Annotated in this window: 102 protein-coding genes and 2 pseudogenes; 54 read left to right on the top strand and 50 right to left on the bottom strand. The window is 68.7% G+C overall.

Annotated elements, in window-relative coordinates; all coding sequences use genetic code 11:
* Window positions 1-6 precede the first annotated feature (6 nt).
* The 7 genes and pseudogenes from ASD47_RS10725 to ASD47_RS10700 form a co-directional block, all read right to left on the bottom strand.
* Window positions 7-192: a hypothetical protein gene (locus tag ASD47_RS10725; protein WP_200945249.1), complete on the bottom strand. Its 186-nt coding sequence runs from the start codon at window positions 190-192 to the stop codon at window positions 7-9.
* A gap of 36 nt (window positions 193-228) precedes the next feature.
* A complete protein-coding gene (gene scpB, locus ASD47_RS10720; protein ID WP_056755577.1) occupies window positions 229-882 on the bottom strand; it encodes an SMC-Scp complex subunit ScpB in 654 nt (217 codons plus the stop codon).
* A 12-nt stretch (window positions 883-894) separates the two neighbouring features.
* Window positions 895-1,007 (bottom strand): annotated as a pseudogene (locus tag ASD47_RS27570) (hypothetical protein); the annotation flags it as partial.
* Entirely contained in the window at window positions 1,004-1,828 is an 825-nt protein-coding gene (locus ASD47_RS10715; protein WP_056755574.1) for a ScpA family protein, read from the bottom strand. The pseudogene ASD47_RS27570 and the gene ASD47_RS10715, both read right to left, overlap by 4 nt.
* Window positions 1,825-2,850, bottom strand: coding sequence for a beta-N-acetylhexosaminidase (gene nagZ / locus ASD47_RS10710; protein WP_056755570.1), 1,026 nt, complete (start codon window positions 2,848-2,850; stop codon window positions 1,825-1,827). Before nagZ ends, ASD47_RS10715 begins: the two co-directional genes overlap by 4 nt.
* 13 nt (window positions 2,851-2,863) lie before the next feature.
* Window positions 2,864-3,676: an SPOR domain-containing protein gene (locus ASD47_RS10705; protein WP_056755567.1), complete on the bottom strand. Its 813-nt coding sequence runs from the start codon at window positions 3,674-3,676 to the stop codon at window positions 2,864-2,866.
* Between the two features lie 132 nt (window positions 3,677-3,808).
* On the bottom strand, window positions 3,809-4,993 hold the full coding sequence (locus tag ASD47_RS10700; RefSeq protein ID WP_056755565.1) for a deoxyguanosinetriphosphate triphosphohydrolase: 1,185 nt from the start codon (window positions 4,991-4,993) through the stop codon (window positions 3,809-3,811).
* A 77-nt stretch (window positions 4,994-5,070) separates the two neighbouring features.
* Here ASD47_RS10700 and erpA point away from each other — a divergent pair, with 77 nt between their 5' ends.
* The 7 genes and pseudogenes from erpA (at window position 5,071) to ASD47_RS10670 (ending at window position 8,608) form a co-directional block, all read left to right on the top strand.
* Window positions 5,071-5,403 (top strand): iron-sulfur cluster insertion protein ErpA, encoded by a 333-nt coding sequence (erpA, locus tag ASD47_RS10695; RefSeq protein WP_018113406.1) that lies wholly within the window; start codon window positions 5,071-5,073, stop codon window positions 5,401-5,403.
* Window positions 5,400-5,521, top strand: a pseudogene (locus tag ASD47_RS27565) (hypothetical protein); the annotation flags it as partial. The gene erpA and the pseudogene ASD47_RS27565, both read left to right, overlap by 4 nt.
* A gap of 80 nt (window positions 5,522-5,601) precedes the next feature.
* Entirely contained in the window at window positions 5,602-6,390 is a 789-nt protein-coding gene (gene xth, locus ASD47_RS10690) for an exodeoxyribonuclease III (protein ID WP_056755562.1), read from the top strand.
* Between the two features lie 44 nt (window positions 6,391-6,434).
* A complete protein-coding gene (locus ASD47_RS10685) occupies window positions 6,435-7,289 on the top strand; it encodes a hypothetical protein (protein WP_056755559.1) in 855 nt (284 codons plus the stop codon).
* 77 nt (window positions 7,290-7,366) lie between these two features.
* Window positions 7,367-7,693 (top strand): hypothetical protein, encoded by a 327-nt coding sequence (locus ASD47_RS10680; RefSeq protein WP_056755556.1) that lies wholly within the window; start codon window positions 7,367-7,369, stop codon window positions 7,691-7,693.
* Between the two features lie 45 nt (window positions 7,694-7,738).
* Window positions 7,739-8,083, top strand: a complete 345-nt coding sequence (locus tag ASD47_RS10675; RefSeq protein WP_056755554.1) for a hypothetical protein — start codon at window positions 7,739-7,741, stop codon at window positions 8,081-8,083.
* 54 nt (window positions 8,084-8,137) lie between these two features.
* The gene (locus ASD47_RS10670; RefSeq protein ID WP_056755551.1) at window positions 8,138-8,608 is read left to right on the top strand and encodes a DUF1579 family protein; all 471 of its coding nucleotides are present in this window, start codon (window positions 8,138-8,140) and stop codon (window positions 8,606-8,608) included.
* A gap of 4 nt (window positions 8,609-8,612) precedes the next feature.
* Here the strand turns inward: ASD47_RS10670 and ilvD are convergent, their stop codons facing one another.
* Entirely contained in the window at window positions 8,613-10,343 is a 1,731-nt protein-coding gene (gene ilvD / locus ASD47_RS10665; RefSeq protein WP_056755548.1) for a dihydroxy-acid dehydratase, read from the bottom strand.
* Between the two features lie 264 nt (window positions 10,344-10,607).
* Here ilvD and ASD47_RS10660 point away from each other — a divergent pair, with 264 nt between their 5' ends.
* Window positions 10,608-12,191: a beta-xylosidase gene (locus ASD47_RS10660; protein WP_156402198.1), complete on the top strand. Its 1,584-nt coding sequence runs from the start codon at window positions 10,608-10,610 to the stop codon at window positions 12,189-12,191.
* A 51-nt stretch (window positions 12,192-12,242) separates the two neighbouring features.
* Here ASD47_RS10660 and ASD47_RS10655 read toward each other — a convergent pair whose 3' ends face one another.
* The gene (locus tag ASD47_RS10655) at window positions 12,243-12,458 is read right to left on the bottom strand and encodes a hypothetical protein (protein ID WP_056755546.1); all 216 of its coding nucleotides are present in this window, start codon (window positions 12,456-12,458) and stop codon (window positions 12,243-12,245) included.
* Window positions 12,459-12,651: 193 nt separating this feature from the next.
* On the opposite strand from ASD47_RS10655, the gene ASD47_RS10650 reads away from it, so the two are divergent.
* Entirely contained in the window at window positions 12,652-13,728 is a 1,077-nt protein-coding gene (locus ASD47_RS10650; RefSeq protein ID WP_056755543.1) for an alkene reductase, read from the top strand.
* A 94-nt stretch (window positions 13,729-13,822) separates the two neighbouring features.
* On the top strand, window positions 13,823-14,257 hold the full coding sequence (locus ASD47_RS10645; RefSeq protein WP_056755540.1) for a hypothetical protein: 435 nt from the start codon (window positions 13,823-13,825) through the stop codon (window positions 14,255-14,257).
* Window positions 14,258-14,381: 124 nt separating this feature from the next.
* Here the strand turns inward: ASD47_RS10645 and ASD47_RS10640 are convergent, their stop codons facing one another.
* The 4 genes from ASD47_RS10640 to ASD47_RS10625 form a co-directional block, all read right to left on the bottom strand.
* Window positions 14,382-14,819 (bottom strand): VOC family protein, encoded by a 438-nt coding sequence (locus ASD47_RS10640; RefSeq protein WP_056755732.1) that lies wholly within the window; start codon window positions 14,817-14,819, stop codon window positions 14,382-14,384.
* 92 nt (window positions 14,820-14,911) lie between these two features.
* Complete coding sequence (locus tag ASD47_RS10635) at window positions 14,912-15,094, bottom strand: hypothetical protein (protein WP_056755538.1); 183 nt, start codon at window positions 15,092-15,094, stop codon at window positions 14,912-14,914.
* A 55-nt stretch (window positions 15,095-15,149) separates the two neighbouring features.
* Window positions 15,150-17,018, bottom strand: coding sequence for an ABC transporter ATP-binding protein/permease (locus tag ASD47_RS10630; RefSeq protein WP_056755535.1), 1,869 nt, complete (start codon window positions 17,016-17,018; stop codon window positions 15,150-15,152).
* Entirely contained in the window at window positions 17,015-17,833 is an 819-nt protein-coding gene (locus ASD47_RS10625) for a hypothetical protein (RefSeq protein ID WP_056755532.1), read from the bottom strand. The genes ASD47_RS10630 and ASD47_RS10625 overlap by 4 nt, the downstream gene beginning before the upstream one ends.
* A gap of 115 nt (window positions 17,834-17,948) precedes the next feature.
* On the opposite strand from ASD47_RS10625, the gene ASD47_RS10620 reads away from it, so the two are divergent.
* From ASD47_RS10620 to ASD47_RS27000, 3 genes are all read left to right on the top strand, one after another.
* Entirely contained in the window at window positions 17,949-18,587 is a 639-nt protein-coding gene (locus tag ASD47_RS10620) for a TIGR00730 family Rossman fold protein (RefSeq protein ID WP_056755729.1), read from the top strand.
* A gap of 72 nt (window positions 18,588-18,659) precedes the next feature.
* Window positions 18,660-18,974 (top strand): hypothetical protein, encoded by a 315-nt coding sequence (locus tag ASD47_RS10615; RefSeq protein ID WP_056755529.1) that lies wholly within the window; start codon window positions 18,660-18,662, stop codon window positions 18,972-18,974.
* Between the two features lie 92 nt (window positions 18,975-19,066).
* Window positions 19,067-19,426, top strand: coding sequence for a hypothetical protein (locus tag ASD47_RS27000; RefSeq protein ID WP_162251633.1), 360 nt, complete (start codon window positions 19,067-19,069; stop codon window positions 19,424-19,426).
* Window positions 19,427-19,432: 6 nt separating this feature from the next.
* Here ASD47_RS27000 and ASD47_RS10610 read toward each other — a convergent pair whose 3' ends face one another.
* The 5 genes from ASD47_RS10610 to ASD47_RS10590 all read right to left on the bottom strand — a co-directional run bounded on the left by ASD47_RS10610 (window position 19,433) and on the right by ASD47_RS10590 (window position 23,872).
* On the bottom strand, window positions 19,433-20,590 hold the full coding sequence (locus ASD47_RS10610) for an acyl-CoA dehydrogenase family protein (RefSeq protein ID WP_056755526.1): 1,158 nt from the start codon (window positions 20,588-20,590) through the stop codon (window positions 19,433-19,435).
* A gap of 13 nt (window positions 20,591-20,603) precedes the next feature.
* Window positions 20,604-21,023, bottom strand: a complete 420-nt coding sequence (locus tag ASD47_RS10605; protein WP_255355508.1) for an endonuclease domain-containing protein — start codon at window positions 21,021-21,023, stop codon at window positions 20,604-20,606.
* A gap of 59 nt (window positions 21,024-21,082) precedes the next feature.
* Window positions 21,083-22,297, bottom strand: a complete 1,215-nt coding sequence (locus ASD47_RS10600; RefSeq protein WP_056755521.1) for an acyl-CoA dehydrogenase family protein — start codon at window positions 22,295-22,297, stop codon at window positions 21,083-21,085.
* Window positions 22,298-22,550: 253 nt separating this feature from the next.
* Complete coding sequence (locus ASD47_RS10595) at window positions 22,551-23,444, bottom strand: nicotinate-nucleotide--dimethylbenzimidazole phosphoribosyltransferase (protein WP_056755518.1); 894 nt, start codon at window positions 23,442-23,444, stop codon at window positions 22,551-22,553.
* 62 nt (window positions 23,445-23,506) lie between these two features.
* The gene (locus ASD47_RS10590; protein ID WP_056755515.1) at window positions 23,507-23,872 is read right to left on the bottom strand and encodes a hypothetical protein; all 366 of its coding nucleotides are present in this window, start codon (window positions 23,870-23,872) and stop codon (window positions 23,507-23,509) included.
* A gap of 147 nt (window positions 23,873-24,019) precedes the next feature.
* Here ASD47_RS10590 and ASD47_RS10585 point away from each other — a divergent pair, with 147 nt between their 5' ends.
* Complete coding sequence (locus tag ASD47_RS10585) at window positions 24,020-24,235, top strand: DUF1289 domain-containing protein (RefSeq protein ID WP_056755727.1); 216 nt, start codon at window positions 24,020-24,022, stop codon at window positions 24,233-24,235.
* Between the two features lie 7 nt (window positions 24,236-24,242).
* Here the strand turns inward: ASD47_RS10585 and ASD47_RS10580 are convergent, their stop codons facing one another.
* Window positions 24,243-24,599: a hypothetical protein gene (locus ASD47_RS10580; RefSeq protein ID WP_056755512.1), complete on the bottom strand. Its 357-nt coding sequence runs from the start codon at window positions 24,597-24,599 to the stop codon at window positions 24,243-24,245.
* A 275-nt stretch (window positions 24,600-24,874) separates the two neighbouring features.
* On the opposite strand from ASD47_RS10580, the gene ASD47_RS10575 reads away from it, so the two are divergent.
* The gene (locus ASD47_RS10575; protein WP_056755509.1) at window positions 24,875-25,375 is read left to right on the top strand and encodes a TIGR02281 family clan AA aspartic protease; all 501 of its coding nucleotides are present in this window, start codon (window positions 24,875-24,877) and stop codon (window positions 25,373-25,375) included.
* A gap of 7 nt (window positions 25,376-25,382) precedes the next feature.
* Here ASD47_RS10575 and ASD47_RS10570 read toward each other — a convergent pair whose 3' ends face one another.
* Both ASD47_RS10570 and dusA read right to left on the bottom strand, forming a co-directional pair.
* Window positions 25,383-26,051 carry a hypothetical protein gene (locus tag ASD47_RS10570; RefSeq protein WP_056755506.1) on the bottom strand — a complete coding sequence of 223 codons (669 nt, stop codon included), beginning with the start codon at window positions 26,049-26,051 and terminating at the stop codon, window positions 25,383-25,385.
* A gap of 77 nt (window positions 26,052-26,128) precedes the next feature.
* A complete protein-coding gene (gene dusA, locus ASD47_RS10565) occupies window positions 26,129-27,139 on the bottom strand; it encodes a tRNA dihydrouridine(20/20a) synthase DusA (protein WP_056755503.1) in 1,011 nt (336 codons plus the stop codon).
* Window positions 27,140-27,548: 409 nt separating this feature from the next.
* On the opposite strand from dusA, the gene ASD47_RS10560 reads away from it, so the two are divergent.
* Both ASD47_RS10560 and ASD47_RS10555 read left to right on the top strand, forming a co-directional pair.
* Window positions 27,549-30,584 carry a sensor histidine kinase gene (locus tag ASD47_RS10560; RefSeq protein WP_082564567.1) on the top strand — a complete coding sequence of 1,012 codons (3,036 nt, stop codon included), beginning with the start codon at window positions 27,549-27,551 and terminating at the stop codon, window positions 30,582-30,584.
* Window positions 30,577-31,212, top strand: coding sequence for a response regulator transcription factor (locus ASD47_RS10555; protein WP_056755500.1), 636 nt, complete (start codon window positions 30,577-30,579; stop codon window positions 31,210-31,212). Before ASD47_RS10560 ends, ASD47_RS10555 begins: the two co-directional genes overlap by 8 nt.
* Window positions 31,213-31,251: 39 nt before the next feature.
* Here the strand turns inward: ASD47_RS10555 and ASD47_RS10550 are convergent, their stop codons facing one another.
* The gene (locus tag ASD47_RS10550; RefSeq protein WP_056755497.1) at window positions 31,252-32,124 is read right to left on the bottom strand and encodes a hypothetical protein; all 873 of its coding nucleotides are present in this window, start codon (window positions 32,122-32,124) and stop codon (window positions 31,252-31,254) included.
* Between the two features lie 182 nt (window positions 32,125-32,306).
* Window positions 32,307-33,086: an alpha/beta fold hydrolase gene (locus tag ASD47_RS10545; RefSeq protein WP_056755494.1), complete on the bottom strand. Its 780-nt coding sequence runs from the start codon at window positions 33,084-33,086 to the stop codon at window positions 32,307-32,309.
* Between the two features lie 372 nt (window positions 33,087-33,458).
* Here ASD47_RS10545 and ASD47_RS10540 point away from each other — a divergent pair, with 372 nt between their 5' ends.
* Window positions 33,459-34,031, top strand: a complete 573-nt coding sequence (locus ASD47_RS10540) for a helix-turn-helix domain-containing protein (RefSeq protein ID WP_056755492.1) — start codon at window positions 33,459-33,461, stop codon at window positions 34,029-34,031.
* Here ASD47_RS10540 and ASD47_RS10535 read toward each other — a convergent pair.
* Complete coding sequence (locus ASD47_RS10535; protein ID WP_082564566.1) at window positions 33,994-35,991, bottom strand: ATP-binding protein; 1,998 nt, start codon at window positions 35,989-35,991, stop codon at window positions 33,994-33,996. The two genes, ASD47_RS10540 and ASD47_RS10535, sit on opposite strands and share 38 nt — an antisense overlap.
* A 498-nt stretch (window positions 35,992-36,489) precedes the next feature.
* Here ASD47_RS10535 and ASD47_RS10530 point away from each other — a divergent pair, with 498 nt between their 5' ends.
* The 5 genes from ASD47_RS10530 to ASD47_RS10510 all read left to right on the top strand — a co-directional run bounded on the left by ASD47_RS10530 (window position 36,490) and on the right by ASD47_RS10510 (window position 40,159).
* Window positions 36,490-36,897: a DUF427 domain-containing protein gene (locus tag ASD47_RS10530; RefSeq protein ID WP_056755486.1), complete on the top strand. Its 408-nt coding sequence runs from the start codon at window positions 36,490-36,492 to the stop codon at window positions 36,895-36,897.
* 161 nt (window positions 36,898-37,058) lie between these two features.
* Window positions 37,059-37,757: a response regulator transcription factor gene (locus ASD47_RS10525; RefSeq protein WP_056755483.1), complete on the top strand. Its 699-nt coding sequence runs from the start codon at window positions 37,059-37,061 to the stop codon at window positions 37,755-37,757.
* Window positions 37,758-37,880: 123 nt separating this feature from the next.
* Entirely contained in the window at window positions 37,881-38,471 is a 591-nt protein-coding gene (locus tag ASD47_RS10520) for a glutathione S-transferase N-terminal domain-containing protein (RefSeq protein WP_056755481.1), read from the top strand.
* 138 nt (window positions 38,472-38,609) lie between these two features.
* Window positions 38,610-39,404: an SDR family oxidoreductase gene (locus tag ASD47_RS10515; protein WP_056755478.1), complete on the top strand. Its 795-nt coding sequence runs from the start codon at window positions 38,610-38,612 to the stop codon at window positions 39,402-39,404.
* On the top strand, window positions 39,401-40,159 hold the full coding sequence (locus ASD47_RS10510) for an SDR family oxidoreductase (RefSeq protein WP_056755476.1): 759 nt from the start codon (window positions 39,401-39,403) through the stop codon (window positions 40,157-40,159). Before ASD47_RS10515 ends, ASD47_RS10510 begins: the two co-directional genes overlap by 4 nt.
* Window positions 40,160-40,234: 75 nt before the next feature.
* On the opposite strand, the gene ASD47_RS10505 is transcribed toward ASD47_RS10510, so the two are convergent.
* Entirely contained in the window at window positions 40,235-40,993 is a 759-nt protein-coding gene (locus ASD47_RS10505; RefSeq protein WP_056755474.1) for an SDR family oxidoreductase, read from the bottom strand.
* 301 nt (window positions 40,994-41,294) lie between these two features.
* Here ASD47_RS10505 and ASD47_RS10500 point away from each other — a divergent pair, with 301 nt between their 5' ends.
* From ASD47_RS10500 to ASD47_RS10490, 3 genes are all read left to right on the top strand, one after another.
* Window positions 41,295-41,762, top strand: a complete 468-nt coding sequence (locus ASD47_RS10500; protein ID WP_056755472.1) for a carboxymuconolactone decarboxylase family protein — start codon at window positions 41,295-41,297, stop codon at window positions 41,760-41,762.
* 192 nt (window positions 41,763-41,954) lie between these two features.
* Window positions 41,955-42,362: a hypothetical protein gene (locus ASD47_RS10495; protein WP_056755469.1), complete on the top strand. Its 408-nt coding sequence runs from the start codon at window positions 41,955-41,957 to the stop codon at window positions 42,360-42,362.
* Between the two features lie 111 nt (window positions 42,363-42,473).
* Complete coding sequence (locus ASD47_RS10490; protein WP_056755466.1) at window positions 42,474-42,866, top strand: response regulator transcription factor; 393 nt, start codon at window positions 42,474-42,476, stop codon at window positions 42,864-42,866.
* Between the two features lie 174 nt (window positions 42,867-43,040).
* On the opposite strand, the gene ASD47_RS10485 is transcribed toward ASD47_RS10490, so the two are convergent.
* Window positions 43,041-43,940 carry a LysR family transcriptional regulator gene (locus ASD47_RS10485; RefSeq protein ID WP_056755463.1) on the bottom strand — a complete coding sequence of 300 codons (900 nt, stop codon included), beginning with the start codon at window positions 43,938-43,940 and terminating at the stop codon, window positions 43,041-43,043.
* A 113-nt stretch (window positions 43,941-44,053) separates the two neighbouring features.
* Here ASD47_RS10485 and ASD47_RS10480 point away from each other — a divergent pair, with 113 nt between their 5' ends.
* Window positions 44,054-44,446 carry a RidA family protein gene (locus ASD47_RS10480; protein WP_056755461.1) on the top strand — a complete coding sequence of 131 codons (393 nt, stop codon included), beginning with the start codon at window positions 44,054-44,056 and terminating at the stop codon, window positions 44,444-44,446.
* Window positions 44,447-44,618: 172 nt separating this feature from the next.
* Here the strand turns inward: ASD47_RS10480 and ASD47_RS10475 are convergent, their stop codons facing one another.
* Window positions 44,619-45,350 carry a FadR/GntR family transcriptional regulator gene (locus ASD47_RS10475; RefSeq protein ID WP_056755458.1) on the bottom strand — a complete coding sequence of 244 codons (732 nt, stop codon included), beginning with the start codon at window positions 45,348-45,350 and terminating at the stop codon, window positions 44,619-44,621.
* Window positions 45,351-45,544: 194 nt separating this feature from the next.
* On the opposite strand from ASD47_RS10475, the gene ASD47_RS10470 reads away from it, so the two are divergent.
* The 9 genes from ASD47_RS10470 (at window position 45,545) to ASD47_RS10430 (ending at window position 59,720) form a co-directional block, all read left to right on the top strand.
* Window positions 45,545-46,702 (top strand): mandelate racemase/muconate lactonizing enzyme family protein, encoded by a 1,158-nt coding sequence (locus tag ASD47_RS10470; protein WP_056755455.1) that lies wholly within the window; start codon window positions 45,545-45,547, stop codon window positions 46,700-46,702.
* A gap of 33 nt (window positions 46,703-46,735) precedes the next feature.
* Entirely contained in the window at window positions 46,736-47,686 is a 951-nt protein-coding gene (locus ASD47_RS10465) for an aldo/keto reductase (protein ID WP_056755453.1), read from the top strand.
* Window positions 47,683-48,564: an amidohydrolase gene (locus ASD47_RS10460; RefSeq protein WP_056755451.1), complete on the top strand. Its 882-nt coding sequence runs from the start codon at window positions 47,683-47,685 to the stop codon at window positions 48,562-48,564. Before ASD47_RS10465 ends, ASD47_RS10460 begins: the two co-directional genes overlap by 4 nt.
* Window positions 48,561-49,820: an MFS transporter gene (locus tag ASD47_RS10455; RefSeq protein ID WP_056755446.1), complete on the top strand. Its 1,260-nt coding sequence runs from the start codon at window positions 48,561-48,563 to the stop codon at window positions 49,818-49,820. Before ASD47_RS10460 ends, ASD47_RS10455 begins: the two co-directional genes overlap by 4 nt.
* A gap of 111 nt (window positions 49,821-49,931) precedes the next feature.
* A complete protein-coding gene (locus tag ASD47_RS10450; RefSeq protein ID WP_235525848.1) occupies window positions 49,932-52,655 on the top strand; it encodes a TonB-dependent receptor in 2,724 nt (907 codons plus the stop codon).
* Between the two features lie 145 nt (window positions 52,656-52,800).
* Complete coding sequence (locus ASD47_RS10445) at window positions 52,801-53,526, top strand: SDR family oxidoreductase (protein ID WP_056755443.1); 726 nt, start codon at window positions 52,801-52,803, stop codon at window positions 53,524-53,526.
* Window positions 53,527-53,547: 21 nt separating this feature from the next.
* Window positions 53,548-54,390, top strand: coding sequence for a fumarylacetoacetate hydrolase family protein (locus tag ASD47_RS10440; protein ID WP_056755440.1), 843 nt, complete (start codon window positions 53,548-53,550; stop codon window positions 54,388-54,390).
* A gap of 72 nt (window positions 54,391-54,462) precedes the next feature.
* Window positions 54,463-56,499 carry a right-handed parallel beta-helix repeat-containing protein gene (locus ASD47_RS10435; protein WP_056755438.1) on the top strand — a complete coding sequence of 679 codons (2,037 nt, stop codon included), beginning with the start codon at window positions 54,463-54,465 and terminating at the stop codon, window positions 56,497-56,499.
* A complete protein-coding gene (locus tag ASD47_RS10430) occupies window positions 56,496-59,720 on the top strand; it encodes an alpha-L-rhamnosidase (RefSeq protein ID WP_056755435.1) in 3,225 nt (1,074 codons plus the stop codon). Before ASD47_RS10435 ends, ASD47_RS10430 begins: the two co-directional genes overlap by 4 nt.
* Window positions 59,721-59,922: 202 nt before the next feature.
* Here the strand turns inward: ASD47_RS10430 and ASD47_RS10425 are convergent, their stop codons facing one another.
* From ASD47_RS10425 to ASD47_RS10390, 8 genes are all read right to left on the bottom strand, one after another.
* On the bottom strand, window positions 59,923-62,010 hold the full coding sequence (locus tag ASD47_RS10425; protein WP_056755433.1) for a glycoside hydrolase family 2: 2,088 nt from the start codon (window positions 62,008-62,010) through the stop codon (window positions 59,923-59,925).
* A gap of 33 nt (window positions 62,011-62,043) precedes the next feature.
* A complete protein-coding gene (locus tag ASD47_RS10420; protein WP_200945248.1) occupies window positions 62,044-63,675 on the bottom strand; it encodes a glycoside hydrolase family 28 protein in 1,632 nt (543 codons plus the stop codon).
* An 82-nt stretch (window positions 63,676-63,757) separates the two neighbouring features.
* Window positions 63,758-64,714: a D-glycerate dehydrogenase gene (locus tag ASD47_RS10415; RefSeq protein WP_056755430.1), complete on the bottom strand. Its 957-nt coding sequence runs from the start codon at window positions 64,712-64,714 to the stop codon at window positions 63,758-63,760.
* Between the two features lie 66 nt (window positions 64,715-64,780).
* A complete protein-coding gene (locus ASD47_RS10410) occupies window positions 64,781-65,557 on the bottom strand; it encodes an enoyl-CoA hydratase/isomerase family protein (RefSeq protein WP_056755427.1) in 777 nt (258 codons plus the stop codon).
* A 10-nt stretch (window positions 65,558-65,567) separates the two neighbouring features.
* Complete coding sequence (locus ASD47_RS10405) at window positions 65,568-66,704, bottom strand: extracellular solute-binding protein (protein WP_056755422.1); 1,137 nt, start codon at window positions 66,702-66,704, stop codon at window positions 65,568-65,570.
* The gene (locus ASD47_RS10400; RefSeq protein ID WP_056755419.1) at window positions 66,701-67,888 is read right to left on the bottom strand and encodes a CaiB/BaiF CoA-transferase family protein; all 1,188 of its coding nucleotides are present in this window, start codon (window positions 67,886-67,888) and stop codon (window positions 66,701-66,703) included. Before ASD47_RS10400 ends, ASD47_RS10405 begins: the two co-directional genes overlap by 4 nt.
* A gap of 23 nt (window positions 67,889-67,911) precedes the next feature.
* The gene (locus ASD47_RS10395) at window positions 67,912-68,676 is read right to left on the bottom strand and encodes an SDR family NAD(P)-dependent oxidoreductase (RefSeq protein ID WP_056755416.1); all 765 of its coding nucleotides are present in this window, start codon (window positions 68,674-68,676) and stop codon (window positions 67,912-67,914) included.
* 1 nt (window position 68,677) lies between these two features.
* Window positions 68,678-69,856: an aldose 1-epimerase family protein gene (locus ASD47_RS10390; RefSeq protein ID WP_056755414.1), complete on the bottom strand. Its 1,179-nt coding sequence runs from the start codon at window positions 69,854-69,856 to the stop codon at window positions 68,678-68,680.
* Window positions 69,857-69,947: 91 nt separating this feature from the next.
* On the opposite strand from ASD47_RS10390, the gene ASD47_RS10385 reads away from it, so the two are divergent.
* Window positions 69,948-70,349, top strand: coding sequence for an L-rhamnose mutarotase (locus ASD47_RS10385; protein ID WP_056755411.1), 402 nt, complete (start codon window positions 69,948-69,950; stop codon window positions 70,347-70,349).
* 104 nt (window positions 70,350-70,453) lie between these two features.
* Here the strand turns inward: ASD47_RS10385 and ASD47_RS10380 are convergent, their stop codons facing one another.
* On the bottom strand, window positions 70,454-71,020 hold the full coding sequence (locus ASD47_RS10380) for a gluconate 2-dehydrogenase subunit 3 family protein (protein WP_056755716.1): 567 nt from the start codon (window positions 71,018-71,020) through the stop codon (window positions 70,454-70,456).
* Between the two features lie 2 nt (window positions 71,021-71,022).
* Window positions 71,023-72,780 (bottom strand): GMC oxidoreductase, encoded by a 1,758-nt coding sequence (locus tag ASD47_RS10375; RefSeq protein ID WP_056755408.1) that lies wholly within the window; start codon window positions 72,778-72,780, stop codon window positions 71,023-71,025.
* Window positions 72,781-72,886: 106 nt separating this feature from the next.
* Here ASD47_RS10375 and ASD47_RS10370 point away from each other — a divergent pair, with 106 nt between their 5' ends.
* On the top strand, window positions 72,887-73,810 hold the full coding sequence (locus ASD47_RS10370) for a DUF1080 domain-containing protein (RefSeq protein ID WP_369800281.1): 924 nt from the start codon (window positions 72,887-72,889) through the stop codon (window positions 73,808-73,810).
* A 180-nt stretch (window positions 73,811-73,990) separates the two neighbouring features.
* On the opposite strand, the gene ASD47_RS10365 is transcribed toward ASD47_RS10370, so the two are convergent.
* From ASD47_RS10365 to ASD47_RS10345, 5 genes are read right to left on the bottom strand one after another with little or no spacing between them, the layout of a single operon-like run.
* A complete protein-coding gene (locus tag ASD47_RS10365) occupies window positions 73,991-74,353 on the bottom strand; it encodes a cytochrome c family protein (RefSeq protein ID WP_056755406.1) in 363 nt (120 codons plus the stop codon).
* 33 nt (window positions 74,354-74,386) lie between these two features.
* Window positions 74,387-75,442: a sugar phosphate isomerase/epimerase gene (locus ASD47_RS10360; RefSeq protein WP_056755403.1), complete on the bottom strand. Its 1,056-nt coding sequence runs from the start codon at window positions 75,440-75,442 to the stop codon at window positions 74,387-74,389.
* Window positions 75,439-76,620 (bottom strand): Gfo/Idh/MocA family protein, encoded by a 1,182-nt coding sequence (locus tag ASD47_RS10355; protein ID WP_056755401.1) that lies wholly within the window; start codon window positions 76,618-76,620, stop codon window positions 75,439-75,441. The genes ASD47_RS10360 and ASD47_RS10355 overlap by 4 nt, the downstream gene beginning before the upstream one ends.
* The gene (locus ASD47_RS10350; protein WP_056755398.1) at window positions 76,620-77,609 is read right to left on the bottom strand and encodes a sugar phosphate isomerase/epimerase; all 990 of its coding nucleotides are present in this window, start codon (window positions 77,607-77,609) and stop codon (window positions 76,620-76,622) included. The genes ASD47_RS10355 and ASD47_RS10350 overlap by 1 nt, the downstream gene beginning before the upstream one ends.
* 3 nt (window positions 77,610-77,612) lie before the next feature.
* Window positions 77,613-78,875, bottom strand: coding sequence for an MFS transporter (locus ASD47_RS10345; RefSeq protein ID WP_056755395.1), 1,263 nt, complete (start codon window positions 78,873-78,875; stop codon window positions 77,613-77,615).
* Between the two features lie 182 nt (window positions 78,876-79,057).
* Between ASD47_RS10345 and ASD47_RS10340 the strand changes: the two genes are divergently transcribed.
* Window positions 79,058-80,071, top strand: a complete 1,014-nt coding sequence (locus tag ASD47_RS10340) for a LacI family DNA-binding transcriptional regulator (protein ID WP_056755391.1) — start codon at window positions 79,058-79,060, stop codon at window positions 80,069-80,071.
* On the opposite strand, the gene ASD47_RS10335 is transcribed toward ASD47_RS10340, so the two are convergent.
* Window positions 80,068-80,826 (bottom strand): DUF1080 domain-containing protein, encoded by a 759-nt coding sequence (locus ASD47_RS10335; protein WP_156402203.1) that lies wholly within the window; start codon window positions 80,824-80,826, stop codon window positions 80,068-80,070. The two genes, ASD47_RS10340 and ASD47_RS10335, sit on opposite strands and share 4 nt — an antisense overlap.
* Window positions 80,827-81,233: 407 nt before the next feature.
* Between ASD47_RS10335 and ASD47_RS10330 the strand changes: the two genes are divergently transcribed.
* The 4 genes from ASD47_RS10330 to ASD47_RS10315 all read left to right on the top strand — a co-directional run bounded on the left by ASD47_RS10330 (window position 81,234) and on the right by ASD47_RS10315 (window position 88,486).
* Complete coding sequence (locus ASD47_RS10330) at window positions 81,234-83,084, top strand: phosphoenolpyruvate carboxykinase (GTP) (protein WP_056755386.1); 1,851 nt, start codon at window positions 81,234-81,236, stop codon at window positions 83,082-83,084.
* 51 nt (window positions 83,085-83,135) lie between these two features.
* Complete coding sequence (tpiA, locus tag ASD47_RS10325) at window positions 83,136-83,891, top strand: triose-phosphate isomerase (protein WP_230983795.1); 756 nt, start codon at window positions 83,136-83,138, stop codon at window positions 83,889-83,891.
* 540 nt (window positions 83,892-84,431) lie between these two features.
* Complete coding sequence (locus tag ASD47_RS10320; protein ID WP_056755384.1) at window positions 84,432-87,515, top strand: TonB-dependent receptor; 3,084 nt, start codon at window positions 84,432-84,434, stop codon at window positions 87,513-87,515.
* A gap of 338 nt (window positions 87,516-87,853) precedes the next feature.
* Complete coding sequence (locus ASD47_RS10315) at window positions 87,854-88,486, top strand: DJ-1/PfpI family protein (protein WP_056755381.1); 633 nt, start codon at window positions 87,854-87,856, stop codon at window positions 88,484-88,486.
* Between the two features lie 7 nt (window positions 88,487-88,493).
* Here ASD47_RS10315 and ASD47_RS10310 read toward each other — a convergent pair whose 3' ends face one another.
* Window positions 88,494-90,605 carry an alpha-glucuronidase family glycosyl hydrolase gene (locus tag ASD47_RS10310; protein ID WP_056755378.1) on the bottom strand — a complete coding sequence of 704 codons (2,112 nt, stop codon included), beginning with the start codon at window positions 90,603-90,605 and terminating at the stop codon, window positions 88,494-88,496.
* Window positions 90,606-90,817: 212 nt separating this feature from the next.
* On the opposite strand from ASD47_RS10310, the gene manD reads away from it, so the two are divergent.
* The 3 genes from manD (at window position 90,818) to ASD47_RS10295 (ending at window position 94,094) form a co-directional block, all read left to right on the top strand.
* Window positions 90,818-92,029 (top strand): D-mannonate dehydratase ManD, encoded by a 1,212-nt coding sequence (gene manD, locus ASD47_RS10305; protein ID WP_056755376.1) that lies wholly within the window; start codon window positions 90,818-90,820, stop codon window positions 92,027-92,029.
* 140 nt (window positions 92,030-92,169) lie between these two features.
* Window positions 92,170-92,922 carry a FadR/GntR family transcriptional regulator gene (locus tag ASD47_RS10300; protein ID WP_056755373.1) on the top strand — a complete coding sequence of 251 codons (753 nt, stop codon included), beginning with the start codon at window positions 92,170-92,172 and terminating at the stop codon, window positions 92,920-92,922.
* Window positions 92,923-93,119: 197 nt separating this feature from the next.
* Window positions 93,120-94,094: a DUF6624 domain-containing protein gene (locus ASD47_RS10295; protein ID WP_056755370.1), complete on the top strand. Its 975-nt coding sequence runs from the start codon at window positions 93,120-93,122 to the stop codon at window positions 94,092-94,094.
* Between the two features lie 25 nt (window positions 94,095-94,119).
* Here ASD47_RS10295 and ASD47_RS10290 read toward each other — a convergent pair whose 3' ends face one another.
* Window positions 94,120-94,491, bottom strand: a complete 372-nt coding sequence (locus tag ASD47_RS10290; protein ID WP_235525845.1) for a YciI family protein — start codon at window positions 94,489-94,491, stop codon at window positions 94,120-94,122.
* A gap of 144 nt (window positions 94,492-94,635) precedes the next feature.
* Between ASD47_RS10290 and ASD47_RS10285 the strand changes: the two genes are divergently transcribed.
* Window positions 94,636-95,997, top strand: a complete 1,362-nt coding sequence (locus ASD47_RS10285) for a serine hydrolase (RefSeq protein ID WP_082564562.1) — start codon at window positions 94,636-94,638, stop codon at window positions 95,995-95,997.
* 106 nt (window positions 95,998-96,103) lie between these two features.
* Here ASD47_RS10285 and ASD47_RS10280 read toward each other — a convergent pair whose 3' ends face one another.
* Complete coding sequence (locus ASD47_RS10280) at window positions 96,104-98,515, bottom strand: glycoside hydrolase family 3 N-terminal domain-containing protein (protein WP_056755364.1); 2,412 nt, start codon at window positions 98,513-98,515, stop codon at window positions 96,104-96,106.
* A 195-nt stretch (window positions 98,516-98,710) separates the two neighbouring features.
* Between ASD47_RS10280 and ASD47_RS10275 the strand changes: the two genes are divergently transcribed.
* From ASD47_RS10275 to ASD47_RS10250, 6 genes are all read left to right on the top strand, one after another.
* A complete protein-coding gene (locus ASD47_RS10275; RefSeq protein ID WP_369800285.1) occupies window positions 98,711-99,970 on the top strand; it encodes an SGNH/GDSL hydrolase family protein in 1,260 nt (419 codons plus the stop codon).
* Between the two features lie 132 nt (window positions 99,971-100,102).
* The gene (locus tag ASD47_RS10270) at window positions 100,103-103,882 is read left to right on the top strand and encodes a LamG-like jellyroll fold domain-containing protein (RefSeq protein ID WP_082564560.1); all 3,780 of its coding nucleotides are present in this window, start codon (window positions 100,103-100,105) and stop codon (window positions 103,880-103,882) included.
* Between the two features lie 51 nt (window positions 103,883-103,933).
* On the top strand, window positions 103,934-104,137 hold the full coding sequence (locus ASD47_RS10265) for a hypothetical protein (RefSeq protein WP_018060960.1): 204 nt from the start codon (window positions 103,934-103,936) through the stop codon (window positions 104,135-104,137).
* A 274-nt stretch (window positions 104,138-104,411) separates the two neighbouring features.
* The gene (locus ASD47_RS10260) at window positions 104,412-104,690 is read left to right on the top strand and encodes an HU family DNA-binding protein (protein WP_028037777.1); all 279 of its coding nucleotides are present in this window, start codon (window positions 104,412-104,414) and stop codon (window positions 104,688-104,690) included.
* Window positions 104,691-104,858: 168 nt separating this feature from the next.
* Window positions 104,859-105,452, top strand: coding sequence for a hypothetical protein (locus ASD47_RS10255; protein ID WP_056755358.1), 594 nt, complete (start codon window positions 104,859-104,861; stop codon window positions 105,450-105,452).
* 187 nt (window positions 105,453-105,639) lie between these two features.
* Window positions 105,640-107,280 (top strand): hypothetical protein, encoded by a 1,641-nt coding sequence (locus ASD47_RS10250; RefSeq protein WP_056755356.1) that lies wholly within the window; start codon window positions 105,640-105,642, stop codon window positions 107,278-107,280.
* On the opposite strand, the gene ASD47_RS10245 is transcribed toward ASD47_RS10250, so the two are convergent.
* The 4 genes from ASD47_RS10245 to ASD47_RS10230 are packed head-to-tail and all read right to left on the bottom strand — an operon-like array spanning window position 107,277 to window position 111,339.
* Entirely contained in the window at window positions 107,277-108,227 is a 951-nt protein-coding gene (locus ASD47_RS10245) for a helix-turn-helix domain-containing protein (protein ID WP_056755353.1), read from the bottom strand. The genes ASD47_RS10250 and ASD47_RS10245 overlap by 4 nt on opposite strands.
* Before the next feature lie 7 nt (window positions 108,228-108,234).
* Window positions 108,235-109,311 (bottom strand): acetamidase/formamidase family protein, encoded by a 1,077-nt coding sequence (locus ASD47_RS10240; RefSeq protein ID WP_056755350.1) that lies wholly within the window; start codon window positions 109,309-109,311, stop codon window positions 108,235-108,237.
* A gap of 13 nt (window positions 109,312-109,324) precedes the next feature.
* Window positions 109,325-110,113 (bottom strand): 4,5-DOPA dioxygenase extradiol, encoded by a 789-nt coding sequence (ygiD, locus tag ASD47_RS10235; protein WP_056755348.1) that lies wholly within the window; start codon window positions 110,111-110,113, stop codon window positions 109,325-109,327.
* On the bottom strand, window positions 110,110-111,339 hold the full coding sequence (locus ASD47_RS10230; RefSeq protein ID WP_200945247.1) for an aromatic ring-hydroxylating dioxygenase subunit alpha: 1,230 nt from the start codon (window positions 111,337-111,339) through the stop codon (window positions 110,110-110,112). Before ASD47_RS10230 ends, ygiD begins: the two co-directional genes overlap by 4 nt.
* Window positions 111,340-111,614: 275 nt before the next feature.
* On the opposite strand from ASD47_RS10230, the gene ASD47_RS10225 reads away from it, so the two are divergent.
* Window positions 111,615-112,469: a TauD/TfdA family dioxygenase gene (locus tag ASD47_RS10225; protein WP_056755701.1), complete on the top strand. Its 855-nt coding sequence runs from the start codon at window positions 111,615-111,617 to the stop codon at window positions 112,467-112,469.
* The last annotated feature ends 98 nt before the right edge of the window (window positions 112,470-112,567 follow it).

The following is a 112,567-nucleotide window of genomic DNA, read 5'->3' as shown; positions in this document are numbered from 1 at the left end:
CGAGCCCTATTCCTTTCGCTGGCTCGGCCATTCGATGGACGCCAGCACCCAGAGACCGATCAAATTCGCCAAGGGCGCCAGGGCCAGAAGCCCCCACCATCCCGAAAAACCCATTCTCTTCAAGATCTTGACGACTGGCAGCCCGATAAGCGCGACCGGAGCCAGCACGATCAACCAATGAACGATCGACATTGAACCCATAGTTTTCCCCCTTCGAGATCTCCAGGCCTAGGACGCGTCCCCCAGGAAATCCTGTGCGAATTCCGGGGCCTCGTCGCCGTCCTCCAGCGGATCCTCGTCCTCGCCGGTTCGCAGGCCCATCGGGTCGGGCACGGTGAAGCCCGGCGGCAGGTCCAGGGCCAGCAGGCCGGCCGCGCGCATCTCGGCGATTCCCGGCAGGTCGCCCAGGGTCGCCAGGCCGTAGTGCTCAAGGAAGGCGTCGGTGGTGCCGAACGTCACCGGGCGGCCGGGCGTGCGGCGACGGCCGCGCATCTTGACCAGGCCCAGCTCCAACAGCACGTCCAGCGTGCCCCGGCTGGCCTGGACCCCGCGCACCGCCTCGATCTCGGCCCGGGTGACCGGCTGGTGGTAGGCGATGATCGCCAGGGTCTCCTGGGCGGCCTTGGACAGCCGCCGCGGCTCCTCGCGCTCCTCGGTCATCAGGAAGGCCAGGTCCGTCGCGGTCTGGAACCGCCAGCGGCCGGCCACCTGGACCAGCTCGATGCCGCGGCCGGCGTAGCGCGCGTACAGGTCGGCCAGGCCCGCGCCGACGTCCGCCCCCTCGGGCAGGCGCTTGGCCAGGTCCTCGACGCTCAGCGGCTCGGCCGCGGCGAACAGCAGGGCCTCGATGCAGCGGGTGGTGAACAGCGGGTCTTGGGTCATGTTTTCGTGGGCCCGCCCTGGTCCTTCGACAAGCTCAGGATGAGGGCTATCGATGGATCGGCGCGCAAAAAATCCTCATCCTGAGCTTGTCGAAGGACGAGGATTTCCGTCCGGATCCGGCTCATACGATCGGCTCCAGCGGCTCGGCCCGCGTGCGCAGGTAGATGTCCGAGAAATGCTCCATCTGCCGCGCTTCGAGGATCCCTTCCTTCACCAGCTCCAGGCTGGCCGACAGGGTCGAGGCCAGGTAGCTGGCGGGGCTGGGACCGTCGGGATCGTGCTCCCAGCGTTCGACCGGCGCGACGCCCGACAGGGTGGTCCAGTCCTTCATCTCCGGCAGCAGCTCGCGCAGGCGGTCGCGGGCGTCCTCCAGCGGGTAAGCCTGGGGCGGGCGTGGGGCGTAGTGGCGGCCATGCTCGCGCTTGCGCTGGGTGATGTAGGCGGTCATCAGGGCGTAGAGGTCGCCCTCGAAGCGGGTGGAGGAGACGATCTTCACCGCCTCCGGGTCGCCGCGCATGAACACGTCGCGCTTGAGGATCGGACGCTCCTTTAGGGCTTCGACGGCCTTGCGCATCACGTCCAGTTTGGCCAGGCGGAAGGCCAGCTGGGCGGCCATCTCCTCGGCCGGCGGCTCCTCGGCCTTAGGGCGCTCGGGCTTGGGCAGCAGCAGGCGCGACTTCAGATAGGCCAGCCAGGCGGCCATCACCAGATAGTCGGCGGCCAGCGAGAAGCGCACGCGGCGGGCCTGCTGCACGAAGGCCAGGTACTGCTCGGCCAGCTTGGTGATCGACAGCTGCAGCAGGTCGACCTTCTGGCTGCGCGCCAGGGCCAGCAGCACGTGCAGCGGGCCTTCGTAGCCGTCGATGTCGATGACCAGCGCCGCGCCATCTTCGGCCGCCTCGTTGGCGGCCTCGAAGTCCAGGGTGGGCTGGAAGCCCGTGCTCACGCAAAGCGTCCGTCGAAAGCGGCGTCGAAGCGGGCGCGGGCCTGGGCCACGTCCAGCGGCTCGGGAACCTTGACCAGCCGGCCCATGACCGCCTGGACCCGGCGGCGGGCCTCGCGCGACAGCTTGCCGACGCCCGACATCACCGCCTTCATCTCGGCCATGTCGCCGTTGCAGTGCAGGACCACGTCGCAGCCGGCGGCCAGGCTGTCCTTGGCGCGCTGCTTGAAGTCGCCCGACAGCGCCTTCATCGACAGGTCGTCGCTCATCAGAAGTCCGTCGAAGCCGATGGATTCCCGAATGATCTTCCTGATCGCCTTCTTCGACGTCGTGGCCGGACGGGACCGGTCGATGGCCGTATAGACGACGTGGGCGGTCATCGCCATCGGCATGTCCGACAGCACGCGGAACGGCGCGAAGTCGCGGGCGTCCAGCTCGGCCAGCTTGGCCTTGACCACCGGCAGTTCCAGGTGGCTGTCGCTCATGGCGCGGCCGTGACCGGGGATGTGCTTGATGATCGGCAGAACGCCGCCGGCCAGCAGGCCCTCGGCCGCCGCGCGGCCCAGGGTCGCCACCTGCTGCGGCGTGTCGCCATAGGCGCGGTCGCCGATGATCTCGTGACCCTGCGGATCGGGCACGTCCAGCACCGGCACGCAGTCGACGTTGATGCCGAGATCCAGCAGGTCGTGGGCGATCAGCCGCGCGCCTAGGCGGGTGATCTCGCGGGCGACCAGCGGGTCGTTGGCCACCAGTTCGCCATAGGCGCGGCCGGGCGGGTAGGTCTTCCAGTGGGGCGCGCCCAGGCGGGCGACGCGGCCGCCCTCCTGGTCGATCAGGATCGGCGCGTCGGCGCGTCCGACCGTCGCCCGCAACGCCGCCGTCAGGGCCCGGACCTGATTGGGATCGGCGATGTTGCGCTTGAACAGGATGAAGCCCCACGGCTTCACGTCGCGGAAGAACGCGACCTCTTCCGCCGTCAGGGTGGTCCCGGCGCAGCCGAGGATGGCGGCGGAGATGCTGGCCATGCGCCCTGCCCCTCTATTTCACGAAGCAGGACTTGCCGGCGGCGCTCAGGGCGTCGCAGAAGGCCTTGGCCTCGGCGCGGCTGGCGAAGCCGGTGACGGCCGTGCGGTAGAGGGTCGTGCCGTTCTTGTCGATCGCCTCGACCCGCTTGCCCTTGCCCGCCGCTAGACCCGGCGCGATGCGGGCGGCGTCAGACCAGGCCTTGTCGGCCAGGGCGGTGGAGGACAGGGCGCCGATCTGCACGCTGGCCGGGCCGCCGGCCGAGGCGGCGGGGACCGGCGCGGCGGCCGGTTTGGTCGCGGCCGGCGCGGTGGCGCGCGGCGAGACCGCGGCGGTGGCCAGGCCTTCGATGGTCTGGGCCGGCTTGGCGGCGGGCTTGGTGGCCGGGGCGGCCGAGACCGGTGCGGCGGGACCGGCCGGCGCCGGCTTGGCGGGCTGCAGGGTGGCGGTCTGGACCGGCGCGCTGGGCGGCGGCGTGGGACGGGCCATCGGCGCTTCCGGCTGGGCGGCGAAGGTCGGCGAGGCCTCGGGGGTCTCGCTCTTGTAGATCTGCAGGCCGGAGGCCGGGTCAGCCGGTTGGGCGGCGTCGGCCGGCGGCGGGGCCTTCACTTGAGCGACAGGCTCGCCCACCGTGCGCGGCGGCTCGTTGGGGCCGCGCACGCCGCCGCGATAGATCAACAGCACCGCGACCACCAGGGTGGCCAGGACCACCGCGCTGATGATCAGGGTCATGGGCAAGGGCCGCGAGCCGCGAACCGGCTGACGCGCGTCGAACGAGAGCGGCGCATCGGTGGGCGGCGTATAGGCGCCGCGGTGGGGATCGGACATTCGCGTCGAGGCTCCAGACTTCCATGCGCGCGGGATCGCTCACAGCGAATCGGACGCGCGCCGACCTAGTTTATCGGAGCCCGGGCCCGCCCAGAACTACCCGTGAACATCGCCGCTCCGCTTTCGCGCGGGCTAGTTCCAGACATCCAGCTGGAACAGCTTGCGATGTTCCTCGATGGCGAACCGATCGGTCATGCCCGCGATGTAGTCGCAGACCACGCGCGCACGGCCGGCCTCGTCGCGGTTCTGCGACCGGGCGAACCATTCCGACGGCAGGACGTCGGGCTCGGCCAAGAAGAGGTTGAACATCTCGGCGAGAATGCGGCGCGCCTGGCTGCGCGTCCGGTTGACGCGCCAGTGGCGGTACATGCGGGTGTGCAGGAACTGACGCAGCCGGGCCAGGTCCTCGGCCATGTCCGGCGAGAAGGCGACCAGGGCGTGATCCAGGGCGCGGACGTCCTGCGCCGACTGCACGCCAGTGGCGGCGGCGCGCTGCAGGGTCTCGCCCATCACGTCGTCGACCATGGCGCCGATCATCCGCCGCACGGCTTCCAGCCGGGTCAGGCGCGGGTCCAGGTCCGGGCGCTCGCTGCGGACGGCGACCAGGATCGGGCCGATCAGCGGCACGTCCATCAGCTCGTCCAGGGTGAACAGCCCCGCCTCGACCCCGTCGTCGATGTCGTGGTTGTTGTAGGCGATGTCGTCGGCCAGGGCCGCGACCTGGGCCTCGGCCGACGCCCAGGTGTTCAGGCCCAGCTTGTACTCGCTGTCGTACTTGGAGATCGCCTTCCACGACGGCTTGCCCAGCTTTTCGGTCACCGGGCCGTTGTGCTTGATGATCCCCTCCAGCGTCTCCCAGGTCAGGTTCAGGCCGCTGAAGTCCGGATAGCGGCGCTCCAGCTCGGTGACGACGCGGAAGGTCTGGACGTTATGGTCGAAGCCGCCGTACGCCTTCATGCACGACTGCAGCTCGTCTTCGCCAGCGTGGCCGAACGGCGGGTGGCCGATGTCGTGCCCCAGGGCGATGGTCTCGGCCAGGTCGCTGTCCAACCCAAGCGCGGTCGCCAGCGAACGCGCCACCTGGGCCACCTCCAGCGAATGGGTCAGGCGGGTGCGGAAGTTGTCGCCCTCGTGGGCGACGAACACCTGGGTCTTTTCCTTCAGCCGCCGAAAGGCCGAGGTGTGGATGATGCGGTCGCGGTCGCGGGCGAACGGCGTGCGCGTGCGGCTCTCGTCTTCGGGGAAGCGGCGGCCCAGGGACCTGGCCGGGTCCTCGGCATAGGGGGCGCGCTGGACGAAGAAGGGAGACGACGACATGGAAGGCCTTTGCTGATCGCCCCTTTCCCTGGGGCGCGCACGCCCTCATATAGGCGAAGTATGGATTTTCCACAGCCATGACCGACACAGCCGTAACGCTTTCTCCCAACGCCGCCCGCCGGCTGCATACGATCTCGGAGGCCGAGGGCCATCCGGTGATGCTGCGCGTCGCCGTCGATGGCGGCGGCTGCTCGGGCTTCCAGTATCGCTTCGATCTGGTCGACAGCGCCCAGCCCGACGACCTGAAGGTCGAGCGCGACGGGGCCGCGGCCCTGGTCGACGTGATCTCCCTGGCCCTGCTCAAGGGCTCGGAGATCGACTTCGTCGACGAACTGGCGGGCGCCGAGTTCCGCGTGCGCAACCCCAACGCCAAGTCCAGCTGCGGCTGCGGCGTCAGCTTCTCGATCTGAGGCGCCCTGCGTCCTTCGAGGCTCGGCTGCGCCTCGCACGTCAGGATGAGGGATTCAGAGCACCAAAGCTCCTCATCCTGAGGCGCCCGCGCAGCGGGCCTCGAAGGACGCAGGGCGCCCGACCTCACCAAATCCAAAGCCGCGACTTGAGCCCGTTCCCCATGCGCCCTAGCCTCCCGCCGCCGACTGGAGCCCTCGATGCGCATCGCCACCTGGAACGTCAATTCCGTCAACGCCCGCCTGGAACGAGTCCTGGAGTGGTTCGAATCGGCCGCGCCCGACGTGGCCGTGCTGCAGGAGATCAAATGCCTGGACGAGAAGTTCCCGACCGAGGCCTTCGAGCGCCTGGGCTACAACGTCGCCGTCCATGGCCAGAAGACCTACAACGGCGTGGCGATGCTCTCGAAGTTCCCGCTCGAGGACGTCCGGCGCGGCCTGCCCTTCCTGCATGACGACGAGGTCGACGAACAGGCGCGCTATATCGAGGCGGTGATCGCCGCCCCCACCCCGCTGCGGATGGTGGGCATCTACCTGCCCAACGGCAATCCGATCGGAACCGAGAAGTTCGCCTACAAGCTGGCCTGGATGAAGCGGCTTCACGCCCACGCCCAGGGCCTGTTGGCCCTGGAAGAGCCGCTGATCATCGCCGGCGACTACAATGTCATCCCCGAAGCCGAGGATGTGGCCAATCCCGAGGCCTGGCTGGGCGACGCCCTGTTCCAGCCCGAGAGCCGGGCCGCGTTCCGGGCGCTGAGGAACCTGGGCTTCACCGACGCCTACATGCAGGCCGACGGCGCGCCGGGCGGCTACACCTTCTGGGATTACCAGGCCGGGGCCTGGCCGCGAAACCTGGGCATCCGCATCGACCACCTGCTGCTGTCGCCCCAGGCCGCCGACCATCTGGCCGGGGTGGTCATCCATCGCGACGAGCGGGACAAGGAAAAGCCCTCCGATCACGTTCCCGTGGTGGCCGAACTGTCGCTCTGAAACGGCGACTGTTCGTAAACCGGGACTCCCGCTAGCCTGATCCCATGAGCGAACTCTGGCGTCTTTTGCTGCTCGTGACCCTGTCGGCGTCCGCGGTGACCTTCGTGGGCAGCGCCGCCATCTGGTTCATGGACGAGGAGCGCCGGATCCGCCGCGCCCTGCGCCATGTGCTCAAGGGCGCGCCGGAGACCGTGATCGTCGCCAAGGGACGCGGCCGGGGCGCGGGCTTCAACTTCACCACCAACCAGGCCGCCGTCGCCTGGGACAGCGGCGCCTGGTGCCTGATCTACCGCATCGACGAACTGATGGGGGCGGAGCTGTCGGTCGACGGCCAGGTGATCGGCCGGGTTTTCCGCGGCGAGCCGCGCCGGGCCATCGACCAGATCGTCCAGCAGGCCGCCCAGGTCACCCTGAAGCTGATCTTCGACGATCCGCGCCATCCCGACTTCGAGCTGGACCTGTGGCTGGAGAGCGACCAGCAGCACCGCGAGAGCCGCTCGCCCGCCAACGCCATCCAGGAAGCCAACCGCTGGCTGCTGCGCGCCGACGCCATCGTTCGCCGCCCGCTGGCTCCGAAGGCCAAGGCCGCGCCATCGTCCGAGCCGGCCATCCAGGCCCGTCCGCCGGTGGTCGAGCCGCAGGTCGCCCGCGCGCCGCAGCCCTACACCCCGGCCCTGGAGGCCGTCAGCGCCGCGCCGCAGGCTCGTCCAGCCGCCACCGCCCCGCTGTTCGACGAGATCGACACCACCGCCGATCCGGTGGAGGCGCCCTGGGAGGCGGACGAGGACCTCGACGACGCCCCGCCGCTGACCCTCGAAAAGACCTACAAGCCGGTCTCCAAGGCGGCGCGTCCGCCCAGGGACGACCAGGACGAGCTGCCGTTCGACCTGGACGATTGATCCCGTTGACTCCTCGCGCGTTTGATCGCCCAAATGCCTTGCCTGCTCGTCTCGCGGGTGTTGCGGAGTCCCGATCGATGCGCCTGGTTCTCGCCGCCGCCCTCGCCGTCTGTTGCGCCACGCCGGCCCTGGCTGCGCCCCGGCCGTTGGCGTTGACGCCGGCCGACACCGATCGCGACGGCGTGGTCAGCACCGAGGAGGCCGCGGCCTGGCTGGACCGTGACCGCGGCGCCATTGTCCCCGTCAGGCTCGGCGCCCCGGCCCGCGCAGCGGCGGCGGTGGAGCAGCGCCGCACGATGTTCGACCAGGGCCTGCTGCGGCCCAACGACTTCCGCGCTCCGGCCCCTGAGGACCGGCCGCCGGAAGACCTGTTCTACAAGGATTTCAAGAAGATCAAGAAGTAGGCCGGGGCGGCGCTGGGCGCCGCTTTCATGCCCTGGGAGATTCGGATGTCCGTTTCGCGTCCCCTTGCAGTCCTGGCGCTCGGCGCAGCCCTGCTGGCGCCAGCCCTGGCCTTCGCCCAGCAGGTCCCGCGCCTCAGGCTTGACCTCGCCGACACCGATCATGACGGGCAGGTCAGTGACGCCGAGCGCGCGGCCAGCCTCGCCGAAGTCGACGCCGAGCTCACGCCCGTCGCCGCGCCGGCCGCTCCCCGGCCCCATCGCGTAGCCTACGATCGTCCCCCAGGCCCCCTGGACATGGCTCGGCGGATCGTCCCGCCCAGCGAGTTCGAGGCCTTCCTGGAATATCGCTTCAACCGCGAGGTCGAGCGGCGCGGCAAGAGCAAGGATTGAAACGCCGGCGCGGGCGGTTCAAAGCGACCCGGCATGAGTCCGCCGGAGAGTCAGATGATGGAATCGCTTGTCGAAGCGCGGAGCCAACTTCGCCGCCTGGTCGGGATCTGGGACGGCGCTGGCAAGGTCCATCCCAATCCGTTCGGGCCAGACGGCCCGACCTCAGGCCGCTGGACATTCAGGATGGATCCCGACGACATAAGCCTGATCGGCGACTACGCCGAGGAACGCCCCGGCGGGCATCGCTTTCATGGCCATGGCGTCCTTACGATCGACCCTGAGCGCCTGGATGCGATCTGGTTCTGGTTCGACACCTATGGATTCCCGCCCATCGCGCCGGCCCGCGGCAGGTGGGAGGGTGATCAGCTGATCCTGGAGAAGACCACCCCACGCGGCGTCGGCCGGACCCTGTTCAGGGTGGACGGTGACCGGCTCCAGCACGAGGCGTCTGCCCGACTGGCCGGCGAGGAGACCTTCCGCCAGATCTCCTCGATGACCCTCGCGCGGATCAGCGCGGCGGGATAGGCCTTCAGATATCCGCGTAGACGTGGGTTTCCTTCGCCGCGCCCGGATGGGTGGTCGCGCCCAGATAGGCCGGCCCCACCAACTGGGCGAACTTCCAGATCGCGCCGCTGTTGTAGTCGTGCCCGCGCGGCTGCCAGTGCCGGCGGCGGTTCTCCAGCTCGATCGGGTCGACCTCCAGGTCGATCGTGCCCTGGGTGGCGTCGATGCTGATGATGTCGCCGTCCTTGACCAGGGCGATCGGCCCGCCCACGGCGGCTTCCGGACCCACGTGGCCGATGCACAGGCCGCGCGTGGCGCCCGAGAAGCGGCCGTCGGTGATCAGGGCGATGTTCTCCACGCCCTGGCCGTAGATGGCGGCGGTGGTCGACAGCATCTCGCGCATGCCCGGCCCGCCCTTGGGGCCTTCGTAGCGGATGACCAGGACGTCGCCTTCCTTGTAGTCGCGGTTCGACACCGCCTCGAAGCAGGCCGCCTCGCCGTCGAACACCCGGGCCGGGCCGCGGTGCACCTGGTGCTTGAGGCCGGCCACCTTGACGATGCCGCCGTCGGGGGCCAGCGAGCCCCACAGGCCGACCACGCCGCCGGTCGGCGACAGCGGGTTGGAGACCGGGCGGATAACGTCCTGGTCGTCGCGCCAGACCACGTCGGCCAGGTTCTCGGCCAGGGTTTTGCCGGTCACGGTCATGCAGTCGCCGTGCAGCAGGCCGGCGTCCAGCAGGGTGCGCAGCAGCATCGGCACGCCGCCGGCCTCGCCCATGTCCTTGGCCACGTAGCGGCCGCCGGGCTTGAGGTCAGCGATATAGGGCGTGCGGGCGGCGATCTCGGCCACGTCCTTGAGGGTGAACTCGATGCCGCACTCGTGGGCCATGGCCGGCAGGTGCAGGGCGCCGTTGGTCGAGCCGCCGGTCGCGGCGACGACCACGGCGGCGTTCTCGAACGCCTTGCGGGTGCAGATGTCGCGCGGACGGATGTTCTGCTCGATCAGCCGCATCACCGCCTCGCCCGAGGCCACGGCGTACTGGTCGCGGTCCAGGTACGGGGCCGGCAGGGCCGACGACAGCGGCAAGGCCAGGCCGATGGCCTCGGACACGCAGGCCATGGTGTTGGCGGTGAACTGGCCGCCGCAGGCCCCGTCCGACGGACAGGCGTGCTGCTCCAGCTCGCACAGGGTCTTGGCGTCCATGGTCCCGGCCGCGTGGGCGCCGACGCCCTCGAACACGTCCATCACGGTGATGTCGCGGCCCTGGAAGCGGCCGGGCAGAATCGAGCCGCCGTACAGGAACACCGAGGGCACGTTCAGACGCAGCATGGCCATCATCATGCCCGGCAGGCTCTTGTCGCAGCCGGCGACGCCGACCAGGGCGTCATAGCCGTGGCCGCGCATGGTCAACTCGACCGAGTCGGCGATCACGTCGCGGCTGACCAGCGAGCTGCGCATGCCCTCGTGGCCCATGGCGATGCCGTCGGTCACGGTGATGGTGCAGAACTCGCGCGGCGTGCCGCCGGCCGCCTTGACGCCCTTGGCCACGGCGTTGGCCTGGCGCATCAGGGCGGTGTTGCAGGGGGCCGCTTCGTTCCAGCACGAGGCCACGCCCACGAACGGTTGGGCGATCTCGCGGGTGCCAAGGCCCATGGCGTAGTAATACGAGCGGTGCGGCGCGCGGGCCGGCCCTTCGGTTACATGCCGGCTGGGGAGTTGCGACTTGTCCCACGTGCCGTCGGGTTTCTTGGTCATGATCTTAGCCTTCCAGATAGAGCGCCGTGGTTAGCTCAGCTGGCCGCGCGACGAAAGGGTCGGACGCCGAGTTTTTGCCGGCGATCGGCCGGCCGACGCGCGTTTCATTGCGAACGGTTCGCGGAAGCACGGCCGTCGCGCATGATCACACCCTTCCCGGCCGATTTTCGAACGGGCTATACGGCGCCCTCCGAATAATGGTACCGGTCCCACTGACATCGCCCCATCCACGAGGGCGGGCCACTGCAGGAAGGACCAGCCGCCATGACCCCCACCCTCACCAGGACCTTGCTCCGCAGCGCGATCCTGGCCTCGGCCATGGCCAGCCTTTTGGCGGGATCCGCCCTGGCCCAGGGCAAGCCGGCCGTCCGCCACATCGCCGTCGACGCCAAGGCCCCGACCACGCCGCGCGACCACTTCTACGACCTGTCGGTCGGCTCGGACTATCCCGGCACCCTGCTGCGCGACGACAGCCTGGGCCAGTTGAAGATCGCCCGCGACGAGCTCGGGTTCCGCTATGTCCGCTTCCACGCCATCTTCCACGACGTGCTGGGCACCTATCGCGTCGTCGACGGCAAGCCGGTCTATGACTGGACCAAGATCGACCAGCTGTACGACCGCCTGCTGAAGATGGGCGTCAAGCCGTTCGTCGAGCTGGGCTTCACCCCCGACGCGATGAAGACCTCGGAACAGACGGTCTTCTACTGGAAAGGCAACACCTCGCATCCCGATCCCAAGCAGTGGGCGGCCCTGGTCGACGCTTTCGTGCGACACTGCCAGCAGCGCTACGGCGAGGCCGAGGTGCGGTCCTGGTATTTCGAGGTCTGGAACGAGCCCAACCTCGACGGCTTCTGGGAAAAGGCCGACCAGAAGGCCTATTTCGAGCTCTATGACAACACCGCCCGGACCATCAAGGCGATCGACCCGGCCCTGAAGGTCGGCGGCCCCTCGACCGCCGGCGCGGCCTGGACGCCCGAATTCCTGAGCCACGTCCAGACCTCGGGCGCGGGAGTCGACTTCGTCACCACCCACACCTACGGCGTCGACGGCGGCTTCCTGGACGAGAAGGGCCAGCAGGACACCAAGCTGTCGCCCTCGCCGGACGCCATCGTCGGCGACGTGCGCCGGGTGCGAAAGGAGATCGAGGCTTCGTTCAAGCCCGGCCTTCCGCTCTATTTCACTGAATGGAGCACCAGCTATACGCCGCGCGACCCGGTGCACGATTCCTATGTCAGCGCGCCCTACATTCTGTCCAAACTGAAGGCCAGCGAAGGCCTGCTGCAGGGCATGAGTTACTGGACCTACAGCGATCTGTTCGAGGAGCCGGGCGCGCCCACCGCGCCGTTCGAGGGCGGCTTTGGCCTGATGAACCCGCAAGGGATCCGCAAGCCGGCCTGGTTCGCCTACAAGTACCTGAACCAGCTGGGCGACAAGGCCGTCAAGGTCACCGATGCGGAAAGCTGGGTCACCGCCGACAAGGGCGGCGTTCAGGCGCTGGTCTGGGCCTTCCGCCAGCCCGTGCAGGCGGTCAGCAACCGGCCCTACTACACCAAGGTCCAGCCCACCCATGACATCGAGCCGGTCAGCCTCGACCTGAAGGGCCTCAAGCCCGGCCGCTACGACGTCCAGATCTTCCGCACCGGCTTCAAGGCCAACGACGCCCACACGGCCTATCTGGAACTGGGCTCGCCCAAGACGCTGACCGACCAGCAGGTAAGGGACCTGAACGCCCTGACCGTGGACAAGCCCGAGACCCGGGCCCTGACCGTCGGCAAATCGGGCGCGGCCAGCGTAGCGGTGACGATGCGGGCCAACGACGTGGTGCTGGTCAAGGTGGCGCCGAAATAGGCGAGCGGGCCGGCCGACGGTCTCCGCCGCCGCCGTCCTTCGCGACGGCGCTCAGGTCTTCGGATGGGCGGTTCCCAACGCCTCGACCGGCGCGTCATCGTCGCTGTCGTCGCCGTCGGGCGTGACGATCTCGGCCGGCTCGTCCTGCCGGGCCAGGTCGCGGGCGCCCACGCCGCCGCCCTGCTGGATGTTGCGGTTGGCCTCGACCGTCGAAGGATCGTAGGCGTCGTCGGTCTCGTCGCCGTTGGTGACGTCGGGTTGGGCCATGGCGAGTCTCCGTCTCAAGTCTGGTCCCAAGCAACGACCGGGGAGCGGGCCCGTTCCCCCGCGCCGCCTCGCAGATTCCCTGCGGCGGCCGCCAGAATAAAATCAGAGCCTGTGGCAGTTGCGATAGCGGCGCGGAGGACCAGATATGCGAGGCGCCGACGTGGGGTCGGCAAAACGCTGCAGGGACTGTTTCATGCCCACTCTGTTCGATCCGCTTCGTCTTGGCGATCTTGAGCTGCCCAACCGCGTCGTCATGGCGCCGCTGACCCGCCTGCGGGCCGGGCCCACCCAGATCCCCAACGCCCTGATGGCCGACTACTACGCCCAGCGGGCCTCGGCCGGCCTGCTGATCACCGAAGGCGTACCGGTCACGCCGCAGGGCGTCGGCTACCAGGGCGTGCCGGGCATCTGGTCCCAGGCGCAGGTCGAAGGCTGGAAGCAGGTCACCAAGGCCGTGCACGACAAGGGCGGCCGCATCTTCATGCAGATCTGGCACGTGGGCCGGGTGTCCGATCCGTCGTTCCACGGCGGCGAGCTTCCGGTCGGCCCCAGCGCCATCGCGGCCAAGGGCCATGTCAGCCTGCTGCGTCCTGAACGCCCCTACCCCACGCCCCGCCCCCTGACGACCGACGAGGTGGTCGGCGTGGTCGAGGCCTTCCGCAAGGGGGCCGAAAACGCCAAGGCCGCCGGCTTCGACGGGGTCGAGATCCACGGCGCCAACGGCTACCTGATCGACCAGTTCCTGCAGGACGGCTCCAACCAGCGGACCGACCGCTACGGCGGCTCGATCGAGAACCGCGCCCGGCTGATGCTGGAGGTCGCCGACGCCGCCGCCTCAGTGTTCGGCCCCGGCCGGGTCGGCATGCACCTGGCGCCGCGCGCCGACAGCCACTCCATGGGCGACAGCAACCTGGCCGCCACCTTCGGCTACGTGGCCAGGGAACTGGGCCAGCGCGGCGTCGCCTTCCTGTGCGCCCGCGAATATGACGGCCCCGACAGCCTGGCCGCCGACCTGAAGAAGGCGTTCGGGGGCGTCTACATCGTCAACGAGAAGTTCACCGCCGCCACCGCCCAAGCGGCCCTGGACGCCGGCAAGGCCGACGCCGTGGCGTTCGGCAAGGCGTATATCGCCAATCCAGACCTGGTGGAGCGCCTGCGCGTCGGCGCGCCGCTGAACGATCCGGACCCGTCGACCTTCTACGGCGGCGACGGTCGCGGCTATACCGACTATCCCGCCTTGAGGACGCCCGTCCCGGCCGCGGCCGAATAGGCCGACACGGGATTTGACCTCAAGCCTGTATCCGCCGCGCCAATTGCCGCGTTGGGACTTCACCACGCGGCGCGTAGCGGATACAGGCTTAACCATGAGCGCGACCAACGATCACTGGAAGACCGTCTTGCAGCGCGGCGCCAACGCCCTGGCCTTCCACATCACCAGCCCGGCCAACGCCGCCAAGCCGACCATGGCGGCCGAGCCGGCGCCGCAGAAACGCACCCTGCCCGTCATGGTCTTTCACGCCGTGGCCGCCTGCGCCCTGGTCGACGGCTGGGTGGCGGGCGGCGAAGGCGAGATCCTGATCGATCGGCCCGCCGTCCTGGCCCGACAGAAGCTGGTCAACGCCAAAGCCGCCGAACCGCCCGGCAGCACGCCCTCTCCGTTTTCGGTCGGCTATGCCGCCGATTATCGGCAGGAACTGGCGCGCCTGGCCTGGCTGGCGATCATCGACGACCCAGCCGTCCGCCTGGAAGCCCTGGCGGCGGCGTACCAGCCCCCCGAGCCCAGGGTGAAGCTGGTCTGACCGGCGAACTCGAAGGTCCCGACACTCTGTGAGTTTCCCTCCCGGAAAACGCTGAGCGCTTGTTGGGGATCCAGGCGAACCGCGAGACCTTCGCGAGCGAAGCGATCGTCGGCCCGCTACCCCGCTACCAAGCCCCCGTGTTGGGCATCGAAACCCATGGCTCGGCCGGTTCCAGGCTGCCGTCCTGCAGCAGCTCGATCGAGATGTTGTCTGGCGAACGGACGAAGGCCATGTGGCCGTCGCGCGGCGGGCGGTTGATCGTCACGCCCATGTCCATCAGCCGCTGGCAGGTTTCGTAGATGTCGTCGACCCGGTAGGCCAGATGGCCGAAATTGCGCCCGCCCTGATAGTCCTCGGGATCCCAGTTGTAGGTCAGCTCGACCAACGGCGCCTTGCGCTCCCGGGCCAGTTCAACATCCTCCGGCGCGGCCAGGAACACCAGGGTGAAGCGGCCCCTGTCGTTCTCCGTCCGGTACATCTCGGTCAGGCCCAGGCCTTGGCAATAGAACCGCAGCGAGGCGTCGAGGTCCTTCACGCGGACCATGGTGTGCAGATAGCGCATGGCGGCTCCTGGGATCGGGTCGGCGTGGCGCAGGATATAGCCGCCCTCCGCCGCCGCACCCCACATTTATCGGCGGGAACGGTCCTGAAGGCCTATTCGCCGGCCCGCGCGGTCGGGCCTTGCAGCGCCTGCTGGGCGCGCTCGACGGCTTCCATCAGATGGCCCAGGGCCAGGCCCTCGGGGCTGTCGGCGCGGTAGATCTCGCGCAGGGCCGGCACCCGGTCCTTGCAGGCGGCCATCGCGTCCAGGGCCCGATCGATCTTTCGCGTCAGCATGACAGTCATCGCCGTTGATGTTCTACATTCGTTCTACAATGGCGGTTTTCGGATATCAATCGACGACCGCCCCCGCTTCCACAGGTTTCTCCCGAGTCTGCCGCCGCCACAACGCCGCGTATTCGCCGCCGGCCTCCAAAAGCGCCGCGTGGGCGCCGCGCTCCACGACCTTTCCCCGGCGCAGCACGATGATCTCGTCGGCGTCGGCGATGGTCGACAGGCGGTGGGCCACTACCAGGGTCGTGCGGCCGGCCCGGGCCTTGCGCAGGGTGGCCTGGATGGCCGCCTCGGTGCGGCTGTCCAGGGCGCTGGTCGCCTCGTCCAGGATCAGCACGCGGGGGTCGGCCAGCAGCGCCCGGGCGATGCCCACGCGCTGGCGCTCGCCGCCCGACAGCTTCAGCCCGCGCTCGCCGACCTTGGTCTCCATGGCCTCGGGCAGGTTGCGGATGAACTCGCCCAGTTCCGCCGCCTCGGCCGCGGCCCAGACGTCCACCTCCGAGGCGTCCGGACGCGCGAAGGCGATGTTGGCCATCAGGGTGTCGTTGAACAGCGCCACGTCCTGCGGCACCAGGGCGACGGCCCGGCGCAGCGAGGCTTGTTTCAGCGCCTTCAGGTCGTGGCCGTCCAGGGTGACCCGGCCAGCCTGGGGGTCGATCATCCGCAGGGCCAGACGCACCAGGGTGGTCTTGCCCGCGCCCGAGGGGCCGACGATGGCGACGGTGGTCCCCGGCAGGGCGGCGAACGTCACGGCCTGCAGGCCTTCCGACCGCGCGCCGTGGCGGAACGACACGCCCTCGAAGGCCACCGCCCCGCCCCGCCGGTCGGCGGGCGGCGGCAGGTCGACGGCGTCCGCGGCGTCGGCCACGTCCGGCTGGGCCCGGCGCAGGTCGAGCATGGCCTCCATGTCGATGAAGGACTGGCGGATCTCGCGATAGGCGAAGCCCAGGATGTTCAGCGGACCGTACAGGTTGACCAGGATCAGCACGGCGGCGGTGACGTCGCCAGGGCCGATCCGGCCCGCGGCCGCCTCGCCCCCGGCCAGGATCGCCATCACGCCCAGCCCCAGGCTCATCACCGCCGACTGCACGCTGTTGAGCAGGGTCAGGGAGTTGGTCGCCTTGATATTGGCCGCGCCATAGGCCGTCAGGGCGGCGTCGTAGCCGCCGACCGCCCGCTCCTCGGCCCCGAAGGCCTTGACCGTCTCGTAGTTCAGCAGCGCGTCGACAGCGCGCCCGGCGGCTTCGGCGTCGGCCTCGTTCATCACCCGCCGATGGCCGATCCGCCAATCCGAGATGGCGAAGGTCACCACGCCATAGATCACGACGGTGACCACCGCCGTCAGGGCGAAGCGCCAGTCATAGGCCTTGGCCAGCACGATGGCGGCCATGACCAGCTCGACCGCCGTCGGCGCGATGTTGAACACCAGGCCGCGCAGCAGGAAATCCATCGACCGCGCGCCCCGGTCGATCACCCGAGACAGCGAGCCCGTGCGCTTGGTCTGGTGGAAGTCGATCGACAGCGACAGGGCGTGGGCGAAGGTCTCGACGGCCGCGCGGGTCTGGGCCGCCTGGGCGACGGGCGTGAACACGGCGTCGCGCGCCTGGGGCGCGACGGCGGCGATGAAGCGGATCAGCGCCCAGCCGCCGGCCAGGGCGGCGAAGGTCAGGCCGACCTGCACCGCCGCCCCCTGCCCGGCGCTCAGCGCATTGACCGCCTTGCCCAGCAGCAGGGGCGCGATCACGCCCAGGAACTTGCCGGCGAAGGTGAAGACCAGGGCCAAGGTGACGCGCCAGCGCAGTCCGGGCGCCTTGGAACGCATCACCAGGCTGAACAGGTCGGCCAGGGCCTTCCAGCCGTTGGCTTTGACCTCAGGAGGCGCCACCGCGCCAGCCACGGCTCCGGATCGCGACGCCATGCCCCTCATCGGGCCGCGCCCAGCAATTGGGTGCTCTGCACGCCGCCGCCCGGGGTCATCCAGTCAACGCGCCAGCCCGCGGCGGTCAGGGTCGAGGACGCCGGTCCGCCCCGGGGCGGCGTGGGCGGAGCGACGTCGACGACCACCTGCTGCTCGCCGCCCTCGCCCGCGACCTGGATCACGTGGGTTCCACCGGCCAGCGGCTGGTCGAGCGAGATCGAGAAACGGCCGTCCTCGCCGACCTTGCCCTCGCCCCGTGTGACACGGTCGACGCGCACGCCCAGACCCGCGCCGGGCGCGCCGACGCCGGAGATCACGCCTCCGCCGCTGCGGTCATAGTCGATCGCCAGGATGCGGGGCGACGGCGAGCTCTGGCCCATCACCTCCGCGCCCGCCCCGGCCCGCAGCAGCACCGCCGCCCCGCTGGGCGCGACCATCAGATAGCCCTGGGCCTGGACGGTGCGTCCCTCCATGGTCATCGACAGGCCGTAGAGCCGGGGTTCGGCGGCCAGGGGCGCCACCAGCCGCCAGGCGCCCGCCGCATCGGCCTTGCCCAGCAGTGCCTCGCCGGTCGGCGCGCCCAGCCGCACGCTGGCCAGGGGCTCGGCCTGTCCCGACAGCGCCACGGCGTCGCCCTGGCGGACCGCCGACACCAGGCTGGGCGGCTTCAGATAGCTGTCCCGCGACGAAACCTGCTCGATCTTGGCGGTCGCCGGATCGCGCCGCCAACCCTTGTCGTCGCGCCCGCAGGCGCCCAGCGCCAGCAGGGCCAGCACCGCGACGGCGCAGGTCGACTTGAAACCGATCTCGCGAATCCTGATCATGGCGTATCCAACGGCCGACGACGCCCCGACGGCCCGCTTCTTGGCTGTTCACGTGCGGCGCGCCGCCCTTGGAGACAAGGACCGGCGCGCTGTTTATTTTCTGGAGTGGACGACGATGACCGACCTGTCCAGCGGCCAAGCCGCCGTCGCGGAGCCCGCCGCGGCCGCCAAGGCCGTCTGCGTCTATTGCGGCTCGTCGAACACGGCCGACCCGGCGTTCCTGGAAGCGGCGTTCCAGATCGGCGGCGACTTCGCCAGGGCCGGCCTGAAACTGGTCTATGGCGGCGGCGGCGTGGGGCTGATGGGCGCGACCGCGCGGGGCGCCCATGCGGCCGGCGGACGGGTGCTGGGCATCATCCCCAAGTTCCTGCGCGGCCGCGAGCAGCCGTTCGACGACGTCGAGACGGTGATCGTCACCTCGATGCATGAGCGCAAGATGATGATGTTCGAGCGATCGGACGCCTTCGTGGTGCTGCCCGGCGGCATCGGCACCCTGGAGGAGATCATCGAACTCCTGTCCTGGCGGCGCCTGGACCTGCACCGCAAGCCGATCGTCTTCCACAATCCCGGCGGCTTCTGGGACCCGCTGTTCGCCCTGCTGCGCCACACCATCGACCAGGGCCTGACCCCACCCTCCCTGGCGGACTGCTGGCGGGTGGCGGAGAAGGCGGCCGACATCACGCCGACTCTGCTTGCCTGGCTGGCGGAAACCGGCGGTGAAGACGCCGCGTCAAACGTTCGTTTGTTGACTTAGTTGCAAAACGCAACCAATTGTATCCGAAGCCGGCCTCCCAGTGTCGGCGTTAGGGGATTACAGGAAACAAGCATGCGTATCTTCATGACCGCGCTGGTCGCGGCCTCCGCCCTGTCCACTGCTGGTATGGCGACCAGCGCCTTCGCCGCCGAAGGCGCGGTTCTCAAGCTGAAGGCGCCCAGCAAGGCGCCCACCCTGATCCAGGACGGCGCCATGTGGCGCTGCAACGGCGACGTCTGCGCCGCCCCTCAGGTCAAGTCGCTGCCGATCGGCCGTGCCTGCCGCAAGGTCGCCGCCGAGCTCGGCCCGATCGTCAGCTTCAACTATCGCGGCCAGGACCTGGACGCCGCCGGCCTTGCCGACTGCAATACGGTCGCCAAGTCGTAAGCCAGCACGGCTGTTCCAAACGTGAGACAGGGGCGGACCGCCAAGCGCGGCCGCCCTTTTTTCTGCTCCAAATCTTTTCCTACGCATCGCTCTTGCGGAAACCGGTCTCCACGTTCCGCGCCAAGCTCTATTTCCGGCCGGACGGCTTGGGCTCGGCGACGGGCGGCTTCGGTGGGCGCCTTCCCCCGACCAGCATCCCGCCCATCAGGGCGAAGGACAGCATGGCGTGGCTCATTCTCGATACGTTCATCGGCGGCGTCTCCCGTCAGCGCGTCGAGACCAAGCATGCGCCGACGGAGGCTCGACGCAACAGGAACAGTCCGAACCCTGACGAAATCCGCACACGGACGAACCCGATCGCCTTGGCGTGCAAAGCCTTTGTCCGCCAAGAAAAAAGCGCCCGCGACGGCGTGTCGCGGGCGCTTTCGTCTTCGAGCGTCCCTCGTCCGTAGACGGTGTCAGGCCGCCTGGCTGCTCGCCGGTCCGAACGACAGCGATTCGTAGCGCTTCAGGTGGTGGTCGACCGACCCGAACAGGCCCTCGATGATCGAGGCGCGCTTGAAATAGTGGCCGATGGCCAGCTCGTCGGTCATGCCCATGCCGCCGTGGATCTGGATGGCGTTCTGGCCCACGAACTTGCAGGCCCGGCCGATGCGGACCTTGGCGGCCGAGACGGCCTTGGCGCGCTCGTCGTCGCTCTCGTCCAGCTTGATGGTGGCCATGTAGGTCATCGACACGGCCTGCTCGACCTCGATGAACATGTCGACCATCCGATGCTGCAGCACCTGGAAGTTGGAGATGGCCGTACCGAACTGCTTGCGCTGCTTGGCGTAGTCCAGCGTGCCCTCGTGCAGCTTGCGCAGCACGCCCACGGCCTCGGCCCCGACGGCGGCCGTGGCCTCGTCGATCACCTTGTCGACCAGCGGCAGGCCGCCGCCCTCTTCGCCGATCAGGGCGTCGGCCGGGATCGAGACGTTCTCGAAATAGACCTCCGAAGCGCGGCCGCCGTCGACCGTGGGATAGTCGCGGGTGACGACGCCCGGCAGGCTCTTGTCGATCAGGAACACCGAAACCCCGCCGGCGTCGCGTTGCGCGCCGCCCGTGCGGGCCGTGACCACCAGGTGGCTGGCGAACGGCGCGCCAACCACCACGGCCTTGTGGCCGTTCAGGACATAGCCCGCGCCGTCCTTCCTGGCCGTGGTCTTCAGGTCGCGCCAGGTGTAGCGGGCCTGCGGCTCGGCATAGGCGAAGGCGATGGTCGTGGTCCCGCCGACGATGCCCTCGATCACCGACGCCGCGCCGGCGTAGCCCGAGTGCTTCATGAAGCCGCCGCCGATCACCACCGTGCCCAGATAGGGCTCGATGACCAGCGCCTTACCGAACTCCTCCATGATGATCATGTTGTCGATCGCGCCGCCGCCCAGGCCGCCCAGTTCCTCGCTGAACGAGGCGCCCAGGATGCCGAGCTCCTCGGCGAAGGCCTTCCAGTAGTCGGCGCGCCATCCGCTCTCGGACGCCACGATCTTGCGGCGGGTCTCGAAGTCGTACTTGTCCTGCAGGAAGCTCGCGACCGTGTCGCGAACCATCGACTGCTCTTCGGTGAAGTTGAAGTCCATCCCAGGTTTCCTCTTATCGCTCCCCTCCCCCTTGCGGGGAGGGGTTGGGGGTGGGGGAGCCAGCGTCGAGGATCGAGATTACGCGCTGGACGGCGGTATGCGGGTCGTAGATGGCCAACTCGTTTGGAATACGGATGACCGTATAGCCACGCGATTCAAGCCAGGATTGGCGGTCGGCGTCACGGGACGCCACGTGGGGCAAGTCGTGAATTCCACCGTCCACCTCGATGATCACACGATGATGGTGGCAGACGAAGTCCACGACGTAGGGGCCCAGGGAAGACTGGCGGCGAAAGTGCGATCCAGGGATCTCGATCTTTCGCAACGCCTTCCAGAACAGCTTTTCGGCCAGGGTCGGCTCGCGACGCATTCGACGGGCTGCTCGATCGGCCCGCTCGGATGTGTGCAAAGGTCCTGGCGTTCGTGCTGACACCCCCACCCCCTACCCCCTCCCCGCAAGGGGGAGGGGAACTGCAAATGCTCAGGCCTTCATCAAAGCCCCAGCACCATCTTGGCGATGATGTTGCGCTGGATCTCGTTGGAGCCGCCGTAGATCGAGGTCTTGCGGACGTTGAAATAGGTCGGGGCGGCGCGGTGAGCCCAGTCGGGACCGATCGGGTGGGCGTTGTCGCCGTCGTTCGGGAAGCCGCGGAAGTACGGCGCGCCATAGTGGCCGGCCGCCTCCAGCACCAGTTCGGTGATCCGCTGCTGGATCTCGGTGCCCTTGATCTTCAGGACCGAGGATTCCGGACCCGGCCCCTTGCCCGCCGCCTCGCCGGCGAGGGTGCGCAGCTCGGTATATTCCAGCGCGGTCAGGTCGATCTCCAGGTCGGCGACCTTGCGCTTGAAGGCCGGGTCGGCCAGCAGGGGCTGGCCGTCGTCGCCCAACTCGGTGGAGGCGATCTGGCGGATGCGCTCGATGCCGCGCTTGGAGCGGGCCACGCCGGCGATGCCGCTACGCTCGTGGGCCAGCAGGAACTTGGCGCAGGTCCAGCCCTTGTTCTCCTCGTAGATGCGGTTCTCGACCGGCACCTTGACGTTCTCCAGCCAGACCTCGTTGACCTCGTGCTCGCCACCCAAGGTGATGATCGGCCGCACGGTCACGCCCGGCGACTTCATGTCGATCAGCAGGAACGAGATGCCTTCCTGGATCTTGGCGTTCGGGTCGGTGCGGACCAGGCAGAAGATCCAGTCGCCGTGCTGGGCCAGGGTGGTCCAGGTCTTCTGGCCGTTGACCAGGTAGTATTCCTTGCCGTCGTCGCCGGTGAAACGCTCGGCCTTGGTCTTCAGGCTGGCCAGGTCCGACCCAGCGCCCGGCTCCGAATAGCCCTGGGCCCACCAGATGTCGCCCGACAGGGTGGGCGGCAGGAAGCGTTCCTTCTGCTCGGGGGTGGCGAAGGTGTAGATCACCGGCCCGACCATGTTGATGCCGAACGGCAGGATCGGCACGCAGTCGGCGCGGGCGGTCTCTTCCGACCAGATGTAGCGCTGCACCGAGGTCCAGCCCGGGCCGCCGTACTTCTCCGGCCAGGCCGGCGCCACCCAGCCCTTCTTGGCCAGGACGCGGTGCCAGGACAGGAAATCCTCCTTGGCCATCTCCTCGCCCTCCTCCTGCTTCTCGCGCAGGCCGGCGGGGTAGTTCTCGGCGATGAAGGCGCGGACCTCGTCGCGGAACGCGACGTCTTCGGGCGAGAAATCGAGGTTCATGGCGGACTCCCGGAAACCGACCCTCTTCAAGGGGCCGTCTTTGGCTTTTCGGGAGTCACCTTAGAGTTCGAACGGGCGTTTGGAAAGATGACCTTAGCGTCAACGTAAACAATGTTCAGGTTGACGCTGGAACGGACGGGCCATGCGCCCTTCGAGGCCCGCTGCGCGGGCGCCTCAGGAAGAGGAATTCAGTGCGAAAGTGGTCCTCATCCTGAGGTGTGAGCCGAAGGCGAGCCTCGAAGGACGCAGGGGGTCACCGAACCTCGCAGGCCAGCCGCACCAGGGCCAGGGCCGTCACGCCGCCGACCCCCTCCTCCTCGGCGATGTCCAGGTTGATCAGCGGCCGCTTGCCCAACGCCTCCAGCAGGCGGGCGTGGCCCTTGGCGGTCCCGACATGGCTGGCCTGGCAGTGGGCGATCAGGGCCGGATCGATCGCGTGCAGCACCGCCGCGGCGGCGGCGGCGGCGTAGCCGTCCAGCAGGACGGGAATCTTCTGGACCCGGGCGGCCAGGATCGCCCCGACCAGGGCGGCGGTTTCGCGACCGCCCAGCTGGCGCAGGGCCTGCAGCGGGTCGGACAGGTTGTCCTCGCCGGCGGCGCGGGTCACGGCGGCGGCGACCGGTTCGGGCGCATCGCTCCAGTCCGAAGCCTCGCCGCCGACCAGGGCCAGGGCGATGGCGCCGGCGGCGCGGTCGGTCTCGGCGGCGATCACGCCGGGGATCAGCAGGTCGGGCTGCTTGGCCAGCGCCTCCATGCCGAAGGCCATGGTCGCGGCGCATTCCTTCTCGCTCATCGACGCCTTGGCGGCCGCGTCGGGCGTCGGACGGTCGATGGCCAGATCGAAGGCTTCCAGGCCTGCGCCCTGGACGCCGGCGATGCGGCAGACATTGGCCCCGCCGGCGGCCACGGCTTCCAGGCGCTCGCGAGCGTAGCCGCGCGGCCCCACGCCCTGGCGCGCGCCGGCATACAGGGCGACGACCGGGCGGAGCACGACCGGCGGCGTCTTGCCGGTCCAGGCCGTCAGCCATGCGGAGATCTCGGCCAGACGATCACCGCCTTCGAAGGTCGAGGCCGGAGCGGCCGGCGCGTCGGCGGCCAGTTGGCGGATGTCGTCGAAGGGCGAAGCGGCGGGCGAGGAAACGGTCATGGGCCGCGGGCTTAAGCCAGACCGCGCCCGATGCAAAGTCCGCTTCGATCCGGTCGGGGGCTTCAGGCCCCGGCGGGCGTTGCGACCGAGGCGGTCGACGACGTCTCCACCAGCGCCTTGCAGGCTCCGTCGCGCTCGGCGATCAACGACGCCTTGAGGGCGTCCTTGGCCTTGCCGGCCTGGGACTTGGCGGACCGCTCGGCGGCTTCGACCCGGTCCTGGACCAAGGGATCGCGGCCGCGGCCCTGGGTCTTGACAAAGGCCTGCAACGCCGTCGCGTCCGACGTCCCCAGGTTGGCGGCCTGGGCCAGGCCAAGGCAGCGCGAAGCCCGCACCAGTTCACTGTCGCTGACGCGATCGGCGGCGAAGGCCGGGGCGGCCGCCGAGGCGGCGAGCGCGGCGGCGATGGTAAGACCGAGAATACGCATGACGGCTCCTTGTTCTTGGAAGAGAGGTTACAGACGCGATCGACGTGCTGGCGCGCGCCGCGAGCCGCCCTTGCGCGGTCCGCCTGGAACGGCGACATACGGGACATGAGCTCGGCCACGCCCCCTAAAGCCCGTGACGAGGACGCCCTGAATTCGGCGCCCCGCCCGCCCCGTCCGATCGCCACGCCCTGCGTGAAGGTGTGCGCGGTGGATGGGCGGAGCGGCTTCTGCCTGGGTTGCCGGCGAACCCTTCCGGAGATCGCCGGCTGGGCTCGCTTGAGCGACGAGGAGCGGTCGGCGATCATGGCCGCCCTGCCCCACCGCCCTGACCCGATGGCCGACCCGATGGCCGGCCGGGGCTAGGCGGTCCCTAGTTCGCGGTGTTCATGGCCGCGCCGGTCGCGGCGCCGCCCAGCCACGCCGAGCAAGCCCCGGAACGTTCGGCCAGCAGCTTTTCCTTCTTGGCGCCGTCGGCCTTGTCGCCTTCCTTCTGCGCGCCCGAGATCTTGTTGTTGGCCGATACGCGGACCGGCAATTCGCGGGCGCCGGTTTCCTGCTTGAGGAACGCGTCGATGCCGGCGGTGTCCAGCTTGCCCAAGCCTTCCGAGGCGGCCAGGCCGCGGCATCGGGCGGCTTGCAGGAACTGGGTGTTGCTGACTTCGGCGGCCTGGGCCGCCCCGGCCAACGCGGAAAGCGCGACGGCGGCGGCGATGATGACCTTCTTCATGGCGTTGTTCCCTCAACAAGCACTGATTTGATGAACACCATATGCTGCCGCACCGCGCTGAATTGAAGTTAAATCGAAGTCATCTTGCACATTACTCGAATGTAACGTTAGCATTGATAAGTATTACAGCTTTTTAATTTTCCATTCGACCGGCAATTTGTTAACTTTACTGAACTGTGAACGCCGCGATTCACCGGTTGAAAACCCATTCGCGACTATGCTCCCCGCAACGGCCGTAGAAACGGTCAGCAAGCCGGTATGGCGGGGTGACTTCGATGTTCAAGTTCGCGGCCATCGCAATGGTAGGCGCACTCTCGGCGGTCGGGGCGGCGAAGGCCGTCGTGTCGCTGGACGACCTGCGCCAGCCGGACCTGCGCGGCCCCGCCCCGGCCGTGGCGACCGCCGATGACGGCGCCGCCCAGATCGTCAAGGCGGCCGACGGCCATTTCTGGGCCGAGGCCAAGGTCGATGGTCGCGCCGTGCGCTTCCTGATCGACACCGGAGCCACCGCCGTCGCCCTCAGCCAGACCGACGCCAAGCGGCTGGGCATCGACACCAAGGCGCTGGACTACAGCTACAAGGTCGTGACCGCTTCGGGCCAGACCCGCGCCGCCTCGGTCAAGTTGGCCAGCGTCTCGGTGGCCGGCGCCCAGGTGCGCGACGTCGAGGCCCTGGTGGTGGAGAAGGGTCTGGAGACTTCGCTGCTGGGCATGAGCTATCTGGGCCGGCTGTCCAGCTTCCAGGCTACGCCGCGCGCCCTGGTGCTGCGCTCCTGAGCCGGGATCAGAACCGGTAGTTCAGCCCGACCTGGACGATCGGGAAGTACTTGAAGCCCTTGGCGTCGTCGCGGACGTCGTCCTCCTCCCGCCGAAGCTCGGCCTGGAAGAGCGGATCGCCGGCCAGCGTGCCGTCTGTGGCGGTCAGGTCGACCTTGGGCTTGTCGCTGAACGACACCCCGCCCAGCACCCGAAAGCCCCAGCGGCTATTGCGCGTGAAGGTGTTGTCCCAGCCCAGACCCAGGAACGGCTGGGTCTTGGACATCTCGACGCCGCCGCGGATCGTGCCGATCTGCTCGGGGGTGAACGTCAGGTCGCCGATCTGGGTCGGCCCTGTCGGCCGGCCGTCCAGCCGCGCCTTGCGCTCGCCGAAATAGCCGCCGCCCGACAGGAAGAAGCCACCGCCGCCGGGGTGCCAGTCGACGAAGGCGCCGGCCGTGCCTGTCTTCAGCTTCGCCGAATAGTCGACGCCGCTGTAGGTGTGGTCGTGGTCGAAGTTCATCCAGTCGCCGCCGCCCCGGACGACGAAATGGTCATTGAGCTTGTACTGCAGTTCGGCGCCCAGGCCGGGCGTGCCGATATTGGCGTCGACGGCCAGACGGCCGTCCTGGGCCTGCGCCAGGGACGGAACGGCCGCGGCGGCGAGAAGCGCGGCGGTCAGAATGGAACGCAACATGTGGCGACCTCGCATCAGGGTTTCGCCCCGACCTCGAGGATCGTTAACCGTGCGCTCGCGTCCCTTGTTCCCGGGGCTTAGCTGGCGACGGCGTCCAGCGCCCGCGCCTCGCGCGCGTCGACCGCCTGGCGGACGGCGCTCAGGGCGCGGTCGACCACCTCCAGCCCCGCCCCGGCCTTCACGCCGTCGACGGTCAGGATGCGGCGCCAGGCGCGCGCGCCAGGCAAACCGTGGAACAGACCCAGCATGTGACGGCTCATCGCCGCCAGGTGCACGCCCGCCGCCAGCTGGGCGGCCATGTAGGGCTTGTAGAGCTCGACCGCCTCGAACGCATCGATATCGGCGACGTCCTCGCCGAACACCCGACGGTCGACCTGCCCCAGCAGGCCCGGCTCATGGTAGGCCGCCCGCCCCAGCATCGCCCCGTCCACGTGCTCCAGCTGGGCCAAAGCCACGTCGAGGTCAGGAATGCCGCCGTTGATCACGATCGTCAGGTCCGGGCGCTCGCGCTTCAGCCGGTGGACCAGCGGATAGTCCAGCGGCGGCACGTCGCGGTTTTCCTTCGGCGACAGCCCCTTCAGCCAGGCCTTGCGCGCATGGACCACGAAGGTGGTGACACCGGCCTGGGCCGACAGGTCGACCAGCTCGAACAGGCTCTGTTCCGGGTCCTGGTCGTCGACGCCGATCCGGCACTTGACGGTCACCGGTACGGACACCGCCGCCGCCATGGCCGCCATGCAGTCCGCCACCAGCTGCGGCTCGCGCATCAGGCAGGCTCCGAACCGCCCGCTCTGCACGCGGTCGGACGGGCAGCCGACGTTCAGATTGATCTCGTCATAGCCCCAGTCCTCGCCGATCCTGGCGGCGGCGGCCAGGTCTGCGGGCTCGGATCCGCCCAGTTGCAGCGCCACCGGATGCTGGCCGGGGTCGAAGCCCAGCAGCTTCTCGCGATCGCCGTTCAGCACCGCCCCGCTGGTCACCATCTCGGAATACAGCAGCGTCCGGCGCGACAGCACCCGGTGCAGCGACCGGCAGTGACGGTCGCTCCAATCCATCATCGGAGCCACGGAAAATTTCGTCATAAGCATCGAATTTTATTCAATAATTTCCACGCCAATCCCACATGAGGAATTGGACCGACAGAAAGCCAACCGAAGGATTTCAAGGGGTTATCCGATTTTCGTGCGTAAAAAACGCCCGAAACCGCCGCTCACTGTACATGCGACGGGTTCGATCACGTACAGCATTTATGCGTTTTCTGATCCGGCATAGGGACGCTCCGCGGGATCGAAACGCCTAACGCGCTTCGACGCCGCGCCTCGGCCGCCTCGTTTCCCAACAGCCAACAGTCAGCTGGGGCGTTCGCCCACGGCTTCACGAGGATCCCGGTCGGAGGGGGTGTCGCCTCCCCCAACTGGGGCTTGCCATCCAGGCCCGGAAGAGCAGCAAGTGTCGGCAGCCTTGGGCGCTGGAGCCCGGAGAGCCGCGGAACCTGTCGTGCGATTGATCAAGGCCGTCCTCATTGCGACGATGCTGTTGCACGCCTCCGCGGCGTCCGCCGCCGAGCCGGTGCGTCGCCTGGCCCACTACACCCATCAGCGATGGACCGAAGAGGGCGAGGCTCCCGCCCCCGTGCTCGCCATGGACCAGGGCCGCGACGGCTATCTCTGGCTCGCGACGGGCGTAGGTCTTTTCCGATTCGACGGGATCAACTTCGAGCCGATCGACATCGAGCCCGGCCAGGGGCGGCAGGATCCGCCGAGCGCCGTGCTGGCGGCGCGCAACGGGGACATCTGGACCAGCCTCGGCGAGACACACCGCTTCGCCGTCTATCGCGACGGCGCCTTGCGCGCCTCGGCCCTACCCGCCGCGCCCAATCGGGTCGTGGCGATGGCCGAGGGGAAGGACGGCGCGATCTGGGCCCTCACCGCCCGGTTCGACGCCGAACTGCTGCGACTTCGCGGCGATCGGTGGCGCGCCTTCAACGCCGCCCAAGGCCTGCCGCGCGACGACGCTCTCAGCTTGCTGGTGGCGGCTGACGGCGCGGTCTGGGTGTCGCTCAGCAATTCGGTCGCGCGCCTGCCGCCCGGCGCAGAGCGGTTCGAAGTCGTGCGCAGGACGCCGCGCGCCAATGGAATGCTGTCGCAGGACCCCCTTGGGCGCGTCTGGCTGTCGGCGCGAACCGGCAGCTATCCCCTCACCGGCCCCGGTGGGCATGGCCCGCCCCCTGCCGGCCCGCCCTATCGCACCGACGACGCCCAGATCCGTGGCGCGCCTCGGTTCGATCGCGCAGGAAACCTCTGGATCGCGACACGCTACGGCGGCGTGCAACGGGTCGCGGCGGCGGGCGCCTTCGGACGCTCAAGCCGCTTGATCGAAACCCTTGGCGATCGCGACGGCCTGTCCTCGGACCTGACCAATCAAGTCTTCGAGGACCGCGAGGGCAACATCTGGATCGGCTCGGAAAAGGGCTTGGACAAGCTGCGTCCGGCGACGCTCCGGTCCGAGCCTTTGCTGAACCATCCTGCCGCGTTCGGCGACAAGCTGCTCTCGGCGTCCGACGGCAGCGTCTATGTCGGGGAGGCCGACACGATCTACCGGATCGCGCCGGGCGGCGCCCCGAAGCCCATCCTGCGTGGCGTCCGCGAACCGCAGAGCCTCTGCGAGGCGCCGGACGGCGCGGTCTGGATCGCCTTCGCCACGCGCGTCGCAGTGTGGAAGGACGGCCGGACGCTCCGGACATTCAACCGCCCCGACACCGACAGCATCATCTATGACTGCGCGTTCGACAGGCGCGGCGACTTCTGGATTTCCGCCGCCGCGGGCGGACTGCTGCGCCATCACCAAGGGCGCTGGGAAGCGATGTTCGCTCAAGCCGACGGCGAGCGGTTTCACCCGATGACCATGGTTCGGGACGCCGACGGACGGCTGGTGCTGCAATGGGCGCTGCGCCGCCTGGCCTGGGTGGACTATCCCACCCGCACGTTCCGGGGCCTGGACCTCGGCCGCGACGCCACCGCCGTGACCCTCTATCCTGCCGCGAACGGCGATGTCCTGGCCGCGGGCGACTTCGGACTGTCGCGGTTTCGCGATGGACGGGTCGACACGATACGGGCCGGCGCGCTGCGCGGTCGGATCAGCGGGGTGGTCCAGACGCCGCAGGGCGACACCTGGCTAGCCTATCCCAGGGCCCTGGTTCGGCTCGGCGCCCAGGACCTTGAGCGCGCCTTCGCCCGCCGCGCCTTTTCTCCCCCCGACCTCTCGCTGGGCTTTGGCGACGGCCTGACCAGCCGCCCCCACTCGCACACCCAGCGCGCGCTGGTCCAGGGCGGCGACGGGCGGATCTGGGTCGCGACCGAGACCGGAACCCTGTGGATGGATCCTCGACACATCGCCCGCACGCATCTTCCGCCCGATGTCGCGATCCGGTCGCTGGCCGCGGGCGACCACCTCTATCGTGACCCCGCAGACCTCAGGCTCAAGAAGGCGACGTCCAGCCTTGAGATCGACTACGCGGTGCTCAGCTTCGCCGACCCCCGTCAGGTCAGCGTCCGCTATAAGCTCGAAGGCTTCGATCGCGACTGGGTCGATCCAGGCGCGCGACGGCAGGCGTTCTACACCAATCTCAAGCCTGGCAAGTACCGCTTCCACGTGATCGCGGCCAGCAACGAGGGCGTCTGGAACCGGACCGGCGCGGCGGTCGCGTTCGACATCCCGCCGACCTTCCTGCAGTCGCGCTGGTTTTTGGCCCTGTGCATCGGCTTGACCCTGGCGCTGCTGTGGCTGTTCTACCGGCTCCGCCTGGCCCAGCTGGAGCAGCGTATCCATGTCGGCCACGAGGCGCGGCTCAGCGAGCGCGAGCGGATCGCGCGAGAACTGCACGACACGCTGCTGCAAAGCGTCCAGGGCCTGGTGCTGCGGTTCCAGTCGGTGGCCAACAAGATGCCGCCGGGCGACCAGTCCCGAGACCTGCTGGAATCTGCGCTCAAGCGTGCGGACGACGTCATCGTCGATGGCCGCAACCGGGTGCGCGACCTGAGGATGGCCGAAAGTCCCGGCGACCTCCCCGCGATCCTGGAAGAACGGGGGGCCGCGGCGGGGTTCGATCCGCCCATCCCCATCCACATCATCACCGAGGGCGTCGCGCGCACCGTGCATCCGCTGGTCGCCGCCGAGATCGGCCGCGTCGCGGGCGAGGCGCTGTTCAACATCGCACGCCACGCCAAGGCCCAGTCGGTCGAGGTCTCGATCGGCTTCACCGACCATCAGCTGAGCGTCCGGATCCGCGACGACGGCGTGGGCATCCCGCAAGAGGTCGTGGTCAAGGGCCACAAGCCCGGCCACTTCGGCCTCGTGGGCATGCGCGAGCGCGCCCAGCGGATCGGCGGCGCCCTGTCGATCGAGAGCCGGCCGGGCGCCGGCGCCGAGATCACCCTGAAACTACCCGCGCGACTGGCCTATGCCGACAAGGCTCCCGCGCGGTCGCGCCTGTCCAACTTCCTTCGTCGTTTTGGGAGAGCCCCCGTTGCCTGAGTCCAGTTCGCGTCCCATCCGCATCCTCGTGGTCGATGATCACCCGATCCTTCGCGAGGGCGTCGCCGCGATTCTGGAGGATCGCGACGACATGCTGCTGGTCGGCGAGGCGCGTGACGGCGTCGAGGCCATCGTCCAGTTCCGCGACCTGCGGCCTGACGTGACCCTGATGGACCTGCAGATGCCGGGCATGGGCGGGGTCGAGGCGATCAAGGCGATCCGCGCGGAACATCCCACCGCCTGCATCGTCGTGCTGACCACCTATGACGGCGACGTGCAGGCTGTCCGCGCGCTGAAGGCCGGCGCCATGGGCTACCTGCTGAAAAGCAGCCTGCGCACCGAGATGCTCGACGCGATCCACAGCGTCAGTCAGGGCCGCCGCTATCTGCATCGCAACATCGCCGACGAGATCGCCATGCACATCCTCGAAGACGGCCTCAGCGAGCGCGAAGTGACGGTTCTGCAGCTTGTCGCCGTCGGCAAGGCCAACAAGGAGATCGCCCGCGATCTGGGCATCTCCGAGGAGACGGTGAAGGGCTATCTGAAGGGCGTCTTCACCAAGCTCGGCGTGTCCGACCGCACCCACGCCGTCACGGTCGCAGCGCGCCGAGGGATCATCGAGCTCTGAGAACGCCCGATCGGGCGGCGATCGCGCCGCCCGATGTGGCTATAGGCGTCTGCCCAGCCAGGCCGCGATGTTCAGGACGTAGCGGTGAATGTCGGCCAGAGCCCCGGGCTCGCGCGCCATTCCGTGGCCAGGAACCTCGGAGACGAAGGTCGGACATCCGCGCGAGAGGTCCCAGTTGTAGTCGGCGAAGTGGTGGAAGGTGCTTTCGGCGATCGCCGGCCCGCCGTGTCCGTCACGCTCGAAGGCGACGGCGAGGTTGAAGTCGCGGCCTGTGGCCTGGCTGCGCCCCGTCATGATCGCGCGGGCGCCGCCAGGAGCGGCCACGGCGCCCTCGTGCGGGTGGGCGGGCAAGTAGCGCAGGACGCCGGTCGGCGAGGCGGGATCGATCAGCACCGGATGAACGGGCTCGATCGGCCGGATCAGCTGATAGTCGCCATTGGCTCCCGACCGATAATTCGGCCAGGAAATGGCCTGGGTCTCCTCGTCGTCGCGGACGTGCCGGCCCGGATCGGCCTCAGGATTGCGGCTGTGGAAATGATGCGCCGCGCCGACGCCGCCCAGGGTGCAGACCGACGAGCCCAGGTCCATGTGGTCGCGGGTGACCAGCATGCCGCCGCCGGCCTGGCGGAAGCGGGAGACTCCTTCGCAGTCCTGCTCGGTCAGCCCGTCGCCGACATCGACGGCCAGCAGCCAGAGTTGGTCGAAGTCGCTCTCGTCCAGGCGCGACAGCACCGGATCGGGCGCGCCGATCGGACCACGGTCGCGCGCCTCCACGGTGTAGAGAGGCCTTCCCTCGGCGTCGACCGCGCCGGCCAGCAGTTGATGCAGCAAGCCAAAGCGCGCGATCGACCAGTCGTCGTCGGTCGGCGGAATGGTGGTCTGCAGAAGTATCCGGGTCGCGCCGTCACGCATGGGGCCTCTCTACAGGTTCGGATAGTTCGGTCCGTCGCCGCCTTGGCAGCGGCTTGAAGCGGATGGCGGCGGCGGGGCCGGAGGGGCCGGCCCCGACAACCACCATGTCATAGGCCATAGCTTCGCGGTCGGGCGTGTTGGCCCGCCCTGCGGGATAGCTCTCTCTCGGCTGCGGTCACGCTTCAGCGCGCCGAAGCGGCTTCCTCGATCAGGGCGACGATCTCGCCGGGATGCGACACCATCAGGGCGTGCGAGCCGCCCTCGACGGCGACGGTCTTACGGGCCTTGGCGCGGTCGGCCATGAACCGCTCGGCCTCCGCCGGAATGTTGCGGTCGGCGGTTCCATAGATCACGTACGACGGCAACTGCTTCCAGGTCGGCGCCGTCGCCATGTCGGACAACGCCCGTCCCGTCACCGGGCGCTGGGTCGCGGCCATGAGAGCCGCCGTCGCGGCCGGCGCGTCCGCGGCGAATTGCGCGTGGAACTTGGCGGGCTGGATGTAAAAATCCTCGTCGCCGTCCTGCAGCACGACCGGGGCCAGCGCGTGGGCCAGCGTGCTGCCCGGGAACTTTCCCGACAGCGAGAGCGCCGATTCACCAGCGTCCGGCAGGAAACCCGCGACATAGACCAAGGCGACGACATTGCCCTGACCCTTCGCGGCCTCGGTAATCACCTCGCCGCCGTAGGAGTGGCCCACCAGAACCACCGATCCGCCGATGGACCTGATCAGCGCTGAAAGGGACTCTGCGTCGGATTTCAAAGCCCTTAGTGGATTGGCGGCGGCGACCACCGGATAGCCGTCCTGGCTGAGCTTCGCGACCACGCCGTTCCAGCCCGAAGCGTCTGCGAAGGCGCCGTGCACCAGAACGATGGTCGGCTTGGCGGCAGGCTCGGCCGACTGGGCGACGCTCGCCGTCGCCAGCGCCGCGGTCAGGCCCAAGATCTTGAGCAGAGTGCGCATCGATATCTCCGTGGGTTCCGGGGAGGCGTCCCGTCGACCACACGATGCGCCATCTCCGTCGGGGCCGCCCATCCCGCGGAAGGGCTTGGCCGCCCCCTCCCAAGGTCTAGGTCCCCCGGGGTTCGAGCCAAGTTCGGAGCAGGATCATGCCGCTGTCCATCGCCCCGCCATCCTTCACGCTTCGGCCCGCCCAGGCTCCAGGGGCGCGGCTCTTCTCCGACCTTAGGCGGCGCTCGACCGGATCCTAGCCGCAGGTATGGGGTCGCTCCGTCCTTCCGCCAGATCGATCGCCCGCGCCGCCCTCCGTAACGTCCTCTCCATCGCTCACCGTCCGAGGGTCGTTGAGCCGGAACACAACGACGGAAGGCCGCCATGCCGCCAGGGACCGACTCCACCGAGACCGTCAACGGGCGCTCGTCCAGCCTGGCCGGACTGCTGGCCGACGCCCTGGGCGATCTCCCGCCGGAGCAGATCAGCGCCCGCGCCAAGATCGCCGCCGCGCTGTGGATGGTCGGCGGCGAACAGGCGCTTACGGCCCACACCGGCGGCTTCGCGCCCTGGCTGGTCAAGCGGCTAAGGGCGCATATCGAGACCAATATCGAAACGCCCCTGCGCCTCGAAGACGTCGCGGGCCTGGCGCGCGTTAGCCGCAGCCATTTCTCGCGAGCGTTCAAGAAGACCTTCGGCGAGCCCTTCTCGCGCTATGTCATGGGCGTGCGGTTGGAACGGGCCCGGCGACTGCTGATCGACACCAACCAATCGATCAGCGAGATCGCCCTGGCCTGCGGTCTCAGCGACCAGTCTCACCTGACCCGCCTGTTCCATCGCCGCTACGGCGCTCCGCCCCGCGCCTGGCGGCGCGTGCACGGCTGGCCGGTCGCCAGCGCCGCGGAGCAGCCGCTCGGGTTCAGGCGGCCGGGGGATCAAGCGGCAGCGCGATCGTGAAGATCGCCCCGCCGGCGTCGTGATTGGCCGCCGAGATCGCCCCGCCATGCTCGGTGATGATCGACTGGCAGATGGCCAGGCCGATGCCGATGCCGCCGTCCTTGGTGGTGAAGAACCCATCGAAGACGCTGGCCAGGTGCTCGGCGGCGATGCCCGGTCCGGTGTCGTGGATCGAAATCGTCACGCCGCCTGGAACCGGCGCCGCAGCCAGCCGGATCTCGCGGCGGTCGAGACCGTGGTGGTCGATGGCCTGGAGACTGTTGATCAGCAGGTTGACCACCACCTGCTGCAACTGGATCCGGTCGCCGTGAATGGCCGGGAGATCCCGATCCAGGGCCAGGCTTATGGTGATGGCCTTGGCTTCGATCTCGTGGCGCACGATCATCACGGCTTCCTCGATGGTCGCGCGCAAATCCAGCCGCGCATGCCGCGGCTGGCGCTTCATGGCCATTCCGCGCACCCGCTCGATGATCTCGCTGGCGCGGCCGGCGCTGGCGGCGATCCGTTCGGTCAGCATGCGAACCTTTTCGAGATTGGGCGGGTTTTGGGCTAGCCAGCGCAGGCTCGTGTCGGCGTTGGTGGCGATCGCCGAGAGCGGCTGATTGACCTCGTGCGCGATCGAGGCCGCCAGTTCCCCCAGGGTCGACAGGCGCGCCGCGTGGGCGAAGTTGGCCTGCAGGCGACGGAGCTCGCCCTCGGTCCACAGCCGTTCAGTGACGTCCTCGATGGTGATGAACGTGGTGTCCATGTACTCGGGCGGCGCGGGATAGGTCACCGAGAACACCACATCCAGAACCCGTCCGTCGAACGTGGCCATCTTGGCCTGTTCGACATAGTTGCGGCGGCCCTCGAAGTGGGCCTCCATCACCCGGTTGGCCATTTTCGGCGTGGCCGAGAACAGATAGCGCACCGACTGGATGAGCTCCGCGGCGTTGCGCGCTCCGAACAGTCGGACGGCGGCCTGGTTGACCTCGGTCACCACGACGACGTCCTTGGCCAGTTCGACCAATTCAGGGTGGTCGTCCAGAAAGTTGGCGATGTCGGTGACCCCCTGGGCCCGCAGCTTCTGAAACTCGTCGCCGGAGCGGCGGGAGTCGACATAGAGCAGCGGCGTGGGTGCGAAATGGATCAGCTTGCGGTAGCGGTCCTCGCTGGCCTGAAGCTCCCAGGCCGTGCGGTCGTCGCTGACCGCGCCGTTGACCATCAGGAACACCGCCTCGGCGCGGCCCGGCTCGGCCGACCGCCAGGCGGTCGCGGTCGCCCCGGCCAGCACGCCGTACAGTCCCAGCACCTGGACAAGGGGCGAGCCGACTGGCCGCTCGAGGGCGGCGGCCAGCAGCCCCGCTATGGCCTCCCGGCTCTCGGCCGGCCAGAAGTCGCCCAAGGGGCGCCCGATCGTCCGGTCGCGCTCGGCCGCCCCCCCGAACAGTCGAACTGCGCGCACGTTGGCGTCGATGATCCGACAGTCGCCGAGCAGCGCGCCGCCGTCGGCCCCGGCGGCGCGAGCGGCGCGGGTCCCGACCACGTCCAGTTCCCAGCAGGCCGCGATCGTCCGCCGCAGCTCTGTCGGTCCGTCCAGGCCGCCCAGATGCGGACGCGAACGCGCCGCCTGTCCGTACTCGACCACGTCCCTCAACGAGCCGTCGGCGTTGCGCCTCAGGGTGCGACGCACGTGGGCGGCGACGGCGGGACCGGCCGCCCCGCTGCGGCGGATGTCGCCCTCCCAGGCGCCCTCGCGCAGCAACAGCGCCCATTCCTCGTCATGGAGCTGGGCGTCGGAAGCCAGTTCGCGCAGGTCCAGACCCACCATCGCCATGGCCGGCCAGCCGTAAAGACTCTCGGCCGCCGGGTTCCAGTAGCGGACGACGCCCGCAGGGTCGGTGACGACGACGGCCTCCATCGCGAGATCGGCCAGGTCACCGCAATCCCCTCGCCCCAAGGTGCGAAACAGCACGGTCATGACCGGCGCGCTCCGGTCGTGGCGGCAAGGCAGCGGCGTCGGGACTTCGTCATGATCCCGACATTACCGCGGTCGATCGCCCCGACCCTCACACGTTCGGGCCGGTCCGCTCCCCCCTCTTCCGCGTCAATGAAGACGGCCGGGGGTTTACCTCGCCCCCTCGTTTCCGCGGGCCCGACCATTGCCCTGGCTACCTATCCTTTGGTCTGGGGGCCATAGCGCCTTCTTGGGTGGCGGCCGGGAATTTCGGGGCCGCGGACGCCGCCCGCGGTTCGCCCACCGCATAGTTTCGGCCCCCCGACCCTGCGGCGACACTCCTGTCGAGCCGTGTCAATCGGACGCGGCAGGGATGGCGAACGCGAGATTTTTTCCGATTTCATCTCGCGACCACGAAGCGGTAGGCGAGCGCCCAACCTGTCCGGCTCAACCCGAAACGAGGCGATCAGGCGAATGAAGCTTCGGCTCGCGCTTGATCGTCAGACCCCACAGGTGGACCCCATGATCACTTCCGAAACGGACCAAACCCCACGCATCCGCGGCGGCGTCCGCGCCCGCGCGCTGTTCGAAGGCCACGACATTGCCGACAGCCAGGACGTGGTCGTCGTGGAAGAGGCGGGCCATGCGCCGGCCTACTACTTCCCGCGTCACGATGTGTTCATGGTCTTCCTGCGCCAGACCGACAAGGTCACGCGCAACCCCGACAAGGGCGACGCCCGCCATTTCATGATCTATCGGGACCAGCATATCGTCGACGACCTGGCCTGGTCCTACGAGACCCCGCGTTCGGCCTTCGCCGCCATCGCCGGCCGCATCGCCTTCCATCCCGCCCACGTCGACTTCCAGATCGACGGGCAGCCGGCCGCATGGACCGGGGAAGACGACGACCCGGAGGTCGCGGCCGGCTGATTTGGGGGGCCGCGCCATGCCCTGTTCGGGTCTGGCCGCCCCACGGCGCGGGGCTCATAACGCGGACGAACCAGGGCCGGGTCATGACAAACCTTCCCGCCGAAGACTGCCCTCGCAAGTGCGTCGCCAGCCTCGGCGCGACCGCGCTCAGGAGGCTTTCGATGACTGAACCCCTACCCCTCGCGCGGGACGAGCGCGGTTTCGCCGGACTGTCCGCCAAGGTTCAGGCCGAGGCCAAACCGCTGGTCATCGTGGTCGATGACGACGAAGCGGTGCGGCTTTCGATCTGCGAGCTGCTGGAGTCGGTCGGCATCGACTCCGCGGCTTTTGGTTCCACCCGCGAGCTGCTCGAGGCGGATGTGCTGCATCGACCCGGCTGCATGATCCTGGACGTGCGCATGCCGGGCCTGAGCGGGCTGGACTTCCAGAGCCAGCTGGCCGCCCAGGGCATCCCGACGTCGATCATCTTCCTGACCGGTCACGGCGACATACCGATGACGGTCCAGGCGATGAAGGCCGGGGCCATCGAGTTCCTGACCAAGCCCGCCCGCGACCAGACCCTGCTGGACGCCGTCAACCGCGCCATCGCCGCCGACCAGGCCAAGCGCGGCGACGCCCAGACGGCGCGGGAGAACGCCACGCTCTACCAGAGCCTGACGCCACGCGAACGCCAGGTCATGCGCTCGGTGGTCCAAGGCGCGCTGAACAAGCAGATCGCCTATGAACTCGGTATCACGGAAGTGACGGTCAAGCTGCACCGTAGCAGCCTGATGAAGAAGATGCGCACCCCCTTCGTCACCCATCTGGTGCGCGCCTGGCAGTCCCTGCCCGCGCCCCTTCGAGACGAATTGCCCGTCTAGGCCGAGCATCGACGATGGCGACGCCTGTACGCGGGTATGGGGCGCCCTGGGCCTTTGGCCAAATCGCTCCGGATCGGCCCGGCGCGTAGCGTCTCCAGCACACCCATCGCCCGGAGATCCCGCATGAAACTCTACTACGCCATCGGCGCCTGCAGCCTCGCCGACAAGATCGCCCTGGCCGAAGCCGGCATTCCCTGCGACTTCGAACGCGTCGAACTGCATACGCGGACCACCGAGACCGGGGCGGACTACGCGGCCATCAATCCCAAGGGCTACGTGCCGGCGCTGGTGCTCGACAGCGGCGAGATGATCACCGAGAACATCGCCATCCTGTCGTGGATCGCCGAGCAGTCGCCGACCCTTCGTCCCGAGGGCCCGCTGGGCTGGTTCCGGCTACTGGAGTCGCTGGCCTACATCTCGACCGAGGTCCACAAGAGCTTCCATACCTTCTTCATCCCGGATGTGACCGAGGAGGCCAAGGAGAAGGCCCGCGCCCTGGCGACCCTGCGGCTGGACTACCTGGCGGCCAGTCTCGGCGACGCCTACCTGCTGGGCCCGAAACTGACGGTCGCCGACCCGTACCTGTTCGTGATCATGACCTGGGCCAAGCCCAATGGCGTCGTGCTGCCCGCGCCCCTGGCGGCCTATTACGAGCGGATGAAGGCCCGCCCCGCGGTCGCCGCGGCGCTCGCCAGCGAAGGCTTGCAGGTCTGACCACCGGCGGGCGGCGCCTATGCGCCGGTATAGGTCCCGCACGCCCTTTCACCCAATCGATCCCATCCAGGCTCGCGCCCTAGGTTTTCCGTCCAGGCCGAGCCGCCAGAGTCGGGCGCCGGAGACGGAGGTTTCGAGATGAAGATCGTGGTGGTTGGCGGGAGCGGACGGATCGGCGAAAAGCTGGTCTACAATCTTCGCCAGGACGACTATCGCGTCCTCGAGGCCTCGCCCTCGTTCGGCGTGAACACGATCACGCGGGAGGGCCTCGATCGAGCGCTCGACGGCGCAACCGTCGTGGTCGACGTCACCCAGTCGCCGACGCTGGACGGCCCAGCGGCGCTGGCTTTCTTCGAGAGTTCGGGGCGCAACCTGCTGGCCGCCGGAAAAGCCGCGGGCGTGCGCCACCACATCGCGCTGTCGATCGTCGGCGCCGACCGCTTGCAGGCCAGCGGCTATTTCCAGGCCAAGAAGATCCAGGAAGACCTGATCAAGGCTTCCGGCCTGCCCTTCTCGATCCTGCGCTCGACCCAGTTCTTCGAATTCATCAGCGGCGTCGTGCAGGACGGCACGGACCGCGACATCGTCATCTCGCCCGCCCGCGTGCAGCCGATCGCCGCCGAGGACGTGGCCGAGACCCTGGCTGACCTGGCCCTGGGCTCGCCGATCAACGGCGCCGTCGAGGTTGCGGGGCCCGAACGCTTCCGGCTCGACGCCCTGGCCGCGGAGGTCCTCACCGCCCTCGAGGATCCCCGCCAGGTCCAGCCAGATTCGGCCGCTCCCTATTTCGGCGCCCGGCTGGACGAGACCTCCCTGCTGCCCGGCGCGACCGCCCGCATCGCGCCAACCCGCTTCCACGATTGGCTGAGCGCCAGCCTGCAAGCTCCGCCGATCGCCCCCCGAACCGCGCGCGGGCAAGGATATGCACCATGAAGATCGTCGTCGCCGGCGGGACCGGTTGTGTCGGCGCCCAGCTCGCCGAGATCCTCCGCCGCCAGGGCCATGAGGTTCGCATCGCCGCCCGCGCGTCGGGCGTGGATGTGATCACCCGCCAGGGCCTGGACGAGGTCATGGTCGGCGCCGACGTGGTGATCGACGTCCTCAACTCGCCGTCGTTCGATGATGCGCCGGCCATGGCGTTCTTCCAGACCTCCAGCCGCAATCTCCTGGAGGCGGCCTCCGCGGAGGGCGTACGCCACTATCTGGCGCTCTCGATCGTCGGCTGCGAGCGGCTGCAGGGCAGCGGCTACTTCAGAGCCAAGCTGGCCCAGGAGAACCTGGTCCGCGACGGCGGCGTACCCTATTCGATCCTGCGCGCGACGCAGTTCTTCGAGTTCCTTGACCGGGTCGTGGACGATGGGCTGGACGGCGACGTGGTCCGCCTGGCCCCGGCTCGCGTGCAGTTCATCGCCGCCGAGGACGTCGCCGCCGCTCTGGCCGACATCGTCGACCGCGCCCCGGCCAACGACACGCTCGAGGTCGCGGGTCCCGACCCGTTCCGCCTCGATGACCTGGTCCAGCGCTTTATGACCGCCCGCCAGGACGAGCGCCCGGTCGTGGCCGAACCGACGGCGCTCTATTTCGGAACCCCGCTGGGCGACGAGACCCTGATCGCCGACGGAAATCCGCGCTTCGGCCATACCGAATTCGACCTCTGGCTGAAGCGCGCGAACAAGAGCGCGGACTGACGCAGGCGTCCGTAACGCAAGCGCGGGCGGTCCAGCCGGACCGCCCGCTTTTTCGCATGGCTGCAACGAAGTTGATCAGGCCGCGGCCGGAACCGCGTCTTTCAACCAGTCCTCGAACGTGGTCCGACCGAGGATGGGGGCCTCGCCCGGCGTCAGCGAGCGCTCCTGCAACTTGACGCCGAAATAGAGCGCCGCCGGATCCGCGACGACCTTGCGGGGATCGCCCTTGGCCTGCAGATAGCGGGCGACGAACTTGTCCAGGCCGAAGGCCGAGGGTCCGGCGATCTCGATCAGCCCGTTCACCGGTTGGCCCAGCACGACGTCGGTCAAGGCGCCGGCGACGTCGGGCGCGGCGATCGGCTGGACCAGGGCGGGCGACACGTGCACCTCGTCGCCGACCTGCCCCGCCTGGATGATGCCCTGGACGAACGGAAAGAACTGGGTCGAGCGCAGGATCGAATAGGGAATCGGCGAGGCCCGGATCAGGGCTTCCTGGACGATCTTGGCCCGGAAATAACCGCTCTCCTGCAGGCGCTCGGTCCCGACGACCGACAGGGCGACATGGTGCTTGATCCCGGCCTTCCGCCCAGCGGCCAAGAGGTTGCGGCCCGAGGTGACGAAGAAATCGAGGGCCGGGCCAGCCTCGAACTGTGGCGAGTTGGCGACGTCGACCACGATGTCGGCGCCCGCGAGCGCCGCGTCCAGCCCCTCGCCCGTCAAGGTGTTGACCCCAGTGTTCGGCGCGGCGGCGACGGCCTCGTGGCCCTGGCGGGCCAAATTGGCGACGACGCTGGAACCGATCAGGCCAGTCCCGCCGATGACGACGATTTTCATAGCGCTTCTCCTCGAATGGATCGTCCGGGAAACATGACGCAAGCCTGCGCGGACGCACGCGAGGCGATGGATCGGCCCGGCGCCTGTCCTGGGCGCGGTAGACCTCCGCCGAGGACGTGCCGGCGCACGCCCTCACCACACCACGCCTGGACCTTGGAACAGCTTGACGACGCCTCGGCGCCAAGGCGGCCCCGGGTCCCCCGTCCCAAGGGCGTGTCGGCGCGCCCTGCGCGGATGATGGCGCCCATTCCGCCAGGGCGCGCACTGTTGCGGCGTCTTCACCGTCAAAGAGGAACCGACGATGACCCAGTCCCCCCGCTTCGCCCCGTTCAAGCTCGCGCCCGACGTGACCAAGGCCATGCTCGCCGTCGAAGCCGCCCTGGGCGAAACCGGCATCGAGCGCGGCCTCGGCGAACTGGTCCGCCTGCGCGCCTCCCAGATCAACGGCTGCGCCGCCTGCATCTTCATGCATGTGCAGGACGCCCGCTCGCACGGCGAAACCGAGCTGCGCCTCCAGATGCTCAACGCGTGGCGCGAGTCTTCGCTGTTCACCGATCGCGAACGCGCCGCCCTGGCCTGGGCCGAGTCGCTGACCCGGATCACCAAGACCCATGCGCCCGACGCCGACTACGACGTGGTCAAGGCCCAGTTCAGCGAGGCTGAAATCGCGGCCCTGACCATCATCATCAGCCAGATCAACGCCTGGAATCGGCTGCAGATCGCCGCCCGCGCGGCCCACCCGGCCCAGCCGGCCGCCGTCGCGGCCTGACCCGACGGCCCGCAGCCGCCCGGATCGCGTCGAAGCCCCCCAATGTTCGACGCGCGAAGGCGACCGGCCTCGAAAGGGCGACAGGTCGCCTTCGGTCGCGCCCCGGCCTCCCAGCGCGCCGGGGCGCGCCTCTTTCAACCACCCCTCCGCGGCCGACAGGTCCCGGGGTCCTGGCGCAAGGAGATCGCCCTGATGAAATATACCTGCATCGGCCTAGCCGCCCTGCTTGGCGTGCTCGCCGTGGCCAATGGCCTGTTCATGCTGTTCTCGCCCGAAGGCTGGTACTTCGCCGTGCCCGGCGTGACCACGACGGGCCCGTACAATCAGCACTTCATCCGCGACATCGGCCTGATCTTCCTGCTGATCGGCGCGGCCTATCTGACCGGCGTCGCCCGGCCTGACCTGCGCTTGATCTTCTGGACGGGATCGACGATCTGGCTTTCGGGCCATGCCCTTTTCCATTTCTGGGAAGTGGCGGTCGGCATCTGCTCGGCCTCGGCGCTCGCCCGCGACTTCATGGCCGTCACCCTGCCCGCCATCCTCGGCTGGCTGATCACCGCCTGGGCGGCGCGACGCGGCGCCGCGAGCGCCAATCGCTGAGCCGCCCTCGGATCTCCTGAACGGCTAGACGATCGTATAGGTAGAAAGCGGCCTCTACAGCGTCGATATTTCAATCACACGGGAACCTTCGCCCGTGAAAGGACCAGTCGGTTGTCCACAGCGCCTCTCTTCGCGGTCGTCGACGACGACGCGGCCATGCGGGAAGCCTTGGCCGAGTTGCTGGAAGTCTTCGATTTCGATTGCCGTACCTATGAGGGAAGCGAGAGCTTCTGGGCCGACCACGCGCCTGGCCGGTTCGCGGGCCTGATCACCGACCTGAACCTGGTGGGGGAAAGCGGACTTCAGCTGCAGCAACGCCTGCGGCTGCTCGATCCCGCGCTGCCCGTGATTATCATCACGGCGCAGTCCGATCCCGCCACGCGCGCTCGGGTCATGGCCTCGGGGCCGATGGCCTGTCTGACCAAACCGATCGACGCCCAGGCGCTTCGCCGCCACCTGGACGACGCTCTGGTCCGACACGCGACGTCTCGCGACGCCGAATAGCCGCCGCACCGGGGTCTCGATGGAGCCGACGGACCCCGCCGCCCCTCCTCCCAGCCTCGCGGCGGCGCCCGCGACCTTCGGCCCGTTGAGGGCTCGGTTCCGTCTGACGTAAGGCTGGCGCGTCGCGCCGAGCGCTTTGAGCTTCGCCACCGCACCCTGCACGCCAAGGGGTGGTCAGCCGCCCTTGCCGACTTCGCGAACCACCTCCAGGAACGCCCGCAAGGCCAGGGGCGGCGCCCGATGCCCCGGATAATAGACCGCCACCGCTTCCGTCGCGGGGAGCCAGGACGCCAGGACTTCGCGCACCTGTCCCGCCGCCAGCGCCGCTGTCGCCGCCGGCTCGGCGACATAGGCCACGCCCAGCCCCTTGACGGCGGCCTCGACCATCAGGTCCTCGTCGTCGAGGACGATCGATCCTGCCGTGTCGATCGTCATGACCTGCCCGTCGCGTTCGAACTCCCAGCGGTAAAGCCGACCGCTCGGCAGGCGATGACCGATGCAGCGATGCGCCCCGAGGTCGTCGGGCGTGGTCGGTACGCCGGCGCGGTCAAGATAGGCGGGCGAGGCGACGCACAGGAACCGTAGCGGACGCGTCAGCGGAACGGCGATCATGTCGCGCGGGATCGACTCGACCAGCCGCACCCCGGCGTCGAATCCGCCCGCCACGATGTCGATCAGCGCTCCCTCGACGACGAGGTCAACGATCACGTCGGGATGGCGTTGCGACAGGAGCGGAAGGACATCCCGGACGATCAGCGCCGCCGCCACGCGCGGCGCGTTGATGCGCACCACACCCGCCACGCCGCCGCGGAACGCCGCCACGCTCTCCAGAGCTTCGTCCAGCGAGGCGAGCGCCGGCTGCAGGCGGGCCAGCAACTGGAAACCGGCCTCGGTCGGCGAAACGCTGCGGGTCGTGCGGTTGAGCAGACGCATGCCCATGCGCGCCTCCAGGGCCCGCATCGTATGGCTCAAGGTGGACGGCGCCACCCCCAGCTCATCCGCCGCGCGACGGAAGCTCCGATGCGTGGCGACCACCACGAAGGCCGTCAGATCGTTGAGCGAGGGACGCGACATTGATGGTCTTTTTGCATCAGGTCATGCGCATTTCAAAGTCTTATCGAGCAATCGCTCGACCCTTATCTCGCGGATCGGCGGTTCTTCCGCCCAGCCCAGGAAAGGAACGAGACATGACCAAGCCCGAGGCCATCTTCCCCGCCGACCGTCACGCCCTCTACGCGGTTCACCAATACTCGGCCGCGATCCGCTCCGGGGATCTGCTCTTTGTTTCCGGACAGGTCGGAAGCCGCGCGGACGGCTCGCCGGAACCCGTTTTCGAGGATCAGGTCCGCCAGGCGTTCGCCAATCTCCGGGCGGTCCTGGCCGCCGCAGGCTGCGATCTCCGCGACGTGGTGGACGTCACCACCTTCCACACCGATCCGCAGGCGCAGATCGAGACGGTGCTGGCGGTTCGCGCCGAGGAAATCGGCGATCCGCCCTACCCCAACTGGACGGCCGTCGGCGTGACCTGGCTTGCCGGCTTCGATTTCGAGATCAAGGTCATCGCCCGCATTCCGCGGTGATGGGACTATATGCGCCGTCGTCCTCTTCCGGCGGCGCATCCGGAGACGGGGAGTTTCCAATCGTCGAATCCGGGGACCGTGCCGGGCCGATCATCGACCTTGGGACGCCTTCAGGGAGAAAAGGTTCGCGTCAGGTGCGGGTTGATCCTCGCTCCGATTTCCGCGCCCTCGATCAGGTTTCGACGGGGCGGCGCTTGCGCCAGGAGGTCTCGATGTGCTCGCGCATCGCCCGCGCCGCGCCCTCGGAATCGCCGGCCACGATGGCCTCGTAGACGCGCTTGTGCGCGTCGTGGGTGGCCCGGACGTGGTCGACGTCCAGCCGGCCGCTGTAGCTGTAGGTCTTCACCGCCTTGCCCTGGATGCTGTCGATGATCGCCTTGCTCAGGCGATCGCCGGACATCCGCATGATGATGTCGTGGAACAGCACGTCCTCGTGGACATAGGCCGCCGGCGTGTCGATCAGCCCCTCGAGCTTCTCGATCTGCCGGCCCAGCTGCGCGGCGGCTTCCGGGGTGATGTTGCGGGCGGCCTTGCCAGCCATGCTCGCCTCGAGCGAGGCCCGGATTTCAGACAGGTTGTCCAGATAACTCAGCCCGTCCTCGCGCCGGAAAAGCGCGCTGAGGATCATCGGGTCCAGCAGGTTCCAGGACGACGGGTCCTGGATGATCGTGCCCCGCCCCTGCTGAGACACCACCAGGCCCTTCTCCGTCAGGGCCGTCGTCGCCTCGCGCACCACCGTGCGGCTGACCTCGTACATGTCGCACAGGACGTTTTCCGGCGGCAGGGCCGAGCCTGGCGGGTAGAGTTCGGTGACGATCGCGTTGACCAGGTCCTCGACCACCGCGACGGCCAGCCGGGGGCGACGCGCGGCCCTCGGGCCCGGGACGTTCGTCGAAGCTGTCATGACCACGCTTATCTCGCTGTCCCGGCGTCCTGTCGGAAACCCGTATCGTATCACAATACGAGATTCGAGGCGCCCTGTGTCCCCTCGTGAGTTCGCCGCACGTCCTCAGTCAAGGGTTGCAATGCCCAAATTCATCATACATATTATGTGACCAAAAGCGTCGGCGCCCGCAGTTGGCGCGAAGAGACCTGGTCATGAAGATTACCGGCTACCGCAGCCTGACGACGATCCACGATTGGGGGCGGCCCGTGGGGGACGTGAACGGCGTGGTCGAGGCCGGGATCACGGAAACGCCGATCCTGCTGCTCGAGACCGATGGCGGCCTGACGGGCGTAGGGCTGGGCCAGCACGCCGACATCGACCGCGTCTTCCCCGCCGTCGAGGGCGAGGACCCGCGTGCGGTCACCGCCCTGTACGACCGCATGCTGGCCCATGTGTTCAAAAGCGGCCACGCCGGCGCGACCTATGGGGCCGTCGCCGCCGTGGACATGGCGCTGTGGGACCTGAAGGCCAAGATGGCCGACGAGCCGCTGTGGCGCACCCTGGGCGCGCGCAGCCGCTTCGTTCCCGGCTACGCCTCGGGGCTGTGCTACGGCCTGGAGGACGAGGCGTTCCAGGCGCACTACGCCCTGTGGGCCGAGCGGGGCTTCACGGGGGCCAAGATCAAGGGCGGCCGCGATGTCGAGCGCGATATCCGTCGCCTGACGATGGCGCGCGACCTCCTTCGCCGCAACGCCGAACGCCCGGCCCTGATGCTGGACGTCAACGAATGCTGGAGCCGCAAGCAGGCCGTGCGCCACGTCACCGAGATCGAAGCCCGCATCGACCTGACCTGGATCGAGGAGCCGCTGCGCCGCTGGGACGCCGAAGGCCACGCCATCGTCAGCCGGGCGGTGAAGGCCGCCGTCGCGACGGGCGAAAACCTGACCGGCCTCGACCAGTTCACGCCCCTGCTTGAGGCCCGCGCCGTCGACGTCGTCCAGGCCGGCAGCGTCTGGGGCGTCACCCATTTCAACCGCGTCGCGCTGGCGGCGCACGCGCACAACCTGCCGGTCTCGCCGGTCGGCTACGACGCCAATCCCATCGCCCACGCCGCGGCGGCGGCGCCGAACATGGTGGGCATCGAGATCCAGGACTTCGGCTTCCCGCTCGGCCTTGACGTCGACCAGCAGATCATGGACGGCGGTCTGGTCCTGGGCGATCGACCCGGCCTGGGGATCGAGGTGGACGAGGCGGCCATCGCCGCCAACCGGCTGAACGGAACCTGGTCCAGGCCAGGAGGACCCCACGTCCGGCCAAGGCACGCGGGGTTGGGGCTGGTGCCCAACGGCCGCGCCGACGCCGAACGATAGGCCGGGGCGGGGCGCGATCGAGGAACCGACCGGATGATCAGCAACAGGCTCGGCGCGGACGGCCCCCTTGTTTCGGTCCTGGCCCTGGGCGGCGCCGCGCTGGGCGGCGTCTATGACGAAGTCTCCCAAACCCAGGCGGACGCTGTGGTGGCCGCGGCCCTGGACGCCGGGGTCAACCTGATCGACGTGGCCCCCTACTACGGCGCGACGCGGGCCGAGACTGTGCTTGGCGCGGCGCTGCGTGGGGTCGCGCGAGACGACGTCGTGCTGATGACCAAGGTCGGGCGCCAGGGCGACAAGTCCTGGGACTTCACCCGCGACGCCGTTCTGCGCAGCCTGGACGAAAGCCGCGCGCGGCTGGGCGTCGACCGCATCGACGTTTTGCAATGCCACGACATCGAATATGGCGACCGCCGCCAATTGCTGGACGGAGCCCTGCCAGCCCTGCGCGACCTCAGGACCCAGGGCGTGGTCCGCCGGATCGGCGTCACCGGCTACGACCTGGACCTGCTGGAAACGATCGCCCTGACCGAGGGGATCGACACGGTGATGGCCTACTGCACCTACACCCTGCAGGACCAGCGCCTGGCGCCGGTCGCGCGGCGGCTGGCCGAGCGGGGCGTGGCCGTGTTCAACGCCTCGCCCCTGGGCATGGGCCTGCTCACGGTCCATGGACCGCCCGACTGGCACCCCGCCCATGATCGGGTGCGGGACGCGGCGATGGAGGCGGCGCGGCGTTGCCGGACGCTGGGCGGGGACCTGTCGTTCGTCGCCTTGCAGTTCGCCCTGCAGACCGCGAGCGAGGCCGGCGTGGTCTCGACCATCGTAGGCATGTCGCAGACGGAGATCCTGCGCCGGAACATCTCCGCCCTGACCACCCCGATCGATCCCGAGATCCTGGCCGCCGCCCGGTCCGCCCTCGCGCCGGTGGAGAACCTCGGCTGGGACCTGCTGCCGGGCGGCGGCGGCAAGGCGGGCGCATGATCGACGCCCATCTGCACCTGTGGGATCCCGAGCGGCTGGACTACGGCTGGCTGAGCCACGTTCCCGCCATCGCCGGCTTGCATGGCCCGGAAGAATGGGCGGCGGCGGGACCCGGCGTGCGCCACGCGGTCTTCGTCCAGGCCGACTGCGCGCCCGCCCAGGCGCTGGACGAGGTCGACTGGATCGCCGGCCTGGCGCATCCCCACCTGGAGATCCTCGGCATCGTCGCCTTCGCGCCGCTTGAGCTGGGCGAGGCGGTCGCGTCGCATCTCGACGCCTTGCGTCAGCGCCCGAAGGTGCGCGGCATGCGGCGCTCGGTTCAGAACGAGCCGGACGGTTTCATCACCGATCCCCGGCACGTCGAGGGCCTCGTCGCCGCCGCCCGCCACGGCCTGACGATCGACCTCTGCGCCCGCGACCGCCAGTTGCCGCTGCTGATCGAGGTGCTCGGGAGACTGTTCGAGCGCCAGCCCGACGCCCGCGTGGTGCTCGACCATCTGGGCAAGCCCGACATCGCCGCCCACGCCGGCGACATCGACGGCGCCGGCTGGGCCGACAGCCTGCGGGTCCTGGCCGGCTTTCCGAACCTGTCGGCGAAGATCTCGGGCCTCACGACCCAGAACCGCTGGTCCGGCGGTCGGGACGAGACCTTGCGCCCCTACATTGACCATGCCCTGGCCTGCTTCGGCCCCGAGCGCCTGATGTTCGGCGGCGACTGGCCGGTCGTCGACCTGGCCGGCGGCTACGCCCGCTGGCGTGCGATCTTCCAAGCGACGACAGCCGCCCTCCCCTCGCCCGACCGGCGCCGGATCGAGTCCGGAACCGCGACCGCCTTCTACGCCCTGGCGCCGGAGCGCCCGCAGGAACTGCTCTCATGACGATCGACACCGCCGCTCCCGTCGCAACACCGGCCGGCGCCGGACGCCTGCGCCTGCAGTTGTCGCTGATGGTCAACTTCTTCCTGCTGATGGCGCTCTACAGCGGCGTGCTGGGCGTGCTGCTGCCCAACCAGATCGCCGCCCTGAACCTCGCCCAGAAGGCCAACAACCTGGCCCTGATGTTCGCCGTGACCTCGGTGTTCTCAACCCTGACCACCCCGATCGCCGGCGCCTTGTCTGACCGCACCCGCACGCGCTGGGGCCGGCGCTCGCCGTGGATCGCGATCGCCTCGCTGATCGGGTCGCTTTGCCTGTTCGGCGTCTCGTGGATGACCAGCCTCTGGTCGCTGATGGTCCTGTGGGTCATGGCGGCGGTCGCCTACAATTCGATGCAGCCGGCGATGACGACGGTGATCGCCGACCGGTTCCCGCCGCACACGCGCGGCGTGGTCTCGGGCGTCGTCGGCGCGGGCATGACCGCCGGCCTGACCGCGGGGACCGTGGTCGCCGGCTACCTGGCCGGGGCGCGGGTGCTGGCCTATGGGCTGTTCGCGGCGGCGATCGCCGTCTCGTGCCTGGCCTTCGTGCTGATCAATCGCGAGGACTCCAGCGCCGACTTCCCCGCACGCCCCTTCTCCTGGAAGGCCTTCGCCGCCAGCTTCTGGATCAGCCCCAGGGACCATCCGGACTTCGCCTGGGCCTTCGCCGGACGCTTCACGGTCTATATGGGCTACCAGGCGGTGGCGGCCTATCTGCTGTACATCCTGCGCGACTATATCGGCCTGTCGGACGCCCGCTCCAATCTCGCCATCGCGAACCTGGCGATCCTGACCCTGGTCTGCCTGATCGTCTCGTCCCTGGCCTCGGGCTTCCTGTCCGACCGCCTGCAGCGGCGCAAGCCTTTCGTCGTGGCGTCTAGCCTGATCATGGGCTGCGCCATGGTGGCGCCGCTGGTCCTGCCGACCATGACGGGGATGTGGATCTACGCCGGCGCGATCGGCGTCGGCTACGGCATGTTCATGTCGATCGACATGGCCCTGATGACCCAGGTGCTGCCCAAGACCGCGGTCGGCGACGAGGGCAAGGACCTGGGCGTGCTGACCACGGCGGTGAACATCCCGCAGATCATCAGCCCGGTCATGGCGGCCGTGCTCCTGCACCTGTTCGACAACAACTACGCGGCCATCTTCGTCGCCGCGATCCTGTTCGTCTTCAGCTCGGCCTTTCTGGTCGCCCCGATCAGGTCGGTGCGCTGACCCAAGATTCATAAGATGTATGATGATAATTTGACATACATCCTGCCGGCGACTAACGTCGGGACAAGGCCGGTAAACCGGCCACCGGGGTAGAAACGACAGGATCCGAGGATGTCCACCAAGACCACTATGCTGGCCGCCACCGCGCTGGGGCTGATCGGGGCCTGGGCGCTTCCCACCTGGGCCGTGGCGCAGGACGCCCCGCCCGCTTCGGCGCCGAACGCCGACGCCGTGGAGGAAGTCGTGGTCACCGGCATTCGCGCCAGCCAGCAGCAGTCGATCGACATCAAGCGCCAAGCCGTCGGGGTGGTCGACTCCATCGCCTCGGAAGACCTGGGCAAGCTGCCCGACCAGAACGTCGCCGAGTCGCTGCAGCGTATCGCCGGCGTGACCATCGAGCGCAACCGGGGCGAAGGCCGCTACGTGTCGGTGCGCGGCTTCGGCCCCAAGTTCAACGCCGTCACCGTCAACGGCCGCACCCTGGCCACCGACAACAACGGCCGCGAATTCTCGTTCGACGTCCTGCCGTCCGAGATCATCGCCGGCGCGGACGTCTACAAGTCGCCGCAGGCCAACATCAACGGCGCCTCGATCGGCGCGACCATCGACGTGCGCACCCTGCGCCCGCTGGAACAGCGCAAGCCCTTTAGCTTGGCCGGTTCCGTCGGCTCGACCTGGGCCGAGCTGCGCGACACCAACAATCCCGAGGCTTCGGGCGTGGTCAGCTGGCGCAACGCGGATCGCACCCTGGGCGCGGCCCTGTCGGTCTCCTATTCGAAACAGAAGGTGCGCGACGACGAGTTCACGATCGGCGCGGGCCACGTGCACCGCTCGAGCACGGACTCCTACTACAATCTGGCCGGCGTTCCCGGCGGCCGCATCGGCCCGGGCGTCGCGCCGTTCAGCAACGTCTCGATGCCATCGAACCTGTCGCCGTTCTTCTTCGAGCGCGACAAGAAGATGACCGGCCTGAACGGCGTCGTGCAGTACAAGCCGACCGATCGCCTGACAGTCAGCCTGGACGCCCTCTACGCCAAGGCCGACATCATCGAGCAACAGACCGGCCTGGCCTACGACTTCGCCGGCGGCACGCTGGTCGAGCAGGTCGTGCAGGGCGGCGAGGCGGTCTACCAGCGCTACCAGGGCGGCTTCGTCGACCAGATCATCCAGTACGACCACCGCAAGGTCACGACCGACCAGCTGGGCCTGAACGTCAAGTGGCAGGCCACCGACGACCTGACCGTCTCGTTCGACGCCTCGACCTCGAAAGCCGAACGCCGCGGCAAGGAGGACAACGACTTCACCACCATCCGGCGCAAGAATGTCGACACCTGGTTCGACCGCCGCGGCGGCGATCCGATGTATTCGTACGGCTTCACCAGCCCGAACTACGCCAACGCCGCGACCAATCCGCAGGGCGTGACCGCCCACTACTACATCTGGGGCGGCGGGTCGGACGTCGATGACGAGATCGAGGAATACAAGGTCGACGCCGCCTGGAAGCCGCCGGGCGCCGTCTCGGTCAGCGCCGGCTTCTCGGCCCAGAACCGCACCAAGACCATCACCTCCAACGAGATGCCGTTCGGCGAGCAGTGCGCCTATTGCGACTCCAACCAGCTGCTGCCCACGTCGTTGTTCCAGCCGACGAACCGCAATTTCTTCAATGGCCAGTACGGCGACAAGATCCTCCACGACTGGCTGATCTACGATCCCCGAGCGCTGATCCTGCAGGTCAAGGAGTACGCCACCCGCGACGGCAAGGCGTTCAACCAGGCCGTCTACTCCCCGTCGGGCTCGTCGGTGGTCGATGAGAAGGTGCTGCTGGGCTACCTGATGACCGACATTAAGACGGACCTGGGCTCGATGCCCCTGGCCATCAACCTGGGCGTCCGGATCGAGGACACCGACTACACCTCGTCGGGCGCCTCGCGGACGGTGACCAGCGCCAAGCCGAACGGCGCCGGCCAGAACATCATCACCGTCTCGCCCGTGGTCCCCGTCAGCTTCGACGGCCACTACACCGACATCCTGCCGTCGGTGAACGCCCGCCTGAACCTGACCGACGACCTGATCCTCCGCCTGGCCGCCTCGCGCGTGATGACCCGGCCGACCCTGTCGGACCTGTCGCCGCGCCAGTCCATCCAGACCAACCCCGGCAATGAGACGATCAAGCGTGGCAACCCCGACCTGCAGCCATTCCGCGCCACCCAGATCGAGGGCGGCCTGGAATGGTACTTCGACGACCTGTCGCTGCTGTCGTTCGCGGCCTTCTACAAGAACATCGACTCGTTCGTGACCCTGGTCACCACGCCCCAGAAGGTCGATCAGGTGACCTTCCAGGTCACCGTGCCCGACAATGGTGACGGCGCGGTGGTGAAGGGCTTCGAGCTGGGCTACCGCCAGGTGTTCGGCCGCCTGCCCGCGCCGTTCGACGGCCTGGGCGTGCAGACCAGCTTCACCTACGCGGAGTCCAACGCCAACTACACCAACACCGTCGCCAACGTGTCGTACGGGCTGGAGGGCCTGTCGAAGTACTCCTACAGCCTGGTCGGCTTCTACGAGAAGGGTCCCGTCCAGGCGCGCGTGGCCTATACCTGGCGCGACAAGTTCCTGCAGGTCGCCTCGGGCCGTAATGGCGAGCCGGAATATTTCGACAGCTACGGCCAGTTGGACGTCGGGGCGTCCTACAACGTCACCGATCACTTCACGGTGTTCATCGACGGCCTGAACCTGACCGACGAGGAAGAGTTCATCTATTCGGTCACGCCCGACCGGACCAAAGAGTTCCGCACCACCGGCCGGCGGGTCGCCGGCGGGGTCCGCGTGCGCTTCTAGATCCCCTTCCCTCCTGCCGATCAAGGCCGCCGCACCACGCTCGTCGTGGTGCGGTTTTTCTTTTGCGGGCGCAGCGGAGGACGCCCTTGACGCATAAGGCCGAGGCCAGTAGCAAACATAATACGTCTTATGTTTGGATGGACCAATGAGGCTCGCAGGCAAGACAGCGCTGGTGACGGCGGCGGCGCAGGGCATCGGCCGGGCGACGGCGGAGGCGTTCAGGCGCGAAGGCGCGAGCGTGATCGCCGCCGATATCCGCATCGAACCCCTGGCCGACGCCGACGACCTGATCGTGCGCCGGCTGGATGTCACCGACCGCGACGCGATCGCTGCGATCGCCGAGGAGTTCCCGCAGGTGGACGTGCTCTACAATTGCGCCGGCTTCGTTCACGCCGGCACGATCCTCGATTGCGACGAGGACGACTGGGCCTTCTCCAACGCCCTGAACGTCACCGCCCAGTACCGGATGATCCGCGCCCTCCTGCCGGGCATGATCCGGGGCGGCGGCGGATCGATCATCAACATGTCCTCGATCGCGTCGTCGATCAAAGGCGTGCCCAACCGCTTCGCCTACGGCGCGACCAAGGCGGCGGTGATCGGCCTGACCAAGGCCGTGGCCGCCGATTTCGTGGGCCAGGGCGTCCGCTGCAACGCCATCTGTCCCGGCACGGTCGAGACTCCGTCCCTGCTGCAACGCCTGCGAGACACCGGCGACTTCGACAAGGCCTATGCCGAGTTCACCGCCCGCCAGGCCATGGGGCGCTTCGGCCGCGTGGAGGAGCTGGCCGCCCTGGCGGTCTACCTGGCTTCGGACGAGTCCGCCTTTACAACGGGTACCGCTAACGTCATCGACGGCGGCTGGGTCAACTAGACCACGTCAAGAGGATATCCCATGAAACTGCTCCGCTTCGGCACGGCCGGCCAGGAACGGCCCGGCGCTCTCGACACCCAGGGCCGGGTGCGCGACCTCAGCGGCGTGGTGGCCGATATCGACGGCGCAACCCTGTCCGACGAGGCCCTGGCCAAACTGCGCGCCGTGGATCTGGACGCCCTGCCCCTGGCGCCGGCGGACGTCCGCTACGGCCCCTGCGTGGGCAAGGTCGGCAAGTTCCTGTGCATCGGGCTGAACTACGCCGACCACGCCGCCGAATCCGGACTGCCCATCCCCGAGGAGCCGGTGCTGTTCACCAAGGCCACCTCGGCGATCGTCGGTCCCAACGACACGGTGCTGAAACCGCGCGGCTCGACCAAGCTGGATTGGGAGGTCGAGCTGGGCGTCGTCATCGGCAAGACCGCTTCCTATGTCGAGGAAGCGGACGCCGAGGCCCACATCGCTGGCTATTGCGTGATCAACGACGTCTCCGAGCGCGCCTTCCAGCTGGAGCGGGGCGGCACCTGGGACAAGGGCAAGGGCTGCGACACCTTCGGCCCGATCGGCCCCTGGCTGGTGACGCGCGACGAGGTCGCCGACCCGGCGAACCTGAAGATGTGGCTGAAGGTCAATGGCAAGACGTTCCAGGACGGCTCGACCGCCACGATGATCTTCAAGCCGGCCTTCATCGTCGCCTACCTGTCGCGGTTCATGACCCTGCAGCCTGGCGACGTCATCTCGACCGGCACCCCGCCCGGCGTCGGCCTGGGACAGCGGCCGGAGGTCTATCTGGACGTCGGCGACGTGATGGAGCTGGGCATCGAGGGGCTGGGCCAGCAACGGCAGGTCGTCGCCCAGGCCTGAGCTTCGCGCGAAGGCCACCGACGGAGCCGGCCAGAGAGCCGGCTCGTGACAAAATGCATTGGGGAGTTCGTGATGGTCAAAGCCTTCGTCATCCGCGGCGCCGCGGCCATCACGATCTCGACCTTCGCGCTCGTCTGGACCGCCACAGCCATGGCGGCCCAGGCGCCGGTGGTCCTGCATGTCTCTCCCCAGGGCGACGACCGCAATCCCGGCAGCGCCAGCCGCCCGGTCCGCACCCTGACCCGCGCCCAGGCCCTGGTGCGGGCCAGCAATCTCAACGCCGACGTGACGGTCGAGATCGCCCCCGGCGCGTATCGGCTGGACAGTCCCCTGGTCTTCACCGCCGCCGACGGCGGCCAGGGCGGCCATCGCGTGACCTGGCGCGGCGCGGCCGGGGCTCGCCCGCTGATCTCGGGCGGCTTCGACGTCACCGGCTTCAAGCCGTTCGACGAGAAGCGCCGCCTCTATGTCGCCGACATTCCCAAGGGCCTGGACACCCGCCAGGTCTGGGTCGACGACACGCTGGCTGAACGTCCCTGGCTGGAGATCAAGCCGTCGGACGTCCGGTTCAACGCCACCGGCTTCGAGATCGTCAATCCGGACCTGGCCTTCCTGTCGACCCTAAAGCATCCGGAGCGGCTGGAGGTCGAGGCGACGGGGTTCTTCACCGATCGCATCTCGCCCGTGGCCGCGATCGACGGCGCGCGGGTGACGATGCGCCAACCCGCCTGGGACAATAATACCTGGGGCTACGACACCCTCTCCAAGCCGATCTTCCCCGAGGATTCGCGCCTGTTCCTGGTCAACGCTCCCGAGCTGATCGGCAAGACCAACGATTGGCACGCCAAGCCCTACCAGTGGTTCGTCGATCCCGACGCCGGCAAGCTCTACCTGCGCATCGCCGAGGACGACGACATCCGCAAGCTTCGCGTCACGGTCCCGGCCTTGCCCGTCCTGGCCTCGATCAGCGGTACGCCGCAGGCGCCGGTGCGCAACCTGACCTTCCAAGGTCTGCGCTTTTCGTACACGTCATGGATGGGACCGTCGGAGCCGACCGGCTACGCCAACCAGCAGAGCGGGGCCTTCCTGAAGGATCCCTCGCCGATCCGCCCGGCCGACGCCTGGGCCAAATGCGGCTGGGGCTGTCCCGAGTTCGAGTCGATGCGGCAGAAATGGAGCCAGATCCCCGCCGCGGTCCAGGTGGCGGCGGCGCGCGAGATCGTCTTCCAGGACAACCAGTTCTCGCAACTGGGCCAGGTCGCCCTGGGCGTTGGCAACGACCCCAACGCCAACCTCAGCGGCGCAGGCCTGGCCACGCGCGGCGTGCGCGTCCGCCGCAACCTGTTCGCCGTGCTGTCCGGCGGGGCCATCATGGCCGGCGGCGTGCGCGAGGACGCCCACCATCCCTCCACCTCGGATCTGATCAACACCGACCTGGAGATCGCCGACAACACCGTCGCCACCGTCAGCCAGGACTACAAGGACAACGCCGCCATCCTGACCACCTATGTCGACGGCGCGCGCATCCTGCACAACGAGATCTCGGACGCGCCCTATGACGGCGTCGCGGTCGGCTGGGGCTGGGGCTACAACGACGCCGGCGGCAATCCCAACTACGACGAGAACCAGAAGGGCTACCTGCACAACACCCGCTACACGACGCCGACGACGCTACGGAACACGCTGGTCGAAGGCAACCGGATCCACGGGGTGAAGACCTGGTACATGGACGGCGGCGCCATCTACAACCTCTCGGCCAATCCCGGCGCGGTGATCCGCGGCAACCACGTCTTCGACATCGGCGACCGGATCGGCGTCTATCTGGACGAGGGCTCCAAGCACTTCCGCGTTACCGGCAACGTCGTCGACACCCAGGGCAAGTGGCTGAACATCAACACGGCCGGCAAGATGTATCGGCGCAGGATCTCGACCGACAATGTGGCGACCGGCAATTGGCACAGCTCGCCGCGCACGGGCGGCCGCTGGCTGGCCGAGATCGGCAATGTCGCCGAGAACAACGTCCTGGTCCCGACCCGTGACTGGCCGGCCGAGGCGAGAATCGTGATCGACAAGGCGGGACCACGCCCCGAGACGGAGACCGCCCGATGAGCCTTTCCCGCCGTGGATTGATGATGGGCGCGGGACTGGCCGGTGTCGCGGCCTCGGCCCCGACGCTGGCGGCCCAGGCGCTGCAGACCCCGGGCCTGGAGGTCGTCGACCTGAAGGCCGGCTCGATGACCGCGCCGCTGGGCGTCGACGACCAGGCCGTGCGGCTGTCCTGGCGCCTGGTCAGCTCCAATCCTGACGTCCGCCAGACCCGCTACGAGATCCAGGCCGCCAGTACGCGCGCCCTGCTTGAGGCCGGAACCCCCGACCTGTGGCACGCCGGCGAGGTGCTGACCGACCAGAGCATGGACGTCTCCTGGCTGGGCAGCCCGCTGAAGTCGCGCCAGATCGTCTGGTGGCGCGTCCTGGTGCGCGACAATAAGGGTCGCCGCGCCACCAGCGCCGTGGCCAGCTTCGAAACCGGCCTGCTGGAGCCGGCCGACTGGCGCGCCAAGTGGATCGCCGCCGAGACCGAGTTGGCCCGCGCCGACCGCCAGGCCGGCCTGCTGTGGATGCGCGGCGACCGCCCCGCCGACCGCTCCGCCCGCTTCTTCCGCCTGGCCTTCGACCTGCCGGCGGCCGCGACCGTGACCCTGTTCTCGATCGCCAACGAAAAATCCGAGCTCTGGCTGGACGGCCAGCCGGTCCAGCGGCCGCCGCACTCGCCCATCGCCTACGGCGTCGCGCCGATCGCCGAGACAGGTCACAGTTTGGCCGCCGGCCGTCACGTGATCGCGGTGCGGGTCAAGGATCCGTCGGGCTTCAACGAGCCCAAGCTGCACGAGATCGCCACCGCCGTGATGGTCCGCGCCGACCTGGCGGGCGGCAAGGTGCTGCGCCTGACCTCGCGCGGCATGAAGACGGCCCTGCACGCACCGGACGGCTGGACGGCGCCCGGCTTCGACGACGCCCGCTGGGCGCCGGCCGAGGTCTCGAAGACCCAGACCCAGGCCTGGCCGGGCTACGGCGCCTTCCTGCTGCGCAAGGCTTTCGCGGTCGACCGGCCGGTGGCCCGCGCCCGTCTCTACGCCACGGCCCTGGGGGCCTACGAGGCCCAGATCAACGGCCGGCGGGTCGGCGACGCCCTGCTGACGCCCGAGAGCACCGACTTCCGCAAGACCGCGCTCTATCGCGCCTATGACGTCACCGACCTGCTGGTCTCCGGCGACAACGCGATCGGAGCGATGGTCGGCGACGGCTGGTACGGCAGCTACGTCGCTCCGGCCGGACGCTACGCGTTCGGCGACGCGCCCCTCCGCTTCCTGGGGCAGCTGGAGATCACCTATGCCGACGGGACGCGCGAGACGATCGTCAGCGACGACTCCTGGCGCCTGGCCCCGGCTCCGGTGACCCGGAGCGAAATCTACTATGGCGAGGACTACGACGCGCGGCTGGAGCAGCCCGGCTGGTCGACGGCGGGCTTCGACGCCGCCGCCTGGCGCGCGGTCGACATCGCCCCCACTCCGCCCTGCGCCCTCAAGGCCCAGATCAGCGCGCCGATCCGAAGGATCCAGACGCTGAACGCCGTGTCCGTCACGGCGGTCGGCTCGCGCCATGTCTTCGACTTCGGCCAGAACTTCGCCGGCTGGGCGCGACTGAAGGTGCGCGGCCGCGCTGGCCAGGTGGTGACCTTGCGCTTCGCCGAGGTGCTAGCCGCAGACGGCCGCGCCGACCAGTCCAACCTGCGCGCCGCCCGGGCGGCCCTGGTCTACACCCTGAAGGGCGATCCGGCCGGCGAGACCTACGAGCCGCGCTTCACCTATTTCGGCTTCCGCTATGTCGAGGTCGAGGGTCTGGCCGAAGCCCTGGGCCAAGCGCCGAGCGCCGACGACGTCGAGGGCGTCGTCGTCTCCTCGAACCTAGCCGAGACCGGCCACCTGCGCATCGCCAATCCGGTGATCCAGCAGCTGTGGCGCAACAGCCTGTGGAGCCAGAGGTCCAACTTCTTCGGCCTGCCCACCGATTGCCCCCAGCGCGACGAGCGGCTGGGCTGGACCGGCGACGCCAACGTCTTCTGGGACGCCGCGGCCTTCAACATGGACGTGGCGGCCTTCACCGAGCGGTTCGGCCGGGACATCCGCGACGCCCAGGGATCGCGCGGCGAATTCCCGGACTATGCGCCGGCCGGCTGGGCGGACCTGGGCCTGGGCGCGTCGCCCGGCTGGGCCGACGCCGGCGTCATCCTGCCCTGGACGGTCTGGAAGCGCTACAACGACACCGCGATCGTCGACCAGAACTGGGCGGCGATGACCCACTACCTGGCCTTCATTCTCAAGAACAATCCCGACCTGATCTGGCGCAAGGAACGCGGCTACGACTTCGGCGACTGGGTGGCCCTGGACGCCAAGAGCCCTGGCGACGAGACCACGCCCAAGGCGCTGATCGGCACCGCCATGTGGAAACGGTCGGTCGAGGCGATGGCCGAGATGGCGACGGGTTCCGGCCGTCGGCCCGACGCGGTCCGCTACCGCGACCTGGCCGCCCGCATCACCGACGCCTTCCAGCGCGAATTCATCCGGCCCGACGGCTCGATGGGCAACGGTTCGCAGGCCGGCTATATCCTGGCCCTGCGCTTCGGACTGGTTCCCGAAGGCCTGCGCGCCGCCGCCACCGGCCACCTGGTCGCCGACATCCGTCGGCGCGGCACGCTGCTGTCGACCGGCTTCCTGGGCACGCCGTTCAGCCTCGACGCCCTGGCCGACAACGACCAGCAGGCCCTGGTCTACGATCTGCTGCTGCGGACCGATTTCCCGTCCTGGGGCTACATGATCCGCAAGAACGCCACGACCATCTGGGAGCGATGGAACGGCGACGTCGGCGACGTGTCGATGAACTCCTACAACCACTACGCCCTTGGCGCGGTGACCGGCTTCATCTTCCGCCGCGTGGCCGGGATCGAGCCGATCCGGCCGGGCTTCCTGTCGTTCCGCTTCGATCCCGTGCTGGACCCGCGCGTGCCCCAGGGCGGCGGCGATTATGACAGCGTGCTAGGCCGGATCAGCACCGACTGGGCCTTGAAGCCGGACGGCGGTTTCGAACTCCACCTGGTGGCCCCCGCCAACAGCCGGGCCGAGGTCCATATCCCCGCCCGCGCCCCCGACGCGGTGCGTGTCAACGGCGTTCCCGCGGCCCAGGCCGCCGGCGTGACGGTGAAGGGCATGGAGCGCGGGCGCGTGGTGCTGGAGATCGGCTCGGGCGACCACCGCTTCGAGGCGCGGGCCTAGGGCTTAGTCCGGTCTCAGGGGCTGGGGACATGCTCTCACGGCAGGGAGGCGCAAATCGAACCCCGAGCTTGGGGTGAGTGCGTGTCCCCAATTCCAGCTATCGCCTTGGAAGCAAGTCAGCGGATCGGTTGGGGACACGCACTCACGGCCAGCCCTCTGCACTCCGGCCAACACGGGGCGTAAGAGCATGTCTCCGGCCCGCTCAGGGTCGCGTCCGATACGTCCACTGCACGCTGTCGCTCAGCGCCTTCCCTTCGACCTCGGCCGCCGCCTCCACGAGGTTCTCGCCCTCCGCCAGATCGATCTCCCATAGCGCGACATGGTCCTGGACCGGCACGGTGGTCCAGTCGCCGCCGTTCAGGCGCAGCCGCACCGACGGCTGGTTGGAATAGGCCTTCACCTTCACGTGCTTGGTCCGCTTGTTAACGTCGCGGCGGCTGGCGAGGTGCAGCATCGGGACCTCCGACCAATTGGCCTGGTACCAGTAGTAGGCGTCCTTGCGCGTCAGCCGGTCCTCAGTGACCAACCCCTTGTCGTTGATGGCCGGCCGGTCGCCCTCGTTGCGCTTGAACGACGGGAAGTCGAAACCGACCCAGATGAAGTTGGACCACAGGAACGGCCGCTGGCGCAGCTCGCGCCAGTGGGTCTCGTGGAAGACCGTCTGCCATTGCTCGGGATGCCAGTAACCGTCGGCGACCGGGCGGCGCAGCACGGGGTCCTCCTGGTGCAGGATGCTGGCCCCGGCCCCGTACTCGCTGACCCCGATCGGCCGCTTCGGCAGCCGGGCGTGCAGGTCGTCGGCCCAGGGGCCGATGTCCTTGGCCTCGGTCCAATACCAGCCGAAATAGCGGTTGTAGGACACCGTATCGCTGTGCTGGGCGATCGGGTCGTCGTCCTTCAAGCAGCAATGGGCGTAGGTCGTGGGCCGCGTCGGATCCATGGCCTTGGCCGTCGATTGCAGCGCGGCCAGCAGCCGGTTGGCCGCCTCGCCCGAGGTCCGCAGCTCGTTGCCGATGCCCCACAGGGCGACCGACGGATGGTTGACGTTCTGGGCGATCAGCTCGCGCATCTGCTGCACCAGGTTGTCGCGGAACGCGTCGGACGGGTCCAGGTCGTCGATCAGCGGCACTTCGGTGGTCAGAACGATGCCCAGCCGGTCGGCCTGGTCATAGACCCGCTGCGGATGCTGCATGTGGGCCAGCCGCAGGGCGGTGACGCCCATCTCGGCCATGATCCGCATGTCCTCGTCGATCTCGGCGTCGCTGACGACCGGCCCCTTGCCGAAGCGGGTCGGCAGTTGGATGTTCGCGCCGTAGAGGGCGTAGGGCTTGCCGTTCAGCAGGAAGCGCCCCTCCCCGTCCAGGCCCACCGTGCGCACGCCCAGCGGGACCTCGGCGGTGTCGACCAGCTTGCCCTGGACCCGCACCTCGCTGCGCAGGCGGTAGAGATAGGGCGAGCGCCGTCCCTCCCACAGCCGGGGCTTCTTCAGGACCAGGGTCTGCTCGACCGGCTGGGACTGGCCGGCGGCGATCCGGGCCACTCCACGCGCCTCGACGGTCACCGCGCCGTCCGCGTCGAGGATCCGAGTCACCACCTGGACGCTCGCCGCCGCTGCGCGATCGTTGCGGACTAGGACCTTGGCCCCGATCGTCGCCCGGCCCGCCGCCAGGGCCTGGGTGCGGGCATAGACCCCTGGCCCGCCCCAGTCGCCCAGGTCCACGTGGATGTCCGAGGTCTCGACCAGCTTGACCGCGCGATAGAGGCCGCCGAACACATTGAAGTCGCCGTTCAGCGGCGCGAACCGGGTGTTGCGCGCATTGTCGACCCGCACCGCCAGCAGATTCTTGCCCGGCCGGAGGGCGCCCGTGACGTCGTAGCGAAAGGCGGCGTAGCCCCCTTCATGCGTCCCCAGCTTCCGGCCGTTCAGGAAGACCTCGGCCTTCAACGCCGCGCCGTCCAACTGCAGGAAGTAGCGCTGCCCCGCGCGGGGCGCGTGGTCCAGCGACAGCCGATACCAGGCTGGGCCGCGGTAATAGGCGCCTTCCGGCTCGCCCCGGGCCTTGGCCCCGCCGAGGCCGGAGTCGGCGGCGTTGTAGGTGTGCGGCGTCGACACCGTCGCCCAGCCGGAGTCGTCAAAGGTCGCGGTTTCCGCTCCAGGCACGTCGGCGCGAGCGAAGCGCCAGCCGTCGCGCAGTGGCGTCACTTCGGCGGCCCGGGCCGCGCCGAACGCCCAGAGGGCGAGGCCGAGAACCAGCCACGGTCGCGCCAGCCGTAACGATGGGAACGTCATGAGGTCTCTCCGTCGTGTAGCGCGGGTCGTTGTTCAGGCCAGGCGCTCGACATTGCGGGCGTGGACGTCGCGGCTGCGCGCCGTGCGGACCGCCGCGCGAGGCGCCAGGCTGGACCGTACGCCGTCGATCGTCGCGCCCTGCACGTCGTCCAGCACGATCGCCGGCCGGGCGTCAGGCCTGTCCACCGAAAAGCTGACATCGCGTACGCTCACGTTGCGGGCGTGGCGCACCCACAGGCCGTGGGCCGGGAACGCGCCCATGAAGCTGGGCTCCAGCGACGACTTGGGCCGCTCCTCGATGTCCCGCGCGGCGTCTTGCCGCGAACCGCCGCCGGCCGAGCGCACGTGGATGTCCGAGAAGCTGACGTCTTCGATGACCCCGCCGGGCAGGCCGACCACGCCGCTGGCGTAGGGCCCCGGTGCGCCCGAGACGTTGATGTTGGAGAAGCTCACCCGCCGCACCTGGGACGGTCCATTGCCTTCCGGCGCGCGGTTGCGCCCCGACAGGCGCACGAAGATCGGATGGTTGACCGGGTTGCGCAGCAGGATGTTGGAGAAGGTCACGTCCTCCAGCACCCCGCCGTCGATCGCGCCCAGCTGCAGGCCGCGGGTGTTCTCGCAGATGCAGTCCGACACCAGGATGTTGCGGAAACCTGCGACGGAATCGGTGCCCAGCTTGATCCGGCCCAGCACGCCGATGTCGTCCACCGACCTGTAGGGCGAGGGCTGGTAGGTTCCGTCGATCACCGTGCCCAACAGGTAGCCGCTGGTCTTGCAGCCGATCACGCTGACGTCCTCGCAGAAGCGCGGCGCCTTCAGGGCCATGCTGCTCTTCAACACGATGGCGTCGTCCTTGGGCGCGTTGACCAGGCAGTTGGTGACCTTCACGTCGCGGCAGGCGTCGATGTCGATGCCGTCGCGGTCGGTGTCGACGGTCAGGCCGTCGATCCGCACATTGGTCGAGCCCAGCACGTAGCAGGCGAAGTGGCCGCCCTGCAGGATGGTGAAGTCGCGCAGCAGGACGTTGCGGCAGCCGGTCAGGCCGATGGCCTTGTTGCCCCGGCCCTCATAGGCCATCTCGCGCGGGATCGCCCGGCGGGCGGCGTCGGGGCTAAGCCCCTGTTCGGCGGGCGACGTCCAGCCGGCCATGCCATGCCAGCGCGGCGTCGGTCCCTCGCGGTCCAGGCCCAGGCCATGGATCAGCCCCCTGCCGATGATGGCGACGTCGTTGACCCCGTCGCCATAGATCAGGCTGTTGTGGAAGTGACTGACGCCGTAGTCCTGGAACTGTTCCTCATAGACGTTCTCGGGCAGGTCGTAGCGGCCGGCGTGCTTGCGGGGATCGGCCGCCTCGATCACCGAACCGTTCATCAGCACCAGGGTGACGAAGCTTTTCAGCCGGATCGAGAAGCACAGGTAGTGGCCGGCGGGGATCACCACCGTGCCGCCGCCGGCCGCGGAGGCCGCCTCGATGGCGCGGTTGACGGCGCCGGAGTCGATGGCGATCCCGTCACCGACGGCGCCGTAGTCGCGTACGTCGTGGAAGCCCGTCAGCGACCCCGTGGCCCGCACCAGCGACGGGCTGGCCGCCAGGGCCGCGCCCAGCCCAAGCGTCACGAAGCGACGGCTAAACTCCGCCTTCTCGCTGATCGCGCCTTGCGCCATGCGCTCCCGTCCCCTCGTTTCGGAGAGCCGCATGTTGTATGACGTATTACTTTAGATCAACCCTCTAGACCTGCCCTCAGGCCTAGGCGACCCGGTCGAGCGGCGGCATGCCGTCGAAGAAGCGGTCCAGATTGTCGGCCGCCCGCATGCCCATGGCGGTGCGGGTCTCCAAGGTCGCGCTGCCCAGGTGCGGCAGCAGCACCGTGTTGGGCGCGGCCAACAGGACCGGATCGACCTTGGGCTCACCCTGGTAGACGTCCAGGCCGGCGCCGGCAATCGTCCCGTCGGCCAGGGCCTGGGCCAGGTCGGCCTCGGCCACCACCGAACCGCGCGCGGTGTTGATCAGGATCGCCGTCGGCTTCATCCGCGCCAGCAGGGCGGCGTCGACGAGATGGTGGGTCTCGGGACCGCCCGGGGTGTGCAGCGACAGCACGTCGGCCGCCGCCGCGAGGCTCTCCAGCGTCTCGTGATAGGTCGCGCCGTCCTCGTCGTCCGCGCGCCGGCGGCTGTAATAGGCGATCTCCATTCCCAGGGCGGCGCGGGCCCGCCGGGCGGTGGCCCGGGCGATGCGGCCATAGCCGACCAGGCCCAGGGTCTTGCCCGCCAGCGACCGGCCCAGCAGGTGTGTGGGCCGCCAGCCGGTCCACTGACCGGCCCGCAGCTCGCGTTCGCCCTCCGCCGCCCGGCGGCTGGTCATCAGCATCAGCAGCATCGCCAGTTCGGCGGTGGCGTCGGTCAGCACGTCGGGCGTGTTGGTCACCACCACCCCGGCCGCCCTGGCCGCCGCCAGGTCGATGTGCTCGTAGCCCGCGCCATAGTTGGCGATCATCTTCACCCGCGCATCGGGCGCGGCCAGGACCTCGGCCGTGACGCGATCCGAGACCGTCGGGCAAAGGGCGTCGTAGGCGCTCATCGCCGCGCGCAGTTGCTCGACGCCCATCGGCGCGTCGCCCTCGTTCAGCGTCACGTCATAGCGCTGGCGCAGCCGGGCCTCGACGACGTCAGGCCAGCGGCGGCTGATCAGGATCCTGGGCTTCATGTCCTCTCCGCATCGGTGGTCGGCCCTTCGTAGCCATCCTCGGCCGACGCGAACAGGCGGTTGTGGTCAGCGACGCCGGAACACGGGCGTCCGTTTCTCGGCGAACGCCGCCCGCCCCTCCGCCGCATCCGCCGTGGCGAAACAGATCGTCTGCAGGTCGCGCTCGTACTCGACCGCCTTTTCATAGGGCATGGCGTGGGCCGCCTTGAGGTTCAGCTTGGCGGTCTCGGCGGCGATCGGCGCACGCGAGGCGATGACCTCGGCGACGGCCCGGGCTCGCGTCAGCAACTCGCCGGGCGCGACCACCTCGCTGACCAGTCCCCATTGCCGGCAGGTCTCGGCGTCGATCGTGTCGCCGGTCAGGATCATCAGGGCCGCGTTCGAGGCGCCGATCGAATGGACCAGGCCGGCCGCCATGCCGCCACCGCCGATCCAGCCCAGCTTGATCTCGGGGGCGGCGAACCGGGCATTGGCCGAGGCGATGCGGATGTCGCAGCTCATCGCCGTCTCCAGCCCGCCGCCGAGGGCATAGCCGTTGATCGCCGCGATCGTCGGCTTGCGGCACAGCCGCACGGCGTCGCAATAGTCCCCGCGGTTCCGGAACTCCCAGGGGGTCTGGTACTGGTCCAGGGTCGAGATGTCCGACCCGGCGCAGAAGGCCTTCTCCCCCGTCCCGGTGATCACCACGCAGCGGATGGTGTCGGAGGCGTCGACCTCCGCGATCGCCGCCTTGACCGCCTTGGCCATAGCCGGCGTCACCGCGTTCAGCTTGTGCGGCCGGTTCAGGGTGATGACGGCGACATGGCCCGTCACCTCGAACAGAAGCTCGTCGTCCTGGCTCATCGCCTGCTCCTCAAGTCTCAGCGCCGGCTGGGCGGTGGCGCACGAACAGCGCCTGCAGGTCGTCCAGCACCCGATCCGCGCCGTCGCCGATGTCGAGACCGGCGCGGACGCGCTGCGACGCCGCCGTCTGGAAGGCGATGGCGCCGTCGTGGCGCGGCCGCAGGCTGGCGCCGTCCAGCGTGGCGTAGGTGCTGGCGTAGAAGTCGCCCCATCGCGCGTTGACGGCCGGATCGCGCCAGGCGGCCTGCAGCGCGGGCTGCCCCTCATGGGCGGGGATGAAGCCGCGCTGCGTCGCATCGGCCATCAGCCAGCGCAGATGGTCCAGCAGTTGTGGCGTCACCGCGCAACGCCGCGACACCCCGATCCCGGTCCCGCCGAGGATCGAGCCCACGGGCCCCTCCGGCGTCACGCGCGGCGCGTCCGCGAAGCCCAGGGCGCCGTCGGGGGCGTAGTTCACATAGCCGTAGACCAGCGGGCAGAGGGCCACATCGTCATGGGCGCTCATGTGCTCCAGCAGGCCGATCGGGTTCAGCGGCCGCAAGGCTGGCGGGCTGTGCGCCGCCAGCCGCGACAGCAGGCTCCAGGCGGCGCGGCCGGCGGCGGGCTCCATGAAGGTTTCGCCGTCCGCCGCCGGCGACGCGCCCTGGGCGGCGCAGATCGACTGGAACGTCAAGGCCGCGTGCGGGCCCGACAGCGACAGCACCACGCCGCCGGTCTCCGCCAGCCGCACGACCTCGTCCCACAGCGTCGGCGGCGCGTCGAGCCGATCCTTGCGCCAGGCCATGACCTGGGTCGCGGCGTCCAGCGGCAAAGCCCAGTGGCGACCGGCATAGCGGTAGCTGTCCAGGCAGCGCCCCATGACGGCGGCTTGCCAGGCGGCGATCTCCTCGTCCTCGAACAGGTCCTCCAGCGGGACGAGGCAGTCGGCGGCCACGGCCTCGCCGACATGCGGATGGTCCAGCACGACCAGGTCATACAGGGCGCACTGCTCGCCGATCGGCCGTTCCTCGAAACCTTCAAGCGAATGACGGTCCCAGCTCAGGGCCAGGCCGTCCCGGTCCGGATCCAGCCGGGAGGCGGCGGCCTCCAGCGCTCGATATCCTCGTGGATGGTCCCAGGTCAGGCCGTGATAGCGGGGCGCGGTCATGCCGACCGCACCACGCCGGCGCGGATCAGGGCCTCTATCTGCTCCGCGTCGCGGCCGGTCTCGGCCAGGATCTCGCGGGTGTGCTCCCCGACCAGCGGCGCGCCGCGTTCGATGGTCGACGGCGTCTTGGAGAAGCGGATCGGAAAGCCCGGGGCCTTCACCCGCCCCTCGGTCGGATGGTCGTATTCGACGAAGGTTCCGTTGTGCTGGATCTGCGGATCCTCGACGAGCTCGGCATAGCCGTAGACCGGGCCGCACCAGATGTCGTTCTGGCGGAACAGGGCCAGCCAGTGGGCGCTGGTCCGATGGACCAGTCGCCGACGCACGCAGGCGTAGATTTCGTCGCGATGGATCCAGCTGTCGGTCTCGTCGTCCAGGTCGGCGAAGAACGGCTCGTCGATCAGCCGGCCCAGGGTCTTCAGCGAAGCCATGGCGATCGAGATGTAGCCGTCCTGGGTCTGGAAGACGCCGTAGGGCGCCCGGATATAGCTGTGGGCGTGGGGCTCGGCCGAGCGGGTCTGCGGCTTGCCGCCGATGGTGAAGACCGACAGTTCCTGCATCTGGATGGTGGTGATGGCGTCCAGCATGTTGATCTGGACCAGCTGGCCCTCGCCCGTCCGCTCGCGATGGAACAGCGCCGCCAGAGCGCCCTCGAAGGCGGTGTAGGCGGTGATCGCGTCGACTAGGTACTGGCCGGCCGGCTGCGGCGGCTGGTCAGCCGCCCCCGACGACATCATCGCCCCCGACATGGCCTGCAGCAGCAGGTCTTGCCCCGGATAGTTCCGGTACGGACCGTCCTCGCCATAGCCGGACATCGACACGTAGATCAGCCGCGGATTGATCTTCGACAGGGTCTCGTAGTCGACGCCCAACCGCTGGGCGACACCGGGCCGGTAGTTCTGCAGGAAGACGTCGGCCGTCTTGACCATCTCCAACAGCAGCGCCTTGCCCTCGTCCGTCTTCAGGTCGACGGCCAGGGAGCGCTTGTTGCGGTTCAGCGACAGGAACGAGACGTTGATCTGGTTGCCGCGCGCGCCGCCGGCCGCGACGTGGCGCTGCCACTCGCCGGTGGTCGGCTCGACCTTGATCACGTCGGCGCCCAGGTCGCCCAGGCGCTGGGCGGCGAACGGGCCGGCCATGGCGATGGAACAGTCGAGAACGCGGATTCCGCTCAGTATGCCCATGGAGAAAAGACCTTCCGGCTGGTTCAGCTCATCACCCAGCCGCCGTTCACGTGCAGCGTCTGGCCGGTGATGAAGCCCGCCTCATCGGCGGCGAAGAATGCGATGGCGTGGGCGATGTCGCCGACATGACCCCGGCGCTTGACGGCCTGGCTGTCGAGCACATGGCGGGCGTAGCCGTCCGGATCCGGATGGATCTTCTCGGCGTCGGTGGGAAAGGCCCCGGGGGCGATGGCGTTGACGGTGACGCCGTACGGTCCGAACTCCCGCGCCCAGGCGCGGGTCAGGCCGACCAGGGCCCCCTTGGAGGCGACATAGGGCGACAGGTTCGCCCACTGGCCCGAGAGGGTGATGCTGGAGATGTTGATGATCCGGCCAAAGCCCCGCTCGCGCATGGCCGGCAGGGCCGCCTGAACGGCGACGATCGCGGCGTCGACATTGACCCGCTGGACCGCCTGGTGGTCCTGGATCGAATAGTCCTCGAACGGACGCGAGGGATAGATGGCGGCGTTGTTGATCACCACGTCGAAGGCGCCGACCTGCTCCAGCAGAGCCTTCAGCACGGTCCGGAAACCATCGAGATCGGACAGATCGGCAAGCGAGACGATCAGGCGCCCCGCCCCGACCCGGGCGGCCTCGGCTTCCAGCGCCGCGACCTTGGCCTGGTCGTTATCGACCGCCACGACGGTCGCGCCACGCCCCATCAGGGCCAGCGTCGTCTGAAGGCCCAGCCCGCCCGCCGCGCCCGTGTAGAGGACGACCCGGCCCTCGAGGTCCTGGGGAAGGGCCATTTCAGCGGCCGCCGATCAGCGGATAGGCGCCGGACGGGGCGGGATAGTCCTCAGCCGGCTGGCGAACCACGGCTTCGATCCGGCTGACCGCCTCCGTCACCGCGTCCGCGTCGGGCAGGATGCGGAAGACGCTGTCATAGCGGCGCTCCTCGCCGTGCTCCAACTGGATCAGTTCGCCCCGGTCACGGGCGAAGTCCTTGCCCAGAACGTGGTTGGTCGAGGGTTCGATCCCCAGGACGTAGTGGCCGGCGTGCAGGTTCTGCCACTCGTACATGGCGGGGAACTGCGCCTTCAGCGTTTGGACCTCGAAGCCCAAGCCAATGGCCTCGTTGACCAGGGCGACATTGACCCGCCCGTCGGGGTCGGCGGCCATGTCGTGCTGCCAGACCTGTTCATGGAAATTGCGGATCGGGGCCGGCAGGGTGCGATAGCCGACGCCCTGCTTGCGATAGTCGTCGCCGGCGTGGGCGGCCCAGACCACGTCGCGGATCGGCGCCACGTAGCGCGATCCCTCGTCCAGAACCGGGTACCCGACATTGATGTGGTAGCAGTACATGTGCGGCGTCCGGTAGAAGCCGTGATTGACCACCCGGTCGTGCAGGCGGATCTCGTCGGTCCCGACGCTCGCCTCGATCCGCCGGACCAGGTGCAGGTCCTCGCCGAACACCGTCGACTGCTGCACCACGCCCTCGGCCCACAGAACGCAGTCGTCGCCGTCCCAGCGTTCGCCGTAGCCGGTCAGCCGGGCCGGGATCGTGCCGATCCGCCCATGCAGCGACGAACTGACCGTCTTGCGGGGGCCATAGACGTAGTGGTCAGCCGGGTCGTCGTGCATGAACAGCACGTGGTCCAGGCCGCAGGTGACCATCAGGCCCGAGAACGACCGGAACCAGGACAGGCCGCCCTCCCCCTCGTACTCGTGCAGCGAAGGATTGCGAAAGCCCGATGGCGAATGCCATCCGACCGCGCGGCCGTTGTGCTCGCACTCGGCGATGTCCATCGCCCGGTCCACCAGCACCGTGAAGCGCAAGCCCGAGCCGGTGCGGAACTCCAGCTGCCGCACGCCGCGCTCGACGCCGTCGCCCAGGGTCGACAGGCGCACGCCGGCGAACTGCGACAGGGCGCCGGTCCGCTCGGCCAGGGCGCGGCGGCTCAGCGTCCGTCCATACAGCTGGGTCATGCTTGCCTCCCTATGGTGGGCGCAATAAGATAATACGTATGATGTTTATAGATCCCATCGCAGCCGCGTCAACGACGATGTGGAGGCTGGCGTGAGCCGGACGATCCGCCGCTGTTTCGCGGTCGACCTGCATGACGATCCCGACCAGATCGCCCGCTATCGCGCCTGGCACCGGTCCGGCGGACCGCCTGCCGCGGTGACGGCCGCGATCCGCGCCGACGACGTGCGCGAGCTGGAGATCTGGCTGGTCTGCGACCGGCTGTTCATGATCCTGGAACAGGGCGACGGCTACGACGCCGAGGCCAAGGCGGCCAGGGACGCCGCCAATCCGGACGTGCAGGCCTGGGACGCCCTGATGCGGACCTTCCAGAAGCCGCTGCCGTTCGCGCCCGACCGAACCTGGGTCGAGATGGAGCAGATCTACGCCCTGTCGGAACAGCCATCCTCGGAGGGCGAAACGTCATTGGCCGATGGGGACCAGCCGCGCGCCTAGCTGGGCCGTCAGACAGGCCCCCGACGGGCTTCTACGTCATCCCTGGAGGCCGCGCCGAGGGCCTCAAACGCGTGAAGCGTCGCCTCAGCGCCTCTTCTATCGCCCTATCGGGTCGCCCAGCCGCGACCGAGCTCGGCCAGCGGCACGCAGCCGTGGTAGGCGCCGGGGACGGGATCGTAACTCAAGGCCACCGTCGCGCCCGGTTCAGAGGTGAAGTAGCCGACCGTCACCAGATCCTCCAGCAGCGGGAAGAAATGGGGCTCGCCAGCCGTGTGCCCCTGGGCGGCGGCCGCCTCGCGGTCATAGCCGTTCAGGAGTTCGATCTGCTGCTCCGGCGTCAGCGCGACGAAAACGTCGCCATGGGCGGCGCGCGCGTCGGCGTCCATCCGGGCCAGCCCGGCCCTCAGGCGATCGGCCTGGGCCTTGTTGTAGTAGTCGGCCAGGGCGCGGTCGACGAATTGCGGCACTCCGGCTTCGCGCCCGCCCGGCGTGTCGGTCTTGGGGATGATCAGCTCAGCCACCACGTCGACCAGGCGGGCCTGGTCCGGCGTCAGCGCCGTGGGGGTCCAGCCCAGGGCGGGCGCGGCCGCCATGGCCCGTCCGGCGAACCCCGTCGCCGCGACGCCGAAGGTGAAGGTCAGGCCGCGTATCGCGTCGCGTCGGCTCAGCAGCATCACAGATCTCCCCGCTTGCGCGCCTGGACCGCGTGGTCGGCGGCCCGGGCTGTCAGGGCCATGTAGGTCAGGGACGGGTTCACGCATGACGCCGAGGTCATGGCCGCCCCATCGGTGACATAGACGTTCTTGCACTCGTGAACCTGGTTGTGGGCGTTGAGCACCGAGGTCTTTGGATCCCGGCCCATGCGGGCGGTGCCCATTTCGTGGATGCCCAGGCCGGGCGCGTAGCCCCCGTCCCGCCCCTCGACGTTCTTGAAGCCCGCCGCCTCCAGCATCTCGGCGGCCGCGGTCTGCATGTCGCGGCGCATGGCCAGTTCGTTCTCGCGGATCGTGACGTTCATCGACAGGGTCGGCAGGCCGAACTCGTCGGTCTTGTCGCGATTCAGGGTAATCCGATTGTCTTCGTAGGGCAGGATCTCGCCGAAGCCGCCCAGCCCGATGATCCACGGCCCCGGCTGGCTCAGCGCGGCCTTGCGCGCCGCGCCGAAGCCCCGCGGACCGGAGGAGTCCTGTCCTGGCCGGGTCAGGTCGCGATCCCATCCGGGCCGCGAGGCGCCGCCCTGGTAGCCGAAGCCGCGCAGGTAGTCGCTCCGCTTGGTGGCCGCGTCGCCGAGGTTGCGGAAACGCGGCACATAGATCCCGTTCGGCCGGCGGCCCGAATAGTACATGTCGGCGAACTCGGGCGCCTCGCCGCTGGCCCCGACGCCCAGGTGGTGGTCCATCACGTTGCGGCCCAACTGGTCGCTGCCGTTGCCGAAGCCGTTCGGGAACCGCGAACTGGTCGAGTTCATCATGATCCAGGCCGAGTTGAAGGCCGAGGCGCACAGGAACACGACGTCGGCATAGAACTCCTCCTCCTGGCGCGTCGTCGCGTCGAGGATGCGCACGCCGGTCGCCTTGCCCGCCTTCTCGTCATAGATCAGCGAGGTGACGATCGAACCGGGGCGGATGACCAGGTTTCCGGTGCGCTCGGCCGCCACCAGCCCCCCGGAATTGGAGCTGTAGTAGCCGCCGAACGGACAGCCGCGGATGCACATGTTGCGGTACTGGCACTTGGTCCGACCCAGCGCGAGCTGTTCCTCGGTCGGGTCGGTCAGGTGCGCGGTCCGGCCCATGGTGATCCGCCGTTCGGGGAACCGCGCCTCGGACTTGGCCTTGAAAGCCTTCTCGACGCAGTTCATCTCCATCGGCGGCTGGTACTGGCCGTCCGGCAGGTGCGGCAGGCCCTCCGCCTGGCCCGAGACGCCGATGAAGCGCTCGACGTGGTCGTACCAGGGCGCGAGCTCTTCGTAGCGGATCGGCCAGTCGACGCCGATCCCCTCGCGAGCGTTGGCCTCGAAGTCGATCGGGCTGTGGCGATAGCTCTGGCGGCCCCAGGTCAGCGACCGGCCGCCGACGTGATAGCCACGGATCCAGTCGTAGCGGCTTTCCTCGGTATAGGGGTTCTGGTCGTCGCGGACGAAGAAGTGCCGGGTGTATTCCGTCAGGGTGTAGCCGGTGCGCTTCTGGACCGGATATTTCGCATTGAGCTCGTCCGACGGCAGCTGCCCCTGCGGGTACTTCGTCTGCCAGGGATCCATCGTGGCGGTGGGATAGTCCTCTAGGTGGCGGACCATCGGTCCGCGCTCCAGCACCAGGGTCTTGAGGCCCTTCTGGGTCAGCTCCTTGGCCGCCCAGCCGCCGGTTATGCCGCTGCCGACGACGATGGCGTCGTAGGTGTTCTCCTGGCGCGCGCGACCGTTGAGATTGGCCATGTCTGCTCCCCGCTTGGCGCCTTTGATCGAATCGCGCCCGCTGCCCGGCAGCGCGGCGCGCCGACTTCGGCGAACCCGTTCATTGTTGCCTGGAAGCTTCCATGAAATGGGTTACATTGCAAGAAAGGTCGCGGTTTCTTACGAAAACCGCCGCGCCAGAGGGAGGAACAGGAAAATCATGATGAATCCGAGCCAGTCCGTTCGAAAGCGTCGCGTGTCGGCGCCTGGTCTCGCCGCCGGGGCTTTGTCCGCCTGCCTGGCGCTCTGCGCCGGCGCCCAGGCCGGGGCCGAGACGGTGAAGGCCGGGCCGTGGCGGCCGCTGTTCGACGGACGCACCCTGGAGGGTTGGACGCCCAAGGTCGCCAAGCACCCCGCCGGCGAGAACTATCACCAGACCTTCGTGGTCGACCACGGCGTGATCCGGGTCTCCTATGCCGGCTATGACAAGCTGGACGGACAGTTCGGCCACCTGTTCTACAAGACGCCGTTCAAGGCCTATCGCCTGCGCCTGACCTACCGCTTCCTGCCCGAGGGCGGCCTGCCCGACACCCCGACCTGGGCGCGCAGCAACAGCGGGATCATGTTCGACAGCCAGAGCCCGGAGAGCATGACCGTCGAGCAGCCTTTCCCGGTCTCGATCGAGTTCCAGCTGCTGGGCAAGGACGGCGACGCGCCCCGCCCCACCGGCGCGGTCTGCACGCCTGGAACCAACATCACCTTCGACGGCGTCACGGCCAAGGACCATTGCACGCCGCCGGCCAACGCCCCGACGGTGCCCAACGGAACCTGGGTCAAGGCCGAGCTGGAAGTCCTGCCCAACGGCGAGATCTCCCAGAAGATCAACGGCGTGGTCGTCCACCACTATGCGAACGTCACCCTGGACCCCGACGACACCGTCGCGGGCGGGGCCAAGCCCTACATCCTCGCTCGCGGCGCCCAGCCCGTGACCGAGGGCTACATCGCCCTGCAGAGCGAAGGCCACCCGATCGAGTTCAAGGATATCGAGATCCAGGAACTGACGGCGCGCTAGGTTCCGTAGACGACGTTTGGCGTCGAAGCGGCGCCCTCGTCCTTCGACAGGCTCAGGATGAGGGTTACGAGTAAGGCGGTTGAGTAGAATTCCTCATCCTGAGCTTGTCGAAGGACGAGGAATTCGGCTCAAGACCGTCAACTGTCCACCGACCTGATCCCGTCCTGAGCTCTCTCGGGCCTATTTCTTGAGGGAGCTCAGATACTGGATCACGGCGGCGCGCTGCTCGGCGTCCGGCGCGCCCAGCAGCATCTTGGTGCCGGGGACCGTCTTGCCCGGCGCCTTGATGAAGGCGTCCAACTGGTCGGGGGTCCAGGTGATGTTCGAGGTCTTCAGCGCGTTGCTGTAGGCGTAGCCCGGGGCCGTGCCCGCCTTGCGGCCGGCCACCCCCGCCAGGGGCGGCCCCATCTTGCCCGGAGCGGGCTGCAGCGAATGACAGACCGAGCAGCGCTGCTCGAACACCGCCTGTCCGGAGGGGGGGGCGGCGACGGCGCTGGTGGCCAAGGCGCTCAGACCGGCGGCAAGCATAAGCGGGAACTTCATTGCGGGAACTCCGTCAGGGTTTCTGCGTCGCCTCTAGAGGCCCAATAGGCGGCGATTGCGGCCGGCGTCGGGCGCGCTGCCCGCGAAGTCGTCGAACGCCTTGTCGGTGACCTGGATGATATGGTCGCGGATGAACGGCGCGCCTTCGCGGGCGCCCTGCTCGGGGTGCTTGAGGGCGCACTCCCATTCCAGCACCGCCCAGCCGGCATAGTCGTACTGGGCCAGCTTCGAGAAGATGGCCTTGAAGTCCACCTGGCCGTCGCCCAGCGAGCGGAAGCGGCCGGGCCGATCCACCCAGCCCTGGTAGCCGCCATAGACACCGGACCGGGCCGACGGCCGGAACTCGGCGTCCTTGACGTGGAAGGCGCGGATCCGCTCGTGATAGCGATCGATGTAGCCCAGATAGTCCAGCTGCTGCAGCACGAAGTGGCTGGGGTCGTAGAGGATGTTGGCGCGCGCGTGGCCGCCGACCTCGTCCAGGAACCGCTCGAACGTGGCGCCGTCGTGCAGGTCCTCGCCCGGATGGATCTCGTAGCAGACGTCGACGCCCTCGGTCTCGAAGGCGTCGAGGATGGGCTTCCAGCGGCGGCCCAGCTCGGCGAAGGCCTCCTCGACCAGGCCCGCCGGCCGCTGCGGCCAGGGGTAGAAGTAGGGCCAGGCCAGGGCGCCCGAGAAGGTAGCGTGGGCGTTCAGGCCCAGACGCCGGCTGGCGATCGCGGCGGCCTTCAGCTGCCCCACCGCCCAGGCCTGGCGCTCCTTCGGCTTGCCGCGCAATTCGGGCGGCGCGAAGCCGTCGAACAGCTCGTCATAGGCCGGGTGCACCGCGACCAGCTGGCCCTGCAGGTGGGTCGACAGTTCGGTGATCTGCAGGCCGTGGCCAGCCAGCATCCCGGCGATGTCGTCGCAATAGGTCTGGCTTTCCGCGGCCAGGGCTAGGTCGAAGAACGAGTCCGCCCCGCCGGTCGGCATCTGCACGCCGACATAGCCGAGGTTCGCGACCCAGGCGGCCATGGTCTCCAGCTTGTCGAACGGCGGCTCGGCGCCGATGAACTGGGCCAGGAAGATGCCGGGTCCCTTGAGCGTCTTCATCGCCCCTCTCCTTCCTGCATGATTCCGCCGGGCTCGACCCGGTGGGCGGCCAGAAGCACCCAGCCGGCGTCGGCGCGGCTGGCGGCGACGGCGCGCTCGACGAAGGCCATGCCGCGCACGCCCTCGGCGATGTCGGGCACCAGTTGGCCGTCGCCCTGCCCGAGGATCGCGTCGGCGAAGTCACGATAGATGTTGGCGAAGGCCTCGATGAAGCCTTCCGGATGTCCCGTCGGCAGGCGCGTGACCGCCCGGGCGCCCACGCCCAGATAGGCCGATCCGGCGTGCAGCACCTGGCTGGGCCCGTCCAGCCAGTCCAGGGTCAGGACGTTGGGGTCTTCGTGACCCCAGGTCAGGCCGCCGGTCTCGCCGTAGACGCTGATCCTCAGGCCGTTGCGCGCGCCGGCAGAGATCTGCGAGGCGATCAGCACGCCGCGTGCGCCGCCCTCGAACCGCAGCAGCACGTTGCAATCGTCGTCCAGGTCGCGCCCCGGAACCACGGCGGCGACGTCGGCGCACAGGCGCTCGACGCGCCTGCCCGTGATGAACTCGGCGATGTTGAAGGCGTGAACGCCGATGTCGCCGATGCAACCGCCAACGCCCGATTGGCTGGGGTCCGAGCGCCAGCTGGCCTGCTTGTTGTCCTCGCGCTCGAGCGGCCGCGACAGCCAGCCTTGCGAGTACTCCACCACGACCTTGCGCACCGCACCCAGGTCGCCGCGGGCCACGATCTCCCGCGCCTCGCGGACCATCGGATAGCCGGTATAGGTGTAGGTCAGGCCGTAGCGCTTGCCCGACGCCGCAACGATCTCGGCCAGGTCCCGGGCCTGGGCCAGATTCAGGGTCGCGGGCTTGTCGCTGATCACGTGCAACCCGCCCTTCAGGGCGGCGGCGGCGACGTCGAAGTGCAGGTGGTTGGGCGTCACGACGGAGACCAGGTCGACGCCGTCGTCGCGCCCCCGCTCGGCGGCGATCATCGCGTGATGGTCCGGATAGACCCGGTCCGGCGCGACGCCCCAGTCGGCGGCGGCCTGAGCGTTCTTGGCTGGATCGCGACTGAACACCCCGGCCGTCAGCCGGATGCGGCCGTCCAGCTCGGCGGCCATGCGGTGCACCGGGCCGATGAACGAGCCGGGACCGCCGCCGACCATGGCCAGCCGCAGGGGCGCGCGTCCGCTCATCAGGCGACCACTTTCGCCAGGTAGTCGAAGCTGATCTTGGCCGACTCCAGCCGGCTGTGGGCGAACGGCGGCTCCTGCTCGACATAGAAGCCCCTGACGCCGGCGGCGTAGGCGGCGGGCAGCAGCCGCTTCCAGTCGATCATGCCGCTGCCGACCTCGGTCGGGTCCTGGCGCAGCTCGAAATTGGCCTTGGTCGTGGGCTTGATGTCCTTGACGTGCATCTGGGTGAAGCGGTGCGGATGCGCCTTCAGCAGGGCGAACGGGTCCTTGCCGGCGGCCGTCACCCAGCCGACGTCCATCTCGAAGGTGACAAGGTTCGGGTCCGTGCCCTTCAGCAGGATCTCCATGCCGGTGGTGTCGCCCAGCGGGGCGAATTCGAAATTGTGGTTGTGATAACCGCTGACGATGCCGGCCTTCTTGAGGACGGCGGCCTTCTCGTTCAGGAAATCGGCGTTCCATTTCCAGTCGTCGGCGGTCATCTGCGCGCCGGCCTGGCGCAGGTCGGCGCCGCCCAGGCGGTCGGGAATATAGAGGATCGGCATGATCGCCGCCTTCACCCCGATCACCTGCAGCTCGTCGGCTAGCTTGGCCAGGTCGCCGCTGAAGCTGGGGCCGCTAGCCGCTTTCGGCGCAATGTGGGCGCTGCGGCAAACCAGGCCGGCCTTGTCGAACGCGGCCCGCAGTTCGGCGGGGGTGCGGCCCAGATAGCCGGCCAGCTCCACCGACTTGAAGCCGATCTTGGCCACCGTGGCGAGCTGGGCGTCCAGGTCCTTCTGGAGGTCCGGACCCAGGGTGTAGAGCTGGATGCCGACCGGCAGGTCGCGGCGCTGGAAGAACGGCTTTTCCGCCGCGTTGGCGAGACCGCCATAGGCCGCGCCCAAGGCGGCCGCGCCGGCGGCGAGCAGACCACGCCGCGAAAGATCGGCGGCCGAGGCCCGGGTGTCGCAAGCTGTTGAGCGCACGTGGCTTTCCTTTTTCTGGAGGAGCATTGGCTAGGGCTGGGCCGGGCTGGCGGCCGCCAGGGGCCCGTCCTCGTCCGCCTCGGCGACGGGGGACCGCGTCGGCGGCTTGAAGAACACGGCCAGCAGCAGCACGGCGACCAGGGCCATGCCGGTCGGGACCAGGAACAGGCTGGTATAGTCGACGCTCGCCACGCCATCGGCGCCGGCGTGGCTCAGGCGGCTGACCAGGGTGGGGAATAGGAAGCTGGCCACCACATTGCCGACGCCCAGGATCAGCAGGTTGAACAGCCCCTGGGCGCTGGACCGGACGTCCTTGGGGAACACGGCGTCGACGAAGATGTACACGGTGGCGAAGAAGAAGGCGTAGCAGATCCCGTGCAGCAGCTGCACGGCGACGATCACCGGGATGCTGTCGGCGAAGAAGGCGAACACCGCGAAGCGCGCGGCATGACCCAGCACGCCGATGATCATGGTGACCTTCCAGCCCAGCCGCGCCAGCACGCGGCCCAGCAGGAACATGGTCAGGATCTCGGCCACCTGGCCCAGGCTCAGCACCACCATGCTGAGGTTGCCGGCGATCCCGACCCTGTTGGTCAGGAAGGCGTCGGCCATCACGAAGTAGCCGTTGTGGATCACCGAATCGATGAAGGTGACCAGGAACAGCACCAGCACGAACGGCGCGCCCAGCAGCTTCAGGGCCCGTCGCCAGGCCAGGTTGTCGATCCCTGGCGCGTCCTTGCGGGCCGGCGTGTGCGGCAGGGTCAGGGCGTAGCCGGCGAAGGCGAACGACAGGATCGCCGCGACCAGGAAGATCCACCGCACCTGCTCGGCGCCGGCGTGGGCGCCCAGCAGGAAGACGAAGGGCCAGCTGACCAGCACCCAGCCGACCGTCCCGCCCATGCGCACCGCGCCGAACTCGCCGGCCGGGTCGCGCAGGTTGGCGAAGGCGATCGAGTTGGTCACCGACAGGGTCGGCACATAGACTAGGCTGAAGATCAGGTAGCAGGCGAAGAACGGCCAGAAGCTGGTCGACAGCGCCGTTCCCACCAGGGCCAGGCCGCCGATCAGGTGGCTGATCGCCAGGAAGCGCTCGGCGGCGAAATTGCGATCGGCGAACTGGTTGGAGAAGAAGATCCCGACCACGGCGGCCACACCCCAGGCGCTGCCGACCAGCGACTGCTGCCAGGGCGCGAAGCCCAGCATGCCCATGTAGGGGAAGATCTTCGGGGCCCAGGCGCCCCAGATCGCCAGCTGGAGCACCATCATCAGGAAGAGCCGCAGGCGCGTCGTCATGGTTCTGGCCTCCCCGACCAGCTTTTGGCGGCTAGGTTTCGGCCCGTCTGGACCGCTCCCGCGCTCATGTAATCGAAATCATCGATAACAGGGCTCCGTCAAGGCGGCAACCGTCCAGCTGTTGGCCAAGCCAGGAGAGCTGCGCCTTGCCAAGGGCCTGGCTTGCCGCCAGTGTCCCGCGAATGGCCACCATTCTAGATGTCGCGCAGGACGCAGGGGTCTCGACCGCGACGGTCTCGAGGGTTTTCAGCGCGCCAGAGCTGGTGCTGGAAGCGACTCGCAAGAAGGTAATGGAGGCGGTCAACCGCCTCGGCTACGAGCCCAACTTCGCGGCCAAGAGCCTGCGGACCCTGCGCACCGAGAAGATCCTGGTCACCGTGCCGGACATCTCCAACCCCTTCTTCTCCCAGGTGATCCGCGGCGTGGAGGAAGCGGCTCTGGCGGCCGGCTATTCGGTGCTGCTGGGCGACACCCGGCACGAGGAGGCGCGCGAAGAGCAATATGCGGCGATGTTCCGGCGCAAGGAGGCCGACGGCCTGATCTTCCTGGGCCATCGCCTGCCGGACGTCCTGGCCGAGATGGTGGCCGCCAAGGGGCCGCGGACGCCGATCGTCAACGGCTGCGAGTTCCGCCCGGGCCTGGCGGTGTCCAGCGCCCATATCGACAACGAGGGCGCCGCCGCCGAGGTCATGGAGCACCTCTATGGCCTGGGGCATACGCGGATCGGCGTCGTGACCGGCCCGCTGGTCAGCCCGATCAGCGGCGACCGCCTGGCCGGCGTCCTCGCCGCCGCCCAGCGGCGGGGCCAAGCCAGCGCGCTGCGCATGGCCATCGGCGACTTCTCCATCGAATCCGGCGTGCGTCAGGCCGGCGAACTGCTGGACCAGCCCGGTCCGCCCACCGCCATCTTCTGCTTCAGTGACGAGATGGCGATGGGCGCGATCGAAGCCATTCGTCGGCGCGGCCTGGAATGCCCGCGAGACGTGTCGCTGGTCGGCTTCGACGATATCCGTTTCGCCCAGTACCTCAGTCCGCAGCTGACCACGGTCAGCCAGCCCATGGAGCGCATCGGCCACGAGGTGGTCCGGCTGCTGCTCGACATCCTGGCCGACCGCGCCAGCGCCCTGCAGAACGTCACCCTGCCCCACCGCCTGGTCGTGCGGTCGAGCACGGCGCCGCCGCCCGACCGACGCTAGGACCGCGGCGGCAGTTCTCGAACCCAGATGTTGCGGAAGCTGATCGGCGCGCTGGGGTCGCCGTGGGCCTGCAGCTTGATCGGCGCCGAGGTGAAGGGCCGGGACGGCGGCTTGCCGATATAGACCGTCTCGCCCGCGAACGCGGCGTTGTCCTGCACCAGCACGCCGTTGTGCAGCACGGTCGCGGTGGCCGGCGAGACCAGCGCTCCGTCGGGGCCGAACACCGGCGCCCGCCAGACCACGTCATAGACCTGCCATTCGCCTGGCTTGCGGCCGGCGTTCACCAGCGGCGGATGCTGCTTGTAGAGGCTGGCGGCCTGGCCGTTCACATAGGTGGGGTTCTGGTAGGGATCGAGGACCTGCAGCTCGTACCCGCGATCACCGGGCCCGGTGGACGCCAGGAAGACGCCGCTGTTGCCCCGCGCCTGGCCCGAGCCGGTGATGTCGGCCGGAATCCGCCATTCCAGGTGCAGTTGGTAGTCCCTGAAGCTTCGCCTGGTCTCGATATTGCCGCGCGCCTTGTCGACGGTCAGCACGCCGTCCGCCACGGTCCAGCCCGCGGGCGACTTGTCCTGCGTCGCCACCCATTCCTTCAGGTCGCCGCCGTCGAACAGCACGATCGCGTCGGACGGGGCGCCGCCCGCTTCCTTGGCCGGGGTGACCACCGCCGGCACGGGCTTCCAGAGCTCGGTGTCCTCCGGCTTGGCCTGGGCCAGCGCCTGCGATCCGACGCAGAGCCCGCCAAGGCCCAGCATCACGGCGGTCAGAACGAGAGGCTTCGACTTCATTTCGGTTCGTCGCTCCACGGGAAAGGCGGCGACACCATAGACGTCCGGACCGAGTCCGCCAGAGGTGCGGGTCGTGCATGGCTTGGAAGACGCCGCGCTCAGCCCAGCGCCCGCTGACCAGACATTTCACGGGCATCGATTCGCCCCCCGCGCGTGGAAGCGTGACCGTTTCAGCGCGATGAACTTCACCATTGGATCATCATCCTCATAATCGGGCGCCACGCGCGAAAATGTGCCTTTGGCGCAGCATCTTGCGCCTCGATTTTCGCCGACAACGTTGTCATTGAAAACATTGGGCTTTTCCTGCCGAGCCGCGACGTTATGGTGCGCGCCAAGGCGAGCAACAGTCTCGCCAGCTTGCAGCAGGACGGAACATGCAGAACCAAGGGCTGGGCGCGAACGCGCCCCCGACGAAGCACGCGCGTCTATTGGCCTGGGTCGACGAGGTCGCCGCCCTGACCAAGCCGAAGGCCATCCATTGGTGCGACGGCTCCGACGAGGAATGGACCGCCCTGACCGACGAACTGGTCGCCGCCGGCACGCTCAAGCGCCTCAATCCAGACCTTCGCCCCAACTCGTTCTTCGCCGCCTCCGACCCGCGCGACGTCGCCCGCGTCGAAAGCCGCACCTTCATCTGCTCCGAGGACCAGGCCGACGCCGGCCCGACCAACAACTGGCGCGATCCGGTCGAGATGCGCGGGCTGCTCAACGACCTGTTCGACGGCTGCATGCGGGGCCGCACGATGTACGTCGTGCCCTTCTCGATGGGGCCGGTCGGATCAAGGATCAGCGCCCTGGGCGTTGAGATCACCGACAGCGCCTATGTCGCCGTCTCGATGCGGGTGATGACCCGCATGGGCCGGGCCGCCCTGGACGCCTTGGGCGAGGACGGGTTCTTCGTTCCGGCCCTGCACACCCTGGGCGCGCCTCTGGCCGAGGGCCAGGCGGACGTGGCGTGGCCCTGCAACGAAGACAAGTACATCGTCCACTTCCCCGAAAGCCGCGAGATCTGGTCGTACGGCTCCGGCTACGGCGGCAACGCCCTGCTAGGCAAGAAGTGCTACGCCCTGCGCATCGCCTCGGTGATGGCACGCGACGAGGGCTGGCTGGCCGAGCACATGCTGATCCTCAAGCTGACCTCGCCGGCGGGCCAAGTGCGCTACGTGGCCGCCGCCTTCCCCAGCGCCTGCGGCAAGACCAACATGGCCATGCTGCAGCCCACCCTGCCCGGCTGGAAGGCCGAGACGATCGGCGACGACATCTGCTGGATGCGGTTCGGCGCCGACGGCCGCCTGTATGCGATCAATCCCGAGGCCGGCTTCTTCGGCGTGGCCCCGGGGACCGGCGTCAAGACCAACCGCAACGCCGTCGACACCCTGCATTCCAACTGCATCTACACCAACGTGGCCCTTACCGCCGACGGCGACGTCTGGTGGGAGGGCTTGACCGAACACCCGCCGCAGGGCCTGACCGACTGGAAGGGTCGTGCCTGGACGCCGGTGCTGGGCGAGCCCGCCGCCCATCCCAACGCCCGCTTCGCCGTCCCCGCCGGCCAGTGCCCGGTGATCGCCGGCGAATGGGAGGATCCGGCCGGCGTGCCGATCTCGGCGATCCTGTTCGGCGGCCGCCGCGCCTCGGCCGTGCCACTGGTCACCGAGGCCTTCGACTGGGAGCACGGGGTGTTCCTGGCCTCCAACGTCGCCTCGGAAGGCACCGCCGCGGCCGAGAACAGCATCGGCGAGCTGCGCCGCGATCCCTTCGCCATGCTGCCGTTCTGCGGCTACAACATGGGCGACTATTTCAATCACTGGCTGAAGGTCGGCGCCGCCGCCGATCCGGCCAGGCTGCCACGCATCTATTTCGTCAATTGGTTCCGCAAGGACGAGCGCGGCAAGTTCGTCTGGCCGGGCTACGGCGAGAACAGCCGCGTGCTCAAGTGGATCGTCGATCGCCTGGAGGGCGAGGCCGGGGCCGTCGACAGCCCGATCGGCCGCCTGCCCGTCCGCGACGACCTGGACCTCACCGGCCTGGACCTCACCGACGCCCAGCTGGACCTGCTGCTGACCGTCGACCCGGAGATCTGGCGCGCCGAAGCCGCCCTGATCCCCGAGGCCTACGCCCGGTTCGGCGATCGCCTGCCCCCCGCCCTCTGGGCCCAGTTGGACGCCCTGGGCGAACGGCTGGCCCGCGTGGAGCGCCCCGCGCGAGTGCTGGAACAGGCCTGATCGACCCTCGCCCTTTCAAGAAACAAGCGCCGGCCGGCGCATGGAGACCGAATGCACGTTACGATGGAAAAGCCCGCCCGCAAGTTCGTGGTCGGAAACTGGAAGATGCACGGCAACCTGGCCGCCCTGCCCGTCCTGGGGGCCATCGACGCGGCGGCGCGCGAGACTCCCGCGGTCGACGTCGGCGTGGCGGTCCCCGCGACCCTGATCACCGCCGCCTGGCAGACCGCCAACGCTATCCACGTCGGCGCGCAGGACATCCACCCGGCCGACAAGGGCGCCCACACCGGCTGCCTGTCGGCGCCGATGGTCAAGGACGCCGGCGCGGCCTTCACCATCGTCGGCCACAGCGAGTGCCGGGCGGGCCGCCAGGAGAGCGACGACGAGGTGCGCGGCAAGGCGGAAGCCGCGCGGCGCCATGGCCTGTCGGTGATCCTCTGCGTGGGCGAACCCCTGGAGGTCCGCGAGGCGGGCCAGGCCGAGGCGGTGGTCCGCGCCCAGCTCGAGAACTGCCTGCCCGCCGACGCCGACGGCGCGTGGCTGTCCGTGGCCTACGAGCCGATCTGGGCGATCGGTACAGGCCGCTCGGCGACGCAGGACGACATCGCCGCCATGCACGCGGTGCTGCGTGAAACCTGCCGCGCAGCGCTCGGGCCGGCGGGCGACGGCGTCCGGCTCCTGTATGGCGGCTCGGTGACCCCGGCCAATGCCGCCGAGATCCTGGCCACGCCGAACGTCGACGGCGTGCTGGTGGGCGGCGCCAGCCTGACGGCGGAGACCTTCCTGCCGATCATCGCCCACGCCTGAGCGGGGCCATCGCCCCACTTAAGGGGGCGCCGGGCTGGTCGCGCAGGTTCTGGGCCACGCGCGGCCGGCTCGGCGAAGGACAGACGGTCGAAGCCGGGCCGCTCGCGCGAGCTTGCGACTACACCGACGCGGGCTGGCGGCGGATCGGCTCAACGTGGCCGGACGCTTTCCTCCGACATCTTCGCATCGACGCCATGCAGCCGCAGGCCCATCTGGCCGACGGTCCAAAATCTGTCGATTTCCGACGGCGACGCCTCACTGGTAAGACCTGAGCGCGTCGATCATTTGTCCGACATTTTCCACTTAAAGATCAAACAGTCGTCGCCTTGCCAGGCATGAGGACGATACGTCCATGGCCCACTATCGGCCGCTGGATTGTCCCAAGGTATGACCTCGTTGACTTGCGAGGCCTTACCTCGTATCCCTTATCTGTGACCGCTACCATAGACACCCGCGCGCCGGCGAACTCGCCGCTGCGGGACGGCGCTGGCGGCGCGCAGAACGACAAGTGCGAAGAGCACCGAAATTTAGGGGAGAAACATGATCCAACCACGACACACGTGCGCCCTTCGCCTGGCGCTCGTCGCCGCCAGTTGCCTGACTGGTCTGGTCGCCGCTCCGGCCTTCGCTCAGCAGACGCCGTCCGCTCAAGCCGCTTCCACCGCCGACACCGTCGAGGAAGTGGTCGTGACCGGCTATCGCCGCAGCCTGGCGCAATCGACCGTCGCCAAGCGCGAGACGACCGGCTTCGCCGACTCGATCTTCGCCGAAGACATCGGGAAGTTCCCCGACTCCAACATCGCCGAGTCGTTCAACCGCATTCCCGGCATCACCATCACCCGCGACATCACGGGCGAGGGCACCAACGTCGCGATCCGCGGCCTGGGCAGCAACTTCACCAACGTCACGCTGAACGGCGCCTCGATCGCGGTCGCCTCGTCGGGCGCCACGGACGCGCAGGGCACCGACCGCTCGGTCGACCTCAGCTTCTTCCCGACCGACCTGTTCACCAAGCTGACGGTCAACAAGAGCTATTCGGCCAGCCTGCTGGAAGGCGGCGCGGCCGGCAATATCGATATGCGCTCGGCCCGGCCGTTCGACCGCCCCGGCCAGCACCTGACCATGAACGTTCAAGGCGTGAAGCCGGACGGCGCCGATTGGGGCGGCAAGGGCTCGCTGATCGCCAGCAAGACCTGGGACAATTTCGGCGTCCTGTTCGGGATCTCCGGCCAGCGGCTCAAGACCGACACCCGCGGCTACGAGACCATCGGCTTCACCAACCCGAACCTGTCGGCGGCCCAGTGCGGCGCGACGACGGGCTGCAACCCGACGGGCGGCGGCAACTGGACGATCCCGGGCACGGTGCCGGTCGGCGCGGGCGGCGGCCTGGTGGCCGGCCAGACCATCGACCAGGCCTTCCTGCTGGCGCACAATCCCGGCGCGACGATCCAGCAGATCGACAACGGCCTGCTGCCGCGCCTGGGTCGCCCCTCGGCCGAGTACGGTCGCCGCGACCGCTTCAACGCCGTGGCCAGCCTGGAATGGAAGCCGAACGATAACCTGAACTTCTATATCGACGGCATGTACGGCTACAAGAACAACGACCTGATCCGCGAGGACATGGCGTGGATCGTGCGCAACGGCGCGATCATTCCGACCAACACCAAGTACGACAAGACCGACTGCTCGGCCGGCTGCACGGTCACCCAGGGCACCTACGCCAATTCGCAGTTCTTCCTGGAATTCCGTCCCTACCTCGAAAAGACCGAGCTCTGGGGCATCAATCCGGGCGGCGAGTGGCGCATCACCGACAATCTGAAGGTCGAGGGCCAGGTCAACTACACCAAGAGCACCTTCCACCGCGAAAGCCCGACCTTCGGCCCCGTGACCGCGCTGGGGGCCGGCACGACCGTCGACTACACCTACAACCCGAACGGCATTCCGACGATCAAGAGCAGCATCGACCTGAATAACCCGGCCAATTTCGTCTGGACCGGCGGCCGGCTGAACATGCAGGACGAGAAGCGCTGGTATGAGACCAAGGGCGCGCGCGCCGTCGTCACCTGGGGCGACGAGCAACTGAACCTGAAGGTCGGCGGCAACTACGACGACGTCTCGCGCACCATCCGCGGCTACGACAACACCACGCCGTGGCAGAACGCGACCTGCGGCAACAACCCGAGCATCAACCTGCCGTCGCCCAACGGCCAGCCGCCCTGCCAAGGCCTGAACCAGCCCGGCGCCGCGCCCGCGGGCTATCCGACCTACCCGGGCTACGGCACGGGCTCCACGGCCGGCCAGACCGGGACGCTCACCTATGGCGGCTCGCTGATCCCGACCACCAGCCTGGCCAGCTACCTGAAGCCCGGCCCGGCCGGCTTCGTCACGGTCGACTGGGACGCGGTCAAGAAGGCCACAAACTACGACGCCCTGCACGCCGCCACGCCTGAATCGGGCGGCTCCAACACCGGCGCCAGCGGCGGCTCCATCAACGAGAAGAACAGCGCGGCCTATACCGAGCTGAACGGCGTCACCCAGGTGATGGACAGCGACCTGCGCTTCAATGTCGGCGTCCGCTACGTCCACACCAAGCAGACGATCGGCGGCCGCGTCTCGCTGGCGGATCCGCGCAACACCCTGGCCGGCGGCGCCCAGCTGCCGGACGGCTCGCGCTATCCGAACATCACCAACTTCGTCTATGTCGAGAACACCTATTCGAAGTGGCTGCCGGCCGCCAACATCGCCTATGACGTCGGCGAGCACGCCGTCGCCCGCGCGGCGGTGTCGGAGACCATGACCCGCCCGGACCCGGCCGCCCAGCTGCCCGGCGTCAGCTTCGGCGCGCCGTCGGCCGACCAGGCCACCATCGGCAACTCGGCCCTGAAGCCGTACTTCTCGAAGAACATCGACCTGGGCTTCGAGTTCTACACCGGCCAGGAAGGCGTGATCGCGGTCAACGCCTTCCGCAAGTCGCTGACCGGCTTCACGACCAACAACGTCGTGACCCAGCCCTTCTCGTACCTGGCCCAGTACGGCATCACCTACGACACCCTGAACGACACCCAGAAGACGGCGATCAACTCGCGCGGCGGCCCGACCGCGGCGTCGGTCCAGATCCAGTCGCAGATCAATGTGCCCAACAAGCTGACGATCAACGGCCTGGAATTCCAGTGGGTGCAGCCGCTCGACTTCCTGACCAGCCGGTTCGGCGTCGAAGGGCTGGGCGTCAACGCCAACGCCACCATCGTCGACCAGACCAGCAACGGCGCGGCCGTCGCCTACGGCGTGGCCAAGTACACCTACAACCTGACAGGCTATTACGAGCACGACGGCGTCAGCCTGCGTCTGAGCCACGTCTATCGGAAGGGCTCGCAGTCCAGCGGCGCCAACCAGAACGGCGTCACCGCCGCGGCCCTGTTCGCAGACGACTACAAGCAGACCGACTTCTCCTCGAGCTTCGACCTGGAGAAGATCTTCGGCCTGGGCCACGTGCCGCAACTGACCTTCAACGTGACCAACATCACCAATGAAAAGCTGCGCTCGCACTTCCAGTACGACAACGCGACCTTCACCTACTACAAGCCCGGCCGCCAGATTCTCGTGGGCATGCGAGCGACCTTCTAAGCGCGAGACGGGAACGGACGGCGCAAACGCTGTCCGTTCCCGTCGGCGCGCCGCGCTCAGAATCATGGGAATCAACATCACCCAAGGAAAAGCAGCGTCAGACCTTCCAGTACGACAACGCCGCGTTCACCCTCTGCGACCCGGGCGCCACCTATGTGATCGGCATCCGCGGCCCGTTCTAAGAGCTGACGCGAAACACCTTCCTTCGCGTTTCCCCAACGGCGTGTCTTCGGACACGCCGTTTTTTATGCCCACAACCAGACACCAATCGTGGATTGACCAACCTCGAATAGACGCGTCGAGGTTGCTCGTCGATCGAGGGCTGAGGGAGGGGCGAGATGAGGCTGGGCATACCCGTCTATGAGGGCGTCGACCTGCTGGACGTCGCCGGACCGGCCGAGATGTTCTACTGGGCCGGCAAGGATCAGCCGCTCGAAACCCTGATCCTCTCGGAGGACGGCGGTCCGGTGACCGCCATGAACGGGATCCGTTTCGAGGTCCAGGCCAGCTTCGCGGACGTTTCCGCCCTCGACGTGCTGTGGGTCCCCGGCGGCGATCCAGAGGTGCTGGGCCAGATCATGAGCGATCCAGGCTCACCCTACCTCGCCTACTTGCGTCAGGTCGCCGAAGACGCGACGTGGGTGTGCTCGGTCTGCGAGGGCGCCTTGCTGCTGGCCCAGGCGGGGCTTCTGGACGGTCACAGGGCGACCACGCACTGGGCGTTCATCGCCTGCCTGCAGAGATTCTGCGAGATCGACGTCGACACCGGCAATCCGCGCTTCGTGGTGTCGGGCAACCGCCTGACCGGCGGCGGCATCTCGTCCGGTCTCGACGAGTCCCTGCAATTGATCCTGATGCTGTTCGGCCAGGAAGCGGCCGAGAGCGTCCAGGTCACGACCCAGTATTTCCCCGAGCCGCCGGTGATGGGGACCCTTCCCCCAACCCCGGCCTGCCCGGTGACCTGGTCCTGACACGCCGCTAGATGCCTGGCGCGTAGGGGAAGCTGAGCTTTTCGTAATACTCCAGCGAATGGGCGGGAGGCGCTTCGCCAGCCGGCAGCGGCAGGCCCGAGAAGGTCTGGAAGTAGGCGATCGAGGCGTCGCGCCACCACTGGGCCTCGTTGCGCTGGATGGCCAGGAAGTCGGCGACCTGGGCATGACGCTCGGGATCGACATAGGGCGCCAGGTCCGCCCAGGTCCGGCCCATGCCGTCGACATAGGACACCCCGCGCGAATAGTGGGTCACCAGGCCGTCCCACAGGGTTTGGCCGGACCTGAGCCTGTAGGTCCACGGCAGGTGGTGGAACCATAGCAGATCCTTCTCGTCGACGGTCTTCAGGTCCGAGAACCGCCTGGCGACCACCGGGGCGTACTGGGCGACGGCGTTGCTGCCCGCGGCCGTGCGATCGAAGCCGATCCCGTCCTTGCCGGCCTTGGCGTAGTAGACGCTGGTCCAGTCGGCCCGCTCGCCGCCGCTGACCCACGGGCCGGGGCCGTAGTGATGGCTGCGCCCCATCTGATGATGCAGGCCCAGCGGCGTCATGTAGTCGACCGCCGCCTCGCGCGAGCCCATCATCATCGCCACCGCCGGCTGGACGAAGCGCGGATCCGTCGAGAAGGTCATCCTCGCCCAGTCGGCGGCGATGTCCTTGGTGGACGCTTCCGGATCCCAGGCCAGACGGCCGAAGACGTACCAGTTGGCCTGGTCGAACTGCGAGCCGCTCCAGTTACGGTCGCGGCCGATGTTGGCGACGCCGGCCATCAGGGTCTGGGACCGGCCATCCAGCGTGCCGTCCACCACCTTGGCCACCGTCGAGCCTTGCCCCTTGGCGTAGGTGTCGGACTTCAGGGTCTCCTCGTAGAGCGGGCCCAGATAGACAAGATGCGTGGCGAAGCCGAGATATTCCTTGGTGATCTGGAACTCCATGCCGAGGTTGGTCTTCGGCATGGCCCCGAACAGCGGGTGGAACGGCTCGCGCGGCTGGAAGTCGATGGCCCCGTTCTTGACCTGGACGATGACGTTGTCGCGGAACTGGCCGTCGAACGGCTTGAACTCGCCGTAGCCCTGCTTGGCGCGGTCGTCCGGCTGCTCGTGCGAATAGACGAAGGCCCGCCACATCACGATCCCGCCGTGCGGCCCCACCGCGTCGGCCAGCATGTTGGCCCCGTCGACATGGGTGCGGCCATAGTCCTGCGGGCCGGGCTGTCCCTCCGAATTGGCCTTTACGAGAAAGCCGCCGAAGTCCGGGATGGCCTTGTAGATCTCGTCGGCCTTGGCCTTCCAGAAGGCGCGCACGGCCGGGTCCAGGGGATCGGCGGTTTTCAGCCCGCCGATCTCGATCGGGGCCGAGAACCGCGCCGACAGATAGACCTTGATCCCGTAGGGCCGGAACACGTCGGCCAGGGCTGCGGCCTTGGCGATATAGGGCGCGGTCAGGCTGTCGGCCTTGGCGTTGACGTTGTTCAGCACCGCGCCGTTGATCCCGATCGAGGCGTTGGCCCGGGCGTAGTCTACATAGCGCGGATCCTTGTAGTCCGGCAGCTTCCACCAGTCCCACAGCGACGCCCCGGCATAGCCGCGCTCGACACTGCCATTGAGGTTGTCCCAGTGGTTCAGCAGGCGGTGCTTGACCTTCGGCGCCGAGAGGATGTCCAGCGTGTCGACGCCCTGCCCCGTCTGGACTAGGCGCAGGTAGTGGAAGACGCCGTACAGCACGCCGATGTCGCTATTGCCGGCGATGACCGTGGTCTTGCCGACGGTGCGGATCAGGTAGCCTTCGTCACCGGCCCCCTTCAGCGGCAGGTTCAGGGCGGCGACGGCCGGCGAGCCGGCGGGCGTGCCCAGCAGGATCGACGGGCTGTCCGGCGACGGCGCTCCGCCCACCAGGCCGCTCAGCCCGCGCTGGAGTTCGGTCCGCGCGATCTTCAGGGTCGGCGTGTCGGCGCTGGGCGCGATCGTCCGCGGCTCCGGGCGCTGAGCCGCCGGCAACGGCCGATAGCGCAGCCACAGGTCATAGCCGTCCTCGGCGCGGGCCGCCGAGCCCCCCAGGGTCGCCGAAACTAAACCGGCCGCCAGCCAAAGCCCACGCATGAAGGACGCAAGACGCATGTTTTCTCCCTGGCGAGACCTTGCCGCGCGACCCGAGGCGGCGCGACGGTCTTTGGTCCGTGATACCGCTACCTTGATCGAAGGTCGAGACACCAAATTCTGGTGGTCAGACCAATAGGTTGACAACCGGCTCGTCTGATTTAGACCGATACCGCTACCATCCGATCGGACGGTCGGATCAACGAAAGCGCCCCATGCCCAAGATCATCGCCGCCAAAGTCATCGTCACCTGCCCGGGGCGAAACTTCGTCACCCTGAAGATCGAGACCAGCGACGGGGTCCACGGCGTCGGCGACGCCACGCTGAACGGGCGCGAACTGGCGGTGGCCAGCTACCTGACCGACCACGTGATTCCCTGCCTGATCGGCCGCGACGCCCATCAGATCGAGGACATCTGGCAGTACCTGTACCGGGGCGCCTACTGGCGGCGCGGTCCGGTGACCATGGCGGCCATCGCCGCCGTCGACACGGCCCTGTGGGACATCAAGGCCAAGATCGCCGGCCTGCCGCTGTACCAGTTGCTGGGCGGCGCCTGCCGCACCGGCGTGATGGTCTATGGCCACGCCAACGGCGCGACCGTCGAGGAGACGCTGGAGAACGCCGCCATCTACGCCGCCCAGGGCTACAAGGCCATCCGCCTGCAGTCGGGCGTGCCCGGCCTCAAGGGCGTCTACGGCGTCTCCAAGGATAGGTTCTTCTACGAACCGGCCGACGGCGACCTGCCGACCGAGAGCCTGTGGTCGACCGAGAAGTACCTGCGCAGCGCGCCGGGACTGTTCGAGGCCGCCCGCGACGCCCTGGGCTGGGACGTGCACCTGCTGCACGACGTGCACCACCGGCTCACCCCGATCGAGGCCGGCCGCCTGGGCAAGGACCTGGAACCCTACCGGCCCTTCTGGATGGAGGACGCCGTCCCGGCCGAGAACCAGGCCAGCTTCCGCATCATCCGCCAGCACACCACCACCCCGCTGGCCGTGGGCGAGGTGTTCAATTCGATCTGGGACTGCAAGCAGCTGATCGAGGAGCAGCTGATCGACTACATCCGCGCCACCGTGGTGCACGCCGGCGGCATCACCCACCTGCGCCGCATCGCCAGCTTCGCCGACCTGCACCATGTGCGCACCGGCTGCCACGGCGCCACCGACCTGTCGCCGGTCTGCATGGCCGCGGCCCTGCACTTCGACCTGTCGGTTCCCAATTTCGGGATCCAGGAATACATGCGCCACACCGAGGCGACGGACGCGGTGTTCCCCCACGCCTACAGTTTCGCGGACGGCATGCTGCATCCGGGCGAGGCGATCGGCCTGGGCGTCGACATCGACGAGGTCGAGGCCGCCAAGCATCCCTATAAGCGCGCCTACCTGCCGATCGCCCGCCGCGAGGACGGCTCGATGCACGATTGGTGAGGCCGCCGCGACGCGGTTGGCGACAATCGCCAAGCTTTGACGACGGACGCCAAAAATAGCCCGCGCGGCCCAGGTCGGCTATGCTATCGCGAGTTCGAAGAGGCCCCGCGGGGCCGTCGCCGAGAAACTGACGAAGACCCATGGCCGAGAACGTCAAGCTCTACCGCCGTATCGCCGACTCGGTCGCCGACGCCATCGAGGGCGGCCAATACAAGCTTGGCGACCGCCTGCCCACCGAACGCGAACTGGCCGAGCAGTACGGGGTCAGCCGCCCTACCCTGCGCGAAGCGATGATCGCCCTGGAAATGCTGGGCATGATCGAGGCCCGCCATGGCCTGGGCATCTATGTCACCGGCGACGTGCGCCCCATCGCCTCGGCCAGCGCCGAGCCCGCCTTCGAGATCGGCGCGTTCGAGCTGATCGAGGCCCGCCGCCTGTTCGAGGGCGAAGCCGCCGCCCTGGCCGCCACCGCCATCACCGACGACCAGATCCGCGAGCTGGAGGCGCTGATGGAGCGCATGGCCCGCGAGGACGAGATCCAGGGCGAGGACGCCGACCGCGAGTTCCACATGGTCATCGCCCGCGCCTCGGGCAACGGCGCGATCATCGCCACGATCGAGAACCTGTGGGACTGGCGCAACCGCTCGCCCCTGGCCCGCAACATCCTGACCCGGGCGCGCGGCATGGGGCTGGAGCCCCGCATCGTCGAGCACCGCCGGGTGTTCGAGGCGTTGAAGGCCCGCGACCCCGCGGCGGCTCGCCAGGCCATGCGCGACCACCTGGAGCGGGTCATCGACCACCTGCTGCACGCCACCGAGACCGAAGCCGTCGAACGGGCCCGGCAGGAAACCGGCGCCCGCCGCAGCGCCATCGCCAAGCGCGTGGCGATCTAGCGGGACCAGACCGCCCGCCTCGTGGCCGGCGCTCTGGTTCAGCCGGCGGACGACGCAAACGGTGAAAGCCGCCCCACTGGGATCTTGTCGTGGTCCGATGGGGTCGTGGTCCGATGGGTAAGTCGTGATCGCGGATCTAGACTTGTTCCGGCGGGCAGCGTCCTGTGGAACCAGCCCCTCGATCGCAAACGGTCATCATGATCTTCATCGCCCTGATCGCCGCGTTGCTCGCGTCTCAACCCATCGAGCTCGCGCGCGGCCCGATCCCGGTGGAGCAGGCTTTCAAGCTCAAGCATGCGAAAGGCGACGCCGCGTTCTCCGCCGAGGTGGAGGCCGCCGTTGGTCGACTTCAAAACGGCCGCTTCCAGAAAGTCGGGATCGTTGGCCCTTGCGCAAGCGCGGCCGAGATCGCGGCTTCGGCGCAGATGGAGCTTGTTCGTCGAACGCCCGATCCGCAAGGCTATGCCAAGTCACAGGCCGCGGCGGAGGCCGCGCTGGCCCAACGAAAAGACCTGAGGGCGCTCTATCTCGGCGGCGGGCAAGTCGCCTCGCCCGACGGCCTCGTCGGCAGAATGGCGGCGCGCGCCAGGACCGAACCCGACGCACGACTGGCCGAGCTCTACCGGCGGATGGCCGAGGATCAGTTTTCCGGCATCGACAGCATCATCCTACGTGGATTCTTCGGGCCAGGCGTCCACACCACCTGGGAGAAGGGCCTGGACGAAGCCGCGCTTGCCTATGTGGACGCGACGATCGCGGGTGAATCGTGCCCCATGAACGTCGCCAACGCCGATTGGCTGAAGGGCCAGCTGCGAGACCATGGATGGTTCAAGATTTCGATCTATGGCGCCGACGCTGATCGTGCAGCGTGGCTGATCGTCCAGCACGCCCGTCATGATCCGGCCTTCCAACAGGAGGTGGTCGCCATGCTCGAGCCGCTCTGGGAATCCGGCGAAACCAAGGGCGAGAATTTCGCCATGCTCTACGACCAGACGGCGCACTATGCAGGGCGTCCCGGCCGCTTCGGCGCCATAGGCGATTGCACGGCGCCTGGCGTCTGGTCTCCGGGACAGCTGGAAGATGCCGGCGCTGTCGACGCGTGGCGCCGCAAGGCTGGCATGCCGCCTCTCGCCGAAGTCATCGCCACGCGAAGCAAAGGGTGCACAGAGTAGCCAGCAGGCGCCGGCTTCGAGCCCCCTAGCCTTCGTCGCCGGGCGTTGGGTCAAGAGGCCATACCTCAACGACCCCTTGCGCCACCGCGCAGGGGCTCCGGGCGGCGATCTCGATCGCGGCCTCCAGGTTCGGGGCCTCGACCAGGGCAAAGCCGGCGACGGGCAGGTCGGCCGACAGGAACGGACCTTGCGTCACCCGCACCTCGGCGGCGTCATGATTGCGCACCTGAACGGGCTTGCCGGCGATGCCCATGACGTCCCCTTCACGCATCCGTTGGGCGTCGGCCGCGTGCGCCGCGTCTCGCACCGTCTTGGCGGTCCGATCGTAGCCGGACCTGTCGCCATAACCGATCGTGATGAACCTGGGCATGCTGGCCTGAACGCGAAGACCCGCCATCGGTTCTCGGCGAACTTCCACTTCGGCCCGTCGCGAACGAAAGGCTCAGCAGGTCATCAGTTGCGACAACACCGGTGATCGGCTGGCTGTACATTCAAAGGGGCAGCCGCCAAGTTCCGACTCTTAGGGTTGTGGAGATAGCGAATGCGGTTGGTGAGCCTACTGGCGATTGGCGCAACCTTGGTCGGCGTAGGCGCGGCGAACGCAGAAACTTCGGGACATTGCCCCGCCCGGGATTTTCAGGCCGCCGCCGGTAGAGCCATTGACGACCTCGACGCATCCCAGTCCTTCACTGGCGCGGTGCTGGTGGCGATCGACGGAAAACCTGTCCTGCGGCGCGCCGTGGGTGAGGCCAATCGCGAGTGGCATATCGCCAACACAGCCGATACCCGGTTCCGGATCGGTTCGGCGACCAAGACCTTTACGGGGGTGGCGGTCCTGCGTCTGGTCGACGAAGGCAAGATCGCTCTGGACCACCCCGTCGCTAAATACGTGCCAAACCTGCCCCAGGCCTGGGCCGGCGTCACGATCAGAATGTTGCTCAGCCACACGTCCGGCGTGCCCGACTACGTCTTCGCCCCGACTTTCCGGGGTCGCGAGGCCCGTCTGATCCAGACGCCGGAGAGCCTGCTGACCCTCGTGCGCGAGAAGCCGCTCGTCTTCGCGCCGGGAACGGGCTGGCGTTACAGCAACACCGGCTATGTCTTGCTGGGCATGGCGATCGAGAAGGTGTCCGAACGACCTTACGCCGACTACCTGCGCGAGGAATTCTTCAAGCCTCTGGGCATGGCCGACACGGGCTACGAGACCGAGGACGCCGTCATGGCGCGGCGCGCCTCGGGCTACATGCGTACCCGCGACGGCTGGGCGGCGGGGCCATTCATGGCGCCCAGCGCGGCCTACGCGGCGGGTGCGCTGTACTCGACCGTGGGCGACCTGCTGAAGTGGGACCAGGCGCTTTACGGCGATCGACTGGTGTCCAAGGCCGGCCGCGACTTGATGTTCGCCGACTACCGCAACCACTACGGCCTGGGATGGCAGGTCGACGAGACCTGGGGAACGAGGCGGCTTAGCCATGGCGGCGCCACGCCCGGCTTCCAAGCGTCGTTCCAGCGCTATCCCGATCGGCGGCTGACCGTGGCGGCGCTGTCGAACTCCGAGCTTGGCGTTGCGGAAAAGCTCGCCACGGACTTGGCGGGCTTGTGTCTGGGCGCTTCGGTCTATCCGGCCGAGGTCGCCTTGGCGCCTAGCGCCCTCGATGCCTTCGCGGGCGACTATCGCGATGCAAAGGGCGTCCCCGTGAAGGTGGTTCGCCAGGGCGCGCGACTGGTGGCCTATTTCGGCGACGAGCCTGCGGGGACGCTCTACGCCTCCGGGCCCGCCGCCTTCTTCATGAAGGTCTCGGACGCGCAGCTATCATTCCGTGGTGAGCCAGGGCGGACCAGGACTCTGGTCGTGCACCAGCACGGCAAGGACTATGTTTTCGATCGAGCGTCGGGACATTAGGACAAAAGTCAGCTTCGGAACGACTAGGGGCGCATAGCCAGCCGGCCACGCGCCCCGATTCCAAAACCTGCCTCCACGAGCCCGCCCAGAGCGGACTGATGAGCGATCAGCCCGTCACCGTCAGGGTCGCCTTTTTCAGATCCACCGAGTTCGGGCCGGCCAGCAGGGTGAACTGGCCCGGCTCGACCACGCGCTTCATCTCCAGGTTCCACAGCGACAGGTCCAGCGGCGAGACCTCGAAGGTCACGGTCTGCTTGGCGCCCGGAGCCAGGCTTACGCGCTTGAAGTGCTTCAGTTCCAGCAGCGGGCGGGTCACCGAGGCGGCCTCGTCGTGGATGTAGAGCTGCACCACCTCGTCGCCGGCCACCTTGCCGGTGTTGGTCACGTCGACCTCGACCCTGACGCTCTCGTTGGCGCCGATCTGGGCCTTGGCCGGACGCGGCGCCGAGATGTCGAAGGTAGTGTAGGACAGGCCGAAGCCGAACGGATAGAGCGGCGAGGTGTCGCCCAGCAGGTAGCCGCGGCGAGCCGTGGGCTTGCGGTTGTAGTAGATCGGCAGTTGGCCGACGTCGCGGGCGATGCTGACCGGCAGCTTGCCGCCCGGATTGGCGCGGCCGAACAGGATGTCGGCGGCGGCGTTGCCGGTTTCCTGGCCCAGGTACCAGCCCTCGACCAGGGCGTCGGCGCGCTCGGCCAGCAGGTTCACCGACAGCGGCCGGCCATTGAGCAGGAACACCACGGTCGGCTTGCCCAGGTCGAAGATCGCCTTGGCCAGGTCGTTCTGCTGGCCGACGAGATCCAGGCTCTCGCGGTCGCCCAGGTGGGCGTCGGCCCAGGCCTCACGGCTGGTCTGCTCGTTGTCGCCCAGCACCATGACGACCACGTCGGCCTTGCGGGCCACCTCGACGGCCTCGGCGATCAGCTTGGCGTTGACGGCCGGGTCGACCAGCTTGACCTCGTCCTGCGCCCAGATCCGGGCCTCGGTGATCCGCACGGCCTCGGCGTAGTCCAGCGTGAAGCCGCTCTTCTTGGCTTCCGCCTGCAGGCCTTCGTAGATCGACACCACGTGGCGCGGCACATCGCTGTAACCGCCGATCGGGGTGTCCTTGGCGTGGGTGCCCAGCAGCGCCAGGCGCTTGAACTTCGACGGATCGAGCGGCAGCACGCCCTTGTCATTCTTCAGCAGCACCACCGCCTTGCGGGCCGCCTCGCGGGCCAGGGCGATCGCGTCGGGCGCTGCGGTCTTGGCGTCGGCCGTCTTCTCGTCGGCATAGGGGTTCTCGAACAGGCCGCCTTCGAACTTGACGGCCAGGACACGGGCCACGGCCTCGTCGACCGCCGCCTGCGACACGCGGCCCGACTTCACCAGCTCCGGCAGCAGGGCGTAGGCCTCGCCGTCAGGCAGCTCGACGTCGACCGTGGCGTTCATCGCCATCACGGCGGTCTCGGCCAGGCTGTCGGTCAGCTTGTGACGGTCGCGCAGTTCCTTGATGGCGAAATAGTCGCTCATCGTCACGCCCTTGAAGCCCCACTCGCCCCGCAGCACGTCGTGCAGCAGCCAGCGGTTGGCGTGCGAGGGCACCCCGTCGATCTCGTTGTACGACGGCATGACCGAGCGCACCGGCAGCTCCTTCACCGCCCGCTCGAATGGCGGGAAGAAGTTCTCGCGCAGCGTCCGCTCGGCGATCTGGGCGGGGCCGACATTGGTCCCGTTCTCCGGCTGCCCGTGGCCGGTCATGTGCTTGAGGGTGACGAACACCTTGTCCTTGGCCAGCGGCAGGGTCTTGCCCTGGAAGCCGCGGATCGCCGCCAGGCCGATCTCGGCGCACAGGTGCGGATCCTCGCCGTAGGTCTCCTCGATGCGGCCCCAGCGCGGGTCGCGGGCCACGTCGACCACCGGGGCCAGGGCGATGTTCGAGCCGCGGGCCCGCATCTCGCGGGCGGCGACGGCGAAGCACTTCTCCACCGTGTCGGGATCGAAGGTCGAGGCCATGGCGATGGCCTGGGGGAAGCTGGTGGCGTCGCGCGCGACATAGCCGTGCAGGGCCTCGTCGTGCATCAGCATCGGGATGCCCAGGCGCGTCTGTTCCATCGCCCATTTCTGGGCGGCGTTGACGTAGCGGGCGGTCTCCTTGGCGTTGCGGTTGACCGAGCCGTCGTCGGCGCCGGCGGCGGCGTCGACCACCGCGGCGGCCTTGAGGCCCTTGCGGTCGCTCGGGCGCGAGATCTGGCCCAGGCCGTTGGGGAAGTTCTTGCTGGCCTCGGCGGGCGAGAACTCGCCCTGGGGGGTCTGGACCTTGGCCTTGGTCAGCCAGACGCCGATCAGTTGGGCCGCCTTCTCCTCCAGCGTCATGCGCGAGAGCAGGTCGCGGACACGCAGTTCGACAGGCTGGGCAGGGTCCTTGTACAGCGGCTTGTCGCCCGCTTTCGGCGCGGCGGCGCGGGCGAGGGTCGTCGACGCGGCGGCCAGGGCGGCCAGGCTGACGCCGAGCGTGCGACGGGTGACGGTCTGGCGCATGATCTCTTCGTTTCCCCATAATGGAACAAACCGCCCTAGGGACGGTGGCGGCGTTGCTCGCCGACGTTGAGGGGCACTATGGAAGCAGAGATCTGACCACTCAAGTTTTTTATGGTACCGGTCTCATTTCCTCGCCTAGGATCGAGGCCGAACAAGCAAGATCCCTCGTCGGAGGGGCTGGAGGAAGCCTTGGATATCGCAAGACGCACCCTGGTCGGGCTGGTGGCCGCGCTGTCGGTGACCGCCTCCCCGCTCGCCCTCGCCCAGGCCGCGCCCGGCAAGGCGGCCAAGACGGAGCGCTGGGTGGCCTCCTGGGCCTCGGCCCAGATGGTCCCGGCGGCAAAGGACGCCCTTCCCGCCCCCGACGTCACCGACGGCACGCTGCGCCAGACCCTGCGGCTCAGCACCGGAGGCGGCAAGATCCGGGTGCGGCTGTCCAACGCCTTCGGGACCGAGCCGCTGAAGCTGTCGGGCGTCCACGTCGCCCTGGCCGCCGCCCCGGGCTCGGCCCGGATCGACCCGGCCAGCGACCGCGCCCTGGCCTTCTCCGGCCGCTCCGAGGTGACGATCCCCCCGGGCGCCGAATACCTGTCCGACCCGATCGACTTCCCAGCCAAGCCCCTGGCGAACCTGGCCGTGACGCTCCGCTTCGACGGCGCGCCGCCCGCCCAGCAGACCAGCCACCCGGGCTCGCGCACCACCTCGTGGTTCGGGCCCGGCGACCAGCTGGCGGCCGCCGAGCTGACCGGCGGCAAGTCACTGGACCACTGGTTCCAGATCTCGGGCGTCGACGTGCAGCGCCCGGCCGGGGCCAGCCTGGTGACCTTCGGCGACTCGATCACCGACGGCTACGGCGTCACCACCAACGGTAACAATCGCTGGCCCGACCTCCTGGCTGCGCGCCTGCAGGCCGATCCGCGCACCCGGGGCGTGGGCGTGCTCAACGCCGGCATCGGCGGCAACCGCCTGCTGCTGGACGGCCTGGGGCCCAACGCCATGGCCCGTTTCGACCGCGACGTGCTGAACCAGGCCGGCGTGAAGTACGTCATCCTGCTGGAGGGCGTGAACGACCTGGGAGTCCTGACCCGCGACCAGCCCGCCGGCCCCGAGGCCCACGCCGCCCTGGTGGCGCGGATGACCGCCGCCTACGACCAGATGATCCGCCGCGCCCATGATCGCGGGATCAAGGTCTACGGCGCTACCGTCATGCCTTTCGGCGGCTCGGCCTACTACCATCCCGACGCGGCCAACGAGCAGGACCGCCAGGCGATCAACGCCTGGATCCGGACGCCCGGCCGCTTCGACGCGGTGATCGACTTCGACAGGCTGACGCGCGACCCGGCCCGTCCCAGCCGGCTGTCCTCCGCCTACGACTCCGGCGACGGCCTGCACCCCTCGCTGGCCGGCTACAAGGCCATGGCCGACGCCGTGCCGCTGGACCTGTTCACGCGCTGACGGCGGAAACGCGCGGCCGGAAACAAACGGGCGGAAACAAACCTGCAATGTCTTGACCCTAGACCAAGGTCTCGCTCGATTGACACCGGTTTCCATGAAAGACTGGACAGGGCGGATTCAGGGAGGGGGCGAATGGCCCGCGCAAGACATTACCTCAAGGCGGCGCTGCTGCTGTCGGCTGCGCTGACCGCCACGCCCGGGCACGTCCACGCCGCCCCAGACCCTCAGGGCGACAGCGGCCTGCTGTTCCACCTGACCGGCGACAAGGGCCTGACCGCCGACCTGGCCGGCGGCGAGGCCGCCCCCAACTTCGCCGACAAGGTCAAGATCAAGACCGACCCCGTCCACGGCCCCTATATCGAGGCCGCCGGCGAGGAGACGCTCAGCTGGATGGCGTCGGGCAATATCTATGCACAGCGCGGGACGCTCAGCTTCTACTGGCGGGCGCGCGACCCGGTCGGGACCACGCCCTTCCCGCTGTTCCGCGTCGGCTACGCCGACCACACCAGCTGGGACATGGCCTGGCTGCGCATCGACTGGAACGGCAAGGGCTTCGACGCCTTCGTCACCGACAACAATCTCGCGCGGGTGCGGGTCAGCACGACGGCCGCGCCGCCCCGGCCCGACCAGTGGATCCTGGTCACCTTCACCTGGGACGAGGCCAAGGGGATCGCCCTCTATATCGACGGCAAGCCCGTCGCCTCGAAAGCCCAGGCCGCCGCCCTGGACGCCGGGCTGGACCAGTTCGGGCCGCACAGCCGGGTGATCTCGCCCCACCAGGTGCAGAGCGCCTACCAGTTCATCCGCGGCGGCGACGTCGACGACATCCGCGTCTACGACCGCGCCCTGGACGCCGTCGCCGTCGCCGGCCTAGCCGCCGGCAAGGACCCCGCCCCCGCCGTCGCCGCCACCGACGCCAAGACCTGGCTCCACCGCTACGGCTGGGACCGTCCGACCGATCCGCCGCCCTACCTGGCCGACGCCCGGACCACGATCCGCAAGGTCGAGTTCACCGACCAGTTCGACCTCAAGGAACGCATGACCCTGGGTTCGGACGGCGTTGCCGAGACCACCTGGCCCGGCGTCTACAACCGCTCGAAACTGCCCGGCCGTCACGACTATTTCGAGCTGCCGGACTGGAACGTCTATGTCGAGGGCGGCAAGGCGATCACCTTCACCCTGCCCGACGAGCCCTATAACCGCCTGGAGGTCCAGGGCGCGGCCTACGGGTCGCTGACCACGATCGACGCGGCCGGCCGTGAGACCCCGCTGGCCAAGCGCCCCAAGGGTGAACTGCGCACCTTCAACCAGTTCGCGGCCCTGAAGGGCGGCAAGCTGCGGTTCGACAACCTGGTGCAGGAAACCCCGATCCAGGAGCTGGCGGTCTACAACGTCACGGGCGCCGCCGAGCCTGACGAGTTCACCCTCAGCTACGTCGTGCGCCCCGGCGCCGACCCGGCCGCCTATCCGACGCTGGACGCGCTTTCGACCTTCGTGAAGGGCCGGTACGCGGCCGGCGAGCGGACCATCGTCGCCGCCCTGCCCGCCGCCGCCCCGACCAAGCCTCGCGCCGATACGACGGTCCTACCAGGCCAGCCGATCGCCCACGTGCTGATCCCGGCCGACTTCCGCCAGGCCCGCCCCGGCGGCCCGGTCGGCAAGTTCCAGTACGGCTGGCAGGGGATGGACGCGGGCCTGGACGGCCTGGCCATCGATCTCCCCGCCCTCAAGGTCAAGCCGACCCACGGCGAGCTGTTCGCGCTGAACATCAAGGTCAAGGACCCGCTGTGGCCGGGCCGCGACCTGATCGACGTCAACGTCTCGGTCAAGCCCGGCGAGGCCCGCACGGTGTTCCTCGACACCCGCGACCGCCTGCTGCCGGAAGGCCGGAGCCTCTATCTGACCATCGCCGGGGCCGGCGCCGACTTCGACGCCCGGCAGTTGGATGGCATGGCCGTGCGCCTGAAGTTCAAACCCGCCGCCGACGCCAAGGCCGAGCACGTCGCCGACCGCCTGGCCCAGGCGCGCGACAACCTGGCCTTCCTGGTCGAGGAGCACGATGTCTCCAAGCGCCTGGCCCGCTACCAGCGGCTGGACCTGGAGCTGTCGGACCTGCTGCGCGTCGACCCGGCCAACCTGCACGGCCGTGAGATGTGGGCCGAGCTCAATCCCGAGCAGCCCGGCGTCCCCGTCACCCTGCCGACCGCCCCGGCCGGCGTCCCGAAGTGGGCCTTCCTGCAGGTCGAGGACCTCAAGCGGGTGCGCAAGTTCATCGAATGGTGGATCGACAACCGCCAGGTCCCATACGGCGACTTCGGCGGCGGCATCTCGGACGACGACGACCTGACCCAGCAGTGGCCGCCCCTGGCCCTGATGGGCGACATCCCCGACAAGACCACCGCCTCGCTGAACGCCCTGCTCGACGCGGCCTACAGGAACGACATGATCCCGGGCGGCCTGTCCAAGATCAAGACCGACGAGCTGCACTCGTACGAGGAGGCGATCAACCTCAAGGCCGAGGCCATGTACACGAGCTATGGCGACCCCAAGGTCGTCGAGCGGATGATGGAGACCGCCCGGGCCTATCCGACCGTCGCCAACAGGGGCGAGGACGGCCACGTCCACATCCTCAGCCGTTTCTTCTCGGCTGCCGACGTGTCGCGCGACGGCCCCTGGGGCTGGTCGCATCCCTATTCGTACCTGATCCTGCACCCGGGCCTGCTGATCGCCGACTTCAACGGCGATCCGACGATGCGCAAGCTGATCGTCGACCTGGCCGACGGCCACCTGGCCCACGGCAAGCAGGATCCGGACGGGACCTGGCGCTATCCGGAGGACATCAACGCCGCCACCGGCCAGTCGCGCGGCGAGCTGACCGGCAAGGGCCGCGGCAATGTCTCGGCCATGCAGCTTTTCTGGGCCGCCTGGCGCTGGACCGGCGACGAGAAATACCTGCGGCCGCTGAAGGGCGAGATCGCCCACCAGTCGGGCCGGGGCCTGGACGAGCTGAACAGCGACGTCATCGACATGCTGGGCCTGCGCGCCCAGGCCGCGCCGATGATCAAGGCCATGGTGGACAAGGGCTCGGACGATCCCTTCGTGCTGTACCAGGCCTGGCGCTCGACCGGCGACACCGCCTATCTGGAAAAGGTCTATGGCGACGAGATCACCACCGCCGAGCAGCGGATGTGGATGGTCACCGAGGCCCACTGGTGGTCGGACCGGGTGGAGCTGTTCAGCGACATCCTGCAGCGCTCCCGCCTCGGCGGCATGGCCCTGCGCCGCAACCAGATGTTCCCCGGCCACCTGGTCAGCTGGCGGTTCGATACGCCGACCGCCGCCGAGGACGTCGGCATCCTGGTCACCGGCGGACAGAAAAGCTTCAAGGTCACCGGCTACAACCTGACCAGCCAGCCGCTGCACGCGGTGATGACAGGGTGGGACGTCGCGGCCGGCCAGTGGTCGGTGACGCGGGCCGCCGACGGAGTCGCCGAGCCGGCGGCCTTGGTGGCTTTCGAGCGCACCACCGGCCTGGACGTGACCTTCGCGCCCGGCAAGACCACGACCTGGGAGTTCACCCTGCAGACCCCCGCCGCCACGCCCGTCACCGAACGCCCCGACCTCGGGATCAGCCGGGACGACGTCAAGGTCGGCCGGTCTGGCCTGACCGTCACAGTCCACAGCCTGGGCGCCAATCCGGCCCCGGCCTCGGTCGTGCTGGTGGAGGACGCCTCGGGCAAGGAACTGGCGCGGGCGACCACGCCGGTCCTGCCGCCGCCCCTCGACCTGAAGCCGAAAACCGCGACGGTCGCGCTAAAGGTCGCCTGGAAAAGCGGTTATCGCGTGCGCATTGTCACCCCGGCCGGCGCGCCGGAAATCACCCAACTGAACAATATCGTTGTCGCCCCCTGATTTAGCTTGGAGACCCCGGAGCCGATCCGCTCCGGGGGCGTTGCTTCGCCCATGGCCGAAACCCTCACCGTACCCCGCGACCTCGTCCAGCGCCTGCGCGCCCGGCTCCCCGCCGTGACCCGCGAGCATCTGTTCGACTGCTACGCGATCAGCGAAACCACCTGGACCAAGCTGCGCGACGGCAAGCCGATCAAGCGCTCGACGCTTGAGCGGATCCTGCAGCGCTACGAACGCCTGCTGGCCCGCGCGGCCTGAGGCGACAGGCGACTCGCGCCTGATTCTCGGCGTCGCCGGCTTCTTTTCGCAACCGCACAACGAATTCGCACTTGCGCAAACCTTCGTCCGTCAGCGGACGGAAAAAGCGTCACGCCTTTATAATGGGTTGAAATAGCGAGAATTTTCCGCAAGTTGACGCCTGTCAGCCCCCGCCGGAAAGGCGCGTTTACCCTCATTCTCATGATGAGGTGACAAAGCGCGTTTGGCCCGGCAGGGTTGGCTCTCTTTTGATTCCCAGCAGATGAGCTGATTTATGAACGTTTCGGATCTGGTCGACGCCGCCGTGGCCGCCGACGACAAGCTGACCAAGACTCAAGCCAAGGCCATCATCGACGGCGTCTTCAAGTCGCTGACCGAGGCCGCCGTGAAGGGCGAAGAAGTCTCGATCCCGGGCTTCGGCAAGTTCAAGGTCCAGGCCAAGCCGGCCCGCACCGGCCGCAACCCGTCGACGGGCGCCGCCATCGAGATCGCGGCCAGCAAGAAGGTCGCCTTCACGCCGGCCAAGCAACTGAAGGACGCCGTCAACGGCTAATCCCTCGGCGAGCGGCCGGTCTCACCACCGGCCGCTCCTCCTGGCCCGCCAAGCGCGACCAGACATTTCCGGGCCACGCGCCCGATGCGGGCGCTTTCGCCCTTTGCCGACACTTCGACCTCTCGACGGCGTCTCGCCTCGTTTCCGCTGTCGTGTCAGGCTCCTTGCATGAAACACCTCCGACGGTTCACCGGGCTTTTCCTGGGGTTCGCCTGCCTCTGCGCCGGCGCCCGCGCCCAGACCCTCGACCGCGCGCCGGGCGAAAGCGACCTGGCCTTCGCCACGCGCGCGCTCGGCCTGTCCAAGGACGCCGAGCCCCATACGACCCCGGCCGCCTGGAACGGCGTTCCCACCCTGTTCGTCGACTACAAGACCAGCGACGCCGATCCGGAGCGCCCGCTGGTCGCGCTCCAACGGCAGGCCGCCGGCGGCTATCGCACGATCCAGGTCACCCTGGGCGAACAGGAGGGCGGAACGCCTGACATCCTGGCCATCGGTTTCGCCAACGCCGACCGCGATCCAGAGCGGGAGCTGATCGTCATCCTGGCCTGGCCGCAGGTTCACTATGATTTTTCCGGCACGCTCTACGAGGTCCGCCTGTTCGACGCCCCCAAGCCCGGCCAGGCCGAGCTGACCCTGCTGCCGGTCAGCGGCAAATTCGGGACCGGATGGGAGTGCGGCCGACGCGAAGGCCCTGACGAACACTACCGCTTCAAGACCGTGGCGGCGGTCAAGGCCGAGCTGAAGCGGCTGGGTTACTAGCCACCAGGTCGACACAGCCGACGGACTGCGGCGGCGTGGCTACGGCCACTGGCGGCCGATCGCCCTGTTCGTGGCCTCTCCTGCTCTCTCTCCGCCCTGGCTGGCGCCGGTTTCCGGCCGGCCCGCCCGTTGCGCTCGCGCGAACCCTGTGGATACTGGGATCGTCGCCGCCGGGGGTCCCTCCGTCTTGCTCGTCTTCACGCCCACGGTTCGTGGATCCGGCGGGTTCACGGGCGCCTTCGCCAGCCCGGATGGCGCTGTCCTGGCGGTCGCCAGCGCCTTTCCGCTCCTGACCAACCCGCCCGCCCGCGCCGCCTATGGCGGACAATGGCTGCGATATCGCCTCGCGCTCCACCGGCGCGGCGAACCGGCGCCGTTCGCCGTGTTCGACGGCCTGTCGCTGCCGATCACCGCCGTGGCCTTCCATCCCACCGACCCGGTTATCGCCATCGGGGCCGGCAGCTATGACGGCGGTTGGATGTTCGAGGGCGACCTGGTCTTCTGGGACTGGACCGCCGACCGCGCCTGGCGGCCCTTCACGCAGACCCCCGAGGTCGCGCGCTGCGCCTTCGACGCCAGCGGCGAACGGCTGGAGGTGATGGTCAGGCCCTGGGACGAGGAATGGGGCTGGGACGAGAACCCCACCGATCCCTTCGAACGCTTCTACCCGCTGGTCGTCGACTATCGTCCGGCCGACCACGGCACGGCGTCCGAAGCGCGCATCGGCCCGCTGACCGGCGTCGTCATCGCCCATCTGGACCTCGCCGAGGCCGCCGGCCGGATCGCGGACGACCAGCAGCTCGCCGACTGGTTCGCCGTGGCTTCGCCGGTCCGACGCGGCGCGATCTGGGACGTCGCCTGGCTGGATGACGGTCGCCTGGCGGCGGTGCACGACGACTGCCAGCTCGAAGTCCACGACCTCGCGCGCGGCGAGGTGCGGCGCTACGACGGCGAAGATTCAGGTGTGGCCATCCTCCGGGCCTCGCCGCCGATCATCCATGTCACGCCCTCCGGCCATGCGCGCGGCAACGCCCAGGCGCGGCTGATGGTCTTCGCGGACGACGCCCTGAGAGAGTGGCGCCGGTTCGATGGAATCTACGCCTTCTCGGCATCGACACGCGGGCAGGTGCTGGGACGGCTGGACCGGCGCTCCGAACCCGGCGCCCAGCGCGACCTGCTCCTCGATACGGTCACGGGCGACGTCCGCGAGATCGACCTGGGACACTACGACGTCTTCAACCACTATCTGGGCGTCGACGGCGCCCCGGACCTCTATTTCCTCCAGGGCGCGCCCCCATCGTCACACGAGCACAAGCGGATGTGCCGCCTTCGACCGGATAGCGAGGTGGAGCGCCTGTGGCCGCTGCTGCGGGCGGACGGCGGTCCGGCCAGCCATGCGATGGAATGCCTGGGTCACGCCGTCGAGGACGGTTTGGGCGCGGGCCTGATCGTCGCCGGTCGCCACTACGACCCCAACCCGTCTCAGGCGGCCCAGGGCTTCATCTATCGCAAGCCGCTGGACGCGGACCGCGAGATCTGGCGCCACGCGACCGCCGGCTCGGCCAGCGCGATCGCCCACCTGCCCGAGCTGAGCCTGGTGGCGGCCGCGTTCCTCGACGGCGCGCTGACCCTGTTCGACGCGGCGACCGGCGCGATCCGGGCGACGGGCGCCGCGACGATCGACGGCTTTCCCACGGTGATCTTCGCGATGGATGCGAGGGGCGACGCCTTGGCGGTGGGGACCTTCGACGGCCGGATCGCCGTGTTGTCGGCCAGGGCGCTGATCCAGGACCACGCCGCGGGCGGGCCGATCGACCTCTCCAGCTAGGCCGCCGCGCCCTGCCGGAACTCCCGGGGCGACATCCCGTACTGGTCGCGGAACGCCCGGCTGAAGTGGGCCGAACCGTTGAAGCCCCAGCGGAAGCAGATCTCGGAGATCGACAGCCGCGCGTGCTGCGGGCTGGCCAGGTCGGTGCGGCAGCGCTCCAGCCGGCGGGTGCGCAGGTAGTGGCTGAAGGTCTCGTCGGCGCTGGCGAACAGCTTCTGGACGTAACGGGGCGAGACCCCCTCCTCGTCGGCCACCCGGCGCAAGGACAGGTCCGGGTCCGGCAGCAGGGTCTCGATGGTCTGGCACAGGCGCTGGAGGTGGGCGGTGGGCGCGCCGGCGTTGGCGCCCAGCACGTCGGTGGCCGCCCCGCCCTCGGCCAGGCAGATGGCCAGGAACTCGGTCAGGGCCAGCTCGACGGGTCGCAGCTGGTCGACGGTCAGGTCCTCAAGCCCCTCGGCCGTGGCCCGCAGCAGGCCCGACAGGATGTGGGTCACCCCGGTCGCCGCCTGCAGTCGTCCCACCCGCAGGCTGACCGGGGTGATCAGGCGGTGGTCGAGGGCCACGCGGGGCGCACGGACGAACATCAGCCGGCAGCGGGTCTCCAGCCGCAGGGCCGCGGCTTGGCCGGTCGGGCCGTAGGCGATGTCGCCGGGGACCAGCGCCTCGGCCAGGTCGTCGGTGACCAGGGTGGCCGCGCCGCCCAGCAGCACCGCCAGCCAGACAGCCGCCGGTTGGCCGCTGAGGCGTCCGGAGATCGCTTGGGCCCCCGCCTCGACCAGGGCGAACTCGATGCCCAGCGGTGAAGCCAGACAGACCACCGAGGCGCTGGCCGGCTCGGCGTCGGACAGGCCCTCGACCGGCAGGCCCAGCCGGTTCATCGCCTCGCGCCAGGCCTGCGCCCGCTCGGCGCGTGGATGACTGTCGGTGCTGAACGACCAGGCCTTCATGGCGCCGCTAGCCCTTCATCTGGGGAAAGATGTCGCGCGGGATGCGCACGTGGCAGCCCTGCTTGCCGTCCACCACCTGGGTGACGCCGAAGTCGCTGGCCACGCTCATCAGCGAATAGGCGTCATTCCGCGACAGGCCGACATGGTCGGACAGCAGGGTCAGCATGTTCAGCGACGCGTCCTTCATGGCCACGTTAAGATCCTCGTGGAAGCCATGGACGATCCACCATTTCGGCGTTTCCAGCAAAGGTCCGGGCGCGACGAAGTCCTTGCGCAGGACGATCTGCATCAGCACGGTCAGCGAGCTCTCGATCGCCGTGCCGGAGATCTCGCCGTCGCCCTGGCTGACGTGCGGATCGCCGATCGAGAACAGCCCGCCCTCGACCTGGACGGGGTAGTACATCGTCGCCCCCGCCCCGATCCGCCAGTTGTCGATATTGCCGCCGTGGGCGCCGGGCGGGATGGTGCTGACCCGGCCGTCGACGGCGGGCGCCACCCCGGCTGTCCCGAGGTGCGGCCGCGCCGCCACCCGCACGCCGTTCAGGGCCGGCTGGCGGTCGCATTCGGGGCAGCGGGTGATCGTCCCCGGGATCAGGTACTTGCCCGGAAAGTCGTAGGCGTAGAGGGCGCTGGCGGTGTTGGTGTTCTGATCCAGTTCGTAGATCGTCACCCGCTCCTTCTCGCCGAACTCCTTGTAGAGATAGCCCCAGTTGGCGGCGAGGTTGGAGCCGTAGTTGTTGCGCGGGACCATGCGCAGGTAGCGCACCTCCAGCACGTCGCCGGGCTTGGCGTCCTCGACATGGATCGGCCCGGTCATGATGTGGACGCCGGGATTGCGGTCGTTCTCGGGGATCTCGGTGAAGATGCGGGTGACCGCCTCGTCCATCATCAGCTCGGGGGCGTCGCCGGCGTGGTGGGTGATGGCCTCGGCGCTGACCAGGTCGCCGCTCTTGATGCGCAGGGCCGGCCTGATCGACGGATCGAAATAGCCCCAGTGCACGGTGGCCGGCGTGGCGTTCAGGGTGTGCAGGGCGGTGGGCAGGACGTCGGGACGGGTCTGGCCGGGTTCGCAGATGAAGGGCATCGGTCTTCGATCCTCAGGCGGCCGAGAGCGTGACCGATGTCATGCTCAGCGAGCCGTGCTCGATGTGGTCGGGGGCGAAGGCGGCGACGTCGCCGGGCAGGCGCGCGCCCAGCACATAGAGCAGCGGCCAGTAGTGGTCCGGGGTCGGGACCGACCGGGCGGCGTCCTGGCCCTGCGAGGCGAAGTCCACCGCCCGCTCGGGCGCGTCGTCGACGATCGCCTGCTTGATGTGGTCGTTGAACCGCTGCGACCAGTCGTAGGGCGCGCAATGGCGCTCGCCCCAGTTCATGGCCGGCAGGTTGTGGACGATGTTGCCGGTGCCGACGATCAGCACCCCTTCGTCGCGCAACGGGGCCAGCCGCTTGGCCAGCTCGAAGTGCCACTCGGGCGGCTTGGTCGCGTCCATCGAAAGCTGCACCACCGGCACGTCGGCGTCCGGATAGACCTTGCTCAGCACCGACCAGGTCCCGTGGTCCAGCCCCCAGCCCTGCTGGTCCAGCGCCACCGGCTGGGGCGCCAGCAGGTCCCTGACCCGCGCCGCCAGTTCGGGCGAGCCGGGAGCCGGATACTGCATGTCGAACAAGGCCTTGGGGAACGAAGCTCCGAAGTCGTGGATGGTGCGCGGGGCGGTCATGGCGGTGACGGCGACCCCCTGGGTCAGCCAGTGGGCCGAGACGCAGAGAATGGCCCTGGGCTTGCCGAACGCCGCGCCCATGGCCTTCCAGGTTTTGGTGGTGTCGTTGGTCTCAAGGGCGATCATCGGGCTGCCGTGGCCGAAGAAGACGACGGGCATGCGGCTCATGCGACGACCTCCGGCTGGCTCGCGGAGGTCTTCATCGCCGCCCAGGCCTTCTGGTAGCGGGGCGTGAGCCAGCGGTTGAACTGCACCTGCGCCCCCTCCTGCCAGGAATAGCGGCCGCGCACGGCGAACCGCGAGCGCAGCCCCACCTGCACCAGTTCGTCGACATGCATGTCCTGGGCGATGATCTTGCCCGCCGAGGTCATGATCATCTCCAGCCGCTCCTCGAAGCCTGGCGTCTCGGTGGCGCCGGGCGCGACCAGCAGGCCGGTGTCCTGCTCCATGGTCTCCGGGCCGGTCGGCCGCAGGATCAGGTAGATGACCATGTCGCTGGTCATCACCAGCGACAGGGTCGGCGGGATGTTGGCGAAGGTGGCGCGGTTGCGGTCCTCGTCGGTCAGCCCGGGGAAGATCGGCAGGACCGCCTTCTGGGTCGGGTTGAAGCTGACGTCCGGATGGGTCGTGCCGTTGTAGCGCAGGAAGCCGGCGTCGCCCTCGGCGGCCTCGGGGAAGCTGCACAGCTCGCTGGGGATGAAGTCGTGCAACGGGCCGCGGTGCAGCTTGTTGGCGTGGTAGCCGTCGTTGTTGTTCTCGAACATCACCTTCCAGTTCCAGGCGAACTGGCCCGTCATCGGCGGGCTCAGGCCCTCGGCGTTGGCCAGGTCATAGCTGGCGATGGCGTCCTCGACCGCCTTCAGGCGCGGGGCCAGGGGCGGCGCCTCGGCGTCGAAATTGATGAAGATGAAGCCCAGCCAGACCTCGACCTTGAAGGCCGGCAACCGGACGGCCCTCTTGTCGAAGTCGCAGGCCCGCTCCATAGCCGGGGCGTTCACCAGGTCGCCGTTCAGCGAATAGACCCAGTGGTGGTAGGGGCAGACGAAGCCGCGGGTGTTACCCCGGCCCTCGGCCACCAGCATGGCGCGATGCTGGCACACCGCCGACATCGCCTTGATCTCGTCGGAGCGGTTCCTGGTGACGATGATCGGCTCGCCGATGATGGTGGTGGTGAAGTAGTCGCCCTGCTCCTTCACCCAATCGACGCGGCCCACGCACAGCCATTCGTGGTTGAACAGCGCCTCCTTCTCGAAGGCGTAGAAGGCCGCGTCGGTGTAGCAGGCGGGCGGCAGGGTCTCGGCCGCGTCGACGTCGCGCATCGAGCGCGACAGGCCGTCGAAGAACGCGTCGTTCAGGTGAGAGCCTGGCAAATGGGATGCGGGCGTGGGGCCCATGGCGCATGCGCTCCTTCGAGAGATCGATACGAAGGCTAGGCGCGGCGCGCCCGTCGGTCTTGCACCAGCGCGCACGATAACTTGGCCGTCGCCCGATGCGCGGGCGGCGCCGCCGGGTTCTCGGGCGGAAATGAGCAAAAGACGCGCAAGGCGCGCGCATCGCCGACTTTGCGGTACGCGCACGGAAAGCGATCGGGCGCGCTGGGGAAAGACGCGCCTGACGACCATGCCTAGCCTCGGGTCCAGACAGCTTCCAGAGGACCACGCCCGTGGACATGACGCTCGCCGACGACCTGACGATCTCGGACCTGAAGCCCGGCTTCGGCGCGCGGATCCACGACATCGACCTGCCGTCCGCCTCGGACGCCGAGCTCGATAAGGTGGTCGCCGCCTTCCACCGCCATGGGGCCGTGGTGGTGTCCGGCCAGACCATGGCGCCGGACGACCTGATGCGCTTCATCGCCCGGTTCGGCGAGCCCGAGGACCATACCCAGACCCGCTTCACCCTGCCCGGCTATCCGAAGATCTTCATCCTCAGCAACCGGGTGGTCGACGGCAAGCCGATCGGCGCCCACAACGACGGCGTGGGCTGGCACACCGACTACAGCTACAAGCCCGAGCCGGTGATGCTGACCATGCTCTACGCGGTCGAGGTCCCCGACGAGGGCTCCGACACCCTGCTGGCCGACGGCTGCGCCGCCTGGAACGCCCTGTCGCCGGAGAAGCAGGCGCAGTTGCTGCCGCTGAGCCTGCACCACAGCTACCGGCACTTCATGGCCACCCGTGAGTTCGGGGCGCAGGTCCTCTCGCCCGAGATGGCGGCGGCCAATCCGGACGTCGAGCACCCGCTGATCCGCACCCACCCCGCCGACCGCCGCAAGGCGCTGTGGCCCTCCACCGGCACGGTGACCGAGGTGATCGGCAAGCCCGGTCCCGAGGGCTTGGCCCTGATCGACGAACTGGTGGAATTCATGACTGGCGACGACTTCGTCTATCGCCACAAGTGGGCCAAGGGCGACCTTCTGATGTGGGACAACCGCTGCACCCTGCACACCGGCACGCTCTACGACGACACCAAGTACTTCCGGACCATGCACCGGCTATGGGTGAAGGGCGACAAGCCTTATTGATCGTGGTGCGAAATCCTCGTCCTTCGACAAGCTCAGGATGAGGATTTCGACTGAACCGCCGTTACATTCGCCCTCATCCTGAGCTTGTCGAAGGACAA

Source organism: Caulobacter sp. Root1472, from assembly GCF_001426985.1.
Lineage (GTDB): Bacteria > Pseudomonadota > Alphaproteobacteria > Caulobacterales > Caulobacteraceae > Caulobacter > Caulobacter rhizosphaerae.
Note: the sequence above shows the minus strand (reverse complement) of the source record. Positions and strands in the feature narration are given on the sequence as shown.

Coding starts and splice junctions, on each gene's coding strand:
- ASD47_RS10295 (WP_056755370.1), top strand. CDS start 93,120: ATGATCTTCATCGCCCTGATCGCCGCGTTGCTCGCGTCTCAACCCATC.
- ASD47_RS10660 (WP_156402198.1), top strand. CDS start 10,608: ATGACCCCCACCCTCACCAGGACCTTGCTCCGCAGCGCGATCCTGGCC.
- ASD47_RS10725 (WP_200945249.1), bottom strand. CDS start 192: ATGTCGATCGTTCATTGGTTGATCGTGCTGGCTCCGGTCGCGCTTATC.
- ASD47_RS10480 (WP_056755461.1), top strand. CDS start 44,054: ATGACCAAGCCCGAGGCCATCTTCCCCGCCGACCGTCACGCCCTCTAC.
- ASD47_RS10225 (WP_056755701.1), top strand. CDS start 111,615: ATGACGCTCGCCGACGACCTGACGATCTCGGACCTGAAGCCCGGCTTC.
- ASD47_RS10630 (WP_056755535.1), bottom strand. CDS start 17,018: ATGAGGGGCATGGCGTCGCGATCCGGAGCCGTGGCTGGCGCGGTGGCG.
- ASD47_RS10635 (WP_056755538.1), bottom strand. CDS start 15,094: ATGCTGACGCGAAAGATCGATCGGGCCCTGGACGCGATGGCCGCCTGC.
- ASD47_RS10425 (WP_056755433.1), bottom strand. CDS start 62,010: ATGACGTTCCCATCGTTACGGCTGGCGCGACCGTGGCTGGTTCTCGGC.
- ASD47_RS10335 (WP_156402203.1), bottom strand. CDS start 80,826: ATGCTGGGCCTTGGCGGGCTCTGCGTCGGATCGCAGGCGCTGGCCCAG.
- ASD47_RS10355 (WP_056755401.1), bottom strand. CDS start 76,620: ATGAGCGGACGCGCGCCCCTGCGGCTGGCCATGGTCGGCGGCGGTCCC.
- ASD47_RS10245 (WP_056755353.1), bottom strand. CDS start 108,227: ATGAAGGCCTGGTCGTTCAGCACCGACAGTCATCCACGCGCCGAGCGG.
- ASD47_RS10570 (WP_056755506.1), bottom strand. CDS start 26,051: ATGTTGCGTTCCATTCTGACCGCCGCGCTTCTCGCCGCCGCGGCCGTT.
- ASD47_RS10500 (WP_056755472.1), top strand. CDS start 41,295: ATGACCCAGTCCCCCCGCTTCGCCCCGTTCAAGCTCGCGCCCGACGTG.
- ASD47_RS10260 (WP_028037777.1), top strand. CDS start 104,412: ATGAACGTTTCGGATCTGGTCGACGCCGCCGTGGCCGCCGACGACAAG.
- ASD47_RS10700 (WP_056755565.1), bottom strand. CDS start 4,993: ATGTCGTCGTCTCCCTTCTTCGTCCAGCGCGCCCCCTATGCCGAGGAC.
- ASD47_RS10575 (WP_056755509.1), top strand. CDS start 24,875: ATGTTCAAGTTCGCGGCCATCGCAATGGTAGGCGCACTCTCGGCGGTC.
- scpB (WP_056755577.1), bottom strand. CDS start 882: ATGACCCAAGACCCGCTGTTCACCACCCGCTGCATCGAGGCCCTGCTG.
- ASD47_RS10470 (WP_056755455.1), top strand. CDS start 45,545: ATGAAGATTACCGGCTACCGCAGCCTGACGACGATCCACGATTGGGGG.
- ASD47_RS10680 (WP_056755556.1), top strand. CDS start 7,367: ATGCGCCTGGTTCTCGCCGCCGCCCTCGCCGTCTGTTGCGCCACGCCG.
- ASD47_RS10370 (WP_369800281.1), top strand. CDS start 72,887: ATGGGTTACATTGCAAGAAAGGTCGCGGTTTCTTACGAAAACCGCCGC.
- ASD47_RS10540 (WP_056755492.1), top strand. CDS start 33,459: ATGCCGCCAGGGACCGACTCCACCGAGACCGTCAACGGGCGCTCGTCC.
- ASD47_RS10265 (WP_018060960.1), top strand. CDS start 103,934: ATGGCCGAAACCCTCACCGTACCCCGCGACCTCGTCCAGCGCCTGCGC.
- ASD47_RS10545 (WP_056755494.1), bottom strand. CDS start 33,086: ATGCGCACTCTGCTCAAGATCTTGGGCCTGACCGCGGCGCTGGCGACG.
- ASD47_RS10300 (WP_056755373.1), top strand. CDS start 92,170: ATGGCCGAGAACGTCAAGCTCTACCGCCGTATCGCCGACTCGGTCGCC.
- ASD47_RS10310 (WP_056755378.1), bottom strand. CDS start 90,605: ATGCGTGGGCTTTGGCTGGCGGCCGGTTTAGTTTCGGCGACCCTGGGG.
- ASD47_RS10375 (WP_056755408.1), bottom strand. CDS start 72,780: ATGGCCAATCTCAACGGTCGCGCGCGCCAGGAGAACACCTACGACGCC.
- ASD47_RS10400 (WP_056755419.1), bottom strand. CDS start 67,888: ATGGGCATACTGAGCGGAATCCGCGTTCTCGACTGTTCCATCGCCATG.
- ASD47_RS10415 (WP_056755430.1), bottom strand. CDS start 64,714: ATGAAGCCCAGGATCCTGATCAGCCGCCGCTGGCCTGACGTCGTCGAG.
- ASD47_RS10330 (WP_056755386.1), top strand. CDS start 81,234: ATGCAGAACCAAGGGCTGGGCGCGAACGCGCCCCCGACGAAGCACGCG.
- ASD47_RS10440 (WP_056755440.1), top strand. CDS start 53,548: ATGAAACTGCTCCGCTTCGGCACGGCCGGCCAGGAACGGCCCGGCGCT.
- ASD47_RS10705 (WP_056755567.1), bottom strand. CDS start 3,676: ATGTCCGATCCCCACCGCGGCGCCTATACGCCGCCCACCGATGCGCCG.
- ASD47_RS10640 (WP_056755732.1), bottom strand. CDS start 14,819: ATGCGCTATCTGCACACCATGGTCCGCGTGAAGGACCTCGACGCCTCG.
- ASD47_RS10675 (WP_056755554.1), top strand. CDS start 7,739: ATGTCCGTTTCGCGTCCCCTTGCAGTCCTGGCGCTCGGCGCAGCCCTG.
- ASD47_RS10430 (WP_056755435.1), top strand. CDS start 56,496: ATGAGCCTTTCCCGCCGTGGATTGATGATGGGCGCGGGACTGGCCGGT.
- ASD47_RS10445 (WP_056755443.1), top strand. CDS start 52,801: ATGAGGCTCGCAGGCAAGACAGCGCTGGTGACGGCGGCGGCGCAGGGC.
- ASD47_RS10280 (WP_056755364.1), bottom strand. CDS start 98,515: ATGCGCCAGACCGTCACCCGTCGCACGCTCGGCGTCAGCCTGGCCGCC.
- ASD47_RS10615 (WP_056755529.1), top strand. CDS start 18,660: ATGCGTATCTTCATGACCGCGCTGGTCGCGGCCTCCGCCCTGTCCACT.
- ASD47_RS10515 (WP_056755478.1), top strand. CDS start 38,610: ATGAAGATCGTGGTGGTTGGCGGGAGCGGACGGATCGGCGAAAAGCTG.
- tpiA (WP_230983795.1), top strand. CDS start 83,136: ATGCACGTTACGATGGAAAAGCCCGCCCGCAAGTTCGTGGTCGGAAAC.
- nagZ (WP_056755570.1), bottom strand. CDS start 2,850: ATGGCCAGCATCTCCGCCGCCATCCTCGGCTGCGCCGGGACCACCCTG.
- ASD47_RS10340 (WP_056755391.1), top strand. CDS start 79,058: ATGGCCACCATTCTAGATGTCGCGCAGGACGCAGGGGTCTCGACCGCG.
- ASD47_RS10535 (WP_082564566.1), bottom strand. CDS start 35,991: ATGACCGTGCTGTTTCGCACCTTGGGGCGAGGGGATTGCGGTGACCTG.
- ASD47_RS10625 (WP_056755532.1), bottom strand. CDS start 17,833: ATGATCAGGATTCGCGAGATCGGTTTCAAGTCGACCTGCGCCGTCGCG.
- ASD47_RS10620 (WP_056755729.1), top strand. CDS start 17,949: ATGACCGACCTGTCCAGCGGCCAAGCCGCCGTCGCGGAGCCCGCCGCG.
- ilvD (WP_056755548.1), bottom strand. CDS start 10,343: ATGACCAAGAAACCCGACGGCACGTGGGACAAGTCGCAACTCCCCAGC.
- ASD47_RS10255 (WP_056755358.1), top strand. CDS start 104,859: ATGAAACACCTCCGACGGTTCACCGGGCTTTTCCTGGGGTTCGCCTGC.
- ASD47_RS10230 (WP_200945247.1), bottom strand. CDS start 111,339: ATGGGCCCCACGCCCGCATCCCATTTGCCAGGCTCTCACCTGAACGAC.
- dusA (WP_056755503.1), bottom strand. CDS start 27,139: ATGCTTATGACGAAATTTTCCGTGGCTCCGATGATGGATTGGAGCGAC.
- ASD47_RS10410 (WP_056755427.1), bottom strand. CDS start 65,557: ATGAGCCAGGACGACGAGCTTCTGTTCGAGGTGACGGGCCATGTCGCC.
- ASD47_RS10600 (WP_056755521.1), bottom strand. CDS start 22,297: ATGAACCTCGATTTCTCGCCCGAAGACGTCGCGTTCCGCGACGAGGTC.
- ASD47_RS10240 (WP_056755350.1), bottom strand. CDS start 109,311: ATGCCCTTCATCTGCGAACCCGGCCAGACCCGTCCCGACGTCCTGCCC.
- ASD47_RS10655 (WP_056755546.1), bottom strand. CDS start 12,458: ATGGCCCAACCCGACGTCACCAACGGCGACGAGACCGACGACGCCTAC.
- ASD47_RS10530 (WP_056755486.1), top strand. CDS start 36,490: ATGATCACTTCCGAAACGGACCAAACCCCACGCATCCGCGGCGGCGTC.
- ASD47_RS10495 (WP_056755469.1), top strand. CDS start 41,955: ATGAAATATACCTGCATCGGCCTAGCCGCCCTGCTTGGCGTGCTCGCC.
- ASD47_RS10645 (WP_056755540.1), top strand. CDS start 13,823: ATGAGCGCGACCAACGATCACTGGAAGACCGTCTTGCAGCGCGGCGCC.
- ASD47_RS10465 (WP_056755453.1), top strand. CDS start 46,736: ATGATCAGCAACAGGCTCGGCGCGGACGGCCCCCTTGTTTCGGTCCTG.
- ASD47_RS10685 (WP_056755559.1), top strand. CDS start 6,435: ATGAGCGAACTCTGGCGTCTTTTGCTGCTCGTGACCCTGTCGGCGTCC.
- xth (WP_056755562.1), top strand. CDS start 5,602: ATGCGCATCGCCACCTGGAACGTCAATTCCGTCAACGCCCGCCTGGAA.
- ASD47_RS10485 (WP_056755463.1), bottom strand. CDS start 43,940: ATGTCGCGTCCCTCGCTCAACGATCTGACGGCCTTCGTGGTGGTCGCC.
- ASD47_RS10650 (WP_056755543.1), top strand. CDS start 12,652: ATGCCCACTCTGTTCGATCCGCTTCGTCTTGGCGATCTTGAGCTGCCC.
- ASD47_RS10670 (WP_056755551.1), top strand. CDS start 8,138: ATGATGGAATCGCTTGTCGAAGCGCGGAGCCAACTTCGCCGCCTGGTC.
- ASD47_RS10285 (WP_082564562.1), top strand. CDS start 94,636: ATGCGGTTGGTGAGCCTACTGGCGATTGGCGCAACCTTGGTCGGCGTA.
- ASD47_RS10420 (WP_200945248.1), bottom strand. CDS start 63,675: ATGGCGCAAGGCGCGATCAGCGAGAAGGCGGAGTTTAGCCGTCGCTTC.
- ASD47_RS10525 (WP_056755483.1), top strand. CDS start 37,059: ATGACTGAACCCCTACCCCTCGCGCGGGACGAGCGCGGTTTCGCCGGA.
- ASD47_RS10505 (WP_056755474.1), bottom strand. CDS start 40,993: ATGAAAATCGTCGTCATCGGCGGGACTGGCCTGATCGGTTCCAGCGTC.
- ASD47_RS10320 (WP_056755384.1), top strand. CDS start 84,432: ATGATCCAACCACGACACACGTGCGCCCTTCGCCTGGCGCTCGTCGCC.
- ASD47_RS10450 (WP_235525848.1), top strand. CDS start 49,932: ATGTCCACCAAGACCACTATGCTGGCCGCCACCGCGCTGGGGCTGATC.
- ygiD (WP_056755348.1), bottom strand. CDS start 110,113: ATGAGCCGCATGCCCGTCGTCTTCTTCGGCCACGGCAGCCCGATGATC.
- ASD47_RS10475 (WP_056755458.1), bottom strand. CDS start 45,350: ATGACAGCTTCGACGAACGTCCCGGGCCCGAGGGCCGCGCGTCGCCCC.
- ASD47_RS10350 (WP_056755398.1), bottom strand. CDS start 77,609: ATGCTCCTCCAGAAAAAGGAAAGCCACGTGCGCTCAACAGCTTGCGAC.
- erpA (WP_018113406.1), top strand. CDS start 5,071: ATGACCGACACAGCCGTAACGCTTTCTCCCAACGCCGCCCGCCGGCTG.
- ASD47_RS10365 (WP_056755406.1), bottom strand. CDS start 74,353: ATGAAGTTCCCGCTTATGCTTGCCGCCGGTCTGAGCGCCTTGGCCACC.
- ASD47_RS10455 (WP_056755446.1), top strand. CDS start 48,561: ATGACGATCGACACCGCCGCTCCCGTCGCAACACCGGCCGGCGCCGGA.
- ASD47_RS10345 (WP_056755395.1), bottom strand. CDS start 78,875: ATGACGACGCGCCTGCGGCTCTTCCTGATGATGGTGCTCCAGCTGGCG.
- manD (WP_056755376.1), top strand. CDS start 90,818: ATGCCCAAGATCATCGCCGCCAAAGTCATCGTCACCTGCCCGGGGCGA.
- ASD47_RS10460 (WP_056755451.1), top strand. CDS start 47,683: ATGATCGACGCCCATCTGCACCTGTGGGATCCCGAGCGGCTGGACTAC.
- ASD47_RS10435 (WP_056755438.1), top strand. CDS start 54,463: ATGGTCAAAGCCTTCGTCATCCGCGGCGCCGCGGCCATCACGATCTCG.
- ASD47_RS10580 (WP_056755512.1), bottom strand. CDS start 24,599: ATGAAGAAGGTCATCATCGCCGCCGCCGTCGCGCTTTCCGCGTTGGCC.
- ASD47_RS10290 (WP_235525845.1), bottom strand. CDS start 94,491: ATGGCGGGTCTTCGCGTTCAGGCCAGCATGCCCAGGTTCATCACGATC.
- ASD47_RS10395 (WP_056755416.1), bottom strand. CDS start 68,676: ATGGCCCTTCCCCAGGACCTCGAGGGCCGGGTCGTCCTCTACACGGGC.
- ASD47_RS10590 (WP_056755515.1), bottom strand. CDS start 23,872: ATGCGTATTCTCGGTCTTACCATCGCCGCCGCGCTCGCCGCCTCGGCG.
- ASD47_RS10270 (WP_082564560.1), top strand. CDS start 100,103: ATGGCCCGCGCAAGACATTACCTCAAGGCGGCGCTGCTGCTGTCGGCT.
- ASD47_RS10405 (WP_056755422.1), bottom strand. CDS start 66,704: ATGACCGCGCCCCGCTATCACGGCCTGACCTGGGACCATCCACGAGGA.
- ASD47_RS10610 (WP_056755526.1), bottom strand. CDS start 20,590: ATGGACTTCAACTTCACCGAAGAGCAGTCGATGGTTCGCGACACGGTC.
- ASD47_RS10390 (WP_056755414.1), bottom strand. CDS start 69,856: ATGACCCAGCTGTATGGACGGACGCTGAGCCGCCGCGCCCTGGCCGAG.
- ASD47_RS10510 (WP_056755476.1), top strand. CDS start 39,401: ATGAAGATCGTCGTCGCCGGCGGGACCGGTTGTGTCGGCGCCCAGCTC.
- ASD47_RS10595 (WP_056755518.1), bottom strand. CDS start 23,444: ATGACCGTTTCCTCGCCCGCCGCTTCGCCCTTCGACGACATCCGCCAA.
- ASD47_RS10360 (WP_056755403.1), bottom strand. CDS start 75,442: ATGAAGACGCTCAAGGGACCCGGCATCTTCCTGGCCCAGTTCATCGGC.
- ASD47_RS10520 (WP_056755481.1), top strand. CDS start 37,881: ATGAAACTCTACTACGCCATCGGCGCCTGCAGCCTCGCCGACAAGATC.
- ASD47_RS10315 (WP_056755381.1), top strand. CDS start 87,854: ATGAGGCTGGGCATACCCGTCTATGAGGGCGTCGACCTGCTGGACGTC.
- ASD47_RS10550 (WP_056755497.1), bottom strand. CDS start 32,124: ATGCGTGACGGCGCGACCCGGATACTTCTGCAGACCACCATTCCGCCG.